This is a genomic window from Curtobacterium aurantiacum, assembly GCF_018598555.1.
In the GTDB taxonomy this organism is placed as follows: Bacteria; Actinomycetota; Actinomycetes; order Actinomycetales; family Microbacteriaceae; genus Curtobacterium; species Curtobacterium aurantiacum.
Map to the genome: position 1 here is coordinate 1 of NZ_JAHEWN010000014.1, position 96,178 is coordinate 96,178.

A 96,178-nucleotide genomic window follows, 5' to 3' on the forward strand; every position below is an offset into this window, starting at 1 on the left:
TGCCTCCGCCGATCAGGACGACGTCGATGGGGTCCACCTGCTGCTCTGCCACCCGTCGATCCTACCGGCGGCGTCCGTCTGCTGGTCGCGTCCGCGAACCCCGCTACGCGTCGACGGAGCGGCGCGCGACGATCGTCTCGGCGATCTGCACCGCGTTGAGCGCGGCGCCCTTCCGCAGGTTGTCGTTGCTGACGAAGAGGACGAGGCCGCGGCCCTCGGGTGCGGACTGGTCGGCGCGGATGCGGCCGACGAAGGCCGGGTCCTGGCCGGCGGCCTGCAGCGGCGTCGGGACGTCGGAGAGTTCGACGCCGGGAGCGCTCGACAGGATCTCGGTCGCACGCTCGGGCGACAGCGGACGCTCGAACTCGGCGTGCACCGAGATGGAGTGCCCGGTGAACACGGGGACCCGCACGCAGGTGCCGGCGACGAGCAGGTCGGGCAGCTCGAGGATCTTCCGGCTCTCGTTGCGGAGCTTCTTCTCCTCGTCGGTCTCGCCCAGGCCGTCCTCGACGATGCTGCCGGCGAGCGGCACGACGTCGAAGGCGATCGGGCGGACGTACTTGACCGGCTCGGGGAACGTCACGGCGGATCCGTCGTGCGTCAGTGCAGCGGTGTCCTGCTCGAGCGCGGCCTTCGCCTGGCCGAGCAGTTCGTCGACCCCGGCGAGCCCGGAGCCCGAGACCGCCTGGTAGGTCGTCGCGACGAGGCGGCGGAGCCCGGACTCGGTGTCCAGGACCTTGAGCACCGGCATGATCGCCATCGTCGTGCAGTTCGGGTTCGCGATGATGCCCTTCGGCGCCTGGTCGATGGCGTGCGGGTTCACCTCGCTCACGACGAGCGGAACCTCGGGGTCCATGCGCCAGGCGCTGGAGTTGTCGACGACGATCGCCCCGGCGGCGGCGAACTTCGGCGCGAGGGCCCGCGAGGCGGTGGCCCCGGCGGAGAACAGCGCGATGTCGATGCCGGACGGGTCGGCGAGCTCGGAGTCCTCGACCACGATCTGCTCGCCGCGGAACGGCAGCGTCGTGCCGGCGGAACGGGCGCTCGCGAAGAAGCGGACCCGGTCGGCCGGGAACGCGCGCTCTTCGAGCAGGCGACGCATCACGGCGCCGACCTGGCCGGTGGCGCCGACGACGGCGACGGTGAGGGTGCTCATGCGGTGCTCCTGGTGTTCAGCGGATCAGGCGGGCGTCAGCGGCCGGTGCCGGCGTAGACGACGGCCTCGGCATCGGCGTCGAGGCCGAACGCGCTGTGCACGACGCGCATCGCCTCGTTCAGGGTGTCGGCGCGGGTCACGACCGAGATGCGGATCTCCGACGTGGAGATCATCTCGATGTTGATCGACGCGTCGTGCAGGGCGCGGAAGAGCTGCGCCGAGACACCGGCGTTCGTGCGCATCCCGGCGCCGACCAGGGCGAGCTTGCCGATCTGGTCGTCGTACTGGATGCTCTCGTACCCGATGTCGGCCTTCGCGACTTCGAGCGCCGTCAGCACGGTCTGGCCCTGGTCCTTCGGCAGGGTGAACGAGATGTCCGTCCGCCCGGTCGACGCGGCCGACACGTTCTGGACGATCATGTCGATGTTCGCCCCGGCACGTGCGACGTTCGTGAAGATCTCGGCGGCCTTGCCCGGCTGGTCCGGGACGCCCACGACGGTGATCTTCCCCTCGGAGAGGTCTCCGGCGATCCCGGTGATGATCGGTTCTTCCACGGTTTCCCCCTCTGCAGGGTTGTAGACGATGGTGCCCTCGTTGTTGTTGAACGAGGACCGGACGTGCAGGGTGACGCCGTGCCGACGGGCGTACTCGACGGCACGGATGTACAGGACCTTGGCACCCGAGGCTGCGAGCTCGAGCATCTCTTCGCTGGTGACGCGGTCGACCTTGCGGGCCTTCGGCACGACGCGGGGGTCGGCGGTGAAGATGCCGTCGACGTCGGTGTAGATCTCGCAAACGTCGGCGTCGAGTGCGGCGGCGAGGGCGACGGCGGTGGTGTCCGAGCCGCCGCGACCGAGGGTGGTGATCTCACCCGTGGTGCGGTTGAACCCCTGGAAGCCGGCGACGATCGCGACGTGCCCGGAGTCGAGCGCTTCGCGGACGCGCTTCGGGGTGACGTCGACGATGCGGGCCTTGCCGTGCTGGGCGTCGGTGAGCATGCCGGCCTGGCTGCCGGTGTAGGACGACGCTTCGACCCCGAGGCTCTTGATCGCCATCGCGAGCAGCGCCATCGAGATGCGCTCCCCCGCGGTCAGGAGCATGTCGAGCTCACGGCCGGCAGGGATCGGCGTGACGGAGTGCGCCAGGTCGACGAGTTCGTCGGTGGTGTCGCCCATCGCCGAGACCGCCACGACCACGTCGTTGCCGGCCTTCTTCGTCTCGACGATCCGCTTCGCCACGCGCTTGATGCTCTCGGCGTCCGCGACGGATGATCCACCGAACTTCTGCACGATCAAGGCCACTGGCTGGTACTCCCGGAGACGGCGACACCGCGAGGTCACGCGGTCTCACAATGGTAGTCGGTGTTTCGGGGATGTTGCGTGCGAGCGGGCCCGGACGCAAGGATCCTGCGCGGCAGTCAGCCGCCGACGACCCGCCGTCCCTCGAAAGCACGGCCGAGGGTGACCTCGTCGGCGTACTCCAGGTCGCCGCCGACGGGCAGACCCGACGCCAGGCGCGTGGTCCGGATGCCCATCGGGACCAGCAGTCGACTGAGGTAGGTCGCGGTCGCCTCACCCTCGAGGTTGGGGTCGGTCGCGATGATGACCTCGTCGACGGTGCCGTCGGCCAGGCGCACCATGAGCTGCTGGATGCGGAGGTCGTCCGGGCCGATGCCGTCGATCGGGCTGATCGCCCCGCCGAGCACGTGGTACAGCCCGCGGAACTCACGGGTGCGCTCGATCGCCGCGACGTCCTTCGCCTCTTCCACCACGCAGATCGTGGCCGGCGAACGACGGGGGTCACGGCAGATGCTGCACTGGACGTTCTCGGTGACGTTGCCGCAGATCTCGCAGAAGCGGACACGTTCCTTGACGTCGGCGAGCAGCTCGGAGAGCCGGCTCGGGTCGAACGACTCGGTCTGCAGGATGTGGAACGCGATGCGCTGTGCCGACTTCGGGCCGATCCCGGGCAGGCGGCCGAACTCGTCGATGAGGTCCTGGACGATCCCGTCGTACATCAGGCACCGTCCTGGTGGAGAGCGGTCTCCTCGATGAACTGGGCGTTGAGGATCTCACGCACGACGGCCTCGCCGTACCGGCCTGCGACCGGTGCACGGCGTGCGGGCGGGGCGGTGCGCGCAGGAGCGGCGGCCGGCTGGGCGGCGCGCTGCGGTGCGGCCTGCTGCGCCGGGGCTGCCGGCGTCGCAGCAGCGGGCGCTGCGGTTGCGGGCGCGGCGGTTGCGGGTGCGGCGGTTGCGGGTGCCGAGCCACGACCGATCCCCGGGTCGGGGAACGGGGCGCCGTCGTCGTACGGTTCGTCATCGAGCGGGTAGTCGTCGACCGGCACGCCCGGCACGACGGGACCGCCGGGAGGCACGGCTCCCGCTCCGGACGCCGCCTGCGGACCCGGGGTGGTCGGCTGGTCGGGCCGCCCTTCCGCGGCAGCGCCTGATTGCCCGGGTGCGGCCGATGGTGCCGGCGGCTCGGTCGGCTGGGGCGTGCTCGTCTCGGCAGGGGCGACCGGCGCGGACGCCGGCACGGTGCCGAAGGGTGCTGCCCAGCTGGGCTCGACGGACTCCGGGACGGCGTCAGCGGTGGGGTCGCTGGCGGGGATCGTCGCGACCGCCCAGTCCGTCACCGGCGCGCCCGAGGGGGCTGGGGTCGGCTCGGTCGGTGCGGGGCCGCGCTGCGGCGCGGACGCGGTCGGCGCTGCCTTCGGCTCCGCGGCAGGGGCAGCCGTCGGCGTGGGGGCACCAGCGGACGCCGGCGCCGGGGACTTCGGTGCCGCGGGCTCCGGAGCCGCGGGTTCCGGAGCCGGGGTCGGGGTCGGGGTCGGGGCGGCCGCGGGCGCCTGCGCAGCGGGGGCGGAACGCTGGGCCGGAGCCGACTGCTGCTGCTGCTGCTGACGCTGCTGCTGTCCGGGCCCGCGGGCGACGAACTTCACCCGGAGACCGAGGACGTCCACGATGGCGGCACGCAGCAGTTCGCTGACGCTGGCCGAGGGATCGGACATCTCCTTGAACGAGGCAACGTCCTGCTGGCTCGGGAACGTCAGCGTCAGCACGTCGTCGCGGAGCGCGGTGACCTGCGCCGTGACGACCACCGACCACGCCGAACGCTTGGCGTGCTGCACGTGCTCGACGATCTGCGGCCAGGAGTCGCGCATCTGCTGGAAGCCGACGGCGCCGACGGTCCGGACGGCCGGCTCGTCACCGATCGTCGTGCCCTGACCGGTGGACGACGGGCTGACCGGCTCGGCCGCAGACTTCGAGGGCTCGGGCTGCGAGGAATCGGGCTTCGAGGACTCGGACTTCGCAGGCTCGGGCGGGGTCTGCGCGGGCGCTCCAGGAGTGCTCGGAGCGACCGCCGCCCACGACGCTGCGGCGTCGCGCGCCACAGCTCCGGAATCGGCCTGCGGCGCGACGGGCTGCTCGGCGGCACGCTCGGGAGCGGTCGTGCGGTCGGGGGTCGCGGCCGGAGCGGGCGTCGGGGCAGGAGCCGGAGCTGCGGGAGCCGCGACTGCCGGCTGCTCACGACGGGGCGCCGCAGCGACGGCGGGAGCGGACGACTCACCGGCGCCGGCCTGGTGTCCGCCGGCGTCGCCGACCCCGACGCGACGCTCCAGCCGCTCCACCCGCGCGAGGGCACCGCGCTGGGTGTCGTCGGCCTCGGGCACGAGCATCCGGGCGGTCATGAGTTCGAGGTGCAGTCGGGGCGAGGTCGCGCCGGTCATGTCGGTCAGTGCACGGTTCGCGATGTCGGCGGCACGGGACAGCCCGGTCGCGCCGAAGACCCCGGCCTGGCGGCTCATGGTGTCGAGCTCTTCCGGCGAGACGCCACGCAGGACGGCGGCGGCGCTCTCGTTCGTCGCCGCGACGACGATCAGGTCGCGCAGGCGCTCGAGCAGGTCCTCGACGAAGCGGCGGGGGTCCTGCCCGGTCTGCACCACGCGGTCGATCGCGGCGAAGGCGGACGCGGGGTCGGCGACGGCAAGGGCGTCGACGACGTCGTCGAGCAGGGCGGCGTCGGTGTAGCCGAGCAGGGCCACGGCACGTTCGTACGCGATCGCGCCGTCTTCGCTGCCGGCCATCAGCTGGTCGAGCAACGAGAGGGTGTCGCGGACGGAACCGCCACCGGCGCGCACCACCAGGGGCAGGACACCGGGGGCCACGGACACGGACTCCTGCGTGCAGAGCTGCTCGATGTACTCGAGCATCACCGCGGGCGGCACGAGCCGGAACGGGTAGTGGTGGGTGCGCGACCGGATGGTGCCGATGACCTTCTCGGGTTCGGTCGTCGCGAAGATGAACTTGACGTGCTCCGGCGGTTCCTCGACCAGCTTGAGCAGCGCGTTGAAGCCCTGCGGCGTCACCATGTGCGCTTCGTCGAGGATGAAGATCTTGTAGCGGTCGCGAGCCGGGGCGAACACGGCGCGGTCGCGCAGGTCACGCGCGTCGTCGACGCCGTTGTGGCTCGCGGCGTCGATCTCGATGACGTCGAGCGAGCCGCTGCCGTCGCGGGCGAGTTCGACGCAGCTCGGGCAGACGCCGCACGGGGTGTCCGTCGGGCCCTCGGCGCAGTTCAGGCAGCGCGCGAGGATGCGGGCCGACGTCGTCTTGCCGCAGCCGCGCGGGCCGCTGAACAGGTAGGCGTGGTTGACGCGGTTCGTACGGAGCGCCGTGCGGAGCGGGTCGGTGACCTGCGACTGCCCGATCAGCTCGGCGAAGTTCTCAGGCCGGTAACGGCGATACAGGGCGGTGACCACGCGACAAGGGTAGCCGTCACGACCGACAACCCGCGTGCCCGTCCACAGGTCGTCCCGCCGGGCAGGACCACCCGTCGGCGGTGGGCCGAGCGCCCGGACGGCACCGCGCCTCCCGTCCGTCTGGTCGACGGGCGGGAGGCGCGGTGTGTGACGCGGGTGCGGACTCAGCCGCGGGTGCGGCGACGCAGGCCGCCGGCGAGGCGGGAGAGCCCCAGCAGCAGGAACCCGAGGACCACGAGGCCCGCCGCGGTGCCGGCGATCGGCACGACGTCCGCGCCGGTCCAGGCGAGGTCACCGTTGCCGGAGCCGGAGCCGGAGCCAGACCCGGACCCGGTGCCGGTGCCGCTGGTCCCGTTGCCCGCGCCTCCGCCGGTGCCGTTCCCGCCACCGATCCCGGTGCCGCCGCCGGTGCCGCCGGTGCCCGGCGTGCCCGGCAGACCGGGCGCACCCGGGGTCCCGGGGGTCCCGGGTGTGCCCGGGTTCCCGGGGGTACCGGGGGTACCCGGCTCCTCCGGGTCCACCGTGTCGTCCATGACCATGACGCGGACCATCTGCGCCTGCGAGGTGAACCCGCCGACCGACTGGGTGACCCGCAGCATGTGCGCGCCGACCGGCAGACCGACCATGACCCACCACTCGCCGTCCTCGTCGGCGGTCGTGACGACCACGTCGCGGCCCATCGGCTGCACGGTGACCGTCGCGCCGGGCTCAGCGGTGCCCGTGACCATCAGGTCGTGGTCGCCGTCCTCGTCCGCCATGTGCTGCTCGCCCTGGCTGGGCGAGGTGACGGCGAGCGGCTCCAGGGCGTCGACCACGATCGGCACCCGGGCCGCCGCCGAGGTCGTGCCGTCCACGGACTGCGTGGCGCTGATCGTCCACTCGCCCTCCGGCACCCGCTCGAACATGACGTCCCACGCGCCCTCGTCGTCGGCGGTGGTGGTGCGCACCTGTCCGGTGGACAGGGACACCGTCACCGTGGCACCCGGGGCGGCCTGACCGGTCACCCTGAACGAGCCGGTGTCGCCGAAGCCGTCCGCGGTGATGAGCTGCCCGGGCTCGGGGCTCGTGATCAGGATGTCCGTGGCCCGTGCGGCCTCGACCGTGACGTCGGCGGTCACGGGGTCGGAGGTCCGACCGCCGACCGTCTGCGTCACCGAGACCGTGTGGTCGCCCACCGGGACGCCGCCGATCGTGACCGTCCACGAGCCGTCGTCGCCGGCGGTCGTCGTGGCGGTGCGGCCGTCGATGTCGACCGTGACGGTCGCACCGGGCTCGGCCGTGCCGCTCACCGGGATCGCCTTCGTCGATCCGGTCGTCGGGAACACCTGGCCGTCGGTCGGGCTGGTGATCGCGACCGGCGTCGCGGCCGTCACCGTGAAGCCGACCTCCGGAGCGGTCGTGGTGTCACCGTCGACCGTCTGGCTGGCGGCGATGGTGTGCGCTCCCTCGTCGACGTCCCGCACCGTCACGGCCCACTCGCCGTCGTCGTCCGCGGTCGTGGTGACCGCGCGACCGTCGTCGATGCGGACCGAGACCGTGGCGTTCGGTGCCGAGGTGCCGGTCACGCGGACGTCAGTCGAACCTCCGAGCACCCGGTAGTCGGCGCCGTCGGCCGGTGCGGTCACGACGATCGCGTCCGCGGCGGCGACCGCGACGGTCACGTCGCGTTCGATCGGGTCGGACGTCGTGCCGTTCACGACCTGGGTGACGACGAGCGTGTGCTCGCCCGCCGGCACGTCGACCAGCGAGGTCTCCCACCGTCCGTCGGTGCCGACACGGACCACGACCGGGTCGGCGTCGTCGAGGACGACGCGGACCGTCGCGCCGGGCTGGCCCTCGCCGCCGACCGGGACGGTCGCGGTGGGGTCGGTGCTCGGCACGGTGAACGTGGTGTCGTCCGCCGGGGCGGTGACCGTCAGCGCGGCACCGGGTGCCACCGTGAAGGTGCTGCGCACCGCTGCGGACGTCGAGCCGTCGACCGTCTGGGTCGCACGGATCGTGTGCTCGCCGACGGCGGTGTCCGGCAGTTCGACGCTCCAGGTGCCGGCGTCGGTCGCGGTCACGGTCCGGGCGTCGCCGCCGTCGATCGTGACACGGACCTCGGCACCGGGCTCGGCGGCCCCCGCGGCGGTGAGGGTCGCGACCGAGTCGCGCTGGGCGACCCGGATCGTGGTCCCGTCCACCGGGGTGGCGATCGTGATCGGGTCGGCGACGAGGACGCGGACGTCCACCGTCACCGGCGCGGACTCGGTGCCGTCGATGCGCTGCGTGACGCTGACGGTCGTGGTGCCGGCCGGCACACCGGGGACCGAGACGCTCCACGCGCCGTCGTCGTCCGCGGTGGTCGACTCGGTGCGACCGTCGCCCAGGTCGACCACGATGGTCGCGCCCGGCTCGGCGGTGCCGGCGACGTCGACCGTCGTCGTGCCGTCCCCGTCGGCGACCGTGTACTCCTGGTCGGCCGTCGGCTCGGTGACGACGACGGGTGCGCCAGCCTCGATCTCGAACGTCGTCTCGACCGGGGTGGTCGAGGTCGAGCCGTCCACGGTCTGCGTCACCTCGACGGTGTGCCCACCGACACCGAGGTCCGGCACGTCGACGCTCCACGAGCCGTCGTCGCCGGCGGTGACCTCGACGGGGTCGCGGTCGTCGACGGTGACCGTCACCGTGGCACCGGGCTGGGCGTCGCCGGCGACCGTCACGGTCGTCGTCGCGTCACCGTCGGCCACCGTGATCGGGTCGTCGCCGGGCTCACGGATGGTGAGGTCGGCAGCGGCCACCACGGACACCGGTCGTTCGACCGCCGCACTCGTGGTGCCGTTGATCGCCTGCGTGACCGCGGCCGTGTACGAGCCGGTCGGCACGTCCTCGACCGTCGTCTCCCAGTCGCCGTCGCGGTCCACGGTCGCCGTGGCGGTCCTGCCGTCGCCGAGGTCGACCGTGACGGTCGCGCCCGGCTCGCCGGTGCCGGCGAAGGCGACGTCGGTGGTGGCGTCGTCGTCCGCCACCGTGACGGTGGTGGCACCCCGCGGGGTGGACACGACGAGCGGGGCGCCCGCACGGACCGACACCGCCGCCGTGACCGGCGTCGACGTCTGGCCGCCGACGACCTGCGTCGCGGTGACGCGGTGGTCGCCCACCGAGACGTCCTGGAAGGTGGTGGTCCACCGGCCGTCCTCGTCGGCGGTCACCGTCGCGGTCTCGCCGGTCGAGAGCCGCACCGTCACCTCGGCGTCGGCCTGCGCCCGACCGCTCGCCTCGACGTCGGCCGTGCCGGACGTGTCGGCGACCGTCAGGACGTCGCCGTCCTCCGGGGTCGCGATGGTGAGGGCGGTTCCGGCCCGCACCGTGACGGTCTGGTCCGGACTGGAGGCGGTGGTACCGCCGACCGTCTGGCTGGCGGCCAGCGTCGGGGTCCCGACACCGACCCCACCGAACGTGACCGTCCAGTCACCGTCGGCGTCCGCGGTGGTCGTCAGCTCGTCGTCGCCGAGGCGCACCGTCACCGGCGCGCCCGGCGCCGCCGCGCCCGAGACGACGACGTCGCGCGTCGCGTCCGGGTCCGGCACGAGGAGGACCACGTCGGTCTCCGGGGTGGTGATCGTCACCGCGTCGGCGGCCTCGATCGTGATCGTGCGCTCGACCGGGTCGGAGGTGCGCGGGTCGGAGACGCTGCCGGCCAGGGTCTGGGTGATCGAGACCCGGTGCACGTCGACCCCGAGGTCGGGGAACGTGACCGACCACGTGCCGTCGGCGCGGACCGTCGTCTCCTGGTCGTCGGACCCGGCGAGGGTCGCGGTGACCGCGGCGCCGGGCTGGCCGGTGCCGGTGACCGTCACGTCGCGCTCGACGTCGGGGCCGGCGACCGCGATCGCGTCCGCGCCGGGGCCGGTGATCGTCAGGGGGTTGGCCGTGACGACCTCGAAGGTGATCGGGACGGCACTGACGTCCTCGATCTCCTGGCTCGCGGACACGGTGTACAGGCCGGTCGGGGCGAGACCGGTCGCGTCGACCGCCCACTCCCCCTCGCCGTCGGCCGTGGTGGTGAACCGGGTGCCGGGGCCGACCGACACGGTCACGGCGGCGCCGGGCTCGGCCGTGCCGGTGATGCGGACGGTCGCGGTGGCGTCACCGTCGACCACGACGAAGCGTGCGCCGCTCGCCGGGGTGTCGATCACGATCGCGTTGCCGGGGACCACGGTGAAGTCACGCGTGACGACGGGGCCGTCGGTGCCGTTCACGGTCTGCACGGCCTCGACGGTGTGCTCGCCGATGCCGAGCTGCGTGGTCGGGAGTTCCCAGTTGCCCGCGGTGTCCGTGACGACCTCGACGGGGTCGCCGTCGTCGATCGTCACGGCGACGCTCGCGCCGGGCTCCGCGGTGCCGCGGACGACCACGTTGGCCTGCCCGCCGGTGCCGGCGGGGACCTCCTGCGCGTCGCCGGGGGCAACGATGACGAGTTCGTCGCCGGCCTCGACCGCGAAGTCACGGTCGACCGGTGCCGAGGTCGCACCGTCGACGGTCTGCGTGACCGTCGCGGTGTGGCTGCCGGTGTCGACGTCCGCGAGGACCACCGACCAGGTGCCCTGCTCGTCCACGGTGGTGGACACCGCGTCGCCGTCGTCCAGGACGATCTCGACGCGGGCACCCGGCTGGGCGGTCCCCCGCACGGTCACGTCGACGACCGAGTCGTCGGTCGCGACCGTGACGGTGTCGTCCTGCGCCGGGGCGGTGACGGCGAGCGCTGCGCCCGCCTGGACCGTGACGGCCTGGCGGACGGCCGGCGAGGTGGTCCCGCCGACGGTCTGCGTCACCGTGATCGTGTGTCGACCGACCGGGACGTCGGCGACGGCGACCGTCCAGGTGCCGTCGTCGTCCGCCGTGGTGGTGGCGGTCAGCCCGTCGCCGAGCGAGACCCGCACCTCGGCGCCGGCCTCGGCCGTGCCGGCGACGTCGAGGTCGGTGGTGGTGTCGGCGTCGAGCACGGTGACCACGTCGCCGTCCTCGGGCGAGGTGATCGCGAGCGGGTCACCCGCCTCGACGGTGAAGGTGGACTCCACCGGGCCGGACGTGGTGCCGTCGACGGTCTGACGAGCCGTGACGGTGCGCTCCCCGACGGGGACGTCGGCGAAGGTCGTCGTCCAGGCACCGTCCTCGTCGGCGGTGACCGCTGCGGAGAAGGAACCGCCGATGCCGACGGTGACCCGCGCGTTCTGGGCGGCCGAGCCCGACACCGTCACCGGCGTGGTCGAGGTCTCGTCCGCGACGGTGATGGTGCTGTCGTCGGCGGGCTCGTCGATGATCAGCGCGGGGGCCGCCGTCACGGTGAAGTCCCGCGTGACCGGTGCGCTCGTCGTGCCGCCGACGGTCTGGGTGACCTCGGCCGAGTACTCGCCGGCGGGGACGTCCGTGACGCTCGTCGACCAGGTGCCGTCGGCGTTCGCGCGGGTGGTCGCGGTCAGGCCGTCACCGAGGTCGACGTCGACGCGGGCCCCGGCCTGTGCGCTGCCGGAGAAGGGGACGGACCGGGTGTCACCGGCGAGCGGGAAGTCCTGGTCCGCCGCGGGGGTGTCCACGGTCAGGCCGGCCGCCGCCACGACACGGAAGGACCGGGTGACGGGGGCGGAGGTCGTGTCACCGACGGTCTGCGTCACGCTCGCCGTCTGCTCACCGACCGGGACCTCGGGGACGCTGACGCTCCAGGCGCCGGCGTCGTCGGCCGTGCCCGTCGCGGTCAGGCCACCGCCGAGGTCGACGCTGATGCGCGCGTTCGCGGTCGCCGTGCCCGTCAGGGTGACCGGGGCGGTCTCCCCCGTCGTGGTGAAGGTCTGACCGGCCGTGGGTGTGGTGATCGTCAGCGGGCGCTGTGCGACGACGGAGAAGTCCTGCGTCACGGCACCGGCCGCGGTTCCGCCGACCGTCTGGGTCGCGGTCGCGGTGTACTCGCCGGTCGGGACGTCCGCGATGGTCGTCGTCCAGGTCCCGTCGGCAGCGACGGTCGCCGTGCCGGTGCGGTCGCCGCCGAGGCTCACGGCGACGGTGGCGCCGGGCTCACCGGCACCGCTCACGACGACGCTGCGGGTCGAGGTCGCCGACGGCACGGTGAACTGCTGTCCGTCCGTCGGCGCCGTGATGGTCGGTGCCGCGAAGGCCGTCGCACGGACGGTCGAGGTGGCGAGGTCCACGGTGGCGACGTTCGCCCCGGGGAGCACGGAGAGCCGGAGGGCGTGCACGCTCTGCGATCCGGTGTCGTACCCGCGGGGGTCGCGGAAGCCGGTGCTGTCCTGCGCGTTCACGGTGAGGTCGACGACCTGGCGGAGCAGCAGCACGACCGGGCTGAGCAGTGTGGAGACGGCCGAGGTCGTCGCCGTGAGGGTGGTGCCGAGGTTCGTCAGGGCGGAGCCCGTGACGAGGGGCCGCACGATGGTCTGCAGCGCGGGCAGGACGATCGAGTTGACCGCCGGTGCGAGCAGCGCGCCGAGCGCGTTCAGCCCGAGGGGGCCACCGGTCGCGGTCACCGTCGCGGTGGCGGGTGCCGAGCCGGCGAGGGCGCCGAGCGTGGTGTCAGCCCGGAGCGCCAGCGCGGCGAGCGGGAGGCCGACCGCGTTGACGTTCGCGGTGACGTCGATACGCACCGCGGTCGAGTTGATCGTGTTCACGACCGCGGTCTGCAGGGCCGTCGGCAGCTGGGTGCCGAGGATCGTCGTGATGCTCCGGTTGATCGAGCTCACGGCCGCCTCGGTCAGGACCGACGTGTTGGCGGGTTGGCCGTTGAGCGTGGTGAGCCGGTCGAGGTCGACGGTGACCGCGCCGGTCGAGGGGGTGATCGTCACCGCTCCGTCCGTCAGCGGCTGCTGCAGCACGCGGGTCAGCGTGTCGTCGAGGTTCAGGTCGACCGTCGCCGTGACGTTCGTGCCGTTCACGTTCACGAGTCCGAGGCTCGTCGAACGGAGCAGCTGCTGCAGTTCGCCGGTCAGCGCCGTCGTGGTGCCCGACAGCGCCCCGTCCGCGCCGACCGCGGAGTTCACCGTGCCGGAGAAGGTGCGCAGGTCGTTCCGCAGCGCGGTGCTGAGTCCGGCGACGGCGGGGCTCGTCAGGTCCAGCTCCGCACCGGCGATGCGGTAGTCGGTCGTCGTCTCGACCGTGGTACCGCGCGTCGCCTGGATGCGGGACGCCAGGGCGCCGATCTCCAGCTGTGCGTTCGACAGCACCGTGGTGTCGGCGCCCACTCGCGAGAACAGCGGGTTGAGGTCCAGCGTCGCCGCGCCGGTACCGGAGCCGGTGCCGACCCCGATGCCGCCGTCGTTCGTCAGCAGGCCGGACGATGCGGTCGCGCCGGTGGCCGAGGTCGTGGCGTACTGGCCGTCGACGCCGAGGGTCAGGATGCCGTTCGGTCCGAGCAGGTCGATGTCGTTGCCGAGACCGACCCCGAGCGTGTTGAGCGCCGTGAGGTTCAGCGGCTGGTTCGTGGTGCCGCCGCCGGAGGTCGCACCGCGAGCCGAGTACGCGCCGCCGAGCTGGGCGACGCCGTCCACGTCGACGATGCCGGAGCCGCTGAGCAGCAGGCCCTCGGCCTCGGTGACGTCGGTCTGGGCGGCCGCCGCGGGTTGGATCGCCACGGTGGCGGCGACGAGCGCCGTCACCGTGGCGACGACGCCGCCGCGCAGGAGGAGCCGCCGGTCGTCCGAGGCTCGTCGTCGAGCCCGGCCGTCCGCGCGGGTGATCCGTCGTGTCCATTCGTACGCTGCGGTCGGTACGCGGGTACCGAGCAGCGACGCGTGCCTGCGCATGCGTGTCTCTTTTCCTGGCGGGCGCGGCCCGCCACCTGATCCTCGGAATCCTCCGCTGGTGAGGCGGTGGAGGCTCCTCCGCTGGTGAGGCGGTGGAGGGTCGGAATCCTGGTTGGGGGTTCCTGACGCAGATCTTTACACATGATCAGGTTCGTGTCCGCACGCGTCGTCGGAAAAACGCACCGGCCCTCCCGAACGGGGGGCGACGGCGCAGCGCAACCGGTCACGAACGAAGAAGACCGGAGACGATGACAACCCGGGAACGAAGAAGACCGGAAACGAAGAAGACTCCTCACCCACCCGCACACGAGATGAGCGCAGCCCCGGTTGCCCGCCCGGAACGAAGAAGACTCCTCACGCACCCGCACACGAGATGAGCGCAGCCCCGGTTGCCCGCCCGGAACGAAGAAGACTCCTCACGCACCCGCCAGAGCCCGGTTACCCTTGCTGCGTTTCCGCCCTGGGGGAGTTGGCCTGGATGGCGTCACGTGAGGAGCCGCCGAGAAGTCTACCGGACGCAACGGGCAGACTCGAACACATGAAGATCGCCATCGCCGGAGGACACGGCCAGATCGCCCTGCTCCTCGCCCGCCAGATCACCGACGCCGGCCATGACGCCGTCGCCATCGTCCGCAATCCCTCGCACGTGGCCGACGTCGAGCAGCAGGGAGCCCGCGCGGTCGTCGCCGACCTGGAGCAGCTCAGCGACGACGACCTGGCGCTCCGCCTGCGCGGCGTGGACGCCGTGGTGTTCGCCGCGGGCGCCGGGCCGAACAGCGGCGCCGAGCGGAAGCTCACCGTCGACCGTGACGGGGCGATCCTGCTCGCCGACGCCGCCGAGCGTGCCGGCATCGAGCGCTACGTGATGATCTCGGCGATGGCGGCGGACACCTACGACCCGGAGCTCGCGGTCGTGCCGGCCCAGGACGACGCTGCGGTGTTCCAGGTCTACCTGCGGGCGAAGGCCGAGGCGGACGCGAACCTGCGGGCACGACGACTGCGCTGGACGATCGTCCGTCCCGGAGGCCTGCTCGACACCCCGCCGCAGGGCACCGTCGACGTCGGCCGGACCGTGCCGCGCGGATCGATCCCCCGCGCGGACGTGGCGACCGTCGTCCTGCACGCCCTCCTCGACGACGCCGCCGTCGGCGTGCAGTTCGAGGTCACGAGCGGCGACACCCCGATCCCGGCAGCGCTGAGCGCCCTCACCTGACCGGTCCGCGCGGCCCGCACCGTGCGCACCTACTCACCCCGTGCGAGCTCCTCGCCGAAGGTGCCACGCCGCGCACCGTGCGCACCTACTCACCCCGTGCGGACTTCCACGCCCCGTGCCGCGCTGCATGCGCGCACCCAGCCGTCAGCCCCGCACCAGCCCACGAACACCGCACCGTGCGCCGGACGCGACCCACGAACGGACGGGAGGCACGGCGCCAGCCCGCCCCGCGCCTCCCGGCCGCACCGTGCGCACCTACCCACACCGTGGGGACTTCCACGCCCCGTGCCGCGCTGGAAGCGCGCACCCAGCAGCCGATCCCGCACCCACCGGCGAACGCCGCACCGTGCCAGCACGACGCCCCGAAGCGACGCGCGCGCCGCGCCTCAGAGCGCGACCGCAGCCGACTGCCGGGCGATCTCGAGTTCCTCGTTCGTCGGGATGACGAGCACCGCGACACGTGAGCCGTCCGTGGAGATGCGCCGCGCCTCCCGGGAGGCCAACTCGTTGCGGTCCGGGTCGATCTCGATGCCGAGGTGCTCCAGCCCGGCGAGCACGCGCCGGCGCAGCAGCGCGTTGTTCTCGCCGACCCCCGCGGTGAACACGACCGCGTCGAGTCCGCCGAGCTGCGCCGTGTAGGCGCCCACGTACCGGCGGATGCGGTGGCGGTACACGGCGAGCGCCGCCTCCGCCTGCTCGTCGCCCTTCGTGGCGGCGTCCTGCACGTCCCGCATGTCGCCGTTGCCGGTCAGACCGAGCAGTCCGGACCGCTTGTTGAGCATGGTGTCGAGCTCGTCGAAGGTCATCCCGGCCTCGCGGTGCAGGTGGATGAGAACCGCGGGGTCGAGGTCGCCGGACCGGGTGCCCATGACGAGCCCCTCGAGTGGCGTGAGCCCCATCGAGGTCTCGATCGACTTCCCGCCGTCGATGGCAGCGACGGAGGCCCCGTTGCCGAGGTGCAGCACGATCGTCTTGAGCTCGGCGAGCGGCCGGTCGAGGAACTCCGCGGCCTGTTCCGAGACGTACTTGTGGCTGGTGCCGTGCATGCCGTAGCGGCGGATCCCGTACTCGGCGGCGAGGTCGGCGGGGATCGCGTAGGTGTACGCGTGCGGCGGCATCGTCTGGTGGAACGCGGTGTCGAAGACGGCGACGTGCGGGACGTCCGAGAACACCTGCTTCGCCGCCCGGATCCCCTCGAGGTTCGCCGGGTTGTGGAGCGGCGCGAGGCTGTTGAGGTCCTCGATCTGCTGCTCGACCTGGTCCGTGACGACCGTCGCGCGGTCGAAGGTGGTGCCGCCGTGCACGACGCGGTGGCCGACGACGGCGGGCGGGTGCTCGTCGAACGACGGGCCGACCTTCGTGAAGGCGTCGATCATCGCCTGGAACCCGGCCGCGTGGTCGGGCACCGATGCGGCGTCGTTGGACGACGACTCCCCCGTCAGCGCGTTGGTGTGCTTCCACGCCCCGGCGGACTCGCCGATGCGCTCGACGAGCCCGGAGGCGAGCGTGCGCTCGTCCTCGAGTTCGATGAGCTGGTACTTGAACGAACTCGAGCCGGAGTTGACGACGAGGGCTGCGGTCACGGGGTGGTCACTTTCTGTCGGGCCTGGAGGCGCGGTGCGGGTCGGGCGGTCAGGCCGCGTCGGTCGCGGTGCCGGCCTGGATCGCGGTGATCGCGACGGTGTTCACGATGTCGCCCACGAGGGCGCCCCGCGACAGGTCGTTGATCGGCTTGCGCAGGCCCTGCAGGACCGGCCCGATCGCGACGGCACCGGCCGAGCGCTGCACGGCCTTGTACGTGTTGTTGCCGGTGTTGAGGTCCGGGAAGATGAACACCGTCGCGCGGCCGGCAACCGGGGAGTCCGGCATCTTGGTCGACGCGACCGTGGGGTCGGCCGCGGCGTCGTACTGGATCGGGCCCTCGACGAGCAGGTCGGGCCGGCGTTCCCGCACGAACGCGGTGCCGGCGCGGACCTTGTCGACGTCGGCGCCGGAGCCGCTGTCGCCGGTGGAGTAGCTCAGCATCGCCACGCGGGGGTCGATGCCGAACTGGGTCGCGGTCTCGGCCGACGAGATCGCGATGTCGGCGAGCTGCTCGCTCGTCGGGTCCGGGATCACCGCGCAGTCGCCGTAGACCAGTACACGGTCGGCGAGCGCCATCAGGAAGACGCTCGACACGATGGAGGTGTCCGGACGGGTCTTGATGATCTCGAACGACGGCCGGATGGTGTGTGCCGTGGTGTGCTTCGCGCCCGAGACCATGCCGTCGGCGAGGCCGAGCTGCACCATCATCGTGCCGAAGTACGAGACGTCGGTGACGGTGTCGCGGGCGAGCTCGATCGACATCCCCTTGTGGGCGCGGAGCCGGGTGTACTCCTCGGCGAAGCGTTCGCGGAGCTCGGGGTCGAACGGCGAGACGAGCTGTGCCGCCTCGAGGTCGAGCCCGAGTTCAGTCGCCCGGGTCCGGATGGCAGCGGGGTCACCGAGGATCGTCAGCTCGCAGACCTGGCGCTGCAGCAGCGTGGAGGCCGCGCGGAGGATGCGGTCGTCCTCACCCTCGGGCAGGACGATGCGCTTGCCGTAGCTGCGGGCCCGGTCGAGCAGGCCGTGCTCGAACATGAGCGGCGTGACGACCCCGGACGGGGTGAGCTGCAGACGGTCGCGCAGGGCCTCGGCGTCGACGTGCTGCTCGAACAGGGCGAGCGCCATGTCGGCCTTCCGGGGCGAGTCGGCGGCCAGACGGCCGCGCGTCTGGGTGATCCGGAGGGCGGTGTCGTACGTGCCCAGGTCGTTCTGTGCGATCGGGAGCGAGCTCGACAGGCCCTCGAGCAGCCGCGACACCTGCGGGGCGATCTCGAACCCGCCGTTCAGGATGACTCCGGCCAGGCTCGGGAAGGTCTCCGACTGGTTGGCGAGGAGGGTGGCGATGAGGACGTCGCTGCGGTCACCGGGCACCACGACGATGCCGCCCTCGATCAGGCGGGGCAGGACGTTCTCCATGCTCATGCCCGCGACGACGGTGCCGAGGGCTTCGCGGTCGAGCAGGGCGTCGTCACCGCGGACCAGGGTGGCGCCGGTGGCCTGCAGCAGGGCGCGGACGGTCGGGGCGACGAGCACGCGGTCCTCGGGGATCGCCCACACCGGCACGTCCGGGTGGTCGTCGTGCACGGCCTGCTCGACGCTCGTCACGATCGCGGCGAGGGCGTCCGGGTCGGCGCGGTTCACCACGACGCCGAACAGCTGCGCGTGTGCCGCCCGCAGCTCGCTCGTCGTGACGTCCGCGACCTGCGCCATGCCCTCGGGTGTGCGGGCGCCGCGTTCGGCGGCGTCGCGGCCCCCGAGCACGAGGAGCACCGGGGCGCCGAGGTTCGCGGCGACCTTGGCGTTGAAGGACAGCTCGGTGGGGCTGCCGACGTCGGTGTAGTCGGACCCGAGCACCACGACGGCGTCGCACTGCCGCTCGACCTGCGCGAAGCGGGTGACGATCGTGCCGAGCGCCGCCTCGGGGTCGGCGTGCACGTCGTCGTAGGTGACCCCGACGGCGTCGTCGTAGGAGATGCCGACCGCGGTGTGCTGCAGCAGCAGTTCGAGCACGTAGTCGGGCTCGACGACCGAGCGGGCGACGGGCCGGAACACGCCGACACGACCGACGGAGCGGGCGAGGGTCTCGAGGACACCGAGGGCGACGGTGCTCTTGCCCGTGTGCCCTTCTGCTGACGTGATGTAGATACGGGTCGACACGACGCCCAGGGTAGTCGTCGGACATGTCACGACATCTGGGAGCACCGAGGGCGGCGACACGCGGTCGTGAGCACCACGAAGAACCTGTACCATTGGGTGTCGCCGTCGCGAGGCGGTGTCAGGAGAATTCGCCTAGTGGCCTATGGCGCACGCTTGGAAAGCGTGTTGGGTGCAAGCCCTCGGGGGTTCGAATCCCCCATTCTCCGCCAGAAGGATCGAAGGACCCGCACCGACTCGGTGCGGGTCCTTCGTCGTTCCGGTCCCGTCCGGTCCCCCACCCGGTGGACCAGCACGTGCCCTGCTCCCCCTCCGTTGGCCGCGAAACGCCGACCGGGGGTGGAACGGGCTGTCCCCGGTCCCCGTCGGTCGCCTATGCTGGCCGAGCGCACGGCTCCGGGACGAGCCGACGCGGTGCATCGAGCGGCAGGGGCGTCGCTCGGAGGGCGTGCTGATCAGTGCGCCCGAACACCCGAGGGGACGAGGAGACGCACCATGGGGGACACGACTGTGCCCGCGGTGGCGCCGGTTCCCGCCGTCGTCTTCGACACCGTTCTGCGCCCCCGACGCTCGCTCGTCCGTTCCACGGCGCTCAGCATCGCGTTCTCCGCCGTGCCGCTCGCCGTCGCGCTGGTCTGGGTCTCCTTCCCGTTCCGCACGTGGGCCGTGTTCGCCGCGGTGGTCGTGGCGATGGCCGCGGTCGTCGGTGTCGTGTTCGTGCGACTGCACACGGCCTTCATCGGGATCGACGGCGACGGCCTCACGATCCGCGGCGTGCTCACCGGACGCCGGCGGATCGCCCGCGACCGTGTGCACAGCCTGGTCCTCGCCACCACGTTCGGCTCGTCGGTGGACCGCACGGTGCGCGAACTCGTGGCGTTCGACCGGACCGGGACCCATCTGTTCCGGCTCCGGGCCGACGTGTGGGGCGACGACGGGCTCGACCGGGTGGTCGACGCGCTCGGCGTGCAGGTCGTCGAGGAGTCCCGGCCGGTCTCCGCCCGCACCTTCGCGAAGCGCTACCCGACGAGCCGTGCCTGGTACGAGCAGCGTTCGGCGTACCTGCTCATCGGCGGGCTCACCGCGCTGGTCGTCGGCGGGCTGCTCGCCGTCGAGTTCGCCGGACTCAGCGCCCGCTGAACCTCCTCGACGGGGCCGCGGCAGGGGCCCGTGAGCCGACGAGCCCGCGGTCGCGGGCTCCGCGTCGGACGCGGGCCGCACCTCCCGGCCCGTCAGCCCCGCGCCGGACGCGAGCCGTGCTGTACGAACCGTGGGCGGCGGAGACCCGTGTCGTCAGTGCGTCAGCGCGGGGACCGTCCGGGGGCGGACCACCAGCCACAGCATCAGGATCGCGACGGCGGCGGTGGACGCCATCACGATGGCCATCGGCGTCGCCGTCGTGATGCCCAGCCAGCCGACCACCGGCGAGATGAGCCCGGCCACGCCGAAGTTCAGGGCACCGAGCACCGAGGCGGCGGTCCCCGCTTCCTTGCCGTGGGCGGCGAGGCCGATCACCTGGACGAGCGGGAACGAGAACCCGCACGCCGCGATGAAGAACCACAGCGGCACGAGCACGCCGACCAGACCGGCGCCGAGCTGGTCGAGGACGATGATGGCGAGCGACGACAGCAGCAGCGTCGCCGTGGAGCACGCCAGGATCCACTGCGGACCGACGCGCTGGGCGAGCCGCGACGAGATCTGCACGCCGAGGACGACCCCGACGGAGTTCACGGCGAACAGCAGCCCGTACTGCTGCGCGTCGAGCCCGTAGACCTGCTGGAACAGGAACGGTGACGCGCTGAGGTACGAGAACAGGCCGCTGAACACCATCGCGCCGATGAGCGCGACGCCGACGAAGATCCGGTCGGAGAACAGCGCCTTGTAGCGCTGACCGATCGTGGAGTGCCCCGCCTCGTGGCGGCGGGCCGGCGGCAGGGTCTCGACGATCAGCAGGATCGAGGCGATCACCACGGCCAGGCCGTAGCAGGCGAGGAAGACGAAGATGCCGCGCCAGCTGGTGAACTGCAGCATCTGGGAGCCGATGAGCGGTGCGAGGATCGGCGCGAGACCGTTCACCATCGCCAGCCGCGACAGCATCCGGACCAGCGGCTTGCCACCGAACAGGTCACGGACGGTCGCCATCGCGACGACACCGCCGGCCGCCGCCCCCATGCCCTGCAGCACGCGGAACACCGCGAGGAGTTCGATGTCCGGCGCCGTCGCGGCACCGATCGAGGCGGCGATGTGCACCGTCGTCGCGATGATGAGCGGCAGTCGGCGGCCCACCTTGTCGCTCCAGGGGCCGACCAGGAGCTGCCCGATGGCGAAGCCGAGGGTCGTCGCGGTGAGCGTCAGCTGGACCGCACCGTCGGTGACGCCGAACTGGTCCTTGATCGCCGGGAACGCGGGCAGGTAGAGGTCGATCGTGAACGGCCCGAGCGCCGTGAGGGCGCCCAGGACGAAGACGTAGACGAGTCGCTGCCCGCGGGAGAGGGAGTCTCCGGGGTGCAGGACGACCCGGAGCGAACCGGTGGTGGCGGGCGCGGTCACGAGACTGGAGTCCTTCGACGATGAGGGGGTGGAGGGTGATCGCGGGTCGATCGAATCGATTCGTCCGCGGAACCATCCTACGGTCGGACACACATGCTCGGCGCCGCCGATCCTCGCTGCCCGCGCGAAGCGGCTCGTGCTGCCCCTCTGCCGTGCGCGGACCATGCGGTAGCGTCGGACTGCTCGGGGGCCTTCCGGGTGAAGCGGATCAGAAGGGGGTGGGCGTCATGGTGGATGCCCGGATCCTGCACACCACAGCAGCGCTGCGTGAGGCGATCCTGCGACTCGCCGCGGACCGGCCGGTCTCGGAGATCACCGTCGCCGACGTCACGCGCGCGGCCGGCATCAACCGGGCCACGTTCTACTCGCACGCCGTCTCCCCCGGGTCGCTGCTCGCCGACGTCCTGACGCCGGAGCTCGACCGCATCCGGCAGGACGACGCCGACGAACGCCGTGCCGCGGCCGCCCGGGGCGCCGGGGCCGACGAGCTCGCCACCATCACCCGGCGCGGCATCAACGCCGTCGTCGAGCACGTGACGACGCACCGTGACATCTACGGCAAGGCACTGCCGGACCCGAACGACGCGTCGCTGCACCGGCTGCTCGTCGAGCACTTCACCGTGTCGAGCGCCCTGCACATCCGGGAGCTCGACGCCGCACGCCGCCCCGAGCTGCTCGACGACGTCGCCGCGGGGTTCGTGGCGCAGGGCTTCGTCGGGGCGATCGAGGCCTGGCTCGCCGGGCCCCGTCGGTCACGGAAGGCGCTGGTCGAGACGATCACGCTGTCGTTCCCGACGTGGTGGAGCTGAGCCGGACCACCTGATCCGCTCGGGTGTGCTGCATCGCCGACGTCCGCGTCGGCCGCCCGGCAGCGCCGGCGTCCGCGCGGCTGCTCCGGGTCGGTGGCGCGGCTACTCCGCGTCGGTCGTGTCGCCGTCCGTGGGGTCCGTCTCCGGCTTCTCGCCGCGCTGCAGCGACTGCACGACCTCGACCGCCGTCGCAGCGACGTCGGCGTCGTCCCCCTCCGAGGGCACCCGGTAGTCGGCGGACACCCCGTCGCCACCGGTCCCGGTCGCGGGCAGCGGGTCGCCGAGGGACACCACCACGACCCCCGCATCGTGTGCGGTCTGGATCACGCCGGTGAGCGCGGACGGCCGAGCTGCGTGCACGAGGAGTGCCTTCGCACCCTTCCGCACGAGCTGGGACACCGCGGCACGCTGGGCCGCCGCGGCACCCGATGCCGGTGCGACCCGGACGTCCGGGCGGAAGCCAGCGTCGGTCAGCCCGGTGCGGAGTCCGTCGGCGAGAGCTGCGTCGTCGTGGGCCAACACGACCCCGATCACGGCCTGCTGGTCGAACCCGCCGTCGGAACTCGTCAGGTCGGTGCTCTGCACGGGCGTCGGCGCGGCGGACGTCGTGCCCTGGCAACCGGCCAGGGTGAGTGCCGCCGCCAGGGCGACGGTCACGGCGACGATGCGCAGCACGGGGTCTCCTCTTCGGTCCGGTATGCCACGCTACCCGGCGGCGGGGCCGTGCGACGACGGGGACGAGGACGATGCCGACGCGGTGGACCCCGGTGCCCCTGCCCCTGCCGACGCCACCGGTCCCGGGACAGGGCCGAGCCGGCGGACGGCCGCGATCGCCAGCACCGCGAAACCGATCATCGCCGCGAACACCAGGGGGAACGACACCGTGCCGTCGGCTCCGCCGGTCGCGGTGAAGAGCAGGCCGGTCACGGCGAGGCCGATCACGCTGCCCGCGGCGTCGGCGATCGTCAGGGCGGAGCTCGCGAACCCGTCGTCGCCCTCGCCGGAGAACCGCAGGGTCAGCATCGACGCCCGCGGGTAGATCGCGCCCATGCCCGCCCCGCCGACGAACCACCCGGCGACGAGCACCCACCACGACAGGTCGAGCGTGGCGACGGCCAGCGCGGTCACCAGGCTCACGAGCACCAGCGCGAGTCCGACCCCGAAGGTGCGGCGCGCGGTGAGCCGCTGCTCCCCCAGACGGCCGTGCGCCCAGCTCGAGACGGCCCAGCTGACCGCGGCCACCGTCAGGGCGAGGCCGGCCGCCGACGGCGACAACCCGTGCTCGGCCTGCAGCAGGAACGGCACGTACGCCTCGCTGCCGAAGAACGACGCCGCCACCAGTCCGCGCAGCAGCACCACCGACGGCAGGCCCGCCGCCGCGCGGAACGTCCCGCTCGGCAGCAGCGGTCGCAGGGCGAACCAGGTGCCGACGAGACCGACCACCACCGCCACGACCATGCCCCACGGGGTCAGGTCGGGCGCGACGTTGAGGAGCAGGATCGACACGGCTGCGGCCACCGACCAGCCGATCCGGGCACGCTGCCACGGCGGGCGGAGGGACGCGGCGGGAGCGTGCAACCGGCCGAGCGTCGGCACGAGCAGGGCGAAGGCGACGAGGGCGATCGCGAGGGCCCCGGCGAAGACCCAGTGCCAGTTCCACGTGTCGGTGACGATGCCCGCGAGGGCCGGGCCGACCAGCGCCGGCACGACCCAGGCGGCGGCGAACCCGGCGAACACCGGGCCGTGCAGCGCAGCGGAGAAGATCCGGGCGACCAGCACGTACAGCACCACGTCGATGGCCCCGGCGCCGAAGCCCTCGATGAGCCGCCCGGCCAGGAAGACCTCCATGGTCGGCGCGAGCATGACCACTGCCGTCCCGACGGCGAAGAACGCCGCCGAGACCCAGGCCACGATGCGACCGCCGGCCCGGTCGGTCCAGTTGCCGGCGAGCACCATCCCGGGCACGCCGGCGGCGAGCGGGGCGGCGAAGGCGAGCGCGTACAGGGTCTCGCCGTCGAGGTCGCGGCTGATCACCGGCATGATCGTGGTCATCGCCAGGTTCTGGAACGCGGCGACGCCGACGATCGCGACCATGCCGATCGTCGCGAGGGCGTACGGCCCGCTCAGCAGGCTGGTCCGCGACGCCGTGGTGCTCACCCGATCATCGTAGGGGCGAGCGACGACGCGGCGGCAGCAGCAGCAGCAGCGGCAGCGGCAGCAGCAGCAGCAGCGGCAGCGGCAGCGGGCGGCAGCAGCAGCGTCACCGGCGACCGAGCGCGCACGCGCGTGCCCGGCAGCGCGCCCCGCCGCGTCAGCGCGCCAGCGCCTGCTCCAGGTCCGCCACCAGGTCGCCGGCGTCCTCGATGCCCACCGACAGCCGCACGACGTTCTCCGGCACGGCCAGCTCGGTGCCCTTCACCGACGCGTGGGTCATCTCGCTCGGGTACCCGATGAGCGACTCCACACCGCCGAGCGACTCGGCCAGGGCGAACAGCTCCGTCGACTCTGCGAAGCGCTTCGCGGCCTCGGGGCCACCGGACAGCGCGACCGAGAGCATCCCGCCGAAGCCGCGCATCTGCCGCGCCGCGACGTCGTGCCCCGGGTGGTCGGGCAGGCCCGGGTAGTAGACGCGTTCGACGCCCGGCGCAACGACGAGCGCCTCGGCCACGGCCTGCGCGTTCCGGGAGTGCCGTTCCATCCGCACCGCGAGCGTCTTGATGCCGCGCGTGGTCAGGTAGGCGTCGAACGGCGACGAGATCGCGCCGGCGCCGAACTGCAGGAACTGCACCTTCGCGGCGAGCTCCTCGTCCGCGAGCACGACGGCACCGCCGACGACGTCGGAGTGTCCGCCGAGGTACTTCGTGGTCGAGTAGACGACGACGTCGGCGCCGAGCGACAGCGGCTGCTGCAGGTACGGCGACGCGAAGGTGTTGTCGACGACGACCAGGGCGCCGGACTCGTGCCCGAGGGTCGCGAGCGCGGCGATGTCGGCGATCTTCATCAGCGGGTTCGTCGGCGTCTCGACCCACAGCACGGTGGTGGCCGGGGCACCCTGCAGGGCGGCACGGACCTGGTCGAGGTCGCTCATGTCGACGACGACGAGCTCCACGCCCCACGGCACGTGCAGCCGACTGACCAGACGGTGGGTGCCGCCGTACACGTCGTTGCCCATCACGACACGGCCACCGGGGACCAGCGCGGCGCGGAGCAGGGCGTCCTCGGCGGCGAGCCCGGACGCGAACGACGACGCCGCGACGCCGCCGTCGAGGTCGGCGAGGAGCACCTGCAGCGAGTCGCGCGTCGGGTTGCCGGCGCGGGAGTACTCGTAGCCGTTGCGCATGCCGCCGACCCCGTCCTGCACGTACGTCGACGTCAGGTGGATCGGCGGGATGACGGCGCCGGTGGTCTCGTCGGGCTCCTGGCCGGCGTGGACGGCCCGGGTGCTGAACTCGGTCATGCTCGATGGTTCCTTACTCGGAGAGGTAGGTGAGGAGGTCGTGCCGGGTCAGCACGGTGACGGGTTTGCCGTCCCCGACGACGAGGAGCGCGTCCGCCGATTCGAGCGCACGTCGCGCCGCGGACACGGATTCGCCGACGCCGATGAGCGGCAGCGGGTCGCCCACGAAGCCGGACAGGGCGTCCGACATCTTCGCGGCACCGGTGAAGACCTGCTCGAGCAGCGCCTTCTCCTCGACGGCGCCGACGACCTCGCCGATGACGACGGGCGGCTCGGCGCTGAGCACGGGCATCTGCGAGACGCCGTACTTCGTCATGATGTCGACGACGTCGCGCACGGTGTCTGCCGGGTGCGCGTGCACCAGGTCGGGCAGGCGGCCGTCCTTGCCGGCGATGAGCGACCCGACGGTGCGCTCGTCGTCGGTCTCGGCGAAGCCGTAGGAGCGCATCCAGCGGTCGTTGAAGATCTTGCCGAGGTAGCCGCGGCCGCCGTCCGGCAGCAGCACCACGACGACGTCGTCCTCGGTCAGGTCGCGGGCCGCGCGGAGGGCCGCGACGACGGCCATGCCGCTCGACCCGCCGACGAGCAGGCCCTCTTCGCGTGCCAGACGGCGGGTCATCGCGAAGGAGTCGGCGTCCGACACGGCGATGATCTCGTCCGGAACGCCGGCGTCGTAGGCGCTCGGCCAGAAGTCCTCGCCGACGCCCTCGACGAGGTACGGGCGACCGGTGCCGCCGGAGTACACCGAGCCCTCGGGGTCCGCGCCGACGATCCGGACGCCGCCCTCGGACGCCTCCTTCAGGAACCGTCCGGTGCCCGAGATCGTGCCACCGGTGCCGACGCCCGCGACGAAGTGGGTGATCTGCCCCTCGGTGTCGCGCCAGATCTCCGGGCCGGTGGTCTCGTAGTGGCTGCGCGGGCCGTTCGGGTTGGCGTACTGGTTCGGCTTGTAGGCGCCCGGGATCTCCTGGACGAGCCGGTCCGACACCGAGTAGTAGGACTCGGGGTGCTCCGGTGCGACCGCGGTCGGGGTGACGACGATCTCGGCGCCGTACGCGGTCAGCACGTTGCGCTTGTCCTCGCCGACCTTGTCGGGCAGGACGAACACGCACCGGTAGCCGCGCTGCTGCGCGACCAGGGCGAGGCCGACACCGGTGTTGCCGGAGGTCGGTTCGACGATCGTGCCGCCGGGTCGGAGGTCACCGGAGGCCTCGGCCGCGTCGATGATCCGGGTGGCGATGCGGTCCTTCGACGACCCACCGGGGTTCAGGTACTCGACCTTCACCAGGATGGTCGCCCGCACCCCCTCGGTCACCCGGTTGAGCTTGACGAGCGGGGTGTCGCCGACGAGGTCGACGACGGAGTTCGCGTAACGCACGGCATGGAGTCTAGGACGCGCTCCCCGCGTCGCGCTGGGATGTGTCGTCCGCGGACAGCGCGCGCCCGCCGGGTCACCGACCACGTGCCCTGGTCGCGCTGCGCGCCGGACTGGAGGCCCGTGGCGGCGCCGCCGCGGGCCTCCCGTCCGGCGCCCGGTCGCCTTCGCCCGATCAGGGGCGGAGGACGTCCGCCGACGTGTTCTGCTGCCGGTGCAGCTGGGCGTACGTGCCGTCGAGGGCGAGGAGTTCGTCGTGCGTGCCCTGCTCGACGATCCGGCCGTGGTCGAGGACGAAGATCACGTCGGCGTCGCGGATCGTCGACAGCCGGTGCGCGATCGAGATCGTGGTGCGGCCCGCCGCCGCGGTGTCGAGCGCCGTCTGCACGACGTGCTCGGAGATGGAGTCGAGCGCGCTGGTGGCCTCGTCGAGGACGAGCACCGGCGGGTCCTTGAGGAGCACCCGCGCGATGGCGATGCGCTGCTTCTCGCCCCCGGACAGGCGGTAGCCGCGCTCCCCCACGACGGTGTCGTAGCCGTCCGGGAACGACGCGATGGTGTCGTGGATGTTCGCCGCACGGGCCGCCCGCTCGAGCTCGTCGTCCGTGGCGTCGGGCTTGGCGTACCGCAGGTTCTCGCCGATCGTGGCGTGGAACAGGTACGTCTCCTGGCTGACGATGCCGACGTGCCGCATCAGGTCCTCGTGCACCAGGTCGCGGACGTCCTGCCCGGCGAAGCGCACCGACCCCTCGGTCGCCTCGTACAGCCGCGGCACCAGGTAGGACACCGTCGTCTTGCCCGCGCCGGAGGGACCGACGAACGCCGCGAACTGCCCGGGGCGGAGCTCGAACGACACCCCGCGCAGGGTCGGCTTGTCTGCCTCGCCGTCCGGGTAGGTGAAGACGACGTCCTCGAAGGCGACGTGACCGACCTTCGACTCGTCCACGGGCCGGGCGGTCGGCGAGTCCGTGATCGCCGGCTCGAGGTCGAAGTACTCGAAGATGCGGGCGAAGAGCGCACCGGAGGTCTGCAGGTCGAGGACCACGCGCAGCAGCCCCACGGTCGGGAACAGCAGCCGCGACTGCACCGTCGTGAAGGCGACGATGGTGCCGGCCGTGACCGGGACGTCACCGATGATCAGGTACGCGGCGACGACGTAGATGATCGCCGGGATGATCGACAGGAAGATCTGCACGATCGCGAAGAACCACTGCCCGGACATCTGCTGCCGCACCTGCAGGGTGATCTGGTTGCGGTTCTCGTCCCCGTAGCGACGGGTCTCGCTGGCCTGCTGGTTGAAGCTCTTCGCGAGCAGGATGCCGGAGACGCTCAGCGCCTCCTGCGTGATCGCCGTCATGTCGGACAGCGACTCCTGCGTCTGCGCGGCGATCCGCGCGCGCACCTGACCGACCCGGCGCTGCGCGATCACGAGCAGGGGCAGCAGGACCACCGCGACCAGGGTCATCTGCCAGCTCAGCAGCAGCATCGCGACCACGGCGGCGATCACGGTCACCGTGTTGCCGAGCACCGACGAGATCGTGTTGTTCAGCACGCTCGCCACACCGCCGACGTCGTTCTGCAGGCGGGACTGGATCACCCCGGTCTTGGTGCGGGTGAAGAACGCGAGCTCCATCCGCTGCAGGTGTGCGAACAGGCGCATCCGCATCGCGCCCATGACCTTGTTGCCGACCGTCGCGGTCAAGTAGGTCTGCCACACGCCGACCCCGGCGCTCGCGATCCAGAGCAGGACCATCGCCGACACGAGCTCGACCAGCACCGGGACGTCGGGGCGACCGGACGGCGGGAACAGTCCCCGGTCGAACGCCTGCTGGGTGAGCAGCGGCGGCACCACCGAGATGGCCGCGCCGACCAGCACGAGCACGACCGTCAGCACGATCGCCCGGCGGTGCGGCTGGAAGAGCGTGGCGATGCGCCGGACCAGGTGCGGGATCTTCGGCGCCTCGGCGTTGGCGGCCTTCTGCGCGCGGAAGTCGCCGCTCGAGATGCGCCCGCCCCCGCGCGGACCGCCGCCCCGCCCGCCGTGTCCCATGCTCATGGAGCCACCGTAGCCCCGCGCTCGGACATCGACCGCCCTGTCCACAGCACCGCAGTATTTGACCCCGTTCAGGGGGCGTGCGAGCATGTGCCGTCCCCGTCCCCGCACCACCGAGGTCCCATGTCGTCCGCGCCGTCACGTCCCACGTCCCTGGGGGCCCAGCTCGCCCGCCGCAAGCCGATCGAGCAGCTGCAGGCCGAAGCCTCCCGCGGTGTGAACGGGGAACCGCTCCGTCGGTCGCTCGGGGTCTGGCAGCTGACGATGATCAGCGTCGGGGCCACGCTCGGCACCGGCATCCTGGTCGTCCTCGGCACCGCGGTCCCGCTCGCCGGTCCGGCCGTCTGGATCTCGTTCGTCGTCGCGGGGATCGCCGCGCTGCTGTCCGCGCTGTCCTACGCCGAGATGGCCGGCGCCGTCCCGACCTCGGGGTCCAGCTACTCCTACACCTACGCCACGATGGGCGAGGGCATCGCCTGGATCTGCGGCTGGTGCCTCGTGCTCGAGTACGCCGTCTCGGTGGCCGCGGTCGCCGTCGGCGCGAGCGAGTACGTCGACGAGACCCTCCGCGTGTTCGGGTTGCACCTGCCCACCGCACTCTCCGCTCCCCCGGTCGACGGCGGCGTGGTCAACCTGCCCGCGGCGGTCCTGGTCCTGCTCGCCACCGTCGTGCTGCTGCCAGGCGCCCGCGAGAGCGCCTGGGTGAACACGGTCATGGTGATCGTGAAGATCGCCCTGCTCGTCTTCTTCGTCGTCGTGGCCTTCACGGCGTTCCAGGCGCGGAACTTCGAGCCGCTCGCCCCGATGGGTGCCGCCGGCGTCACCGCCGCAGCCTCCCGCCTGTTCTTCTCGTACATCGGGTTCGACGCCGCCTCCACCGCCGGAGAAGAGGCGAAGAACCCCCGCCGCGACCTCCCCCGCGCGATCATCGGCTCCATCGCCCTCATCACCGCGCTGTACATCCTGGTGGCGATCGCCGCCATCGGTGCCCGCTCGTGGACGGCGTTCTCGTCGTCCGAGGCTTCGCTCGTCCGCATCGTCGTCGACGTCACGGGGCAGCCGCTCGTCGCCCTCGTGTTCTCCATCGGGGCCGTCGTGGCCATCGCCAGTGTCGTCCTCACCGTCCTGTACGGCCAGACCCGCATCCTCCTCACGATGTCCCGCGACGGCCTGGTGCCGAAGGTCTTCGGCCGGGTCTCCCGACGCACCGGCACCCCGATCGCGAACACCCTCATCGTCGGGATCCTCGTGACGATCGTCGCTGCACTCGTGCCCCTCGGGGAGCTCGCCGACGCCACGAGCATCGGCACCCTCGTCGCCTTCGCCCTGGTGAACGTGTCCGTCATCGTGCTCCGGCGCTCGCAGCCCGACCTCGAGCGCTCCTACCGCGTGCCGCTGTTCCCCGTCGTGCCGATCCTCGGCGCCCTGAGCTGCGTCCTCCTCGCGGTGTTCCTCGGCGCCACCACCTGGATCGCCTTCGGCATCTGGATGGTCGCCGGCGCCCTGCTCTACCTGGCCTACGGCCGCCGCCACAGCACCCTGCGCTGACGCCCGCCGGGCCCGCCCGCGCCGGACTTCACGGACTCACCGACACTTCACGCGCGCCGCGGCCCGTGAGCTGTCGGTGAGCCCGTGAACTCGTTCCGTGGTCCCTCCCTCCACAGCTGCCACGTCGAGACCAGTCGTCCACACATGTCGTCCGGGACCACCGGTGACAAGCGATGACGACGAGCATCACGGCATGAACGAGAGCACCCACCGCTCGCACCTGCTCCGCGCGACCACGCAGGACCCCGCCCACGCGAGACTCCTGCAGCGCCAGCACTCCTCGGGTGCGTTGGTCCGCCTGCTCGCGGGCGTGTACATCGCGGCGGAGGAGTGGGAAGCGCTGAGCTCCGCCGGCCGGCATCTGACCCGCGCACGGGCGATCGCGCCGCGGCTCCGTGCCGGTTCGGTGTTCTCCCACGTCACTGCCGCGCTGATCCACGGCTGGCCGCTGGTCGAGAACGCACCGGATCGCGTCCATGTGGTCGACCCCGCTGTCCCGGTCATCCAGCACCGAGCCGGTCTCGTCCGGCATCCGAACAGCGTGCCACCGCGCACCGCCGCCGTCGCCTTCGACGGCGTTCCGGTCACGGCTCCGCTCGACACCGCGACGGCGCTCATCACGACAGGGTCACCCCACGCTGCCGCCGTGCCCGTCGACGCGGCGATCCGTCAGGGGACGGTCGCGCTGGACGACCTCCGCGGCGCGGTCCCCGTCCGCCCTGCACGGGGTTCGGTGCGCGCCGAGACGGTCATCTCGGCGCTCGATGCACGGCACGAGTCCGTCGGCGAATCGTTCGCCGCGATCCGGTTCGTACAGCTCGGACTCCCCCGGTGCGAGCCGCAGGTCGAGTTCCGACACCGAGACGGCACGGTTGACCGCGTCGACTTCTGGTTCCCGTCGCTCGGCGTCGTCGTGGAGTTCGACGGCAGGCAGAAGTACGTCGACCCGTCGATGCTGCAGGGTCGTGACCCCGCTGACGTCCTCTGGGCGGAGAAGCGTCGCGAGGACCGGCTCCGCACACTCGCCGTCGTCAGGGCCGTCATCCGCGTGACCTGGTGGCACCTCGTCGAGCCCGACCGCCTCCTCGCGCTCTTCCGCTCCCACGGCATCCTCGTCTGACCAGTGCGAGTTCACGCGGTGACCGACACCTCACGGGCGGGAGCGCGCGTGAAGTGTCGCTCAGCGCGAAACACCCCCGCCGCGCGCCAAACCCGTGCCTCCGCCCAGCACACGACGAAGGCCGCCACCCCGAGGGGCAGCGGCCTTCGTGACCGAAACGGTCGAGACTACGCGAGCTCGATCGTGGCGCCGGCACCCTCAAGGGTGGCCTTGGCCTTGTCGGCGGTCTCCTTGTTGACACCCTCGAGGATCTTGGCGTCGGCGGTCTCGACGAGCGCCTTGGCCTCACCGAGGCCGAGCGACGTCAGGCCACGGACCTCCTTGATGACCTGGATCTTCTTGTCACCAGCGGACTTGAGGATGACGTCGAACTCGGTCTTCTCCTCAGCGGCCTCGGCCGGGGCAGCGGCGGCCGGAGCGGCAGCAGCGGCCGGGGCAGCAGCGGTGACCTCGAAGACCTCTTCGAACTTCTTCACGAAGTCCGAGAGCTCGATGAGCGTGAGCTCCTTGAAGGCCTCGATGAGCTCGTCCTGCGAAAGCTTCGCCATGATTTTCTCCTACTACTAGCTAGTACGTGTGGTTGATGAACGCGTGCCTGGTCAGGCCGCGGACTCCTGCTTCTCGCGAAGGGCGTCCACGGTGCGGACGGCCTGCGAGAGGGGTGCCTGGAACAGGTACGCAGCACCGAACAGCGAGGCCTTGAGTGCGCCGGCGAGCTTGCCGAGCAGCACTTCACGGGACTCGAGGTCGGCGAGCTTGTCCACCTCGGTCGCGGAGAGCGGGTTACCGTCGAAGTAACCACCCTTCACCACGAGCTCGGGGTTCGCCTTGGCGAATGCACGCAGCGACTTCGCGACGGCGACGGTGTCACCGTGGACGAAGGCGAGAGCGGACGGACCGGCGAGCTCGTCGTCGAACGACGAGATACCGGCGTTGTTCGCCGCGATCTTGGTCAGCGTGTTCTTCACCACGGCGTACGTGGCGTGCTCACGGATCGAGTTGCGGAGCTCCTTGAGCTGCGCGACCGTGAGACCGCGGTACTCGGTGAGCAGAACGGCGTTCGAGCTACGGAAGGACTCCGTGAGCTCGGCGACCGCAGCTTCCTTGTTCGCCATGGTTCTCCTTGGGGGTCTTGCCGGCAGCCCCAGGTCCACGAACGAAAAAAGCTCCGGCGCAGAGGCTCGGAGCTGCTCCCCCGAGAACGGGCGGAGTGGTTCGGAACACCTGCGCGGGATGCCTCACGAGTGAGGACCTTCGGTCACGATGTTCACAAACACGTTGCGAGCAGCACGACATCCGGCGGTCTTTGGCTTCGAGAACTGTACCAGACGCCGTGGGCGTGACCAAACACCGGACTGGAGGCGCGGGGCGGCCCCGCCCCGCGCCTCCAGACCGCTAGTGGGCCGGGTCCACCGCAGCGGGCGTCGCGGACCAGTCCGCGGACCCAGCGGAACCATCGGACCCCGCGGAGCCCGCGGCCCCAGCGGACCCAGCCGCGGCTGCGGCTGCGGCGGCCGCAGCCGGGTCGCGCGGCAGGTGCACCGTGAACACGGTGTCCCCCGGCTCGCTCGTGACCTCGACCCTGCCGCCGTGGGCCTGCACGACCGCGTCCACGATCGCGAGCCCGAGCCCGGTCGACCCGACCGAACGCGAGCGCGAGCTGTCGGCCCGGGCGAACCGCTCGAACAGCTTCGGCAGGAACTCCGGGTCGATCCCCTGCCCGGTGTCGCGCACGGTCAGGTCCACACCGTCGGCGACAGGGGTGAGGCCGACCGTGATGCGGGTGCCCTCGGGCGTGTGGGTCCGGGCGTTCGTGACGAGGTTCACGATGACCTGGTGCAGCCGCGCGGCGTCACCCGTGACCGTCACCGGCTCCGGCGGGACGTCGACCTCGATGACGTGGTCGGGCGAAGCGGCGTGCGCGTCGTTGACCGCGTCGAGCACCAGGCCGGTGAGGTCGACGTCGGCGAACTGGATCTCGCGGCCCTCGTCGAGCCGGGCGAGGAGCAGCAGGTCCTCGACCATCGAGGTCATCCGGATGGACTCTGACTCGATGCGGCTCATCGCGTAGACGACGTCCTGCGGCAGATCGGCGCCCATGCGCCGGGTGAGTTCGGCGTACCCGCGCACCGAGGCGAGCGGGGTGCGGAGCTCGTGCGAGGCGTCGGCGACGAACTGCCGCACCTTCTGCTCGGAGCGTTCGCGGGCCTGCATCGCGCCGCTGATGTGCCCGAGCATCCGGTTGAAGGCGCTGCCCACCCGTCCGACCTCGGTGCGGGGGTCGGTGTCGGGGACGCGGACGCCGTCGAGTGCGTCGCTGCGGTCGAGGGGCATCCGCGCGACGGTGGACGCGGTCTCGGCGACGCGGTCGAGCGGTCGCAGGGAGCGGCGGACCACCAGGGCGGCGACGAGCGATGCTGCCAGGAGCGCGAGCGCGGTGACGACGAGCACCACCCCGAGGAGCTTCCAGACGCTCTCGTACACCGGTGCCATCGGGAGCCCCACAACGAGCACCGCGGGTCCGACGGTCGCTGCGGTCACCCGGTAGCGACCGAGGTCGCCGCCGAGGTCGACCGTGTGCGGCTGCTTGTCGACCTGCACGCCGCCGAGCGGTGCGACCACCGATCCGGAGAGGCGCTCGATCCCCCCGGCGTTGTCGAGCACGCTGCCGACGACGACGTCCCCGTTGAGGAAGTAGACGGTCAGGGTGCCGGACGCCTGTCCGGACGGACGACCGATGTCGAGGCCGGGCCCGTTCCCGCCCTGCTGCTCGACGGATCGCTGGGCGCGGTCCGTGGCGAACTGCAGCTGTTCGTCGATCGCGGAGCGCTGGATCGAGAACAGCGCGATGATGCTGCCCGCCCCGATCACCGCACTCACGGCGACGACGAGGGCGACGATGCTCAGGACGAGCCGGCGCCGCAGGGTCACGAGGTCGGCTTGATGACGTACCCGACGCCGCGCACGGTGTGGATCATCGGGGTCTCGCCCGCGTCGATCTTCTTGCGCAGGTAGGAGATGTAGATCTCGACGACCGACGACTTGCCGCCGAAGTCGTACGACCAGACGCGGTCCAGGATCTGCGCCTTCGAGAGCACGCGGCGGGGGTTGCGCATCAGGAAGCGCAGCAGTTCGAACTCGGTGGCGGTGAGCTCGATCGGGCGTCCGGCCCGGGAGACCTCGTACGACTCCTCGTCGAGCACCAGGTCGCCCACGACGATGCGGGAGTCGCCGGCCTCGGAGATCGAGATCTGCGAGCGGCGGATGAGTCCGCGCAGACGCGCCACCACCTCTTCGAGGGAGAACGGCTTCGTGACGTAGTCGTCGCCGCCGGCGGTGAGCCCGGTGACGCGGTCCTCGACGCTGTCCTTCGCGGTGAGGAAGAGCACCGGGGTGTCGTCGTTGTTCTGCCGCAACCGGCTCAGCACCTGCAGGCCGTCGAGGTCCGGCATCATCACGTCGAGCACCATCGCGTCCGGCTTGAACTCCCGCGCCGTCGACAGGGCGTCCTGTCCGCCGTTCGCACTCTTGACGTCCCAGCCCTCGTACCGGAGCGCCATGGACAACAGGTCGGTGAGGCTGGCTTCGTCGTCGACGACGAGGATGCGCAACGGGGTTCCGTCGGCACGCGTGAGGCGCGGGGCTGCTGCAGGCTGGGAGATGGTCACGTCTTCGAGTATCGAGAGATTCCTATGAGGCGTCTGTGGAGCGGCCCAGTGCGTTCTGTGGATCGAGGACACGTCCTCGTCCGCCGCTCCGTAGGTTGGCAGCATGTTGCGATCTGCAGCCTGGCCCTCGTCGGCCCGGCACCTCGACACCGCGCGGATCGAACGGACGACCGGGAGGCCCGGCTCGACCCCGACGGACCGGCTCGCCGTCGCGCGGACGGTCGCGGCCACCACCCAGCCCCTGTCCGCCGGCACGGCCGGCTCGTACTTCGCAACGCTCGCCGCCGTCGCGGCGGCGGACGTCGCCACCGCTCGCACCCTGGAGCCGCACCTCGACGCCCTCGGGATCCTCGCCCAGGCCGGCGCGGAGGTCCCGGCCGACTCGACCTGGGGGGTCTTCGCGGCCGAGGGGCCCGGGTTGCGCCTCGACGCCGGCGCACAGGACGACGGCACGGTCCTGCTGCGCGGCACGAAGCCGTGGTGCTCCCTGGCGTCGACGCTGTCGCACGCGCTCGTCACCGCACACGCCGGCGACGACCGGCAGCTGTTCGCGGTGGACCTGCGGCAGGACGGCGTCATCGTGCACGACGAGGCGTGGGTCGCGCGCGGGATGCCGGACGTGCCGAGCGGCCCGGTGGACTTCGCCGGGGCGCGCGCCTGGCCGGTCGGGGCACCCGGGTGGTACCTCCGGCGTCCGGGCTTCGCCTGGGGCGGCATCGGTGTCGCGGCTTGCTGGTGGGGCGGCGCGGTCGGGCTCGGACGGGTCCTGCGCGACCTCGCCGCCGACCGCCCGGAGTCCGAACTGCTGCAGGCGGCCCTCGGCGCCACCGTGGCCGACCTCGCCGACGCCGAGGACGCCCTCGCGGACGCCGCCGCCCGCATCGACGTCTCGGTTCCTGCTGCCGACGACACCGACTGGAAGCTGCTCGCCCAGATGGTCCGGTCGCGGGTCCGTCGCTCGGTCGACGCCGTGCGTGAGCGGGTGGTCGCGTCGGTCGGCCCGGCGCCGCTGACCTCCGACCAGGCCGTCGCCGCGCGGGTCGCCGACCTCGAGCTCTACGTCCTGCAGGACCACGGACAGCGGGACCTCGCCCGCATCGGCCGGATGGTGCTCGAGCGCGGCGGTGTCGCGTGGTGAACTTCGACCACCGCGAACCGGGCACCAACCCGGCGGCGTGGACGACGTTCCTCGACCGGGTGGACGCCCCGACGATCGACCTGGCCGGTACCGGGTCCGTGGTGGTCGTCGCACCGCACCCCGACGACGAGACCCTCGGAGCCGGTGGCCTGATCGCGGCCGCTGCCCAGGCCGGGATCGCCGTGCACGTGCTGCTCCTCACGCGCGGCGAGCGCTCCCACCCGGACTCGCCCACGACGACACCGGAGCGGCTCGCCGCCACCCGCGACGACGAGTTCGTGGCGGCTCTGGGAGCCCTGCACCCCGACGCGACCTCGACCTCGTCGCGGATCCCCGACGGAGCGACCCGGGAGCACCGCGCCGAGGTGACCGCCGCCCTCGACGACGTGCTCGCCGCGGCCGCACGGCCCGCGCTGCTGGTCGCACCCTGGCGCGGGGACGGCCACCGCGACCACCGCATCGCCGGCGAGGTGGCCGAGGCCGCCGCGGCGAGCGCGACCGACGTCACCCTGCTCGCGTACCCGATCTGGGCCTGGCACTGGGACGACCCGGACGCGTCCGTCGCACCGTGGGACCGGGCCCGGACGCTGCCGCTGCCCGACGCGCTCGTCGCCCGGAAGCGTGCAGCGCTCGACGCCTACCCGTCGCAGACCCAGCCGCTCTCCCCGGCGGTCGGGAACGAGGCGATCGTCGACGACCGGCACGCCGCCCACCACCTGCGGACGACGGAGTGGTTCTTCGTGCCGGAGACCACGGCGTCGCGGTCGCGCGCGTCCTTCGACGCCCACTACGACCGGAAGCCCGAGGGGTGGGACTTCGACGGGTCCTGGTACGAGCAGCGCAAGCGTGCGGTGACCCTGGCCGCGCTCCCCCGCCCGCGCTTCCGGTCCGCGCTCGAGCTCGGGTGCGCGACCGGCGTCCTCACGGCCGCCCTCGCCGACCGCGCGGACGCCGTGCTCGGCACCGACATCGCGGCGGCACCGCTGGAACGCGCTGCCCGTCGTGCGCCGACCGCGCGGTTCGTGCAGGCTGCCCTGCCGTCGGAGTGGCCGGACGGGCGCTGGGACCTGGTGGTGATGTCCGAGGTCGGGTACTACCTGTCGCCCGCCGACCTCGACGCGACGATCGACCGGGTGCTCGGGTCGCTCGACGACGACGGCGTGCTCGTGGCCTGTCACTGGCGGCACCCCGACGACGAGGCGGTCTCGGGCGGCGACGCGGTGGACGCACGGTTGACCGAGCGGTGGCCGCGTCCCGCGCTGCTCCGGCACGTGGAGGAGGACTTCGTCCTGAGCGTCCTGCCCGGCCCCGCGGTCACCTCGGTGGCCCGGGCCGAGGGGATCATCCGGTGACCGGACCCCGACGACGGGCGCGCATCGACGTGGTGGTCCCCGCGCACGACGAGGCGGACCGGATCGCCGCGTGCCTCGACGCGCTCCTGGTGGCCGTCGATCGGCTCGGCACGGAGCGGCCCGGGGTCGACGCCGCCGTCACGGTGGTGCTCGACGGCTGCACGGACGGCACCGCCGCCGTGGTCGAGCGGTACCCGGTCGACGTCCTCAGCACGGACCGGGTCGGTGTCGGTCGGGCGCGGACCATCGGGGCGTCGCACGCGCTCCGCGAGCACCCCGGTGACCCGGCGGAGCGGTGGCTCGCCCACACCGACGCCGATTCGCGGGTGCCCGTCCGGTGGCTCGTGCAGCAGGCGGACGCCCTGTCCTCCGGAGCCCAGGTCCTGGTCGGCGCCGTCGTCCCCGACCCGGAAGACCTGGCGCCCGCCGTGCTCGACCGGTGGACGCGGGCGCACCCTCCCGGCGCCGCCCTCGGGCACGTGCACGGGGCGAACCTCGGTGTCCTCGCCGCGGCGTACGTCACGCTCGGTGGGTTCGATCCGGTGCCCGAGCACGAGGACGCCCGACTCGTCGCCCGGGCGCGGGCACTCGGGTTCCGGGTGGACGCGACCGTCGACCTGCCCGTGGTGACGAGCGGGCGCTTCGCCGGACGGACCCCCGGCGGGTACGCGGAACACCTGCGCCAGGGGTACGGCACCGCCGGCTGATCCACCCTTGGCGGGTTCATAGGCCCGCGATGGGCAGGTCATCGACAGCCTGCCTAGGTTCTCCTGCGTCGGCCCCGCCGCGTGCTCTGCGCGGCCGGTGACCCCAGCCGGCCACCACCGAGGAGAACCATGTTCCTGACCTACCTCAGGCGCGAACTCACGAACCGCAAGAAGCAGACGGTCATCATCGCGATCGGGATGGCGTTGGCCATCGCCCTCGTGGTGATCGTGTCGTCGATCTCGGGTGGCGTGCAGGCCGCCCAGAAGAGCGTCCTGCAGTCCGTGTACGGCGTCGGCACCGACATCACCGTCACCAAGACCGCGACGGCGTCGACGAACGGCGGGCGTCCGAGCTTCGACTTCGGCAGCCAGGGCGACAGCGACGACGACAGCGGCTCGACCGATCTGTCGCAGTCGCGGCTCGCGGTCGCCCGCGGCACGAGCACCCTGAACGCCGCGAACCTGTCCACGATCACGAGCACCGACGGCGTCGAGGCCGCGACGGGTGTGCTGACCCTCGAGAACAGCACGTTCTCCGGTCAGGTCCAGCAGCAGTCGACCGACGACAGCAGCACGGACAGCAGCAGCGACTCCAGCAGCGACAGCACGACCCAGCAGGGCCCGCCGAGCGGGGACACCGGCGGTGGCGGCGGTTTCGGCGGCGGGTCGTTCAGCGTCGACTCGTTCACGGTGACCGGCATCCCGGTGTCCGGCGCGACGGTCGGTCCGCTCACGAGCACCGAGCTCACGAAGGGGCGCACCTTCGCCGCGGAGGACGCGGGCAAGGACGTCGTCGTGCTCGATGCGTCGTACGCGAAGAGCGAGTCCGAGGCGGTCGGTGACACCGTCGACATCGGCGGCACCGACTTCACCGTCATCGGCATCGTGAGCTCCACCGGCTCGGCCTCGACCACGGGCTCGAACACCTACATCCCGCTCGACACCGCGCAGGCGCTGGCCGACCTCGACGGCAAGGTCACCTCGATCTCCGTCTCAGCCGAGTCCTCGTCCGACGTCAGCGCGATCAAGTCCGCACTGCAGTCGAAGCTGACGAGCGCCACCGTCTCCACCGAGGCCGACCTGGCCTCGAGCGTGTCCGGGTCGCTCAGCACGGCGTCGAGCCTGGTCTCGAACCTCGGCAAGTGGCTGTCGATCGTCGTGCTCGCCGCGGCGTTCCTCATCGCGATCCTCTTCACGATCTCCGGCGTGACCCGCCGCACCCGTGAGTTCGGGACCCTGAAGGCGATCGGCTGGTCGAACGGCCGCATCACCCGACAGGTGGCCGGTGAGTCCCTGGTGCAGGGCCTGATCGGCGGCGTGCTCGGTGCCGCGGCCGGCCTGATCGGCATCCTCGTCGTGAACGTCATCAGTCCGACGATCTCGGCGAGCGCCTCGAGCACGACGGGCGGGGGCGCCGGTGGCGGCGGTGGCATGCCCGGCGGCGCAGCGACCGCGGCCGCGGGCAGCGGCACGACGGGCGGCGCACCGGCCGGAGGCTTCGGCGGTGGCGCGAGCACCGCGTCGACGACGGACGTGGTCCTGCACGCCCCGGTGACCGTCGAGATCATCCTGCTGGCGATCGGCCTCGCGATCCTCGGCGGCCTCATCGCCGGCGCACTCGGCGGCTGGCGCGCGAGCCGGCTCCGTCCGGCCGAGGCGCTCCGGAGCGTGGCCTGATGCCCGGCCGCACCGACACGACCGAACCGACGACAGGAGCAACCGTGACCAGCACCGACACCGTGACCGGCGAGGCGGAGGCGAGCCGCGCCTCCAGTCCGATGTACCGGCTGACGAACGTCAGCAAGACCTACAAGCAGAAGAACCGGACCGTCACCGCCCTGACGAACGTGCACCTGACGATCCCGCAGGGGCAGCTCGTGGCCGTGCAGGGGCCGACCGGCGGCGGGAAGTCGACGCTGCTGCAGATGCTCGGGGCACTCGACCGGCCGAGCGCCGGCTCGATCCACCTCGGTGGCGACCGCGACGTGGCGAAGCTCGGCGACGCCGCCCTGACCGACCTGCGGGCGACCGAGATCGGCTTCGTGTTCCAGAGCTTCAACCTGATCCCGACGCTGACGGCGCTCGAGAACGTCGAGACGGCGTTCGCGGGGTCGCTCGCGAACCGGTCCCGGGGCGAGGTCCGCGAGCGTGCCGTCGCGGCTCTGCGCGAGGTCGGGCTGGGCGAGCGGATGGACCACCTACCGGCCGAGCTCTCCGGCGGGCAGCAGCAGCGCGTGGCGATCGCCCGCGCCCTGGTGAAGAACCCGAGCGTGCTGCTCGCCGACGAGCCGACGGGGGCGCTCGACGAGGCGACCCGCGACGAGATCATGGGGCTCATCGAGAAGCAGTGGAAGGAACGCGGTCTGACCGTCGTCATCGTCACGCACGACTCGTGGGTCGCGAAGCGCGCCGAGCGGCGCCTGCACATCAAGCAGGGGCAGGTGCGCGAGGTCTGACGGGGGCGGGCGGGGCGGGGCGTCCGCCCGCGTTTCGCGCTGAGCGACAGTCCACGCGTCCGGCGGCGCGTGGACTGTCGCTCAGCGCGTGAGGACGCCGCCGGCCCGGCGCCGCAGCCGCCGGCGGCCCGGCGCCGCAGACGCCGCCGCTACCCCGCCACCGGGTAGTCGCAGTACGCGAACCAGGTCGAGTCCGGCGCCCACGGCGGCACGTTGACCGTCCCCTGCCCGCCGTCGAGTACCACGAGGGTCTCCGGCTGGACCGCGATCCGGGCGCCCCGGACGAGCGAGCCGGGCAGCAGCCGGAGCTCGACGCGGTGGTCGGCCGGGTGGCCCTGCACCCCGGGCTCGTACGACAGGTAGAGCAGGTGCGCGCCGTCCGGGGACAGGTGCGGGAACCAGTTCACCCGGTCGTCGTTCGTCAGGCGGACCGGGCTGTCGTGCCCCGGCCAGCGGACGGCCAGCTGGGCGGTGCCGGGGGTGAACCGCTCGGTGTTCCAGAGCAGGATCCCGCCGGCCGGGCTGATCGTGCAACCGTCGTCGGGGTGCCCGTCGCGCGTCACGAACGTCGGTTGCCCGGTCTCCGGGTCGACCATCGCGACGTCGGTGGTCCAGACGCCGTCCTCGGACAGCTCACCGACGATCGCCGCGAGGGCACTGCCGTCGGGGGCGATGCCGTGCAGGTAGAACTTCCGCTTGGTCGGCAGGGCCGCTTCGACGTCGGTGATCCGGACCGCCGATCCCCCGTCGGGCAGCGGGACCCGGTACAGCTCACCGTCGCGGGCGCTCACCACGATCGAGGTGCCCGAGGGGTCGAGCACGTGGTCGTTGTTGATCTCGTCGACGCCGGCCATCGGCACCCGCACGAGCGCTGTCTCGTCGAGGACGGTGTCGCTGTCGGCCGACGGCAGCCGCAGCAGCCAGAGGTCGCCGTCGCCGTTGAGCACCAGGGTGTCGGCGTCGAGGACGTTCGGTGCCTCGACGAGCACCGTGGCTGACTCGAACACGAGCCGCGGCGTGCGGGTCTCGACGTCGTAGACGTGCACGCGGCTGGTCTGTCCGGGCAGCAGCTGCCGCCCACGGGTCTCGTCGCTCATGGTCTCATCCTGTCGGTCGGGTGGTCGGGTGGGTGGGGAGACGGCAAAACACCGGTGTTCGCGCTGCGCACCGCGTGATGCGGGGGTGTCGAGCACGAACACCGGTGTCTTGCGGACAGGCTTTGCGGAAGGGACGAACGCCTACTTCACGGCGCCCGCGGTCAGACCGGCGACGAACTGGCGCTGGACCACGAGGAACGCGGCCACGACCGGGATCGACACGACGAGCGACGCCGCCATCACCTGGTTCCAGTACACGTTCGTCTGCGTCGAGTACTGCTGCAGACCGACCGCCAGGGTCGAACCGAGGCCGTTCGTCATGACCGAGGCGAAGAGGACCTCACCCCAGGCCGTCATGAACGAGTAGATCCCGACCGCCACCAGACCCGGACGGGCCGACGGCAGGATGACCCGGAACAGGGCACCCATCGGACCGGAACCGTCGACCATCGCAGCCTCGTCGAGCTCACGCGGGATGGTCTCGAAGTAGCCGGCGAGCATCCAGATCGAGAACGGCAGCGTGAACGTCAGGTACGTGATGATCAGGCCGAGCCACGACCCGACGAGCTGGATGCCCAGGGTGTTGCCGAGGTTCGTGAAGATCAGGAACAGCGGGAGCAGGAACAGCACGCCGGGGAACATCTGCGTGGAGAGCACCGCGGTGGTGAAGGTGCTCTTGCCCTTGAAGTTCCAGCGCGAGACACCGTAGGCGGCGAACGTCGCGATGATCAGCGAGAACACCGTCGCCACGGTGCAGACCACGAGCGAGTTGATGAAGTACCGGCCGAGCGGCACGGTCGACCACATGTCGATGAACGGCTGGAAGGTGATGGTCGACGGGATCCACGTGAAGTTGTCCTGCACGTCGCCGAGCGGCTTCATGGCCGTGGTGATCATCACGTACAGCGGCACGACCGTGAACAGGGTCAGGACGACCAGGGTGATGATCTTGAAGGACTTGGCGCCAGTTGTCTCACGCACGGACGGACCTCCGGTTGGTCACGGCGAGGTAGATGCCGGTGACGACGAGCAGGAAGAGCAGGAGCAGGACGCTCATCGCGGCGCCGGAACCGAAGTTCCAGGTGATGAACGACGCGTTGTAGATGTGGAAGCTCAGCAGGTCCGCGGCGGGCGGCTGGGCGGTCGAGCCGAACAGGACGAACGGCGTGTTGAAGTCGTTGAACGTCCAGAGGAACATCACGAGCACGAGCGTCACGTTGACCGGGCGGACCATCGGCAGCGTGATCGAGCGCCACTGGCGGAACGGCTTGGCGCCGTCGACCGAGGCGGCCTCGTAGACGTCGTTCGGCACGGACTGCAGACCGGCCATGAGCATCAGGAACGCGAACGGCCAGGTCTTCCAGATCGCCACGACGACGACGGCGACGAAGGCGTTGTTGCCGATGAGCCAGAACGGGGCCTCCCCACCGAACAGGCCGAGTTGGTCGACCAGGAGGTGGTTCAGCGCTCCGGAGTCACGCTGGAACATGAACTTCCAGGTGATCACGCCGGCGTACATCGGCAGCGCGTACGGCACGAGGAACAGGGTGCGGAAGAGCCCGCGACCCGCGAACGGCTTCTGCAGCGCGACGGCTGCCGCCATGCCGAAGGTCCACGAGAGCCCGACCACGAGGACCGTGAAGGCGCAGGTGATGAGGAACGAGTTGAGGACCCCGCGGCCGATCGCCTGGTCGAAGTCGACGGCGACCTGGTAGTTGCGGAAGCCGGCGAAGGGCGCGGCACCCCAGTTTGCGATGAAGTACTTGGTGAGCTGGATGAACGAGATCCAGATGCCGACGAGCATCGGGACGATGTGGATGAGCAGCTCGAACAGGATGGCCGGCGCGACGAGCGCGTAGGGCAGCCAGTGGATCTTGCGCTTGCGACCCGGCGGACGGCCCGACATCGTCGGGGCCTTCGTGTGCGTCGGGTCGATGCGCTCCGAGTCGGGCAGGACCGTCGTGGACATCTGGTGGGGCCTTTCGGCAGGAGGGGCGTGCAGGTGCGGTCCGCGCAGGCCGTGGCGGCCTGGGCCCACGCGGCCCGGTTCCGACGCGGTGCGGAGCTTGCGGAGCAGCGTGGCGGCCGAGGCCGTGGGGGGAGGCGCGGGGTGCGTGGGGCAGGAGCCTCACGGCCGACGGGTGGTCGGCCCTGGGGCGTGCGCCTCACGGCCGACGGGTGGTCGGCTCTGGAGCGACAGGGGCTGGAGGCCCGGGCGCGTCGCTGCGGACGCGACCCGGGCCTCCAGGGTGGATCAACCGGCGGCCTGGGACACCTGGTCCTGGGCCGTCTGCAGGGCCGACTTGATGTCGGCCTCGGAGACGGTGGAGCCGGTCGCGATCTTGGCGAACATGTCGTTCATCGCCTTGCCGACCGTGGACTCGAACTGGTCCTCGGCAGGCACAAGCGGGAGCGGCTTCGCCTTGTTGTTGTAGATGTCGAGGAACGTCTTCGTCTGCTCGTCCTCGACGGAGTCAGCAGCCTCGGCGAGGACCGGCAGAGCCGAGTACGGCTTGTCCAGCGTCGTCTGCGTGTCCATGCTCGTCATGTACTTGACGAACTCGAGCGCGCCGTCCTTGTTCTTCGTGTTCTTGAAGACGGACAGGTTGATGCCGGCCGGGAACGAGGCGATCTCCTCGCCACCGGTCGGGGCGGGCAGGGCGACGACGCCGTACTCGGACGACTTCATGCCGAGGGACTCGATGGTCGCGTTCGCGTTGTTCTGGTTGAGGATGAACGCGGCCTTCTTCTTCGCGAAGTCCGTGGTGGACTGCGTCGCGTTGTCGTACTGCGCGTTCGACGGGTTCGCGACCTTGGAGTCCTGCATCAGGTCGAGGTAGCGCTTGATGCCGTCGACGTTGGCCTTCGACGTGAAGGTCGGCTTGCCGTCCTCGTCGAACCACTCGCCACCGTTCTGCGCCGAGTTGATGAACGCGAAGTGCGAGTTCTCGGTGTACGAACCGCCGGCGAGGCTGAAGCCGTAGGTGTCGCCCTTGGTGAGCTTCTCGGCCGCGTCGACCATCTCCTCCCACGTGGTGGGCGGGGTGATCCCGGCGTCGGCGAGCATCTTCTTGTTGTAGTACAGGCCGTACGCGAGGCCGTAGAGCGGGACGCTCGTGACCGTCTCGCCGGGTGCGCCACCGGTGGAGAGGGCGACCTTGCCGAACTTGTCCTCGCCGCCGATCGCCTTCATCTCGGCGTCACCGAACTCCTGGAAGGCGCCGGTGGCCTGGAGCGAGGTCGCCCAGGTGTTGCCGATGTTGACGACGTCCGGGCCCTGGCCCGAGGTGACGGCGGTCTGGATCTTGTTCTGCAGGTCGTTCCAACCGATGACCTGGAGGTCGACCTTGATCCCGGTCTCCTTGGTGAACTTCTTGAGGACGGGGGTCAGCACCTCCTTGTCGTTCTGCAGGGAGGTGCCCTGGTTGGACGCCCAGTAGGTGAGCGTCTTGGAGTCGCCGGCGTCGCCGGACGACCCGGAGGAGCAGGCTGCGAGGCCGGACACGGTGAGTGCGGCGGCCGCGGTGATGGCCAGTGCGCGGATGGCAGTGCGCATGACTCTCTACTTTCTCGTCGTTGAGATGGTGCAGGGATGGTGCAGGAGGTGGAGCTGGTGCTGCGGTGGAACGGTCGTGCTGGTCGGGTGCTGCTGTGGGTGCGGGGGCGCCCGGGCCGGTCAGGCCAGGGTGCGCTCCGCGGGGTCCCAGCCCTCGGGGAGGGTCGGGGAGGGCGACACGGTGCTCTCGACGAGCACCGCCTCGCCACGTTCTGCCGCCTCGGCGATGGAGACCATCACGTCGAGGACGTGGAAGGCGAGCGCACCGGGGACGCGGTTCTCGTCGCCGGCCCGCAGGGAGCGGGCCAGGTCGACCACGCCGGTGCCGCGCGAGTACGTGGAGCCGACCGCGGGGATCGTCTCGGGCTCCTCGGAACCGAGGGCGTACAGCTCGGTGTTGCCGTCGAAGTTGTTCGGGTCGGGGAACACGACGGTGCCGGTCTCCCCCGCGATCTCGACGAAGCCGGTGCGACCGCGGTCGGACTCGAACGAGAAGACGCTCTGCGCGCTCCCGCCGTTCTCGAACTCGATCAGCGCGGAGTGGTTCGTCGGCACCTCGACCGGGAAGTCCGTGCCGGCCTTCGGCCCGGAGCCGATGGTGCGGGTGGCGCGGGACTTCGACGCCGTCGCCGTGACCTTCTTCACCGGTCCGAACGTCTGGACGAGGGTGGTGATGTAGTACGGGCCGATGTCGAACAGCGGACCGGCACCGTACGCGAAGAGGAACTCGGGGCTCGGGTGCCACGACTCGGGGCCGGGGCTCTGGAAGAGCGTCAGGCCGTTCAGGGGTGTCCCGATCCGGCCGTCGCGGATGGTGCGGAGCGCGGTCTGCAGGCCGGCACCGAGGAACGTGTCCGGGGCGACGCTGACGGTCTTGCCCGCGGCGGCCGCGGCGTCGCGGAGTTCCGCGGCGCTGGCCCGGTCGAGGGCGTAGGGCTTCTCGCCCCAGACGTGCTTGCCGGCGGCCAGGGCCTGCAGGGCGACCTCGACGTGGGCGGCCGGGATCGTCAGGTTCACGACGATCTCGATTTCGTCATCGGCCAGGAGCTCCTCGACGGTGCCCGATCCGGGGACGCCCCACTTCTCGGCCTGGGCGGCGGCGCGCGGCAGGTCGATGTCGGCGATGAAGCGGACGGTCACGTCGGGGAAGACGGTGAGGTTCGACAGGTACTGGTCGGAGATGACCCCGGCGCCGATGACGCCGACGCCGACCGGGCCGGTGCGGGTGCCGCTGTCGGTCGCCGTCGCAGCGGCGGTCGTGGTGTCGGTCATGCGCGGGCCCCCTCGAGGAACGTGTAGGAGTCGGCGACGGCCTGGAACACGTCACCCTCGTGGTCGTCGAGCTCGACGACGTGCAGTGCGTCGGGCGCGGCGGCGATGATGTCGCGGATCGGCATGATGCCGTTGCCGACGGCGACCTGCTGCTTGTCGTCGTGCGAGCCGTCACCGTCCTTGACGTGCAGGAACTGGACCTTGTCGCCGTACTTGCCGATGACCGCGACCGGGTCGTCCCCGCCGACCTGTACCCAGTAGGTGTCGAGCTCGAGGACGACGTCGTCGGACAGGGCGTCGGCGAAGACCTCGTAGGCGCTGACGCCGTCGATGCGGTTCGAGAACTCGAACGCGTGGTTGTGGTACCCGAGCACCAGGCCGTGGTCGGCGGCGCGCGGGGCGAGGGCGCTGAGTTCGCGGGCGATCGCCTCGACGTCCTCGCGAGTGGTCCAGCGGGCCTCGTCGATGTGCGGGTCGATGAGGGTCCCGAAGCCGAGGGTGGTGGAGGCGTGGAAGATGCGCTCGAGGTCCTGTGCACCGGCGTCCAGCAGACGGGCGTGGCCGCTCGGGGCGGCGAGGCCGGCGCCCTGCAGGGCTGCGGCGAGTTCGTCGGCGTTCTCGACGAAGCCGAAGGCCTCGACGTTCGTGTAGCCGATGTCGGCGATGCGCTGCAGGGTGCCGGGCAGATCAGCACTGAGGGCATCGCGGACCGTGTAGAGCTGGACCGAGAGCGGTTGGGTCACCAGGGGTTCTCCTCGTCGAGATGGTGCGGTCGTCACTGACCGATCGTCACACTACGAGCACTTCTGTCGGCGGTCAAGCAGAAGTCCGAGGAATGTCGACGGACTTCATTGCGTGGCGCGAAGGATGTGTGCTTCACTCCCCACATGGTCGACTTGAACCGGACGGCAGCGTCGCCTCCGGTCGGGACGAGCGAGCTCTTCCAGATCCTCCGCGACGGCGTGCCGCGCACCAGGGCCGAGCTCGCCGCCCTGACAGGACTCGCACGCTCCACCATCGGCGTGCGCCTCGACTCCCTGATCGACATCGGTCTCGTCGGCGCCGTGGACACCGCGGTCTCCACCGGCGGCCGTCCACCCGCACAGGTGGCGCTGAAGCCCCGCGCCCGACTCGTCGTCGCCGCCGACCTCGGTGCCTCCCACGGCCGGGTCGCCGTCACCGACCTGGTCGCGGCACCGCTCGCCACCCGGGAAGCCCGGATCGACATCGCCGCCGGCCCGGTCCCGACGCTGTCCTGGCTCGTCGAGACGATCGACGGTCTCCTCGCCGAGGTCGGGCGCAGCCGCCAGGACGTCATCGCCATCGGCATCGGCGTGCCCGGACCCGTCGAGTTCTCCACCGGACGACCGGCCAACCCGCCGATCATGCCCGGCTGGGACGGTTTCGACGTGCCCTCGTGGCTCCGTCAGCACATCGCCGCGCACGTGCTGCTCGACAACGACGTCAACATCGCGGCCCTCGGTGAGCGGGAGCACGGCTGGCCCGACATCGACCACCTGCTCTTCGTCAAGGTCGCCACCGGCATCGGGTCGGGCATCGTCTCCGAGGGCCGGCTGCAGCGCGGTGCCCAGGGCACCGCTGGTGACATCGGCCACGTGCGGGTCTCCCGCGCCGGCGACGTCCCCTGCCACTGCGGCAACACGGGCTGCCTCGAGGCCGTGGCCTCCGGTCCGGCCATCGCCCGCGCACTCCGCGCGAAGGGGCACGACGCGCACACCGGCGCGGACGTGATCGACCTGGTGAACCGGTCCGACCTCGACGCGATCTACGCCGTCCGACAGGCCGGCCGCGACATCGGCGAGGTCCTGGCCACCTGCATCTCGCTCATCAACCCGTCCGTCATCGCACTCGGCGGCTCGATCACGCAGGCCGGGGAGCACCTGCTCGCCGGTGTCCGCGAGGTCGTCTACTCGCGCTCGATGCCGCTGGCCAGCGAGCACCTCGTGATCGTGCAGTCCCGCGCGGGGTCGCTCGCCGCGCTGCAGGGAGCCGCCGCCCTCGCCATCGGCTACGCCCTCTCCCCCGCCGGGGTCGACGAACTGGTCGCCTTCGCCGAGGGGCGCGAGCTGGTCTCCTGACGCACACCCCCGATCGCGTGAGCGCGTCGGTTTCGGTCTTGCCGGTGGTCGGGGGGACAATCGTCGGGTGACGATCGTGCAGCCCACCCTGTGGGGCGACCTGGACCCCGGTCTGGAGGCCCTTCCCGGGTCGACCGCGCCGGTCCCGGCTGCGCGTGATGCGTTCACCGCCCTGCGCGGCCACACCGAGCGCATCGTCGCGCACTCCTCGGACCGCGTCGCATGGCTCCGCGCCCGTGCCATGGGCATCACCGCGACCGACGTCGCCCGGCTCGCCTCACTGCGCGCGGTCGAGGCCGTCGTCACCGAGAAGCGCTACGGCTCCCGGTTCTCCGGCAACGCGTTCACCGAGCACGGCAAGGACCGCGAACCGGTCATCGCCGCGTGGGTGGCGGCGACGCACGGCATCCAGCCCTCGGCGCACCTGTTCCACGCCGCCGCGAACCGCGCCCACCTCGCCACCCCGGACGGCGTCGGGGTCGACGAGTCGTCGCGCGTGGTCCTCGCCGAGATCAAGACCACCGGCAAGGCCTGGCGGAGCATCCCCCGGCACTACCTGCGGCAGATCTGGTGGCAGCAGTACGTGCTCGGCGCCGACCGCACCCTGTTCGTCTGGGAGCGCCACGACGGGTTCGTGCCGGTCGCCGACGAACCCGAGTGCCGCTGGGTCGACCGCGACGACGACCAGATCCGCGGGCTGGTGCAGCTCGCCGACCTGGTGCTCGACAAGCTCCGCGGCTTCCGCTCCTAGCCCGTCTCCTAGACCTTCACCAGCCGCAGCCGGCTCATCCCCACGACGAGGATGCCGAGCAGGGTGATCGAGACCGCGATCCCGACCACGTAGATCGCGACGACACCGTAGCCCTGCCCCGGGTCGAGGAACGGGTACGGCACCCACCCGTCGGTCGCACCGCGGACGAGCACCACGGTGGTCCAGACCGCGGGGTAGAGCAGGAACCACCACACGTGCCGGAGCAGCAGTCGCGCCCGGTCCGAGAACAGCAGCCAGTCGAGCACCGCGTACACCGGGATGATCTTGTGCACGATGTCGTTCGACCACGGCACCGACGCCGAGACGTTGGCACCGGTGAGCAGCGTGTTGTAGACGATGCCGGTCGTCGCGATGTACACCGTCGCGGCGCCGCGGAGCACCGAGACGGTGAGGTCCGCCCGCTTGCGACGGGCCGCGGCCACGAGCGTCACCGCGAGGGCCACGGCGACGATCAGGTTCGACTGGATCGTGAAGTAGCCGAAGAAGTTCCAGAACGAGTAGGTCGGGGTCCGCGAGCTCTCGAGCCACTGCGCGACGACCGCGACGACGACGGCGATGAGGGCGATCAACCGGAGCGAGTTCACGAGGGTGCGCACCGCTCCACGCTACCGGGACGGCTCCGGGACACGCGGAAAGGGCCCACACCGTTGCCGGTGCGGGCCCTTCCACGAGTCAGACGACTCAGATGCTGTTGACGTCCAGCGGGATGCCGGGACCGAAGGTCGTCGAGACGGCGCCCTTCATGACGTAACGGCCCTTCGAGGACGACGGCTTGAGGCGGTTGATCTCCTCGAGCGCGGTCGAGATGTTCTCGTCGAGCTGCTCCGGCGTGAACGAGGCCTTGCCGACGACGAAGTGCACGTTGGCGTGCTTGTCGACGCGGAACTCGATCTTGCCGCCCTTGATGTCGTTGACGGCCTGCGCCACGTTCGGGGTCACGGTGCCGGTCTTCGGGTTCGGCATGAGGCCACGCGGGCCGAGGACCTTGCCGAGACGACCGACCTTGCCCATGAGCTCGGGGGTCGAGACGGCGGAGTCGAACGAGGTGTAGCCCTCGGCGACCTTCGCGATGAGCTCGTCGCCACCGACCTCGTCGGCGCCCGCGGCGATCGCGGCCTCAGCGGCCGCACCCGTCGCGAAGACGATGACGCGGGCGGTCTTGCCCGTGCCGTGCGGCAGGATGACCGTGCCGCGGACCATCTGGTCGGCCTTGCGGGGGTCGACGCCGAGCTTCAGCGCGACCTCGACCGTGGAGTCGGTCTTCGAGGAACCGGTCTCCTTGGCCAGGGCGACGGCCTCGGTCGGGGTGTAGAACTTGTCGGCCTCGATCTTCGCGGCCGCGGCCTGGTAGGCCTTGGACTTCTTCGCCATGGTGGTCTCCTTGCGAGATACGTGGTTGGCGAGCCGGCGAGGCTCTCCCACGGAAAGGTGTCTGGTGGTGGGCCGGAGCCCGATCGGTGCTTAGGCCTCGACCGTGATGCCCATCGAGCGTGCGGTGCCGGCGATGATCTTCGCGGCCTGCTCGATGTCGTTGGCGTTCAGGTCGGCCTGCTTGGTCTCGGCGATCTGACGGACCTGGTCCATCGAGATCTTCGCGACCTTGACCGTGTGCGGGGTCGAGGACCCCTTCTGCACACCAGCAGCCTTCTTGATGAGCTCGGCGGCCGGCGGGGTCTTCAGGACGAACGTGAACGAACGGTCCTCGTAGACGGTGATCTCGACCGGCACGACGTTGCCACGCTGCGACTCGGTCGCCGCGTTGTACGCCTTGCAGAACTCCATGATGTTGACGCCGTGCTGACCGAGCGCCGGACCGATCGGGGGGGCCGGGTTGGCGGCTCCCGCGTTGATCTGCAGCTTGATCAGGCCCGTGACCTTCTTCTTCGGTGCCATGACTTGTCTTCCTCCTGGAATCGAACACACGGGGACCCGTGCACTCTCCCGCTGGTCCGGCCGTTCCGGACAGCGGTGAAGGCCCGCTCGCACGAGGCGCGCGGGCCCAAACCCGTTCAGTGTAGTCGATCTCGGTGATCGCTACAGCGTGGTGATCGCTAGAGCTTGGTGACCTGGTCGAAGCTGAGCTCGACCGGGGTCTCACGCTCGAACAGCGAGACGAGGACCGTGAGCTTGCCGCTCTCCGGCTTGATCTCGGAGATCGAACCAGGCAGACCCGCGAACGAGCCTTCCTTGATCGTGATCGTCTCGCCGACCTCGAAGTCGACCTCGGCCGCGGGCTGGGCCTGCAGCGAGCCGCTGCCCTTCGCGCCGCCCTTGGTGGGGGCCGCCTCGGCGACCTGCACGAGGGACTTGAGCATGCCGAACGCCTCGTCGAAACGGAGCGGTGTCGGGTTGTGCGCGTTGCCGACGAAGCCGGTGACGCCCGGGGTGTGCCGGACGACGGACCACGAGTCCTCGTTGAGGTCCATGCGGACGAGCACGTACGAGGGGATCCGGACGCGGGTGACCAGCTTGCGCTGCCCGTTCTTGATCTCGACGACGTCCTCCATCGGGACCTCGACCTGGTAGATGTAGTCCTCCATCGACATCGAGACCATGCGGTTCTCGATGTTCGACTTCACGCGGCGCTCGAAGCCCGCGTAGGAGTGGATGACGTACCACTTGCCCGGCTTCATCCGCAGCTCGGCCTTGAAGGCTTCGTACGGGTCGACCTCGGCGGGCTCGTCGTCCTCGTCCTCGTCCTCGGCGTCGAGTGCCTCGTCGGCGGCGAGCGTCTCGTTCGCCTCGGCGGCGGTCTCGGACTCGAGTTCGACTTCTTCCTCGTCCTCGACGGCCTCGACGGCGGCCTCGGCCTCGTCGGCGGAGTCGATCTCGAGTGCGTCGTCCACGACGGCGTCGGCCTCGGGGTCGCGGGCTTCCTGCAGGGCGGTCAGCGCCTCGTCGAGGCCCGCGTCGACGGTGCCGTCGTCGGGCTCGGAGCTGAGGCCGAGCGACTCGTCGTCGTCGCCCTCGATCGAGATCGCACGCTCTTCAGCGGACTCGACGGAGCGTCCTTCGCCGGTCTCGACGTCGCCTTCCTGGTTCTCCTCGACCTCGGAGGACTGCTCGGCAGCCGTCGCGAGGTCGATGTCATCGCGGGAGTTGTCAGACACAGTCGATTCTTTCCGTTCGGTGGTTCGGGTCGGGGTGGCGTTCGGTCATGGTCACGGGCAACGCCGTCACGATCGACGCCGTCTCGGGCGACCGTACTCCTCGGAACAGCCGCACACGGCAGCCGACGTCGGGGTCAGGCCGTGGGCCCGTTGCCGAAGACGTACCCGACGCCGAGTCCGAACACGAAGTCGAGGATCGACACCAGGATCATCATGACGACGACGAACACGAGCACGACGCCCGTGTAGCTGAAGAGTTCCTTGCGGGTCGGCGTGACGACCTTGCGCAGTTCGCCGATCACCTGGCGGATGAAGAGCACGATGGCAGCGATGGGCCCGCGGCGCTCGGCCCGGTCCTGCTTCGCCTTGGCGACGACGTCGTCCGCCGTCGTCTCCATGTCTTTGCTCGCCAACTTCTACCCTTCCAGAGTTGCAGGGCGGACAGGACTCGAACCTGCAACCTGCGGTTTTGGAGACCGCTGCTCTACCAATTGAGCCACCGCCCTTCGGACGCGGTTCGACACCGATCCGCGTTCCGGTGGACGAGTCTACGGGAGTCCGTCACACGGTGTCCACTTGACCCCTTCCACGGCGTGCCGCGCCGGTAGGCTGGACCCCGTGAGCACCGCAGCCCCAGGCCCCGAGTCCACCGCCCACGTGTCCGTCGACACCCTCGCCACCGCGCCGGCCGATCGTCCGCGCATCGCGTCCCGCATCGCGGCCATCGCCGAGTCCGCGACGCTCAAGGTCGACGCGAAGGCCAAGGCGCTCAAGGCAGCCGGGCGGCCGGTGATCTCGTTCGCCGCGGGCGAGCCCGACTTCGCGACCCCGCAGCACGTCGTCGACGCGGCCGTCGCTGCCGCGCAGGACCCGAAGAACCACCGGTACACGCCCGCGACCGGTCTGCCCGAACTCAAGCAGGCCATCGCCGACAAGACCGCCCGGGTGTCCGGCATCGCGGTCGACCCGTCGCAGGTCATCGTCACGAACGGCGGCAAGCAGGCGGTCTACCAGGCCTTCCAGACCATCGTCGACGCCGGAGACGAGGTCCTGCTGCCGGCGCCCTACTGGACCACCTACCCCGAGGCGATCCGCCTGGCCGGTGGCGAGCCGGTCGAGGTCTTCGCCGGCAGCGACCAGGACTACCTGGTGACGGTGGAGCAGCTCGAGGCGGCCCGCACCCCGGCGACCAAGGCCCTGCTGTTCTGCTCGCCGTCGAACCCCACCGGCGCCGTGTACTCGGCGGAGCAGACCCGGGCCATCGGCGAATGGGCGCTCGAGCACGGCATCTGGGTGATCAGCGACGAGATCTACCAGGACCTGGTGTACGACGGGGTCCGGTTCACCGGCATCCTGGCCGAGGTCCCCGCCCTGGCCGACACGACGATCCTGGTGAACGGCGTTGCGAAGACCTACGCGATGACCGGCTGGCGCGTCGGGTGGTTCATCGGTCCGACCGACGCCGTCAAGGCCGCGTCGAACCTGCAGTCACACCTGTCGTCCAACGTCTCGAACGTGTCGCAGCGCGCCGCGATCGCCGCCCTGACCGGCCCGCAGGAGCCCGTCGCCGCCATGCGAGAGGCCTTCGACCGCCGCCGGAAGACCATCGTGGACGGCCTCAACGCCATCCCGGGCTTCCGGACGCCGACCCCGCAGGGCGCCTTCTACGTCTACCCGGACGTCACCGCGCTGCTCGGTCGCGAGTGGGCCGGTTCGACCCCGACGACCACGCTCGAGCTGGCCGACCTGATCCTCGAGCACGCCGAGGTCGCGGTCGTCCCGGGCGAGGCGTTCGGCCCCTCCGGCTACCTGCGCCTGTCGTACGCGCTGGGCGACGACGACATCGCCGAGGGCGTCGCCCGACTGGCGACGTTCTTCGCGTAGTCCCTCCGCATCCGCAGGACGGGCCACCTCATCGAGGTGGCCCGTTCGGCGTTCCGGGAGGCCCGTGGCACGTCGTGCTCGTCCGTCCCGTCGTGTGGACGATCAGCCGAGCAGGTCGCCCACCACGACGGGTTCCGGGACGAGCGAGACGCCGAAGCGGTTCAGGACGGTCACCTGCACGAACCGTGCGAGCTCGGCCACCTGGGCGGCCGTCGCCCCACCCCGGTTCGTCAGGGCGAGGGTGTGCTTCGACGAGATCGCCGCGCGGGATCCCGGCACCGCGTACCCGCGGTGCACGCCGGCGTGCTCGATGAGCCACGCGGCACTGAGCTTGACGTCGTCGCCCGCGGGCCAGCGGGGCGCATCCGTCGGCAGGGTCTCGGCGAACGCCGGCGAGACGATCGGGTTCGTGAAGAACGACCCCGCGCTCCAGGTGTCGTGGTCGTCCCCGTCGAGCACCATCCCCTTCGAGCCGCGCAGCCGCAGGACCTCGTCGCGGACGGTCGAGGGCGGCACGAGCGCACCGAGGTCGACACCGAGCGAACCGGCGAGCTGCGCGTACCGCACCGGCACGCCCTGCTCCCCCGCGAACCCGAGCCGGAACTCGACCGTCAGCACCACCCCGCGGCGACCGTGCTTGAGCGTCGACGTGCGGTAGCCGAGCGCCAGCTCGGCTGCCGGGACCCACGCGCGCTCCCCCGTGGCCGCATCGAGGAACTCGACGCGCGTGAGCACGTCGGCGAGTTCGACCCCGTAGGCGCCGATGTTCTGCACCGGGGACGCACCGACCGTGCCCGGGATGCCGCTGAGTGCCTCCAGGCCGGTCCAACCGTTCGCGACGGTCGTGGCGACGAACGGGTCCCACGGTTCCCCCGCGGCGACGCGGACGGTGACGCCGTCGGCGTCGCGCTCGGCGTCGACGCCCGTCGTCCGGACCAGCACGACCGTGCCGTCGAAGCCCTGGTCGGCGACCAGCAGGTTGCTGCCGCCGCCGAGGACGAGCCACTCGTGGTCGTCGAAGGCGTCGAGCGCGTGGGCGACGAGGTCGTCCGTCGTCGTGGCCGTGAGCAGCCGGGAGGCGGCCCCGCCGACGCGCAGCGTCGTCAGGTCGGCCAGCACCGGCTCGGACACGGTCAGCGGAACACCACCGTGACCTGCGCCTTGCCGAGCACGGTCTGCCCGGCGGCGGTCACGGTGAGGTCGATGCGCTTCGGACGGCCGTCCTCGTCGACGGTGCCGACCTTCGCGACGATCCCGACGGTGGCACCCTGCTCCGGGTCGACGACGACCGGACGCGTGAAGCGGACGCCGTAGCCCGCGACCCAGCCGCTGTCACCGAGCCACTCGGCGACCGGCTGCACGGCGATCCCCATCGTGAGCATGCCGTGGGCGAGGACACCGGGCAGGCCGACCGACGCGGCCACGTCGTCGCGGTAGTGGATCGGGTTGAAGTCGCCGGATGCGCCGGCGTACCGGACGAGCGAGTCGCGGGTGACGTGCACGTCACGCTCGGCGACGACCGTGCCGACCTCGAGCGCGGTGGCTGGTGCGGCGGTCATGCGTCGTCTCCTCGGACCACGAGGGTGGAGGTCGCCGTGACGACGTGCTCCCCCGAGGCGTCGTTCATCGTGCTCTGGGCCGTGACCATCGCGTTGCCACCGAGGGTCTTCACGCTGGTCACCGTCAGCGTCGCGGTGAGCTCGTCACCGGCGACGATCGGACGGTCGTAGGTGAACGACTGCTCACCGTGGACGACGCGGGAGAAGTCGATGCCGGCGTCGGGCTCGTTCAGGAGCTGCGCGAGCGTGGCCTCCTGCACGACGACGGCGAAGGTGGGGGGTGCGACCACGTCGGCGTACCCGGCCGCCCGTGCGGCGTCGGGGTCGTGGTGGACGGGGTTGGTCGCGAACACCGCACGCGAGAACTCGCGCACCTTCTCGCGGCCGACCAGGTAGGGCTGGGCCGGCGGGAACGTCCTGCCGACGAGCTCGGGGTTCACTGACACCACGGCAGTCTACCGACGCCCGTCCTGGGGCCTGTCGTCCATGAGAACGCATCAGTTAGACTGTCTGATACCGATTCGGGGGAATCGGCGCGTGCCCCGGGGCACGAGTTCGTTCGGGACGGGGAGAGCCGATGGACACCACGACCGAGTTCGCCGTGCACACGGGCGACCGGTGCACCGCCATGGAGGTCGCTGCCGCAGCGCTGCGCCGCACGGGACACCACGTCGAGTCGACCGGCGGCACGATGACCGCGACGGCCGGCAGCCGGGTGCTCACCATCCTGCTCGGCGCACTCGTGCAGCCCGCGCGGGAGTACCGGCGGTACGAACTGTCGACCATCGTGGACGGCGCCACCACCACCATCACGCTGCGGCGGACGGGACACATGACGGCCGTGTCCGGCGGGAGCATCGGCGCGAACCGGCGTCGCGCCGCCTGGCGGGACGTCACCGTCTCGATCGAGGACGCCTTCCGCTCGGCCGGCGTGCTGGCGACGCGCACCGACACCGGGTCGCACCGGACGCACTAGCCCCGCCGCGGCGCCGAGGGAGCGACCGGCCATCTATGTTGGGCGTGGTCCCCATGAAAGGAACCACCATGAGCATGGAGAGCGCGGCCTGGAGCTCGCTGTACAAGATCTCGACGGCCAAGGACGGCAAGCACGGTTTCTCGCGCGCGTCCCTGCGGCGGATCATGTCCTTCGCGGTGCCCTACCGGGGCAAGCTGCTGGTGTTCATCACCCTCTCCGTCGTGGGAGCGTTCCTCGCGGTCGCGACACCGGTCCTCGCCGGCCAGGTGGTCGACGTCATCGTCGCCCGCGGCGAGATCAGCACCATCGTCCGGCTCGCCGTCGTCATCGCCCTCGTGGCCGTGGCCGACGCCGCCGTGTCGCTGACCACCCGCTGGTACTCGGCGCGGATCGGCGAAGGGGTGATCCTGGACCTCCGCACCGCCGTCTTCGACCACGTGCAGAAGATGCCCGTCGCGTTCTTCACCCGCACCCGGACCGGTGCGCTCGTGAGCCGCCTCAACAACGACGTGATCGGCGCGCAGCAGGCCTTCAGCGGCACGCTGTCCGGTGTGGTCACGAACCTCGTGGCGCTGATCCTCACCCTGGTCGTCATGCTCAGCACCTCGTGGCTCGTGACGGTCCTCGCCGTGGTCATGCTCCCCGTCTTCCTGGTGCCCGCGCGCCGCATGGGCAGCCGACTCGCCGCGCTGCGACGCGAGGCCGCCGACCACAACTCCGCGATGAGCACGCAGATGACCGAGCGCTTCTCGGCGCCCGGCGCCACGCTCGTCAAGCTGTTCGGTCGGCCCGACGAGGAGGCCGAGGAGTTCCGCGTCCGCGCCGCGCGGGTCCGTGACATCGGGGTCCGGACCGCGATGCTGCAGTTCGTCTTCTTCACCGCCCTCATGCTCGTGTCCGCGCTCGCCCTCGCCCTCGTGTACGGGCTCGGCGGCTTCCTCGCCCTCGCAGGGCAGCTGGACACCGGCGAGGTGGTCACCCTGGCGCTCCTCCTGACCCGTCTCTACGCGCCGCTGACGAGCCTCGCGAACGCTCGGGTGGAGATCATGAGCGCGGTGGTCAGCTTCGAGCGCGTCTTCGAGGTGCTGGACCTCGAACCGCTCATCCGGGAGCAGCCCGACGCCGTCACCGTCCCGGACGGCCCGGTGTCCGTCGAGTTCGACGACGTCCGGTTCGCCTACCCCTCCGCTGACAAGGTGTCCCTCGCCTCGCTCGAGGAGGTCTCCACGCTGGACACCCGCGGCGGCGAGGAGGTCCTGCACGGCCTGTCCTTCCGGATCGAGCCGGGCCAGACCGTCGCCCTGGTCGGGACGTCCGGTGCCGGCAAGTCCACGGTGGCGCAGCTCCTCTCCCGCCTCTACGACGTCGACAGCGGTGCCGTCCGCCTCGCCGGCACGGACGTCCGCGACGTCACCTTCGCCTCGATGCGGCACACCCTCGGGATGGTGACGCAGGACGGCCACCTGTTCCACGAGACCATCCGCTCCAACCTCCGGTTCGCCCGACCGGAGGCCTCCGAGGACGAAGTGTGGGACGCCGTCCGTCGCGCACGGCTCGAGCCGCTCATCCGGTCCCTCCCCGACCAGCTCGACACCATGGTCGGTGAGCGCGGCTACCGGCTGTCCGGGGGCGAACGTCAGCGGATGACCATCGCGAGGCTCCTGCTCGCCCAGCCGCGCGTCGTCATCCTCGACGAGGCGACGGCGGCACTGGACTCGACGTCCGAGGCCGCCGTGCAGGCCGCGCTCGGCGAGGCGCTCGAGGGACGGACCGCGATGGTGATCGCACACCGCCTCTCCACCATCCGCAGCGCGGACATGATCCTCGTGGTCGAGGACGGCTCGATCGTGGAGCGCGGGACGCACGAGGAACTGCTGGCCGCGGGTGGGCGGTACGAGGAGCTGCACCGGACCCAGTTCGCCGCGCAGAAGAACGTCGCGGCCGACGAGGAGGCACTGAGCGGGCCCGGGTCGCTGCGGACCGCGATCGACTGAACGGAACGGGTGCGGAGGACCGGCCGCGGCACCGCAGGGGCACCGCAGGGGCACCGCAGGGGCACCGTGCCACGCACAGAGAAGGCCCCCTGACCCAGGAGATCCTGAACGAGAGGGCCTTGCGTGTAGCGAGGGCGGGACTTGAACCCGCGACCCCACGATTATGAGTCGTGTGCTCTAACCAACTGAGCTACCCCGCCAGAGATCCGGAAGCGACACGCGCACCGGGTCGGAGCCCCGAGTCAGGATTGAACTGACGACCCCCTCCTTACCATGGAGGTGCTCTACCACTGAGCTATCGGGGCGATGTGCCGCGAACGGCACCACACGAGGATAGCAGACCACCGACGCTGCTCCGGAACCGGACGAGACGCCCGGGCGTGCCGCGTCGCGGACCGCTAGTTCGCGTTGGCCTTGAGCCACGCCAGCGGGTCCACCGGGGCCCCGTCGACGTGCACCTCGAGGTGCAGGTGCGGGCCGGTGGAGTTGCCCGTGCTGCCGACGAGACCGAGGATGTCGCCTGCTTCGACGTGCTGGCCGGTGACGACCTTGAAGGAGTTGTCCTCCATGTGGCCGTAGACGCTGACGAACTGCTTGCCGTCGACGTCGTGCTCGACCCAGACGTCGTTGCCGAAGCCGCCGTCGTTCGCCTGCACCTTGATCACGGTGCCGGCGGCGATCACGCCGATCGGCGTGCCCTCCCCCGGAGCGAAGTCGATGCCCATGTGGTTCGTCGAGCAGAACGAGCACCCGGCGACCTGGCGTCCGCCGAAGCCCGAGGTGATCGGGACGCCGGTGAGGAACGGCCACTGGATCGTGCCCGTCGGGTCGTTCGTGAAGGTCGAGGAGTCGACGTTGGCGTACTGCGTCGCGTCGGACACCGTGTACTGGTCACGGTCGGTGGAGCTGTCCGCCGCGGACCCGACCTGCATCGACTGGGTGGCACCGTCGGCGGCGGCACGGGCCGCGGTCGAACCGGACTGCGGCACCCAGAGCGCCTGCGCCGGCAGCGACGTCGAGACGACGAGACCGGCGGCGAAGAGGAGTGCACCCACCGCGGTCACCCGCGACGCGGCGCGACGGAACGACGCACCCTGCTTCGGGGTCCGAGCCGTCGCGGTCACGGGGGTCGGGGTGGAGCGGATGTGGCGGGTCGCACGATCGACCGGGGCCGTCGTGGCCGGGCGGCTGCTGCGGCGACGGGACGCGGGGACCTGACCGGCGACCCGGCGCGGCTGCGACACCGAGGCGGCGGGAGCGATCGCCTGCACGACGGGCGAGGTGGGTGCCGGCGGCGTCGCGATGCGGGCGGCCGGGCGCGCGGGCGAGGCCGGTGCCAGGTCGATCGGCGAGACGGGAGCCGCGGGGGTCCCCGGCGTGGCCGCGCCGATCACGTCGTCGAAGGAGGGCCCCGTCGCGACCGTGCTCCTCGCCGCCGCTCGCTCCGCCTCGATCCGAGCTCGTCGGCTCAGGTGGACGACCGGCGCGGCGGCGTCGACGGAACCGTCGGTGGGAGCGGGCGAGAGCGGGGTGTGGGGCATGCGTGCGGTGGCGATCCTGATCGGGGAAGGGCTCGCTCGATGGTAACGAGCAGATAACGGGACCTGAGCACGCTAGCAAAGCTCGTCGCACGTCGCCAGTCGTGGTCATGTCCACACCGCACCCCCAGACCTGGGGCCCGGCGAGTCGTCAGGCCTCGATCGCGCCGAGTGCGTCGGCCTCCAACCTGCGGACCAGGGCCTCGAGATCGTCTGCGACCGCCGGGCTCGCGAACAGGTACGACCGGGTCCCGCCGGCCTCCCAGATGCGGATCGTGGCACCCGCCTCCTGCGCGACGAGGGCGCCGCCGGCCATGTCCCACGGGTTGATCCCGCGCTCGTAGTAGGCGTCGACGACCCCGGCCCCGACGGCACAGCAGTCCAGCGACGCCGCTCCCCCGCGGCGGATGTCGCGCACCTCGCCGATCAGTCCGGCGAGCACGCCGACCTGCTCACGCCGACGGTCGGCGGTGTAGCCGAAGCCGGTCGCGACGAGCGTCTCGGCGAGCGATGCGGGCGTGGCGACGGACAGCGGCTGTCCGTCACGGGTCGCACCTTGCCCGACGGCCGCGCGGAAGACGGTGCCCGTCGCCGGAGCCACGACGACGCCCGCGATCGGCTCCCAGGTCATCGGGTCCGGTGCACCCCGGACGACGCCGATGCTGACGCCGTACTCGGCACTGCCGTAGAGGTAGTTGACCGTGCCGTCGATCGGGTCGACCACCCAGGTGATGCCCGAGGCACCGGAGGCGGAGCCGGACTCCTCGCCGTGGAAGGCGTCGTCGGGGCGGGCCTCGGCGATCCGGGCGCGGATGAGCGCCTCGACCTCGCGGTCGGCGGCCGTGACCACGTCGACGATGCTGGACTTCCGGTCCGCGACCTCGACCCCCTCGGCGCGGCGCCGTGCGGCCAGTGCCGCCGCGTCACGGGCGATCGACTCGGCGAGGTCGGCGAACTGGGACGGGGTGAGATCGGGAGCCATGCACCCATCCTCCCGGAAACACCATCGGCCCCGTCCGCAGTGGACGGGGCCGATCAGGTGGTGGCAAGTGAGGGATTCGAACCCCCGAAGGCTACGCCGGCTGATTTACAGTCAGATCCCTTTGGCCGCTTGGGTAACTTGCCATGCGCACCCAGCCGGTGTGATCACCAACCGAAGGCGCGCACAAGAGCATAGCGGATCCGCAACGGTGCTCGTGACCACCGTGCGCCGATCCACGCGACCGGAACCGCGCCTCCAGTCCGCCGTTAGGCTGTCCCGCATGGCAGACAGTTCCTTCGACGTGGTCAGCAAGGTCGACAAGATGGAGGCGGAGAACGCCCTCAACCAGGCCGCCAAGGAGATCGAGCAGCGGTACGACTTCAAGGGTGCCGACGCTTCGATCGCGTTCAGCGGCGAGGACGTCCTGATCAAGGCGAACTCGGAAGAGCGCGCCAAGGCGGTCCTCGACGTGCTGCAGAGCAAGGCGATCAAGCGCAACATCAGCCTGAAGAGCCTCGACGCCGGCGACCCGTACCCCTCGGGCAAGGAGTACCGCATCGAGGTGAAGTTCAAGAACGGCATCGAGCAGGACGTCGCGAAGAAGATCGGCGCCTTCCTGCGCGCGAACGCCCCGAAGTCCGTGAAGAGCCAGATCCAGGGTGATGAACTCCGCGTCTCCTCGAAGAGCCGCGACGACCTGCAGAACACGATCCAGCTCCTCAAGGGTGAAGAGTTCGACGTGCCGCTCCAGTACATCAACTTCCGCTGACCCGCGGCACCCTCCGAACGACACCCGACACCGGCACCCCGTGGAGCACTGGCTCAGCGTCGTCATCACCGTCCTGCTCGTCCTGCTGGACCTGGCGATCCGCGTCTTCTCGATCATCTACGTCCCGATCAACCGGAAGCCGCAGACCGCGACGGCCTGGCTGCTCGCGATCTTCCTCATCCCGTACATCGGGTTCATCGTCTTCCTGGTCATCGGGTCGACGAAGCTCCCGCGTGCCCGCCGGGAGAAGCAGACCGAGATCAACGCGTACATCCTCGAGCAGACCGAGGGCATCGAGCGAGTGCGCCGTGACCACCCGTGGCCCGCGTGGCTCGAGAGCATCACGCGACTGAACCGTGAACTCGGCGCGATGCCCCTGGTCGGCGGCAACTCCGCGGAGCTCTACCCGGACTCCGAGGAGTCCATCGCGGAGATGACCCGGGCGATCGACCAGTCCCGCCGGTTCGTGCACGTCGAGTTCTACATCGCGACGCTCGACGACACCACGCGGCCGTTCTTCGACGCCCTCGCCCGCGCGCAGGCCCGTGGCGTCACGGTGCGCTTCCTGCTCGACCACTGGGCCAGCCGCGGGTACCCCGGCTACAAGGAGACCCTGTCGTTCATGGACCGGGCCGGCATCGAGTGGCACCTGATGCTGCCGCTCCTGCCGCTGCAGGGGAAGTTCCAGCGCCCGGACCTCCGCAACCACCGGAAGATCATGGTGATCGACGGGTCCGTCGCGTTCACCGGTTCGCAGAACCTGATCGACGCGTCGTACGACCTGCGGTCCCACGTCGAGAAGGGCATGGTCTACAAGGACCTGTTCGCCCGGTTCGAGGGACCGGTCGTCGCCGGGCTCAACGCCCTGTTCGTCACCGACTGGTACAGCGAGACCGACGAGCTGCTGCTCCGTGAGAGCGACCCCGTGCAGCGCGCCGACCGCGGGGACGCGCTCGACTGCCAGGTGGTGCCGTCCGGACCGGGCTTCGACGGTGAGAACAACCTGCGCCTGTTCAACGCGCTGCTCTACTCGGCGCAGCAGCGGGTCTCGATCACGTCGCCGTACTTCGTGCCCGACGACTCGATGCTCTACGCCATCACGACGACGGCCCAGCGCGGGGTCGAGGTCGAGCTCTTCGTCGGTGAACTGGGCGACCACGCGATGACCTGGCACGCGCAGCGCTCCTACTACGAGGAACTGCTGCGTGCCGGTGTGAGGATCTGGCTGTACCGGGCCCCGACGATCCTGCACGCCAAGCACTTCACGATCGACGACGAGGTGTCGGTGATCGGGTCGAGCAACATGGACATGCGCTCGTTCAGCCTGAACCTCGAGGTCTCGGTCATGGTCCGCGGGCACCGGTTCGTCGACGCCCTGCGCGAGGTGCAGGACTCCTACAAGCAGCACAGCTTCGAACTCACGCTCGACGCGTGGGTCGACCGTCCGCGACGTTCCAAGGTACTCGACAACGTCGCGCGGCTCACGGCGGCGCTGCAGTAGCTGTCTGGAGGCCCGGTGCGGGTCCGCCGCGTGCGCTCAGCGCATCGGGACGAGGGATGCCAGGGCCCCGACCACCCGCTCGAGCGGGCCGCGGCCGAGGAACCGGCGCCAGAGCATCGCGAAGATGACGGACCCGAGCGCGAACCACTCCCAGGCCTCCGCGGAGTCCGGGTACACCGGCAGCAGCGCGATCACCACGAGGTGCCCGGAGTACACCGTCAGCGGCATCGACCCCACCGCCGCCAGCGGGAAGGCGATCCGTTCCAGCAGGCGGCCCCGGCCGTCGAACACGAGCAGGCAGAGGGCGATGACCGCGACCGCCACCCCGGCGGTCCCCACGACGTCGACGACGGACGACGAGTGGTCGCGCGGCGACAGGAACAGCTGTGCGAGCGCTCCGGAGGGCGTCGAGCCCGCTCCGGCGAACGGCACGCCGGGGAACGCCAGGTCGACGTCGTCCGGCAGCGGGGCGACGACGGCACCGACGACGTACGCCGTGGCGGCGACCAGTGCGCCGGACACGAGGAGCGCGACCTGCCCGCCACGATCCTCCAGGCCGGTCCGGGCGACCGCGAGCCCGACCAGGACGTACGCCAGGAACGTGACCAGGGGGTAGACCAGGCCGAGCTGGACGCCGACCATGCCGGCGTCCGCGTACGCCGGAGCGATCGCGAGCACGGCGAGCGGCGACAGCACCGCGCAGACAGCGGCGATGCCGAGCAGTGCCGCCGGTGGGAGACGCAGCACCGGGACCACCAGCAGGAACAGCACCCCGTACGTCGGCAGGATCACGTACACGGGGGTGTCGAGCGCGATGAGCGCGAAGCCGATGACGACGACGACCACCGCGCGGATCGCGAGCCGGGCACGGATGCGTCCGATGGTCGGCGAGCCCGGCGGGTCCGTGCGACCGCTCGTCAGTCCGATCGAGACCCCGGCGAGCACCGCGAACAGCGTCGACGGACGCCCGTGGGCGATGGCCGACCAGGTCGCCGGGTCGGTCCAGTCGAGCTGGTCCGCGATGCCGCCGATGTGTGCGGCCATCATGCCGAGCAGCGCGACCGCCCGTGCGACGTCGACGCCGAGCAGCCGGGCCCCGGAAGCGGACGCGCCCCGCACCGCGGTGGGCGGGACGGGGCGCGTGTCGGTCATGGTCGTCAGTTCGTCGGGGCGTCGACGCGACCGAGCGAGACGTCGATCATCTCGTCGCGCGGCACGACCTTGACGCGCTCGCGCCCGTCCACCGCGCCGAGCGCCTGCTCGTGGGTGTCGAGGTGGTGCCAGCCCTCGAGGTCGGTGTACTCGACACCGCGCTCGCGGAGCAGGGCCGGGATCGCCTCGTCGGAGGGGTCATCCGGCGTCCACCAGCTCGCCTGGTCGTTGACGATGTGCTGCACGGTCTCCATCGCGTCGGACTTGGTGTGTCCGATGAGGCCGACCGGTCCACGCTTGATCCAGCCGGTGGCGTACACACCGGGGATCTGCTGGTTGTCGTCGTCGAGGACCTGGCCCTCGTGGTTCGGGATCACGCCGTGCCGCTCGTCGAACGGCAGACCGGGCAGCGGCGAACCGAAGTACCCGACCGCGCGGTAGGCGGCCTGGATCGGGATCTCGCGGATCTCGCCGGTGCCCTCGACGCCGCCCTCGCCGTTCGGGCGCGTGCGCTCGTACCGGATGGCGGTCAGCTTGCCCTGCTCGTCGCCGACGAACTCGATCGGCTTCGCGTAGAAGTGCAGGTGCAGGCGGCGGCTGGCCTGGCCGACCTCACGCGTGCGCCACTGCTCGAGGACACGGTTGATCACCATGACCTGCTTGTTCGTCGCGATCGCGGTCTTCGACGCCTCGTCGTGGTCGAAGTCCTCGTCGTAGACCACCATGTCGACGTCACGGACCTCGCCGAGCTCGCGGAGCTCGAGCGGCGTGAACTTCACCTGCGCGGGGCCGCGGCGGCCGAAGACGTGCACGTCGGTGACGGGCGACGCCTTGAGGCCCTCGTAGACGTTCGCCGGGATCTCGGTCGGCAGCAGGTCGTCGGCGTGCTTCGCGAGGATGCGCGAGACGTCGAGGGCGACGTTGCCGACGCCGATCACCGCGACGCTCTCGGCGTTCAGCGGCCAGGTGCGCGGGACGTCGGGGTGGCCGTCGAACCAGCTCACGAACTCGGCTGCGCCGTACGAGCCGTCGAGGTCGACGCCGGGGATGTCCAGGTCGGCGTCCTTGATCGCACCGGTCGAGAAGACGACCGCGTTGTAGTGCTTCTTCAGGTCGTCGAGGGTGATGTCCTCGCCGTAGCGGACGTTGCCGAACAGCCGGACGACGCCGCGGTCGAGGACGTCGCGCAGGGCGTTGATGATGCCCTTGATGCGGGGGTGGTCGGGGGCGACGCCGTACCGGACCAGGCCGTACGGCGCGGGGAGCTGTTCGAACAGGTCGATCGACACGTCGTAGCCGTGGGCCTCGCGCAGCAGGATGTCCGCGGCGTAGATGCCGGCGGGGCCGGCGCCGACGATGGCGAGTCGGAGGGTGGGCACTGATCGTCTCCAGTTCGTTCGGGTGGGGGTTCCCGGGGCCTCCTGACCGGGTCGCCGTGGCGGCCCGTGCCGGGAGGGGGTGTTCAGCGGCTTCGGTCGACGACGGAGTCGGCGAAGCGGGTGAGTGCCCGTTTCACCGTGCCGTCGGGCAGCGGGGCGAGTGCGTCCACGGCTTCGCGGGCCCAGGCGACGGCGACCGCACGGGTCGCGGCGGTGGCCTCGTGCTCGCGGAGTGCGGCGACGGCCGACTGGTACGGCGCGGAGTCGACCACGTCGTCGGGCGCACCGTTGACGTCACGCTCGATGCGTTCGACGAGGTGCTGCGCGGACGGGTCGGTCGCGGCCATCCGTCGGAGTTGCAGGACGGGCAGGGTGTCGACGCCGGCACGCAGGTCGTTGCCGGCGATCTTGCCGGTCTTGTCCGTCGCCGGGGCGAGGTCGATGACGTCGTCGACGAGTTGGAAGGCCACGCCGACCTTCTCGCCGAACGTGCCCACCGCGTCGAGGTACGCGCGGTCGGCTCCGGAGAACATCACGCCGGCGCGGGCGGCGGTGGCGATGAGGGAGCCCGTCTTGTCGCTGAGCACCTGGATGTAGTGCTCGAGCGGGTCGTCGTCGGGCTGCGGGCCGGTGGTCTCGTGCAGCTGCCCCATGCAGAGGCGCTGGAAGGTCTCGGCCTGCATCCGGATGCCCTCGGTGCCGAGGTCGGCGGTGATCAGGCTGGCGCGGGCGAACAGCAGGTCGCCGGTCAGGATCGCGACGTTGTTGCCGTAGGTGATCTGCGCGGCCGGGACCCCGCGACGGACGGGCGCTTCGTCCATGACGTCATCGTGGTACAGCGATGCCAGGTGCGTGGTCTCGATGCTCACCGCGGCCTTGACCACGGCGTCGGTCACACCGTCGCCGAGCTGCGCGATGAGGAGCGTGAGGGTCGGGCGGATGCGCTTGCCGCCGGCCGACAGCAGGTACCGGCTGGTGGTGTCGGCGAGGGTGTCGGTGGACCGCATGGCGTCCTCGAGCCCCTGCTCGACGAGCTCGAGCCCGTCGTCGACCGCGGAGATGAAGCGTCGGTCGGCGGGCGTGGCGAACAACCGCTCGCCGATGCCCAGCGACGCGCGCAGGCTCGGCGCGCGACGTGCGACCGGGACGCTCGGATTCAAGTGCTGCTCCGTCTTCGGGGGTGGTGACCGGTCAGTCGGCGGCCGGGTCGACGCGCGGCTGCTCGCCGGTGTTCTGGTGGTCACGGCGAGCCTTCGCACGCCGTGCCGCGGACTCGCGCACCGTGTCGGCGACGGGCTTGCGGCCACGGTGCAGTGCGACGATACCGGCCGTCAGGTTGCGGTAGGCGACCACCGAGAACCCGACACCGCGCAGCCACTGGGTCAGCACCTGCTGGTCCGGCCAGGCGTCGATCGACTCGGCGAGGTAGCGGTAGGCGGCCGGGTTGCTGCTCGAGAGCCGCGCGATGCCCGGGAGCACGCGCTTCAGGTAGGTGCCGTAGCCGAAGCGCAGCAGGGCGCGGGGCGGCGTCGAGAACTCACAGATGACGACACGACCGCCGGGCTTCAGGACACGCAGCATCTCGGCGAGCGCCTGCTTCGGGTCGTTCACGTTGCGCAGCCCGAAGGAGATCGTGACCGCGTCGAACGTGTCGTCGTCGAACGGGAGCTGCTCGGCGTCCCCCTCGACGAAGGTGATCTCCGGGTGGCGTTCGCGACCGACGGCGATCATGCCCGCGGACAGGTCGAGCGCGGTGACCTCGGCGCCCTTCTTGGCGAAGGCCGCCGCGCTGGTCCCGGTGCCCGCGGCGATGTCGAGGACCTTCTCGCCGGGCTGCGGGTCGACCGCACGCACGGTCGCGACGCGCCACAGCGGGGCGTTGCCCGCCGAGAGGATGTCGTTCGTGAGGTCGTACTTGGCCGCGACGTCGTCGAACATCGCCGCCACCTCGTCCGGGCGCTTGTTCAGGTCCGCTCTGCTCACGCGCTCAATCCTAGAGGTCCCGACCGAGCGTTCACCGGACTCGCAGCCAGCCGGGCGGTGCGCGACGGGTGCGGGCAGCCGCACCGGGCGGACACCGGGGGCGCGCGGCCCGTCCACCGACCGCGCGTAGCATCGGAGCCGTGACCCGAACCACCACGGCGGCGCCCCCGCTGACGGTCTCGACCCGGATCCTCGACGACCCGGGCGCCGTCCTCCGCCACACCCTCCGCGACCGTCCCCTCGCCTTCGTCCGGAACGGCGACGGCATCGTCGGCATCGGTGAGGCGCTCCGGTTCACGTTCACCGGCCCGGACCGGATGCGCGACGCGGCAGCGGTCTGGCGCAGCGTCGTCGAGACCGCCACCGTCGACGACCCGGTGCAGCTGCGCGGCTCGGGGCTCGTCGCGTTCGGCTCGTTCGCGTTCGCCGACGACTCCGCCGACGAGAGCGTGCTCATCGTGCCGCGCGTGGTCCTCGGTCGTCGCCGGGGCAAGGCGTGGCTGACCGCGATCGACACCACGGCCGGCGCGGAACCCCTGGCGTTCACGCGGACCTCGGTCCCGGTCCCCCACGTCGGCCCGCACGTGTCCGTCGCCCTGCGGCCCGGTCGCATCGACGAGGACACCTACGCCGCCAACGTGTCCGAGGCCGTCCGCCGCATCGTGGCCGGGGGCGCCCAGAAGGTGGTGCTCGCCCGCGACCTCGTCGGCACGCTCCCGTCGGGAGCCGATCGACGAGCGGTCCTGCTCGACCTGGCCGCCGCCTACCCGCAGTGCGTGACCTTCGCGGTCGACGGGCTGGTCGGTGCCACCCCGGAGACCCTCGCCCGCACCGACGGCACCCGGTTGACCGCCCGGGTGCTCGCCGGCAGTGCAGCCCGGGGCGCCGACGAGGTGTCCGACCGTGCTGCCGCCGAGGCCCTGGCCACCAGCGCCAAGGACGTCGAGGAGCACGCGTTCGCGATCGACAGCCTGCTCGCTGCGCTCGGACCGCTCGCGACGGACCTGCGCGCCGACGCCGAACCGTTCCGGCTGCAGCTGCCGAACCTGTGGCACCTGGCCACGGACGTGCAGGCCACCCTGCCGCCCGACACCACCTCGCTCGACGTCGCCGACGCCCTGCACCCGACGGCCGCGGTCGCCGGCACCCCCACGGACGTCGCGGTGCGGCTGGTCGCCGAACTCGAGGGCGTCGACCGTGGTCGGTACGCCGGGCCGGTCGGCTGGATGAGCGCGACGGGCGACGGCGAGTGGATGCTCGCACTCCGCAGCGCACGCATCGACGACGACGGCACCGTGCGGGCCTGGGCGGGCGCCGGGATCGTCGCCGGGTCGGAGCCGGAGCGCGAGGTCGCCGAGACGGCCCTGAAGTTCCGCCCGATCACGGACGCGCTGGCCTGACACGACGCCGCGCCCGCCTCACGCGAGGCCGCGCCGTCCGACGCGTGTCAGTCGGCCAGCGGCACCTCGATGACGACCCGCTCGGCCGGGTCCGTGAGCACCCGTTCGAGGTCACCCCACGTCGCCGCCCGTCGGTACTCCCACCCGAGCCCGGTGACGACCCGTTCGAGGTCCACGTGCTGCGGGGTCGACATCATCCGTCGCATGTCCGCGTCCGGGGTGGTCTTCGCGACCTCGAGCCCACGGAAGATCGCCCCGCCGTGGTCGTTGCCGACGACGACCTGCACCCGGTGGGTGCGCTCCTCGGTGCCGGTGACGAACGCGCCGAGGTCGTGCAGCAGCGTCAGGTCGCCGAGGAGCACGCGCGTGGTGCCGACCGAGGCCGACGACTGCTCGAGCGCCGCGGCGATGCCGAGCGCGGTCGAGACGGTGCCGTCGATGCCGGCGAGCCCGCGGTTCGCGTGCACCCGGATCTTCTTGCCGAGCACCCGGGCGTCGGCTTCACGGATGAGCTGCGAGGCCCCGAGCACCAGGCGGTCGTGCGGCCACGTCACGCCCCACACGGCGTCGGCGAGCATGGCCCGGTCGACGGGGCGGCGACGGAGCGCGACCTCGTCACGGAGGAACCTGTTGCGCTCGGCGCGGTCGGCGGAGCGCTTCGCGTCGAGGTCCGGGCCGGCGTCGCCGTCCCCCAGGACCTGCCGGCTCGCACCGACCCAGCGGCCCACCCACGCGCGGTGTTCCGGGCGGGTGCGGCCCGTCACGCGGACGTCGGACACGAAGGTGGTCAACGATTCGCTGGGCCCACGCCGCCGGTTCCCGGGCGACGCGCCAGCGGCGTCCGGGCCGTGCCGGTGGGGAGAGGCGCGGGCCGGGTCGAAGGGGTCGGCCGCCGATCCGCGGACGACGATCGTCTCGACCCCGTCGCGCTGCAGGAGCGCGGGGACCTCTCTGCTGAGGGTCGGGTGGCCGAGCACGACGGCCCGGCGGACGGCGCCGCCGTGGTCCGGGTCGCGCAGGAGTTCCCGGTAGGCCACGACGAGGTTGCGCCCGAAGCGTGCACCGCTCGAGACCTCGGCGAGGAGCGGTGCCCCGAGTTCCCAGGCGATCCGTTCGGCGTCCTCGCCCGCGTCGTGCCCGGCGATGACGACCGTGCCCGGCTCGTCGTCCGGGGTGAGTTCGGCGACCGGCAGCCCGGTGTGCGCCCGGCGGGTGGCGAACGCGAGGTCGATCTCGTCGTCGGGGACGGGTGTGACGTGCTCATCGGCGAGCCCGGCGGACAGCGGCTCGCGGAACGCGACGTTGAGCTGTGCCGGACCCGGCTGCCCCGTGTGGCCGGCAGCGGCGGCGACCGTCTGTCGGGCGAGGGTGCGCAGGGTGTCACGGACCGAGGCGTCGACACCGTGGGCCGACGGCGCCTCGACGTCGCGGACGAAGGCGACGGCCTGGCCGAAGATCCCGGGCTGCACCGTGGTCTGGTTGCTGCCGATGCCGCGGAGTTCGTCCGGCCGGTCGGCGCTGAGCACGATCATCGGCACGCCGGAGTGGTGTGCCTCGAGCACGGCGGGGTGCAGGTTCGCGACCGCGGTGCCCGACGTCGTCACCACCGCGGCCGGTCGGTGCGTCTCGACCGCGAGCCCGAGGGCGAAGAACCCGGCCGTCCGCTCGTCGAGCCGGACGTGCACGGTGAGCCCGCCGGCACGCTCGAGGGCGACCGCGGCGAGGGCGAGGGCCTGTGACCGGGAACCGGGGCTCACCACGACGTCCGTGACGCCGGCGCGGACGAGTTCCTGCAGGAGCGCGAGCGCGGTGTCGGTCGCCGGGCTGCCGGAACCGACGGAGCCGTCAGCGATCGGTGCGGCCGTCGTCGTCTCGGTCGTGGAACTGGTCTTCGAGGTCTCGGAGGGTCGCGTCGTCCTGGTCCTTGTCCGTGAGGGTGTCGCCCGGCTCCGGCGTGGTGCCGAGGAAGTCCGGGTCGTCTTCGGGTCCACGGTACCGGGCGGACGGACCGGGGCCGGCAGCCGGGGTACGACCGAGCAGGAACCAGAGGACCCCGCCGAGGACGGGCAGGACGATCACGAGCAGGAGCCACACGCCGCGGCGCAGGGATCGGACACGCTGACGCGGCATCGTCCCGCAGTCGATGGCCGCGTACACCGTGAAGGCGACGGCGGCCACGGCGACGATCAACCACAAGCGGACCATGCGGTGAAGTCTAGGTCGCGACCCTGTGATGCCCCTGCCGGTCGACCCTCCGTAGACTCACCGTGTGAAAGCGTGGCTCCTGTACACCCTGGCTCGGCTCGGCATCTTCGCGGTGGCGCTCGTGCTCCTCCTGCTCCTGACGCCGCTGAAGTGGTACTGGGCGACGATCGTCGCCGCCCTGGTGGGGCTGCTCATCTCGTACATCGCACTGTCCGGACTGCGCACGCAGGTCGCCCTGAGCCTGGCGAACCGCCGTGGCGCCCCGGAGCGCGACGCCGACTCGGACTTCGAGGACGACTTCGTCGACGCCGCGGACTCCGATGCCTCCGCCGCCCCGGTCGTCCGCCCCGTGTCCGATGCCGACCGGCACGAGGCCCGTCGGGACACCGAGGCCGACTGACCTGACCGAGCGCTCCTACGGCTGGACGGCCAGGGTGATCCCGAGCACCACGCCGAACGCCAACGAGGCGAACGACGAGAGCTGCAGCGCCGTGATGAGCTCGCGGGGCTTGCGCGACGACACCCCGATCGCGAGCGCCGGCAGTGCCAGCAGCAGCGAGAAGTACGTGAAGCCGGTCCGGAAGTAGAGCAGCACGAACCAGAGCAGCACGACGTACGGCAGCATCAGGAACAGGCCGTAGAGCACGCGGGCCACGGGGCGTCCGACGACCACCGCGAGCGTGCGCTTGCCCGCCAGCTGGTCCTCGTCGATGTCGCGGATGTTGTTCACCATCAGCACCGCGCAGGCGAAGAACCCGGCGGCGACCGCGGCGGCCCAGCCACTGACCGTGACCTCGCGGATCTGCACGAACTGCGTGCCGAGCACGGCGACCAGGCCGAAGAACACGAAGACGAAGACCTCGCCGAGGGCGTTGTACCCGTAGGGCTTCTTGCCGCCGGTGTAGAACCAGGCGGCGACGATGGCCGCAGCCCCGACGAGCAGCAGCCACCACAGCTGGGTGAGCAGCACGATGACCAGGCCCGCGACCGCCGCCAGGCCGAAGAACGTCAGGGCGACGGTGAGCACGGTCCGGGGCTTGGCCAGGCCGGCTCCGGTGAGTCGTGCCGGGCCGACGCGATACTGGTCGGTGCCGCGGACGCCGTCGGAGTAGTCGTTGCTGTAGTTCACGCCGATCTGCAGGAACAGCGCGACGGCCAGGGCGAGCAGCGCGACGGCGAGGTGGCCGTCCTTCGCCAGGTAGTCACCGAAGTCGCCGGGCTCACCGCTGTCGACGAACGCGACGGCGGTGCCCAGCACCACCGGGACGACGCCCAGGGTCAGGGTGCGCAGACGTGCGCCACCGATCCAGTCGCGCGCGGTCGCCTTCCGCTTGGTGCGGGCGGGGGCAGCGGCCTTCGCCGGGTTGCCGGACCGGCCCTGCTTCTGCGTCGAGTTCTTCGTTCGTGCCACGAGCACCGATCTTATTGCCGACGCGGGGTGCGACGGCTCGCAGCTCCTACCGGCCGCCGTCGGCGAGCGCCTGCACGGCCCCACGGTCGGGTTTGCCCGACGCCAGCATCGGGATCCGGTCCACCACGACCACGTCCGCCGGGCGGGCAGCACGGCCGAGGGCTGCTCCGACGCTGGCGCGCACGACGTCGAGGTCGAGCGGCCGCTCGGTGACGACGATCGGGACCTCACCCCACTCCCCCGCGGCACGACGTGTGACGACGGCGCCCTCGTGCCCGGGCAGACCACGGACGAGCCGTTCGACGGCGCCGAGCTGGACCTTCTCGCCGCCGGAGATCACGACGTCGTCGAGGCGTCCGAGCACGCGGACCACGCCGTCGGACAGGGACGCCGTGTCCCCGGTCCGGTACCAGCGCAGCCCGTCCCGTTCGACGAAGGCCGACGCCGTGCGGGTGTCGTCGTCCAGGTACCCCTCGGCGAGCATCGGTCCGGCCAGGTGCAGTTCGCCGTCGACCAGCGCCGTGCGCACCGTGCCGAACGGGACGCCGTCGTACACGCACCCGCCGCTCGTCTCGCTCGCGCCGTACGTCGTCACGATCCGGACGCCGGCGTCGAGCGCGCGCTGCCGGAGCGGGGTCGGCGTCGCCTGTCCGCCGACGAGGACCGCGTCGAACCGGGCGAGCGCCCGGGTGGCGTCCGGGTCGTCGAGGACCCGCGCGAGCTGGACCGGCACCAGCGAGGTGTAGCGACGCGGGGCCGCCGGACCGGTGACGAGCCGGTCGGCCGCCTCGGTGAACGCGGCGGCCGCGAAGTGCCCGGACGGCACCACGACGGGTTCGGTGCCGGCGGTGATCGACCGGGTCAGGACGTTGAGGCCGGCGATGTAGTGCGTCGGCAGCGCGAGCACCCAGCGCCCCGGCCCGCCGAGCGCCGCGTCCGCCGCTGCCGCGCCGGCGAGCAGCGCCTCCGACGAGAGCGCCACGCGCTTGCCGGTCCCGGTGGACCCGCTCGTCTCGACCACCAGGGCGACCGCCTGACGGACCTCGGCCGGGGGCGGAGCCGGCAGCGCCGGGGCCCCCTCGGCGACGGGGAGCAGGGCGGGGCCGCCGGCGAGCGCCGCCTCCAGGGAGCGCAGCACGGCCATCGGGTCCGACGTGCCGGTCGCGACCAGCGGACGGGGCATCAGTAGTGCCAGGGGAACGCGGTCCACTCCGGGGCGCGCTTCTCGAGGAACGAGTCGCGACCCTCGACCGCCTCGTCGGTGCCGTACGCCAGCCGCGTCGCCTCGCCGGCGAACACCTGCTGGCCGACCATGCCGTCGTCCACGGCGTTGAACGCGTACTTGAGCATCCGGATCGCCGTCGGGGACTTGCCGAGCACGATCTCACCCCAGCTGATCGCCTCGCGCTCGAGGTCCTCGTGGGGCACGACGGCGTTCACGGCACCCATCTCATACGCGCGCTGGGCGGAGTACTCCTGCGCGAGGAAGAAGACCTCGCGCGCGAACTTCTGACCGATCTGCTTGGCGTAGTAGGCGCTGCCGTAGCCGCCGTCGAACGAACCGACGTCGGCGTCGGTCTGCTTGAACTTACCGTGCTCAGCGCTCGCGATGGTGAGGTCGCAGATGGCGTGCAGCGAGTGTCCGCCGCCGGCCGCCCACCCGGGGACGACCGCGATGACGACCTTCGGCATCATCCGGATGAGGCGCTGGACCTCGAGGATGTGCAGCCGCCCCATCGACGCCTGCGCGGCCGCGGGGTCGACACCCTCCGGCGGTGCGCCCTCGTCACCGACGTACTGGTAGCCGCTGCGTCCGCGGATGCGCTGGTCCCCGCCGGAACAGAACGCCCAGCCGCCGTCCTTCGGGCTCGGGCCGTTGCCGGTGAGCAGGACGACGCCGACACGGGGGTCCTGACGGGCGTCGTCGAGGGCGCGGTAGAGCTCGTCGACCGTGCGCGGACGGAAGGCGTTCCGGACCTCGGGACGGTCGAAGGCGACCCGGACGATGCCCTTCGAGACGTGCTTGTGGTACGTGATGTCCGTGAACTGCTCCGCGATCGGAGCCGTGGTCCAGACGTCGGGGTCGAACAGGTCGGAGACGGGAGCAGCCATGCTCCCAAGGTACCGCCGGACCTGGGCCCGGTCAGGCGCCCATGTCGGTCAGGATCTCCGGCGCGACGAACACCATGATCACGATGAGGATGACCGGGTTCGCGAAGAACGCCAGGACGACCCCGACGGCGCCGTACCAGCGGCCGAACGAGCCGACGGCCGCGACGAATCCGAGCACGGCGGCGATGAGCGTCAGGAACACGACGACGAAGCAGATGCCGAACGCGAAGTTCGTGTCACCGCCCATGAACACGGCGAAGGCACTGGCGTCGACCGCGGCGGACACCACTGCGAGGCCGAGGGCGATCTTGCCGACGACGGGGTTGCGGCGCTTCTTGGCGCCGGTCTGCCGCACGTCGACGGTGTTGCGCTGCATGAGCCGGGCGAAGTCGTCGCCGTCGCGGGCCGGAGCGGCGGCCGAGCGCGCGACCGAGGGTCGTCCGGCACCGGGTGCCGCAGGCTGTCCGGCACGCGCCGGGTCGGACGGGCGCTGCGATGCACGCTGCTGTGCTGCGCGCTGCCGCGGATCCACCGCCACCGAGCCTCCCTCGTTCCGGGTCGTTCCCCTCGCCGACCGGAGCCGACCGATGCATGCTAGTGCCCTGCCCTGGCGGTCCCCTCCGAGGAGCCGGCGGGCGCCCTGGGCGCGGTGGCAGGATGGCGGACGTGCTCCCCGACCTCGCCGATCTCCTCGCCGACGCGCACGTCGTGGCCCTGCCGATGCGGGTGCGGTTCCGCGGCATCACCACGCGCGAGGCCGTCGTGCTCCGCGGCCCGTCCGGCTGGACCGAGTTCTCGCCCTTCGTCGAGTACGACGACACCGAGGCCGCCGCCTGGCTGCGGGCGACCGTCGACTTCGGATGGACGGACCACGAGCCCGCCGCCGAGTCCGTGCCGGTCAACGCCACCGTCCCGGCGATCGCCGCCGAGGACGTCGCCGACCTGCTCGCCCGGTACCCCGGCTGCACCACGGCCAAGGTCAAGGTCGCCGAACCCGGCACGACCGTCGACGACGACGTCGCCCGGGTCGCCGCCGTCCGCCGGGTCATGGGACCAGAGGCCGCCGTGCGGGTCGACGCCAACGGCCTGTGGAGCGTCGAGCAGGCCGCCGTGGCGCTCGAGCGGCTCGCGGCGTTCGACCTGCAGTACGCGGAACAGCCGTGCGCGACGGTGCCCGAGCTCGCCGAGCTGCGATCGCGGATCACCGGGCTCGGCGTCCGGGTCGCCGCGGACGAGAGCGTCCGGAAGGCGAGCGACCCCCTCGCCGTCGCCCGTGCCGGCGCCGCGGACGTGCTGGTCGTGAAGGCGCAGCCGCTCGGGGGGATCACGGCGGCGCGCGCCGTCATCGCCGACGCCGGGCTGCCGTGCGTCGTCTCCAGTGCGCTCGACACCTCGGTCGGGCTCGGGATGGGGGCGTTCCTCGCCGCCGCGGCGATGACACCGGGCTACGCGGCGGGGCTCGGGACGGCCGCGATGTTCGCCGGGGACGTCACCGTGGAACCGCTGCTGCCGGTCGGCGGTCGGGTGCCGGTGCGCCGGGTCGACGTCGCGCCGGAGTTGGTGGAGCGGTACGCCGCGTCGCCGGAGCGCACGGCGTGGTGGCGTGAGCGGGTGGCCCGTGTGCACGCCGTGCTCGCCGGGCTCGCCGCCTAGGCCCGGTCGCACGACGCCGTCGTTCCCCTTCGACGCCGCCGAGTCATCGAGACGCCACCGAAATCGGCGGTGTCTCGCCAACACGACGGCGTCTTCCTGGTCTTGCACGCGACCGAACGACGGACGGGAGGCACGGTGCCAGCTGGCACCGTGCCTCCCGTCCGGTCGTGGTCGCGACCAGGGCCGCCTCAGCGACCCACGTGCATCACAGACCCGAGTAGCTGTGCAGGCCCTTGAAGAAGACGTTCACGACCGAGAAGTTGAACATCACCGCGGCGAAGCCGATGAGGGCCAGCCAGGACGAGCGCGCGCCGCGCCAGCCACGGGTCGCCCGGGCGTGGATGTAGCCCGCGTAGACGACCCAGATGATGAAGGTCCAGACCTCCTTCGTGTCCCACCCCCAGTAGCGACCCCAGGCACGTTCGGCCCAGATCGCACCGGCGATGAGGGTGAAGGTCCAGAGGACGAAGCCGACGAGCAGGACGCGGTAGGTCAGGACCTCGAGCCGGTCGGCGTCGGGCAGCGTCGCCATGAAGCGGAGCTTGCTCGAGCCCGTGCGGCCCTGGCGGTACGTCTGCACGAGCTGCGCCACCGCGAGGCCCGCGCCGAGGGCGAAGAACCCGGTGCCGGCGATCGCCACGAAGACGTGGATGACGAGCCAGTACGACTGCAGGGCGGGCTGCAGCGGGACGACGGGGACCCAGTAGTTCACCGTCGCGATGCCGAGCAGGATGATCGTCAGGCCCGTGATGAAGACGCCGAGGAACTTCAGGTTCTGCCAGAACTGCACGAGCAGGAAGATCAGGGTGATCAGCGCCGTACCGGTCAGCGAGAACTCGAACATGTTGCCCCACGGCACACGGTCGGCCGCGATGCCGCGGAGCACCACCGAGGCGACGTGCAGGACGAGCGCGAGGATGGTCATCGCCATGCCGACGCGCTCGAACTTCGTGCCGCGGCCGGCGGAGCCGCCCGACGGCGGTGCGGCGACCTGCTCGAGCACGACGGTGCCACCACGCACGGTCGCGACCGTCTTCGCTCCGCGTGCGGATGCAGCGCTGGACGCGTCGGCCGAGCCGTCGTCGGCGCCGGCGTTCTTCGCCGCGGCGGTTACCTCGCCGGAGCGTTTGGCCATGTCGAGCGCGAACGAGATGAACGCGATCACGTACACCGCCATCGCGGAGTACGTCAGCACGACCGAGTAGGTCGCGAGGTTCGTGGTCATGTCGTTCACTGGGGCATCCTAACTCCGAGGTCCGACGTGTGGCGCTGTGCGAGGTCCGCGACGGCCCGCTCGAGGTTCGGGTCCTCGCCACGGGCGAGGCCCGCGTACTCGAGGTCGTACTCGCCGCCCGCCGTGTCCTTGCGCGGGACGACCTTCACCCAGACGCGACGGCGCGGGACGAACAGCGAGGTGAGCAGGCCGAGGGTGGAGAGCAGGGCGAACCCGCCCACCCAGAGCTGCGACGGGTCGTGGTGGACGTCGAGGGAGACGTACCGCTTCACGCCGTCGAACGTGATCGACCCCGCGCCGTCGGGGAGCTTCTTGGTCTGACCGGGCTCGAGCGCGATGCTCGCGGTGTCCGACTGGCGACCGGCGATCTGGTCCAGCCCCTTGGTGTCGAGCGTGTACACGCTCTGCGGCACACCGCTGTCGAGCCCGAGGTCACCCGTGTAGACCTGCAGCGTCAGCAGCGGGTTCTGGGTGTCCGGGTACGCGCTCGTGTACGCACCGCTGGCCAGCTTCGAGGCCGTCGGGTAGAAGAACCCGACCATGCCGAGCTGGTCCGGCTTCGAGTCCGGCACCTTGATGACGCCGGTGGAGGTGTAGTTCGCGTCCTCGGGCAGGAACGGCACGACGTCCTTGAACGCCACGTTGCCGTCACCGTCACGCACCGTGACCTGCATCGCGTAGCCGTTGCCGAGCAGGTAGACGTTCGTGCCGCCGACGTGCAGCGGCTCGTTCACGCCGAGGCGGCTGGTCTTCGGTTCGCCGCCCTTCTCGGTGCTCGTGACGGTGGCCGAGTAGTCGAGTGCCTGGCCGAGGGCGTCGAGGTTGCGCTCCTCGTACTTGGTCACGAACTTGTCGAGGGTCAGGTTGTAGCCCTTGAGGTCGGTCTGCTGGAACCAGCGCCCCGGGTTGAACGAGTCGTACGAGCCGAGCACGTTCGAGAACGTCTGGCCCTCGACCAGCAGGCGCTGGCCGGTGAACCCGAACCCGCCACCGACGCCGACCGCCAGCAGCACGCCGACGAGCGCCGAGTGGAACACCAGGTTGCCGGTCTCGCGCAGGTAGCCGCGCTCCGCGCTCACCGAGTCGCCGAACCGCTCGACGCGGTACCCGGAGCGCTTCAGGATCGCCATCGCGCGCGTCACCGCGTGCTCGGTGGACGGGAGGCCCGTGGCCGGGTCGATCCCGGTGGTCCCGTCGATCATCGCGTCCGGCTGCACAGCCACGGTACGGAAGCCCGCCAGTCGCGTCAGGCGCGCGGGCGTCCGGGGCGGTCGGGTGCGGAGCGCCTGCCAGTGGTGCCTGGTCCGCGGGACGATGCAGCCGATCAGCGAGACGAAGAGCAGCAGGTAGATCGCCGAGAACCACACGGAGGTGTAGGTGTCGAAGACCTGCAGCTTGTCGAGGACCGGGTAGAGCTGGGGGTGGTCCGCCTTGTACTGCACGACGCCGTTCGGGTCGGCGGTGCGCTGCGGCACGAGCGAGCCCGGGATCGCCGCGAGGGCGAGCAGCATGAGCAGGAACAGCGCGGTGCGCATGCTCGTCAGCTGCCGCCAGAAGAACCGGAGGTACCCGACGACGCCGAGCTTCGGCTGGTTGACGCCGCCGTCGGTGGGGCCGGAGCCGTCGACGTGGTCGGACGGCCGCTGCGGGTCCGAGGCGGTGTCGGCCCCGTCGCCTGCGCCCGTGGGGATGTTCTCGTTCGGGTCAGACCGCGGGGACAAAGCTCTGGATCACCGCCCCGACGCTCGACATGACGGCCGACCAGATACCGGTGACCATGAGCAGACCGATGACGATCAGGATCGCTCCTCCGATGATGTTGACGGTGCGCATGTGCCGCTTCACCGCCGAGATGGCGCCCGTGGCCCAGCCGGCGCCGAGGGCGACGAGGACGAACGGGATGCCGAGCCCGAGGCAGTACGCGACCCCGAGCCACATGCCCTGCCAGGCGCTGCCTGACTGGACGCTGAGCAGGTTGATGGCCGCGAGGGTCGGGCCGAGGCAGGGGGTCCAGCCGAGGCCGAACACGATGCCGAGCAGGGGTGCGCCAAGCAACCCCGTGGCGGGGGTCCAGCCGGGCTTGATGGTGCGCTGCAGGAACGTGAACCGGCCGACGAACACCAGACCCATGGCGATCACGACGACCCCGAGGACCTGCGTGATGAGGTCACGCCAGCGGACGAGCCAGAAGCCGAGCGCCCCGAACACCGTCGTGTACGCCACGAACACCGCGGTGAACCCGAGGATGAACAGCAGCACGCCGAGCACCACACGGCCCCGACGCTGCCCGCCCTCGGCGACACCGCCGACGTACCCGAGGTAGCCCGGCACCAGCGGCAGCACGCACGGGGACAGGAACGACACGAGCCCGGCGAGCGCGGCCACGGGCAGCGCCACGGCCATCTGGCCGCTCAGGATCGCGTCGGCGAAGGGGTTGGAGGCCACAGGTCAGGATGCCTTGCCGGCGTCGAGCTCGTCGCTGACCAGGGTCTTCAGGATGCTCGTGCCGTCGATCGCGCCGAGGACCCGGGCAGCCACGCGCCCCTTGGTGTCGAGGACGATCGTGGCCGGGACCGCGTTCGGGGCGATCTGCCCGGACATCGCGAGCTGCATCGTGCCCGACCGCTGGTCGAGGACCGTCGGGTACTGCACGTCGAAGGTGCGCTCGAAGGCGGCGGCGGTCTGTGCCTCGTCGCGGACGTTGACGCCGATGAAGGCGACGTCGTCGTCGTCCGCGTAGTCCTCGTGCACCTGGTTGAGGTACTTCGCCTCGGCGCGGCAGGGCGGGCAGCTGGCGTACCAGAAGTTCAGGACGACGACCTTGCCCCGGAGGTCCTCGGACGAGACGGTGTCGCCGTTCGAGTCCTCGGCCCGGAACGTGACCGGGTCGGTGCGGTCCTTCGCGGAGACCTCGGTCACGGCGCCGTCACCCGAGATGTAGTTCTGGGTCGTGCCGTTGCCGTACTGCTTCGCGAGTCCGCCGCTGTCCGACGAGCAGCCGGACAGCACGAGTGCGGCGGCGATCGCCGTCGCCGCGAGGATCGCGAACCGCTTGCTGGTGACGCTCACGCTGCTCGTGCTGTTCACACTGCTCCTTCGTCGACGGCGGTCGCGCGCAGTTCCTGCGCGGGGTCCGCGTACCCGACCTCGGTGAACCGACCGGTCGACGTGGCGGGCACACGTTCGACGGTGGTGATGCTCGACAGGTCGCACCGACGCTTGCGCGGGTCGTGCCACAGGGGCTCCCCCGCGAGCTTGCGGTGGACCATCCAGATCGGCAGCTGGTGGCTGACCAGGACGACGTCGCCCTCGTCCACGCTCTCCCACGCCGTGGTCATCGCCGCGAGCATGCGGTTGGCGATCGACTCGTACGCCTCCCCCCAGCTCGGACGCAGCGGGTTCGCGATCCACGGCCACTCTGCCGGACGGCCGAGCGATCGCTTCGTGAACCCGGGAGGCTGCCCCTCGTACCGGTTCGTCGGCTCGATCAGGCGCTCGTCGAGCGTCACGTCGAGCCCGTACGCCGCCGACCACGGTGCGGCGGACTCCTGGGTGCGCTGCAGCGGGGACGCGACGATCCGACGCACGTCGACACCGGCGTCCTTCCAGGCGGTGGCGGAGGTCTGGGCCATCCGCGTGCCGAGGTCGCTCAGTCCGAAGCCCGGGAGCCGGCCGTACAGGACGCGGCCCGGGTTGTGCACCTCACCGTGCCGGACGAGGTGGAGTCGGGTCGCGGGCATGGGTTCCAGTGTAGGTCGCCCCGCGGTTCCCACCGGCCCCCCAGGGGATTCACCGGATGCGGAAGCGCTCAGCCCCCGAGCTCGCCGGACAGCCGCCCGTGCAGCGCGATCGACCCCGTGTCGAGGTTCACCACCTCGACCGTCGACCCGTGCTTCGCGAACCGCTGTTCGACCCCGTCGAGCGCCGCGACCGTCGACGCGTCGAACACGTGGGCGTCCGACATGTCGATGACCACGTGCTCCGGGTCCTCGGCGTAGGAGAAGCGCGTGACCAGGTCGTTCGACGAGGCGAAGAACAGGGCTCCCCGGACCCGGTACCGCACGGTGCGGTCGTCGATCGGTTCGCGGACGACCGACACGACGTGCGCTACCCGCCGGGCGAACACCAGGGCCGCGACGATGACGCCCACGAACACCCCGGTGGCCAGGTTCTCGGTCGCGACGACGACCACGACCGTGATGAGCATGACCGCGGTCTCGCCGAGCGGCATCCGTCGGAGGGTGCGCGGTCGGATGCTGTGCCAGTCGAAGGTCGCGACGCAGACCATGAGCATGACCGCCGTCAGCGCGGCCATCGGGATCTGCGCGACGAGGTCGTGGAGCACGATCGTCAGGACGAGCACCGAGACGCCGGCCGCGAAGGTCGAGATCCGGGTCCGGGCACCCGCGGTCTTCACGTTGATCACCGTCTGGCCGATCATCGCGCACCCGCCGGTCCCGCCGAAGAACGCGGACGCGATGTTCGCGACGCCCTGGCCCCACGACTCGCGCCACTTGCTCGAGCCGGTCTCCGTGATGGAGTCGACGAGCTGCGCGGTGAGCAGGGTCTCGATCAGGCCGACGACGGCGACCCCGAACGCGTAGGGCGCGATGATCTGCAGCGTCTCGAAGGTGAAGGGGGTGACGATCCCGTTGAAGCCGGGCAGCGCCGTCGGCAGCTCGCCCTCGTCGCCCACCGTCGGCACCGCGATGCTGAAGAGCATCGTGAGGCCGGTGATGACGACCACCGCGATCAGTGGCGCGGGGATCGCCTTGGTCAGGAACGGGAAGCCGACGATGATCACGATGCCGAGGGCTGTCAGCGGCCAGACGATGAAGGGCACGTCGTCCCCGAGCAGGTTCGGCAGCTGCGCCGTGAAGATCAGGATGGCGAGGGCGTTGACGAAGGCGACGTTGACGCTGCGCGGGATGAAGCGCATGAGCCGCGCCACCCCGAGGAAGCCGAGCACGAGCTGGAACACGCCACCGAGGACGATCGCGGGCACGAGGTACTCGATGCCGTGCTCGCGCACCAACGGCGCGATGACGAGTGCCACGGAGCCAGCAGCGGCCGAGACCATCGCCGGGCGCCCGCCGACGATCGAGATGACGATCGCGATGATGACGCTCGAGAACAGGCCGACCGCGGGGTCGACCCCGGCGACGACGGAGAACGAGATCGCCTCGGGGATGAGGGCGAGCGCGGTGACGATCCCCGCCAGGACCTCTCGGGTGAGCATGCGGGGTGAGCGGAGGGCGGCGAGGACGCTCGGGGCCGCCGGCGCGTGTGTGATCACGGACATCGATCAGAACTCTACCCTCACGTGAGGGTAGAGTTGTGCATCGTGAGCCCCAACGACGTCCCCGACACGATGCACATCGGTGAACTCGCCGATCGCGCCGGCATGTCCCTGCGCACGATCCGGCACTACGACGAGGTCGGGCTGCTCGTGCCGAGCGGGCGCACCACGGGCGGGTTCCGGGTCTACACCGCACAGGACCTGGAGCGGTTGCTCGTGATCCGCCGGATGAAGCCCCTCGGCTTCACGCTCGACGAGATGGCCGAGCTGCTCCGGGTCGTCGACGCGCTCGCGGTCAAGGACCCCGACGACGAACCAGCACTGGCGGCGCGCCTCGACGCGTACCTCGACGACGCACGGGCCCGCCACGCCAAGCTCGTCGAGCGGGCCGGCATGGCCGAAGAATTCATCGGCACGCTCGGGTCACTCCGCGCGTCGCTCCCCTGAGCCCTCGAGCACGCCGGCCGCGATGAGGCGACTCCGTTCCCGCTTGGCCTCGGCCATCTCCTCCATCATCTCCCGCAGCCGATCGTGCTCGGCGATCACCCGACGTGCTCGCCATGGCCGGAACCAGTGCCGTCTGCGCACGTTCGCCTTCCATTCCTCGTCCCGCCGCACGAACAAGGCCTTCACCGGGTCCCGTTGCGTCATGTCTGCTCCTCTTCCGTCACCAGTTCCAGCACGAGCTTGCCGATGACCTCGTCGGCCTCGCGAAGAACCTGCATGTTGTACATCGCTCCCGCGACGAGTCTCCCGATCTCGGCACGACCCACGTCCGCGTCCGCGTCCGTGACGTGGTCGACCACCCAGACGAATCGTGACCAAGCCCGGTCGCGCTGTTCACGCGCGACGTCCCGCCGCCACCGGATGACCGCCCACAGCCCACCGACGACCGCCACGAGCAGCGTGAACGCCGCCGTGGAGAGCGCCGCCACCACCGTCGCGACCGCCGCAGGCGGCCAGGTCGCGAGCTCCCCCGTCCCCGTCCCCACCCGGTCCCCCTCTCGTCCCGCGACCCGGCCACGTCGAGAACGCTACGGAGTCCACGCACGCCGCCACGGGCCTCCCGGCCATCGGTGGAGAACGTCGGACGCGGGCGGCCCTGTGGAGGGAGGAGCCCTGCCGCCCACGCCCCCGGACGCAGGCGGTTAGACTCGACCACCGTGATCGAACGCACCCGCATCGCCGACCTGGCAGCCCTCCCCGACGGTCCCGTCTCCGTGGCCGGATGGGTCGAGACCGTCCGAGACCAGAAGAAGGTGCAGTTCGTCGTGCTGCGCGACGAGACCGGCGCCGTCCAGCTCGTGAACCCGGCGACGCGCGAAGCCGAGGACGGCGACGACGCCGCACAGTCCGCCCTTGCGACCACCAACGAGATCTCCGGCCTGGCGCACGGGACCTTCGTGCACGTCACCGGCACGCTGAAGCACGACGAGCGCGTGAAGCTCGGCGGGCTCGAGGTCAAGATCGGTGCACTGCAGGTGGTGAGCGCCGCGATCCCGGAGACCCCGATCGCCGACGACTCGTCGCTCGACAAGCGCCTCGACTGGCGCTTCCTCGACCTGCGCAACCGCAAGCAGAACCTGATCTTCCGCATCCAGACGACGCTGGAGCACGCGTTCCGCACGTACTGGGTCGACCGCGACTACATCGAGATCCACACGCCGAAGCTGATGGCGTCGGCGTCCGAGTCGCGCGCCGAGCTCTTCCAGCTCGAGTACTTCGAGACGACCGCCTACCTGGCGCAGTCCCCGCAGAACTTCAAGCAGATGGCACAGCCGGCCGGCTTCGGTGCCGTGTTCGAGATCGCCGACGCCTTCCGCGCCGACCCGTCGTTCACGAGCCGCCACGCCACCGAGTTCACGAGCGTCGACGCCGAGTTCTCGTGGATCGAGTCCCACGAGGACGTCATGGCGATGCACGAAGAGGTCCTCGTCGCCGGCATCACCGCCGTCAAGGAGAAGTACGGCAAGGACATCGAGGAGGTCTTCGGCTTCGAGCTGCAGGTCCCCGCGACGCCGTTCCCCCGCGTGACGCTGGCCGACGCCCGCCAGATCGTGGCCGACAGCGGCCACGACGTCGTCCGCGCCGACGGCGACCTGGACCCCGAGGGCGAGCGCCGCGTCGCCGCCTGGGCGAAGGAGCACCACGGTTCCGAGTTCGTGTTCGTCACGGAGTACGACGCCTCGATCCGGCCGTACTACCACATGCGGAAGCCGGGCGACCCGTCGGTCACCAACAGCTACGACCTCATCTTCAACGGTGCCGAGATCTCCACCGGTGCCCAGCGTGAGCACCGCGTCGACGTGCTCGAGGCGCAGGCCGTCGAGAAGGGCCTCGACCCGGAAGAGCTCGGCTGGTACCTCGACTTCTTCCGCTACGGCGTCCCGCCGCACGGTGGTTTCGGCATGGGCCTCGCACGCGTGCTGATGCTCATGCTGGGTGAGCCGTCGATCCGCGAGGTCACGTACCTGTTCCGTGGCCCGACGCGCCTGACCCCGTAGGTCCCACGCTGCGCGGCGAGGCCGCGCGCACATGGTGAGCAGCAATGGTCGCCTCCCGATGCGGGAGGCGGCCATTGCTGCTCAGGAAGCGCGACGCGAAGCGACGAGCGCGCGGCCGGGAGGCCCGGGTCAGCTCTGCCAGTCGATGGCGGCCCGCGACGTGACCAGTTCGCGGATCTCCGCTGCCGCGGCCTGGTGCTCCGGGTGCACCTGGTAGGCGTCGAGGCCGGCCAGGTCGTCGAAGGTCGCGACCACGGCGACGTCCTGGTTCTTGTCCGGGTACGCGACGTTCTCGACGACCTCGAGCGAGCGGATGGACTCGATCGTGCCGATCAGGCCGGTCAGGAGCTCGCGGATGCGGGCGATGGACGCGGTGCGGTCGAGGTCCGCACGCAGGGACCAGGAGACGACGTGGGAGATCATGCGCGGGCCTCGGCCTTCTCGAGTGCACGCGCGAGCCGGTCCGCGTCGACGTGCCAGTTACTGTGGACGCGCCCGTCGATCAGCACGACGGGGATGTCCTCCGCGTACTCCTGGCGGAGGGCGTCGTCGTCGAGGATCGAGCGTTCCTGCAGCGTGACACCGGGGTGTTCGGCGACGACACGTTCGACCACGGGTCGGGCGTCGTCACAGAGGTGGCATCCGGGCTTCGTCAGGAACGTCACTGCGGGCATGGTCCCAGCGTAGTCCGGGAACGCGAAAGCCCCGGCGAACCGGGGCTTCTCGTGCAGGTCCTCCGACCTGCGCAGACCTGTTGAGGATCTACTTCTTGTTGCGGCGCTGGTGACGCGTCTTGCGAAGGAGCTTGCGGTGCTTCTTCTTCGCCATGCGCTTACGACGCTTCTTGATGACAGAACCCATGTGGACCTCGCTCGGACTGATGCTGATGTACGGACACCGGGCCGAAGAGACCGCGGAAAATCAACCTGCCCGAGTCTACCGGCTGCCCGCTGTGATGTCGAACGCGCGGTCAGCCGACGTCCGCCACGCCACCGCGCAGCACGTCGGCGACGGCCGACTCGGGGACGCGGAAGGAGCGGCCGAAGCGGATGGCGGGGAGCTCCCCGGCGTGCACCATCCGGTACACGGTCATCTTCGAGACGCGCATCATCTCGGCAACCTCAGCGACGGTGAGGAAGCGCACGTCGTCGAAACTGCCGGTCATGGTCCGCCTTCGGGGCTCGCACGCGCGCTGCGCACGGGAGTGGTGTGACCTGTGTGGTCAGTGGCAACTGTAGAGGCGCGTGCGACTCGGTGTCCAGGATCAGTCCTCGGCGCGCGCTCACCGGCCGCGCCGCGGGCTCAGTCCTCGTCGGGCTTGCGGGTGAAGCGCTTGCGGCTGCGGTCCACCACGCGCTCCCAGCCCTGCTGCGCCCCGGAGATCGCGGCGGTGGCCCGGTAGGACGCCTCGGCCATGACCCGGCCGAGCTCGGTGCCGACCTCGACCGTGGCCTTGCCTGCCGTGCCGTTCCGGCGGACGGACACCGGCTGCCCGTCGGGCGTCCACGCCGTGGTGGCGGGTGTGCCGTCGGCGTCGACCGCACCCGTGAACGGCAGCACCCACTCCTCCAGGTGGACGAGCGGCTCCGGGTCGAGCCGGTAGTACCGGTGCTGCCCCTCTTCGCGACTGGTGACGAGACCGATGTCGCGGAGGACACGCAGGTGCTTCGACACCGTGGGCTGGCTGACACCGAGTCGTTGGACGAGCTGACCGACGCTGAGCTCCCCGCCCGTGACGTCCGATCCGTAGGCGGACAGCAGGGTGCCGAGCAGCTCGCGCCGGGTCGGGTCCGCCACGACGGAGAAGATGTCGGCCATGGGGGCAAGGCTAGCCGGGGCACCGCGGATGTACCATGACGAACCGTCCCGGCCCATGTCCTCGGAGGCATACGCATGCTCGACCGAACCGAGCCGATCCCGCGCCACGTGAGCGTCAGCCGACGGCGCTCGAGCCGGATCGCGACGGTGCTCCGGTCGTCGCCGTCCCGACTGGCGATCGTCGTGTTCATCGCGCTCATCTTCCTGTTCACGGTGCTGTTCATGACCCCGTGGGCCTCGACCGACGGGCGGGGCACACACTTCTCGGACGCGCTGTTCACCGCCGCGTCGGTGGTCTGCGTCACCGGGCTGGCCACGGTCGACATGGCGACGCACTGGTCGGTGTTCGGCAAGGTCCTCGTGGTCATCGGCACCCAGATCGGCGCCGTCGGTGTGCTGACCTTCGCGTCGATCCTCGGCCTCTTCGTCACCCGCAAGCTCGGCCTGCGCGCCAAGCTGATGGCCGCCGGCGATTCGAACCCGCTCCGCACCCACCACGGGGCCGTCCCGGAGGGGCAGGCGGTGCGGCTCGGCGAGGTCGGCACCCTGCTCGCGACGGTGGCGGTGAGCACGCTCTCGATCGAGATCGTCCTCGGTCTGCTCCTCCTGCCGTCGGTGCTCATCGCCGGCATCCCGTTCTGGACCGCGGTCGGCGACTCCTTCTACTACGCGGCGATGGCCTTCACGAACACCGGGTTCTCGCCCAACGCCGACGGCCTCGATCCGTTCGCGCACGACTACTGGTTCCTGACGCTCCTGATGATCGGTGTCGTGGCCGGGTCCATCGGGTTCCCGGTGATCCGCGCGCTGACCAAGCAGCTGCGCAGCCCGCGGCGCTGGCCGATCCACGTCAAGCTGACCCTCGCCACGAGCGCGATCCTGCTCGTCGGCGGCGCGGTCGTCTACATCGCGCTCGAGGCATCCAACCCCACGACCTTCGGCAAGGAGGGCGCCGGGCGCACCGCGTTCCAGGCCCTGTTCCTGTCGACCATGACCCGGTCGGGCGGCTTCTCGCTCGTCGACTTCGACCAGCTCAACGGCTCGAGCCTGCTCGTCACCGACATGCTCATGTTCATCGGCGGCGGGTCCGCGTCGACCGCGGGCGGCATCAAGGTGACGACCCTCGCTGTGCTGTTCCTCGCCGCGGTCGCCGAGGCCCGCGGCCGGCAGAGCATGGAGGCGTTCGGCCGCCGCATCCCCAGCGACGTCCTGCGGGTCGCGGTCGCCATCGTGCTCTGGGGAGCGACGATCGTGGCGGTCGCGACCGTCGTGCTCCTGCAGATCACCGACGACTCCCTCGACCGCGTCCTGTTCGAGGTGATCTCGGCGTTCTCGACCAGTGGGCTGTCCTCCGGGGTGTCCGCGAACCTCCCCGAGTCCGGCAAGTACGTCCTCGCCGCCACCATGTTCCTCGGCCGGGTCGGTACAGTGACCATCGCCGCTGCCCTGGCCGCCAGCCAGAGCCGGCAACTGTTCCGCCGTCCCGAGGAGAGGCCGATCGTTGGCTGACCGAAACCGTTCGCCGCACCAGCACGGTGCCATCAGTCACGACGCTCCCGTCCTCGTCATCGGGCTCGGTCGCTTCGGGGCCGCCACCGCCGGCCAGCTCGAACGCCAGGACCGCGAGGTGCTCGTCGTCGACACCGACGCCGGCCTGGTGCAGAAGTGGTCCGACCGGGTCACCCACGCGGTGCAGGCCGACGCCACGGACATTGACGCGCTCCGGCAGATCGGCGCGCAGGACTTCGCCATCGCCGTCGTCGGGACCGGCAGCGACCTGGAGTCGAGCGTCCTCATCACCGCGAACCTGGTCGACCTCGGCGTCCCGCAGATCTGGGCGAAGGCCATCAGCCGGTCGCACGGCACGATCCTGTCCCGCATCGGCGCGAACCACGTCGTCTACCCCGAGCGGGAGGCCGGCGAGCGAACCGCCCACCTGGTCTCCGGCCGCATGCTCGACTTCATCGAGTTCGACGACGACTTCGCCGTGGTCAAGATGTTCCCGCCGCGCGCGGTCCGCGGCAAGGACCTCGCCACCACGGTCATCCGCACCCGGTTCGGCCTGACCGTGCTCGGCATCAAGCCGCCCGGCAACCCGTTCGTGCCGGCGACGCCGGACAGCGTGATCGGTGAGGACGACGTCATCATCGTCTCGGGTTCCGAGACTGACCTGGAGCGCTTCGCCGCGTACGAGTAACGACCACCGGACGGACGGGAGGCCCGTGGCGGCGTCGCCACGGGCCTCCCGTCCGCACAGCGGTTGCGTCTACGACGCGGCGATCTCCTCGGCACGCGCGATCGCGGCACGCGACGCGCGCAGCAGCGTGTCCGCCAGGTCGGCGTCCTGCAGCATCGCGACGGCCCGCTCCGTCGTGCCCTTCGGGCTCGTCACCGCGCGGCGCAGGTCGGCGGGCTCACGGCCCGACCGCTCGAGCAGCTCGACCGCGCCGCGGACGGTGCCCTGCACCATCGTCGCCGCCTGCTCGTGGGTGAACCCGAGCTCCTCGGCGGCACGCTGCCACTGCTCGATCAGCAGGAAGACGTAGGCGGGACCGGAACCGGACACGGCGGACAGCGCGTCGAGCTGCGACTCCGGCACCTCGATGACCTCACCCGAGGCGGTGAACACCGACGACGCCAGTGCGACGGCCTCGGCGTCGGCCGAGGTGCCCGCGCTGATGCCGGTGACGCCGTGGCCGACGCCGATCGGGGTGTTCGGCAGGGCACGGACGACGCGGACGCCGGCGGGCACCCGTGCCTCCATGCTCGCGATGGTGGTGCCGACGGCGACACTGACCAGGACGGCGCCGGGCTCCAGGTCGTCGGCGACCTCGTCGAGCAGGTCCGCGATCATGTACGGCTTCACGCCGACCACCACGAGGGCAGCGCCGCGGACGGCCGAGCGGTTCGCCGCGGGGTCGGTGTCGCTCGCGGTGGCGTCGAGGCCGCGCTCCCGGTGGGCAGCAGCGGACGCCTCCGACTTCGTGGTGAGGGTCACGGTGGCCGGGTCGAGTCCCGCGGCGAGCAGGCCGTCGAGGACCGCGCCGGACATGGAGCCGACGCCGAGCAGGGCGGTGCGGGGCAGGTCGATCGTCATGCTCCCGACCCTACCGACGCGACCCGCCTAGGATCGTGTCGCAGACCACGAGAAGGGGACAGCTGTGAGCGCTTCCGGAGGCACGAAGGCGATCTTCGCCGCACTCGGTGCCAACATCGGCATCGCGATCGTGAAGTTCATCGCGGCGGCGATCAGCGGATCGGCGTCGATGCTGGCCGAGGGCGTGCACTCCCTGGCCGACTCCGCGAACCAGCTCCTCCTGCTGCTCGGTGGCCGGAAGGCCCGGCGAGCGGCGGACCAGGAGCACCCCTTCGGCTACGGGCGTGAACGGTACGTCTACGCGTTCGTCGTCTCCATCATCCTGTTCTCGGTCGGCGGTGTGTTCTCGCTCTACGAGGGCATCGAGAAGCTCGCCCACCCGCACCCGCTCGAGAACTGGTGGCTACCCCTCGTCGTGCTCGTGATCGCCATCGGGCTCGAGGGCTTCTCGCTCCGCACCGCCCTGAAGGAGGCCCGGCCGCAGAAGGGCTCGCAGAGCTGGGTGCAGTTCGTCCGTCGCGCCAAGGCGCCCGAGCTGCCCGTCGTGATGCTCGAGGACACCGCGGCCCTGCTCGGTCTGGTGTTCGCGCTCTTCGGGGTCGGGCTGACGGCGATCACCGGCAACGGGGTGTTCGACGCGATCGGCACGATGCTCATCGCGGCGCTGCTCATCGCCGTCGCGGTGGTGCTCGGCATCGAGACGAAGAGCCTGCTCGTGGGCGAGGGCGCGACCGCCGCCGACGTCGAGCGCATCAAGGAGGCGGTGCTCGACGGCCCCGAGGTCGACGCGATCATCCACCTCAAGACCCTGTACCTCGGCCCGGACGAACTCATGGTCGGGGTGAAGGTCGCCGTCGACGGGGACCGCCGGCTCGGGGACGTCGCGGCGGGCATCGATGCCGTCGAGCAGCGAGTCCGGAGCGCCGTGCCCATCGCCCGGGTGATCTACGTCGAACCCGACGTCCTGCGCACCGGGCCGCAGCCGCCGACCGAGGCGATCGTCATCCTCGCCGCAGACTGAAGAAGTCGTCGAGGAGCCCGGCGCAGGCCGCCTCGAGCACGCCGCCGATCACCTCGGAGCGGTGCGGCAACCGGCGGTCCCTGGCGATGTCGTAGACGCTGCCGCTGGCACCGGCCTTCGGGTCCCACGCGCCGAAGACGACCCGGGGCACCCGTGCTGCCATGACGGCGCCGGCGCACATCGGGCAGGGCTCGAGCGTGACCACCAGCGTGTGCTCCTCGAGGTGCCAGTCCCCCGTGACGGCCGCAGCGGCCCGGAGCGCGAGCACCTCGGCGTGCGCCGTCGGGTCCTGCCGCGCCTCGCGCTCGTTCCGGCCGGTGGCGACCACGACGCCGTCGCGGTCGAGCACCACGGCGCCGACCGGGACGTCGCCGGTGTCCAGGCACCGCCTGGCCTCGTCGAGGGCACGCTCCATCGCCGGGACGAACGGGCGGGCTGCTGGCTGCTCCACGGGACCTCCTGACGGTCGGCGGCACGCTAGGCTCGACCCTATGCGAGTCCACGTCGCCGACCACCCGCTCATCACCCACAAGCTCTCGGTGCTCCGCGACCGTACGACGCCCTCCCCCACGTTCCGCGCGCTGACCGAAGAGCTCGTCACGCTCCTCGCGTACGAGGCAACGCGGGGCGTCCGGGTCACGGCGACGCCGATCGACACCCCGGTGGCGCACACCATGGGCGTCGCGATCGCCAAGCCCAGGCCGCTCGTCGTCCCGATCCTCCGCGCCGGGCTCGGCATGCTCGAGGGCATGGTCAAGCTCGTCCCGACGGCCGAGGTCGGCTTCCTCGGCATGGCCCGCAACGAAGAGACGCTCGAGCCGCAGACCTACGCCGAGCGCCTGCCCGACGACCTGTCCGGGCGACAGTGCTTCGTGCTCGACCCGATGCTCGCCACCGGTGGCACCCTCGCCGCCGCGATCGACTTCCTGTTCGCCCGCGGCGCGGAAGAGGTCACGTGCGTGTGCATCCTCGGTGCCCCCGAAGGGCTCGCCATGGTCGAGCAGGCCGTCGGTGACCGCAACGTCTCGATCGTCCTCGGTGCGCTCGACGAGAAGCTCGACGAGAACGGCTACATCGTGCCGGGGCTCGGCGACGCCGGCGACCGGCTCTACGGCCTGGCCGAGTAGCGCAGACCCGCCACGTCTCGGACTGGAGGCGCGGTGCCGGCTGGCACCGCGCCTCCAGTCCGTCCTGGCGCGCGACGCGACGGCCGTACCGCCCGTACCGGGCGTACCCGCCCGTACCGGGCGTACCCGCCCGTTCCGGGCGTACCCGCCCGTTCCGGGCGTACCCGCCCGTTCCGGGCGTACCCGGTCGTTCCGGACGTACCGGGTCGTTCGGGGCGTACCCGGTCGTTCCTTTCCACCCGGTATGCCCGATTCGACTTCCCATCGCGGGCGCAATGGGAAAGAACGGGCGTGGCGCTCGACGGCCGCGCGGTCGCGCTCACCGCACCGTCCACGCGGACGGTTGACACCGCGTTGGTATACCGCCGATACTCGTCCCATGACTGCAACCGTGTCCACCCGCGTCCTCTCCGAGGCGTGCTCCTCCGCAGGGGCAGTGGGGACCGTCGGCACGATGATGCCGGCCATGGCAGTCATGCGTTGTCGAATGTGTGCCTGATCGGCACCCGTTCCAGCCGGATCCCCCGCGACACCATCCCCGTCGCGAGCGCGTGATCCCCGGGTGACGGACACCGTCGGCGACGCGCACCACGTCACGAGGTCTGTCTCCCGTTCCCCCGGGTCTGCCCCGGTCCGCAGCAGGACCGCAGGGCGCATCGGCGTACCGCCGCACCCGGGATGACGCATTCGACACCGGCCGCCGCGCCACCCGCGCACCGGCCACACCGCCCGGAGAACCACCATGTCGCTCACCATCGCCCAGCCCCGCACCGCACTCCGCACCGCCTCGGCTCCGACCGAACTCGGCACCGTCACGCCGATCCGCCCGCGTCCGGCCTCCCCGGCGGCGTCCGGGCCGGCCACCGTGCCGACGAGCCCCGTGGTGGCCCCGCAGCGGAACCGAGCGCTCCCGGAAGGCACCGAGGCCCGCGGCTTCGCCCTGTACGTCGGCATCGACGAGGCCAAGGCCGCCGCCGCAGGCACGACCCTCGCCGCCGTGGTCGAGCAGTTGAAGGCCCTCACGGAGCAGCTCGTCCCGACGTCCGAGACGTACGCAGCGGTCGCCGTCGCCGCCGAGCACTCCGGTGGGCGCGACGTCGACGTCGTCCGCCTCGCCCTGCAGGACCGTTCCGCGGTCGCCGCCCGCAAGCAGGCCGAGAAGCCCGAGCCCGAGGAGACCGGGGTCGTCATCGACATCTCCCGGAAGCGCGTGACGCTCGACGGTGAGGCCGCACCGCTGACCTACAAGGAGTTCGAGCTCCTGCAGTTCCTGGTCCTCCGTGAGGGCCAGACCGTCGACCGTTCGGCCATCATCGAGGGCCTCTGGTCGGACGGCGAGGACGAGACCCCGAACGAGCGCACCATCGACGTGCACGTCCGCCGACTGCGCTCGAAGCTCGGCGCGTTCGAGGAGATCGTCCGGACCGTGCGCGGCGTCGGCTACCGCTTCGACCGCCACGCCGACGTCGCGGTCCGGTACGCGTCCACCCCGTCGCCCGACCTCTTCTGAACCGGATCGACTGCTCTTGGTGAACTCGCAGCGAACCACCTCCGGAGAGGCTGGCGCCCCGTTACCGCTTCGTTATACAGTCGTTCGTGCAGACGGTGTTTGCTGTGGCACCGCCTGCGGAATGTGATTGCAGGACACTCTTGGTGCAAGGGAGAGGGCCGGTCGCCGACAGGCGGCCGGCCCTCGTGCATGTCGCCCGGCTCCTGTCGGACCCCGTCGGTAGTGTGGACGGACCGTACGACCGGAGGGAACGCGAACGTGAGCGAGACACGCCGCAGTGAGAAGGCGACCGCTGTCGCCGCCTGGGAAGCGCTCTTCCGCGCCCAGGTCGCCGTGATGCGGAGTCTCAACGCGGACTTCCCCGGCGACGAGATCTCGTTCAACGAGTACGACGTCTGCTTCAACCTGTCGACCCAGCCCGGCCGTCGCTGCCGCATGCGTGACCTCACCGGGCACCTCCTGTTGACCCAGCCGAGCGTCAGCCGTCTGGTCGACCGGCTGCTCGCCCGCGGCATCGTCGAGAAGCAGCCGGACCCCACCGATGCCCGCGGGGTGATCGTGGCGCTGACCCCGCACGGCTTCGACGTCTACCGGCAGGTCGCCGTGCAGCACGCCGCGAGCATCGCCCGCCAGGTCGGCGCGGGGCTGTCCGACCCCGAGCTCCGCACCCTGACCGAACTCTGCACCAAGCTCCGGCTCGCGGTCGGCACGGCACCGGACCGCCGCTCGGTGACCCGCCCGGTCGCCGCTCCGGACGCGGCGACGGTGTGACCGGCGCGATCGTCTGGCTCCGTGACGACCTCCGGCTGTCGGACAACCCCGCGCTCCGAGCGGCGATCGACCACGGCGGCGACGTCACCGTGGTCGTCGTGCTCGACGAGCGGTCCCCGGGCCTCCGTCCGATCGGTGCCGCGAGCCGCTGGTGGCTGCACCACTCGCTGACCGCGCTCGACACCGATCTCCGCGAGCGCGGGTCCCGACTCGTCCTCCGTCGGGGCGCAGCGGCCGAGGTCATCGATCAGCTCGTCGCCGATGCCGGAGCGGACGCCGTGTACTGGAACCGTCGGTACGGCGCCGTCGAGCGGGACATCGACGCCGGCATCAAGGCCGCCCTGCACGAACGCGGCATCGAGGCGCACAGCTTCGCCGCGAACCTGCTCTGGGAGCCGTGGACGGTGCTCACCGGACAGGGCGAACCGTACAAGGTCTTCACCCCGTTCTGGAACGCCGTGCAGGCACTGCCCGAACCCCGACACCCCCTGCCCGACCC

The 96,178-nt window shown here is 71.4% G+C and carries 88 protein-coding genes, 5 tRNA genes and 1 other RNA gene; 30 read left to right on the plus strand and 64 right to left on the minus strand.

Going from position 1 to position 96,178, the window contains the following annotated elements:
* Positions 1–103 precede the first annotated feature (103 nt).
* The 6 genes from KK087_RS12640 to ffs all read right to left on the minus strand — a co-directional run bounded on the left by KK087_RS12640 (position 104) and on the right by ffs (position 14,211).
* Positions 104–1,156 (minus strand): aspartate-semialdehyde dehydrogenase, encoded by a 1,053-nt coding sequence (locus KK087_RS12640; RefSeq protein ID WP_214543488.1) that lies wholly within the window; start codon positions 1,154–1,156, stop codon positions 104–106.
* A 35-nt stretch (positions 1,157–1,191) separates the two neighbouring features.
* Positions 1,192–2,457, minus strand: coding sequence for an aspartate kinase (locus KK087_RS12645; RefSeq protein WP_017888681.1), 1,266 nt, complete (start codon positions 2,455–2,457; stop codon positions 1,192–1,194).
* 116 nt (positions 2,458–2,573) lie between these two features.
* A complete protein-coding gene (gene recR, locus KK087_RS12650; RefSeq protein WP_110902665.1) occupies positions 2,574–3,173 on the minus strand; it encodes a recombination mediator RecR in 600 nt (199 codons plus the stop codon).
* The gene (locus KK087_RS12655) at positions 3,173–5,920 is read right to left on the minus strand and encodes a DNA polymerase III subunit gamma and tau (RefSeq protein ID WP_214565775.1); all 2,748 of its coding nucleotides are present in this window, start codon (positions 5,918–5,920) and stop codon (positions 3,173–3,175) included. Before KK087_RS12655 ends, recR begins: the two co-directional genes overlap by 1 nt.
* A gap of 164 nt (positions 5,921–6,084) precedes the next feature.
* Positions 6,085–13,710: a choice-of-anchor G family protein gene (locus tag KK087_RS12660; RefSeq protein WP_214565777.1), complete on the minus strand. Its 7,626-nt coding sequence runs from the start codon at positions 13,708–13,710 to the stop codon at positions 6,085–6,087.
* 404 nt (positions 13,711–14,114) lie between these two features.
* Positions 14,115–14,211: signal recognition particle sRNA small type (gene ffs / locus KK087_RS12665), an RNA gene on the minus strand.
* Positions 14,212–14,248: 37 nt separating this feature from the next.
* On the opposite strand from ffs, the gene KK087_RS12670 reads away from it, so the two are divergent.
* Positions 14,249–14,923, plus strand: coding sequence for an SDR family oxidoreductase (locus tag KK087_RS12670; protein WP_214528513.1), 675 nt, complete (start codon positions 14,249–14,251; stop codon positions 14,921–14,923).
* A 386-nt stretch (positions 14,924–15,309) separates the two neighbouring features.
* On the opposite strand, the gene KK087_RS12675 is transcribed toward KK087_RS12670, so the two are convergent.
* Together KK087_RS12675 and pta are read right to left on the minus strand one after the other, a co-directional pair.
* Positions 15,310–16,506 carry an acetate/propionate family kinase gene (locus KK087_RS12675; RefSeq protein WP_214529507.1) on the minus strand — a complete coding sequence of 399 codons (1,197 nt, stop codon included), beginning with the start codon at positions 16,504–16,506 and terminating at the stop codon, positions 15,310–15,312.
* Positions 16,507–16,555: 49 nt separating this feature from the next.
* Positions 16,556–18,664 carry a phosphate acetyltransferase gene (gene pta, locus KK087_RS12680; RefSeq protein ID WP_214545479.1) on the minus strand — a complete coding sequence of 703 codons (2,109 nt, stop codon included), beginning with the start codon at positions 18,662–18,664 and terminating at the stop codon, positions 16,556–16,558.
* A gap of 121 nt (positions 18,665–18,785) precedes the next feature.
* On the opposite strand from pta, the gene KK087_RS12685 reads away from it, so the two are divergent.
* Both KK087_RS12685 and KK087_RS12690 read left to right on the plus strand, forming a co-directional pair.
* Positions 18,786–18,873: transfer RNA gene (locus KK087_RS12685), tRNA-Ser, on the plus strand.
* 283 nt (positions 18,874–19,156) lie between these two features.
* Positions 19,157–19,801, plus strand: a complete 645-nt coding sequence (locus KK087_RS12690) for a hypothetical protein (protein WP_214545478.1) — start codon at positions 19,157–19,159, stop codon at positions 19,799–19,801.
* A gap of 153 nt (positions 19,802–19,954) precedes the next feature.
* Here KK087_RS12690 and KK087_RS12695 read toward each other — a convergent pair whose 3' ends face one another.
* The gene (locus tag KK087_RS12695) at positions 19,955–21,211 is read right to left on the minus strand and encodes a multidrug effflux MFS transporter (RefSeq protein WP_214529513.1); all 1,257 of its coding nucleotides are present in this window, start codon (positions 21,209–21,211) and stop codon (positions 19,955–19,957) included.
* 227 nt (positions 21,212–21,438) lie between these two features.
* On the opposite strand from KK087_RS12695, the gene KK087_RS12700 reads away from it, so the two are divergent.
* Positions 21,439–22,020 carry a TetR/AcrR family transcriptional regulator gene (locus KK087_RS12700; RefSeq protein WP_214529515.1) on the plus strand — a complete coding sequence of 194 codons (582 nt, stop codon included), beginning with the start codon at positions 21,439–21,441 and terminating at the stop codon, positions 22,018–22,020.
* 102 nt (positions 22,021–22,122) lie between these two features.
* Here the strand turns inward: KK087_RS12700 and KK087_RS12705 are convergent, their stop codons facing one another.
* The 6 genes from KK087_RS12705 to KK087_RS12725 all read right to left on the minus strand — a co-directional run bounded on the left by KK087_RS12705 (position 22,123) and on the right by KK087_RS12725 (position 28,902).
* Positions 22,123–22,695, minus strand: a complete 573-nt coding sequence (locus KK087_RS12705; RefSeq protein ID WP_214529517.1) for a substrate-binding domain-containing protein — start codon at positions 22,693–22,695, stop codon at positions 22,123–22,125.
* A 30-nt stretch (positions 22,696–22,725) separates the two neighbouring features.
* Positions 22,726–24,177, minus strand: a complete 1,452-nt coding sequence (locus KK087_RS12710; protein ID WP_214565779.1) for an MFS transporter — start codon at positions 24,175–24,177, stop codon at positions 22,726–22,728.
* Positions 24,174–24,302, minus strand: a complete 129-nt coding sequence (locus tag KK087_RS17685; protein WP_284732982.1) for a hypothetical protein — start codon at positions 24,300–24,302, stop codon at positions 24,174–24,176. The genes KK087_RS12710 and KK087_RS17685 overlap by 4 nt, the downstream gene beginning before the upstream one ends.
* A gap of 29 nt (positions 24,303–24,331) precedes the next feature.
* The gene (locus KK087_RS12715; RefSeq protein ID WP_214529520.1) at positions 24,332–25,477 is read right to left on the minus strand and encodes a cystathionine gamma-synthase; all 1,146 of its coding nucleotides are present in this window, start codon (positions 25,475–25,477) and stop codon (positions 24,332–24,334) included.
* A 13-nt stretch (positions 25,478–25,490) separates the two neighbouring features.
* Positions 25,491–26,855 (minus strand): cystathionine beta-synthase, encoded by a 1,365-nt coding sequence (locus tag KK087_RS12720; protein WP_214545475.1) that lies wholly within the window; start codon positions 26,853–26,855, stop codon positions 25,491–25,493.
* A gap of 172 nt (positions 26,856–27,027) precedes the next feature.
* Positions 27,028–28,902, minus strand: coding sequence for an ABC transporter ATP-binding protein (locus KK087_RS12725; RefSeq protein ID WP_214565849.1), 1,875 nt, complete (start codon positions 28,900–28,902; stop codon positions 27,028–27,030).
* Positions 28,903–29,028: 126 nt separating this feature from the next.
* On the opposite strand from KK087_RS12725, the gene KK087_RS12730 reads away from it, so the two are divergent.
* Both KK087_RS12730 and KK087_RS12735 read left to right on the plus strand, forming a co-directional pair.
* Positions 29,029–30,453 (plus strand): amino acid permease, encoded by a 1,425-nt coding sequence (locus KK087_RS12730; protein WP_214565781.1) that lies wholly within the window; start codon positions 29,029–29,031, stop codon positions 30,451–30,453.
* Between the two features lie 193 nt (positions 30,454–30,646).
* Positions 30,647–31,573, plus strand: coding sequence for a hypothetical protein (locus KK087_RS12735; protein ID WP_214565783.1), 927 nt, complete (start codon positions 30,647–30,649; stop codon positions 31,571–31,573).
* Between the two features lie 167 nt (positions 31,574–31,740).
* Here the strand turns inward: KK087_RS12735 and rplL are convergent, their stop codons facing one another.
* The 4 genes from rplL to KK087_RS12755 form a co-directional block, all read right to left on the minus strand.
* The gene (rplL, locus tag KK087_RS12740) at positions 31,741–32,121 is read right to left on the minus strand and encodes a 50S ribosomal protein L7/L12 (protein ID WP_214529527.1); all 381 of its coding nucleotides are present in this window, start codon (positions 32,119–32,121) and stop codon (positions 31,741–31,743) included.
* A 51-nt stretch (positions 32,122–32,172) separates the two neighbouring features.
* Positions 32,173–32,688 (minus strand): 50S ribosomal protein L10, encoded by a 516-nt coding sequence (gene rplJ, locus KK087_RS12745; protein ID WP_182065696.1) that lies wholly within the window; start codon positions 32,686–32,688, stop codon positions 32,173–32,175.
* Positions 32,689–32,968: 280 nt separating this feature from the next.
* Positions 32,969–34,504 (minus strand): sensor histidine kinase, encoded by a 1,536-nt coding sequence (locus tag KK087_RS12750; RefSeq protein ID WP_214545472.1) that lies wholly within the window; start codon positions 34,502–34,504, stop codon positions 32,969–32,971.
* A complete protein-coding gene (locus tag KK087_RS12755) occupies positions 34,501–35,241 on the minus strand; it encodes a response regulator transcription factor (protein WP_214529531.1) in 741 nt (246 codons plus the stop codon). Before KK087_RS12755 ends, KK087_RS12750 begins: the two co-directional genes overlap by 4 nt.
* 103 nt (positions 35,242–35,344) lie before the next feature.
* On the opposite strand from KK087_RS12755, the gene KK087_RS12760 reads away from it, so the two are divergent.
* The 5 genes from KK087_RS12760 to KK087_RS12780 all read left to right on the plus strand — a co-directional run bounded on the left by KK087_RS12760 (position 35,345) and on the right by KK087_RS12780 (position 40,894).
* Positions 35,345–36,379 (plus strand): acyl-CoA dehydrogenase family protein, encoded by a 1,035-nt coding sequence (locus tag KK087_RS12760; RefSeq protein WP_214565786.1) that lies wholly within the window; start codon positions 35,345–35,347, stop codon positions 36,377–36,379.
* A complete protein-coding gene (locus KK087_RS12765) occupies positions 36,373–37,731 on the plus strand; it encodes a bifunctional PIG-L family deacetylase/class I SAM-dependent methyltransferase (protein ID WP_214565788.1) in 1,359 nt (452 codons plus the stop codon). The genes KK087_RS12760 and KK087_RS12765 overlap by 7 nt, the downstream gene beginning before the upstream one ends.
* Positions 37,728–38,438 (plus strand): glycosyltransferase family 2 protein, encoded by a 711-nt coding sequence (locus KK087_RS12770; protein WP_214565790.1) that lies wholly within the window; start codon positions 37,728–37,730, stop codon positions 38,436–38,438. The genes KK087_RS12765 and KK087_RS12770 overlap by 4 nt, the downstream gene beginning before the upstream one ends.
* Positions 38,439–38,567: 129 nt before the next feature.
* A complete protein-coding gene (locus tag KK087_RS12775) occupies positions 38,568–40,115 on the plus strand; it encodes an ABC transporter permease (RefSeq protein ID WP_214565792.1) in 1,548 nt (515 codons plus the stop codon).
* 101 nt (positions 40,116–40,216) lie between these two features.
* Complete coding sequence (locus tag KK087_RS12780) at positions 40,217–40,894, plus strand: ABC transporter ATP-binding protein (RefSeq protein WP_214565851.1); 678 nt, start codon at positions 40,217–40,219, stop codon at positions 40,892–40,894.
* Positions 40,895–41,043: 149 nt separating this feature from the next.
* On the opposite strand, the gene KK087_RS12785 is transcribed toward KK087_RS12780, so the two are convergent.
* From KK087_RS12785 to KK087_RS12810, 6 genes are all read right to left on the minus strand, one after another.
* Positions 41,044–41,991, minus strand: coding sequence for a TolB family protein (locus KK087_RS12785; RefSeq protein ID WP_214565794.1), 948 nt, complete (start codon positions 41,989–41,991; stop codon positions 41,044–41,046).
* Between the two features lie 141 nt (positions 41,992–42,132).
* Positions 42,133–42,972, minus strand: coding sequence for a carbohydrate ABC transporter permease (locus tag KK087_RS12790; RefSeq protein WP_214529542.1), 840 nt, complete (start codon positions 42,970–42,972; stop codon positions 42,133–42,135).
* Complete coding sequence (locus tag KK087_RS12795) at positions 42,965–43,960, minus strand: carbohydrate ABC transporter permease (protein WP_214529543.1); 996 nt, start codon at positions 43,958–43,960, stop codon at positions 42,965–42,967. The genes KK087_RS12790 and KK087_RS12795 overlap by 8 nt, the downstream gene beginning before the upstream one ends.
* Before the next feature lie 285 nt (positions 43,961–44,245).
* Positions 44,246–45,547: an ABC transporter substrate-binding protein gene (locus KK087_RS12800; protein WP_214529545.1), complete on the minus strand. Its 1,302-nt coding sequence runs from the start codon at positions 45,545–45,547 to the stop codon at positions 44,246–44,248.
* Positions 45,548–45,667: 120 nt separating this feature from the next.
* A complete protein-coding gene (locus tag KK087_RS12805; protein ID WP_214565796.1) occupies positions 45,668–46,819 on the minus strand; it encodes a Gfo/Idh/MocA family protein in 1,152 nt (383 codons plus the stop codon).
* The gene (locus KK087_RS12810) at positions 46,816–47,562 is read right to left on the minus strand and encodes a sugar phosphate isomerase/epimerase family protein (protein ID WP_214529548.1); all 747 of its coding nucleotides are present in this window, start codon (positions 47,560–47,562) and stop codon (positions 46,816–46,818) included. The genes KK087_RS12805 and KK087_RS12810 overlap by 4 nt, the downstream gene beginning before the upstream one ends.
* A 144-nt stretch (positions 47,563–47,706) precedes the next feature.
* Here KK087_RS12810 and KK087_RS12815 point away from each other — a divergent pair, with 144 nt between their 5' ends.
* Both KK087_RS12815 and KK087_RS12820 read left to right on the plus strand, forming a co-directional pair.
* Positions 47,707–48,918, plus strand: a complete 1,212-nt coding sequence (locus tag KK087_RS12815; RefSeq protein WP_214529549.1) for an ROK family transcriptional regulator — start codon at positions 47,707–47,709, stop codon at positions 48,916–48,918.
* 67 nt (positions 48,919–48,985) lie between these two features.
* Complete coding sequence (locus KK087_RS12820) at positions 48,986–49,669, plus strand: YqaJ viral recombinase family protein (protein ID WP_214565798.1); 684 nt, start codon at positions 48,986–48,988, stop codon at positions 49,667–49,669.
* A gap of 8 nt (positions 49,670–49,677) precedes the next feature.
* On the opposite strand, the gene KK087_RS12825 is transcribed toward KK087_RS12820, so the two are convergent.
* The 6 genes from KK087_RS12825 to KK087_RS12850 all read right to left on the minus strand — a co-directional run bounded on the left by KK087_RS12825 (position 49,678) and on the right by KK087_RS12850 (position 53,306).
* Positions 49,678–50,286: a Pr6Pr family membrane protein gene (locus KK087_RS12825; protein WP_214565800.1), complete on the minus strand. Its 609-nt coding sequence runs from the start codon at positions 50,284–50,286 to the stop codon at positions 49,678–49,680.
* Positions 50,287–50,371: 85 nt separating this feature from the next.
* Complete coding sequence (gene rplA / locus KK087_RS12830) at positions 50,372–51,061, minus strand: 50S ribosomal protein L1 (RefSeq protein WP_017888639.1); 690 nt, start codon at positions 51,059–51,061, stop codon at positions 50,372–50,374.
* 90 nt (positions 51,062–51,151) lie between these two features.
* Positions 51,152–51,583 carry a 50S ribosomal protein L11 gene (rplK, locus tag KK087_RS12835; protein WP_017888638.1) on the minus strand — a complete coding sequence of 144 codons (432 nt, stop codon included), beginning with the start codon at positions 51,581–51,583 and terminating at the stop codon, positions 51,152–51,154.
* 158 nt (positions 51,584–51,741) lie between these two features.
* Positions 51,742–52,800, minus strand: coding sequence for a transcription termination/antitermination protein NusG (gene nusG / locus KK087_RS12840; protein ID WP_214565802.1), 1,059 nt, complete (start codon positions 52,798–52,800; stop codon positions 51,742–51,744).
* A gap of 134 nt (positions 52,801–52,934) precedes the next feature.
* Complete coding sequence (gene secE, locus KK087_RS12845) at positions 52,935–53,198, minus strand: preprotein translocase subunit SecE (protein WP_371830607.1); 264 nt, start codon at positions 53,196–53,198, stop codon at positions 52,935–52,937.
* Positions 53,199–53,233: 35 nt separating this feature from the next.
* A tRNA-Trp gene (locus KK087_RS12850) sits at positions 53,234–53,306 on the minus strand.
* A gap of 151 nt (positions 53,307–53,457) precedes the next feature.
* Between KK087_RS12850 and KK087_RS12855 the strand changes: the two genes are divergently transcribed.
* Complete coding sequence (locus KK087_RS12855; protein WP_214565853.1) at positions 53,458–54,684, plus strand: pyridoxal phosphate-dependent aminotransferase; 1,227 nt, start codon at positions 53,458–53,460, stop codon at positions 54,682–54,684.
* Between the two features lie 102 nt (positions 54,685–54,786).
* Here the strand turns inward: KK087_RS12855 and KK087_RS12860 are convergent, their stop codons facing one another.
* The 3 genes from KK087_RS12860 to KK087_RS12870 are packed head-to-tail and all read right to left on the minus strand — an operon-like array spanning position 54,787 to position 56,689.
* Complete coding sequence (locus KK087_RS12860) at positions 54,787–55,815, minus strand: UDP-N-acetylmuramate dehydrogenase (RefSeq protein WP_214545119.1); 1,029 nt, start codon at positions 55,813–55,815, stop codon at positions 54,787–54,789.
* A gap of 2 nt (positions 55,816–55,817) precedes the next feature.
* Positions 55,818–56,243: a MaoC/PaaZ C-terminal domain-containing protein gene (locus tag KK087_RS12865; RefSeq protein WP_214529556.1), complete on the minus strand. Its 426-nt coding sequence runs from the start codon at positions 56,241–56,243 to the stop codon at positions 55,818–55,820.
* A complete protein-coding gene (locus KK087_RS12870; RefSeq protein WP_214545121.1) occupies positions 56,240–56,689 on the minus strand; it encodes a MaoC family dehydratase N-terminal domain-containing protein in 450 nt (149 codons plus the stop codon). The genes KK087_RS12865 and KK087_RS12870 overlap by 4 nt, the downstream gene beginning before the upstream one ends.
* A 131-nt stretch (positions 56,690–56,820) precedes the next feature.
* Here KK087_RS12870 and KK087_RS12875 point away from each other — a divergent pair, with 131 nt between their 5' ends.
* Together KK087_RS12875 and KK087_RS12880 are read left to right on the plus strand one after the other, a co-directional pair.
* Positions 56,821–57,219, plus strand: coding sequence for a hypothetical protein (locus KK087_RS12875; RefSeq protein ID WP_214529561.1), 399 nt, complete (start codon positions 56,821–56,823; stop codon positions 57,217–57,219).
* A 68-nt stretch (positions 57,220–57,287) separates the two neighbouring features.
* Positions 57,288–59,213, plus strand: a complete 1,926-nt coding sequence (locus tag KK087_RS12880) for an ABC transporter ATP-binding protein (RefSeq protein ID WP_214565804.1) — start codon at positions 57,288–57,290, stop codon at positions 59,211–59,213.
* Between the two features lie 126 nt (positions 59,214–59,339).
* Here KK087_RS12880 and KK087_RS12885 read toward each other — a convergent pair.
* From KK087_RS12885 to KK087_RS12905, 5 genes are all read right to left on the minus strand, one after another.
* Positions 59,340–59,413, minus strand: a tRNA-Met gene (locus tag KK087_RS12885).
* A 33-nt stretch (positions 59,414–59,446) separates the two neighbouring features.
* Positions 59,447–59,518 (minus strand) — tRNA-Thr (locus tag KK087_RS12890).
* A 93-nt stretch (positions 59,519–59,611) separates the two neighbouring features.
* Complete coding sequence (locus tag KK087_RS12895) at positions 59,612–60,754, minus strand: M23 family metallopeptidase (RefSeq protein WP_214565806.1); 1,143 nt, start codon at positions 60,752–60,754, stop codon at positions 59,612–59,614.
* A gap of 148 nt (positions 60,755–60,902) precedes the next feature.
* A complete protein-coding gene (locus KK087_RS12900; RefSeq protein ID WP_214565808.1) occupies positions 60,903–61,733 on the minus strand; it encodes an inositol monophosphatase family protein in 831 nt (276 codons plus the stop codon).
* Positions 61,734–61,791: 58 nt separating this feature from the next.
* Positions 61,792–61,876, minus strand: a tRNA-Tyr gene (locus KK087_RS12905).
* 137 nt (positions 61,877–62,013) lie between these two features.
* On the opposite strand from KK087_RS12905, the gene KK087_RS12910 reads away from it, so the two are divergent.
* Positions 62,014–62,502, plus strand: coding sequence for a YajQ family cyclic di-GMP-binding protein (locus KK087_RS12910; protein WP_214529567.1), 489 nt, complete (start codon positions 62,014–62,016; stop codon positions 62,500–62,502).
* Between the two features lie 40 nt (positions 62,503–62,542).
* A complete protein-coding gene (cls, locus tag KK087_RS12915) occupies positions 62,543–64,003 on the plus strand; it encodes a cardiolipin synthase (RefSeq protein WP_214565810.1) in 1,461 nt (486 codons plus the stop codon).
* 36 nt (positions 64,004–64,039) lie between these two features.
* Here cls and KK087_RS12920 read toward each other — a convergent pair whose 3' ends face one another.
* The 4 genes from KK087_RS12920 to KK087_RS12935 form a co-directional block, all read right to left on the minus strand.
* On the minus strand, positions 64,040–65,155 hold the full coding sequence (locus tag KK087_RS12920; protein ID WP_214565818.1) for a heparan-alpha-glucosaminide N-acetyltransferase domain-containing protein: 1,116 nt from the start codon (positions 65,153–65,155) through the stop codon (positions 64,040–64,042).
* Between the two features lie 5 nt (positions 65,156–65,160).
* A complete protein-coding gene (locus KK087_RS12925; protein ID WP_214565820.1) occupies positions 65,161–66,534 on the minus strand; it encodes an FAD-dependent oxidoreductase in 1,374 nt (457 codons plus the stop codon).
* 83 nt (positions 66,535–66,617) lie between these two features.
* Positions 66,618–67,694: a polyprenyl synthetase family protein gene (locus KK087_RS12930; RefSeq protein ID WP_110893078.1), complete on the minus strand. Its 1,077-nt coding sequence runs from the start codon at positions 67,692–67,694 to the stop codon at positions 66,618–66,620.
* A gap of 31 nt (positions 67,695–67,725) precedes the next feature.
* Entirely contained in the window at positions 67,726–68,517 is a 792-nt protein-coding gene (locus KK087_RS12935) for a demethylmenaquinone methyltransferase (RefSeq protein ID WP_017888622.1), read from the minus strand.
* A 140-nt stretch (positions 68,518–68,657) separates the two neighbouring features.
* On the opposite strand from KK087_RS12935, the gene KK087_RS12940 reads away from it, so the two are divergent.
* Complete coding sequence (locus KK087_RS12940) at positions 68,658–69,917, plus strand: isochorismate synthase (RefSeq protein WP_214565822.1); 1,260 nt, start codon at positions 68,658–68,660, stop codon at positions 69,915–69,917.
* Positions 69,918–69,964: 47 nt separating this feature from the next.
* Here KK087_RS12940 and menD read toward each other — a convergent pair whose 3' ends face one another.
* Both menD and KK087_RS12950 read right to left on the minus strand, forming a co-directional pair.
* A complete protein-coding gene (gene menD / locus KK087_RS12945) occupies positions 69,965–71,674 on the minus strand; it encodes a 2-succinyl-5-enolpyruvyl-6-hydroxy-3-cyclohexene-1-carboxylic-acid synthase (RefSeq protein ID WP_439647694.1) in 1,710 nt (569 codons plus the stop codon).
* 88 nt (positions 71,675–71,762) lie between these two features.
* Positions 71,763–72,122: a PLDc N-terminal domain-containing protein gene (locus tag KK087_RS12950; protein WP_214529575.1), complete on the minus strand. Its 360-nt coding sequence runs from the start codon at positions 72,120–72,122 to the stop codon at positions 71,763–71,765.
* 64 nt (positions 72,123–72,186) lie between these two features.
* Between KK087_RS12950 and KK087_RS12955 the strand changes: the two genes are divergently transcribed.
* Entirely contained in the window at positions 72,187–72,522 is a 336-nt protein-coding gene (locus tag KK087_RS12955) for a DUF4229 domain-containing protein (protein ID WP_214565824.1), read from the plus strand.
* A 15-nt stretch (positions 72,523–72,537) separates the two neighbouring features.
* On the opposite strand, the gene KK087_RS12960 is transcribed toward KK087_RS12955, so the two are convergent.
* Genes KK087_RS12960 through KK087_RS12975 form a run of 4 tightly spaced genes read right to left on the minus strand, consistent with a single transcriptional unit; the run spans position 72,538 to position 76,183 of the window.
* A complete protein-coding gene (locus tag KK087_RS12960; RefSeq protein ID WP_214565826.1) occupies positions 72,538–73,539 on the minus strand; it encodes a 1,4-dihydroxy-2-naphthoate polyprenyltransferase in 1,002 nt (333 codons plus the stop codon).
* Between the two features lie 40 nt (positions 73,540–73,579).
* The gene (locus KK087_RS12965; RefSeq protein ID WP_214565828.1) at positions 73,580–74,716 is read right to left on the minus strand and encodes an AMP-binding protein; all 1,137 of its coding nucleotides are present in this window, start codon (positions 74,714–74,716) and stop codon (positions 73,580–73,582) included.
* Complete coding sequence (locus KK087_RS12970) at positions 74,716–75,645, minus strand: 1,4-dihydroxy-2-naphthoyl-CoA synthase (protein WP_214565830.1); 930 nt, start codon at positions 75,643–75,645, stop codon at positions 74,716–74,718. The genes KK087_RS12965 and KK087_RS12970 overlap by 1 nt, the downstream gene beginning before the upstream one ends.
* 31 nt (positions 75,646–75,676) lie before the next feature.
* Positions 75,677–76,183, minus strand: a complete 507-nt coding sequence (locus KK087_RS12975; protein ID WP_214565832.1) for a hypothetical protein — start codon at positions 76,181–76,183, stop codon at positions 75,677–75,679.
* Between the two features lie 119 nt (positions 76,184–76,302).
* Between KK087_RS12975 and KK087_RS12980 the strand changes: the two genes are divergently transcribed.
* Positions 76,303–77,298 carry an o-succinylbenzoate synthase gene (locus KK087_RS12980; protein ID WP_214545132.1) on the plus strand — a complete coding sequence of 332 codons (996 nt, stop codon included), beginning with the start codon at positions 76,303–76,305 and terminating at the stop codon, positions 77,296–77,298.
* A gap of 205 nt (positions 77,299–77,503) precedes the next feature.
* On the opposite strand, the gene ccsB is transcribed toward KK087_RS12980, so the two are convergent.
* The 6 genes from ccsB to KK087_RS13010 all read right to left on the minus strand — a co-directional run bounded on the left by ccsB (position 77,504) and on the right by KK087_RS13010 (position 83,834).
* A complete protein-coding gene (ccsB, locus tag KK087_RS12985) occupies positions 77,504–78,523 on the minus strand; it encodes a c-type cytochrome biogenesis protein CcsB (RefSeq protein ID WP_214565862.1) in 1,020 nt (339 codons plus the stop codon).
* Positions 78,524–78,528: 5 nt separating this feature from the next.
* Positions 78,529–80,253, minus strand: a complete 1,725-nt coding sequence (gene resB / locus KK087_RS12990; RefSeq protein WP_250901087.1) for a cytochrome c biogenesis protein ResB — start codon at positions 80,251–80,253, stop codon at positions 78,529–78,531.
* Positions 80,237–80,935: a cytochrome c biogenesis CcdA family protein gene (locus KK087_RS12995; protein WP_214529676.1), complete on the minus strand. Its 699-nt coding sequence runs from the start codon at positions 80,933–80,935 to the stop codon at positions 80,237–80,239. Before KK087_RS12995 ends, resB begins: the two co-directional genes overlap by 17 nt.
* Before the next feature lie 45 nt (positions 80,936–80,980).
* Positions 80,981–81,601 (minus strand): TlpA family protein disulfide reductase, encoded by a 621-nt coding sequence (locus KK087_RS13000; RefSeq protein WP_214565834.1) that lies wholly within the window; start codon positions 81,599–81,601, stop codon positions 80,981–80,983.
* A gap of 14 nt (positions 81,602–81,615) precedes the next feature.
* On the minus strand, positions 81,616–82,272 hold the full coding sequence (locus KK087_RS13005) for a histidine phosphatase family protein (protein ID WP_214529588.1): 657 nt from the start codon (positions 82,270–82,272) through the stop codon (positions 81,616–81,618).
* 68 nt (positions 82,273–82,340) lie between these two features.
* On the minus strand, positions 82,341–83,834 hold the full coding sequence (locus KK087_RS13010; RefSeq protein ID WP_214529590.1) for a SulP family inorganic anion transporter: 1,494 nt from the start codon (positions 83,832–83,834) through the stop codon (positions 82,341–82,343).
* Between the two features lie 69 nt (positions 83,835–83,903).
* On the opposite strand from KK087_RS13010, the gene KK087_RS13015 reads away from it, so the two are divergent.
* Positions 83,904–84,278 carry a MerR family transcriptional regulator gene (locus tag KK087_RS13015; protein WP_214565877.1) on the plus strand — a complete coding sequence of 125 codons (375 nt, stop codon included), beginning with the start codon at positions 83,904–83,906 and terminating at the stop codon, positions 84,276–84,278.
* Here KK087_RS13015 and KK087_RS13020 read toward each other — a convergent pair.
* The gene (locus KK087_RS13020) at positions 84,255–84,482 is read right to left on the minus strand and encodes a hypothetical protein (RefSeq protein ID WP_111022231.1); all 228 of its coding nucleotides are present in this window, start codon (positions 84,480–84,482) and stop codon (positions 84,255–84,257) included. The genes KK087_RS13015 and KK087_RS13020 overlap by 24 nt on opposite strands.
* The gene (locus KK087_RS13025) at positions 84,479–84,823 is read right to left on the minus strand and encodes a hypothetical protein (RefSeq protein ID WP_214565836.1); all 345 of its coding nucleotides are present in this window, start codon (positions 84,821–84,823) and stop codon (positions 84,479–84,481) included. The genes KK087_RS13020 and KK087_RS13025 overlap by 4 nt, the downstream gene beginning before the upstream one ends.
* Before the next feature lie 171 nt (positions 84,824–84,994).
* On the opposite strand from KK087_RS13025, the gene aspS reads away from it, so the two are divergent.
* Complete coding sequence (gene aspS, locus KK087_RS13030; protein ID WP_214565838.1) at positions 84,995–86,335, plus strand: aspartate--tRNA(Asn) ligase; 1,341 nt, start codon at positions 84,995–84,997, stop codon at positions 86,333–86,335.
* 129 nt (positions 86,336–86,464) lie between these two features.
* On the opposite strand, the gene KK087_RS13035 is transcribed toward aspS, so the two are convergent.
* From KK087_RS13035 to KK087_RS13055, 5 genes are all read right to left on the minus strand, one after another.
* Complete coding sequence (locus tag KK087_RS13035) at positions 86,465–86,758, minus strand: Dabb family protein (protein WP_214529594.1); 294 nt, start codon at positions 86,756–86,758, stop codon at positions 86,465–86,467.
* A complete protein-coding gene (locus KK087_RS13040) occupies positions 86,755–87,009 on the minus strand; it encodes a glutaredoxin family protein (protein WP_214545137.1) in 255 nt (84 codons plus the stop codon). The genes KK087_RS13035 and KK087_RS13040 overlap by 4 nt, the downstream gene beginning before the upstream one ends.
* A gap of 88 nt (positions 87,010–87,097) precedes the next feature.
* Positions 87,098–87,196, minus strand: a complete 99-nt coding sequence (locus KK087_RS13045; protein ID WP_003792170.1) for a 30S ribosomal protein bS22 — start codon at positions 87,194–87,196, stop codon at positions 87,098–87,100.
* 109 nt (positions 87,197–87,305) lie between these two features.
* Positions 87,306–87,500, minus strand: a complete 195-nt coding sequence (locus KK087_RS13050; protein WP_017888579.1) for a helix-turn-helix domain-containing protein — start codon at positions 87,498–87,500, stop codon at positions 87,306–87,308.
* A gap of 137 nt (positions 87,501–87,637) precedes the next feature.
* Positions 87,638–88,153, minus strand: a complete 516-nt coding sequence (locus KK087_RS13055; RefSeq protein ID WP_214529595.1) for an ArsR/SmtB family transcription factor — start codon at positions 88,151–88,153, stop codon at positions 87,638–87,640.
* Positions 88,154–88,228: 75 nt separating this feature from the next.
* Here KK087_RS13055 and KK087_RS13060 point away from each other — a divergent pair, with 75 nt between their 5' ends.
* Complete coding sequence (locus tag KK087_RS13060) at positions 88,229–89,662, plus strand: TrkH family potassium uptake protein (protein ID WP_214565840.1); 1,434 nt, start codon at positions 88,229–88,231, stop codon at positions 89,660–89,662.
* Complete coding sequence (locus KK087_RS13065; protein ID WP_250901088.1) at positions 89,655–90,350, plus strand: potassium channel family protein; 696 nt, start codon at positions 89,655–89,657, stop codon at positions 90,348–90,350. Before KK087_RS13060 ends, KK087_RS13065 begins: the two co-directional genes overlap by 8 nt.
* A 69-nt stretch (positions 90,351–90,419) precedes the next feature.
* On the opposite strand, the gene proC is transcribed toward KK087_RS13065, so the two are convergent.
* Positions 90,420–91,250 carry a pyrroline-5-carboxylate reductase gene (gene proC, locus KK087_RS13070; RefSeq protein WP_214565842.1) on the minus strand — a complete coding sequence of 277 codons (831 nt, stop codon included), beginning with the start codon at positions 91,248–91,250 and terminating at the stop codon, positions 90,420–90,422.
* A gap of 64 nt (positions 91,251–91,314) precedes the next feature.
* Here proC and KK087_RS13075 point away from each other — a divergent pair, with 64 nt between their 5' ends.
* Positions 91,315–92,271 carry a cation diffusion facilitator family transporter gene (locus tag KK087_RS13075; protein ID WP_214565845.1) on the plus strand — a complete coding sequence of 319 codons (957 nt, stop codon included), beginning with the start codon at positions 91,315–91,317 and terminating at the stop codon, positions 92,269–92,271.
* Here KK087_RS13075 and KK087_RS13080 read toward each other — a convergent pair.
* Positions 92,252–92,686: a nucleoside deaminase gene (locus tag KK087_RS13080; protein WP_214545155.1), complete on the minus strand. Its 435-nt coding sequence runs from the start codon at positions 92,684–92,686 to the stop codon at positions 92,252–92,254. The two genes, KK087_RS13075 and KK087_RS13080, sit on opposite strands and share 20 nt — an antisense overlap.
* Before the next feature lie 76 nt (positions 92,687–92,762).
* Between KK087_RS13080 and upp the strand changes: the two genes are divergently transcribed.
* The 4 genes from upp to KK087_RS13100 all read left to right on the plus strand — a co-directional run.
* A complete protein-coding gene (gene upp, locus KK087_RS13085; RefSeq protein ID WP_214545140.1) occupies positions 92,763–93,398 on the plus strand; it encodes a uracil phosphoribosyltransferase in 636 nt (211 codons plus the stop codon).
* Positions 93,399–94,140: 742 nt separating this feature from the next.
* On the plus strand, positions 94,141–94,908 hold the full coding sequence (locus KK087_RS13090; RefSeq protein WP_214529601.1) for a winged helix-turn-helix domain-containing protein: 768 nt from the start codon (positions 94,141–94,143) through the stop codon (positions 94,906–94,908).
* A 258-nt stretch (positions 94,909–95,166) separates the two neighbouring features.
* Positions 95,167–95,679 (plus strand): MarR family winged helix-turn-helix transcriptional regulator, encoded by a 513-nt coding sequence (locus KK087_RS13095; protein ID WP_307858434.1) that lies wholly within the window; start codon positions 95,167–95,169, stop codon positions 95,677–95,679.
* On the plus strand, positions 95,676–96,178 hold a 503-nt coding region (locus KK087_RS13100; RefSeq protein WP_214565847.1), incomplete at its 3' end, for a deoxyribodipyrimidine photo-lyase. The genes KK087_RS13095 and KK087_RS13100, both read left to right, overlap by 4 nt.

What these genes read in the sequence shown, in the direction of transcription:
- KK087_RS13035 (WP_214529594.1), bottom strand. Translation starts at nt 86,758, where the DNA reads ATGATCTCCCACGTCGTCTCCTGGTCCCTGCGTGCGGACCTCGACCGC.
- KK087_RS13080 (WP_214545155.1), bottom strand. Translation starts at nt 92,686, where the DNA reads ATGGAGCGTGCCCTCGACGAGGCCAGGCGGTGCCTGGACACCGGCGAC.
- KK087_RS12920 (WP_214565818.1), bottom strand. Translation starts at nt 65,155, where the DNA reads ATGACCGACACGCGCCCCGTCCCGCCCACCGCGGTGCGGGGCGCGTCC.
- KK087_RS13055 (WP_214529595.1), bottom strand. Translation starts at nt 88,153, where the DNA reads ATGGCCGACATCTTCTCCGTCGTGGCGGACCCGACCCGGCGCGAGCTG.
- KK087_RS13090 (WP_214529601.1), top strand. Translation starts at nt 94,141, where the DNA reads ATGTCGCTCACCATCGCCCAGCCCCGCACCGCACTCCGCACCGCCTCG.
- KK087_RS13020 (WP_111022231.1), bottom strand. Translation starts at nt 84,482, where the DNA reads ATGACGCAACGGGACCCGGTGAAGGCCTTGTTCGTGCGGCGGGACGAG.
- KK087_RS13005 (WP_214529588.1), bottom strand. Translation starts at nt 82,272, where the DNA reads ATGCCCGCGACCCGACTCCACCTCGTCCGGCACGGTGAGGTGCACAAC.
- KK087_RS12700 (WP_214529515.1), top strand. Translation starts at nt 21,439, where the DNA reads ATGGTGGATGCCCGGATCCTGCACACCACAGCAGCGCTGCGTGAGGCG.
- KK087_RS12995 (WP_214529676.1), bottom strand. Translation starts at nt 80,935, where the DNA reads ATGGCCGTGGCGCTGCCCGTGGCCGCGCTCGCCGGGCTCGTGTCGTTC.
- KK087_RS12950 (WP_214529575.1), bottom strand. Translation starts at nt 72,122, where the DNA reads ATGGTCCGCTTGTGGTTGATCGTCGCCGTGGCCGCCGTCGCCTTCACG.
- KK087_RS12785 (WP_214565794.1), bottom strand. Translation starts at nt 41,991, where the DNA reads ATGAGCGACGAGACCCGTGGGCGGCAGCTGCTGCCCGGACAGACCAGC.
- KK087_RS12865 (WP_214529556.1), bottom strand. Translation starts at nt 56,243, where the DNA reads ATGACCGCCGCACCAGCCACCGCGCTCGAGGTCGGCACGGTCGTCGCC.
- KK087_RS12980 (WP_214545132.1), top strand. Translation starts at nt 76,303, where the DNA reads ATGGCGGACGTGCTCCCCGACCTCGCCGATCTCCTCGCCGACGCGCAC.
- KK087_RS12795 (WP_214529543.1), bottom strand. Translation starts at nt 43,960, where the DNA reads ATGTCCACGACGGTCCTGCCCGACTCGGAGCGCATCGACCCGACGCAC.
- KK087_RS12775 (WP_214565792.1), top strand. Translation starts at nt 38,568, where the DNA reads ATGTTCCTGACCTACCTCAGGCGCGAACTCACGAACCGCAAGAAGCAG.
- KK087_RS12690 (WP_214545478.1), top strand. Translation starts at nt 19,157, where the DNA reads ATGGGGGACACGACTGTGCCCGCGGTGGCGCCGGTTCCCGCCGTCGTC.
- KK087_RS12910 (WP_214529567.1), top strand. Translation starts at nt 62,014, where the DNA reads ATGGCAGACAGTTCCTTCGACGTGGTCAGCAAGGTCGACAAGATGGAG.
- recR (WP_110902665.1), bottom strand. Translation starts at nt 3,173, where the DNA reads ATGTACGACGGGATCGTCCAGGACCTCATCGACGAGTTCGGCCGCCTG.
- KK087_RS12880 (WP_214565804.1), top strand. Translation starts at nt 57,288, where the DNA reads ATGAGCATGGAGAGCGCGGCCTGGAGCTCGCTGTACAAGATCTCGACG.
- KK087_RS13060 (WP_214565840.1), top strand. Translation starts at nt 88,229, where the DNA reads ATGCTCGACCGAACCGAGCCGATCCCGCGCCACGTGAGCGTCAGCCGA.
- KK087_RS12815 (WP_214529549.1), top strand. Translation starts at nt 47,707, where the DNA reads ATGGTCGACTTGAACCGGACGGCAGCGTCGCCTCCGGTCGGGACGAGC.
- KK087_RS12640 (WP_214543488.1), bottom strand. Translation starts at nt 1,156, where the DNA reads ATGAGCACCCTCACCGTCGCCGTCGTCGGCGCCACCGGCCAGGTCGGC.
- KK087_RS12965 (WP_214565828.1), bottom strand. Translation starts at nt 74,716, where the DNA reads ATGCCCCGTCCGCTGGTCGCGACCGGCACGTCGGACCCGATGGCCGTG.
- KK087_RS13045 (WP_003792170.1), bottom strand. Translation starts at nt 87,196, where the DNA reads ATGGGTTCTGTCATCAAGAAGCGTCGTAAGCGCATGGCGAAGAAGAAG.
- KK087_RS12895 (WP_214565806.1), bottom strand. Translation starts at nt 60,754, where the DNA reads ATGCCCCACACCCCGCTCTCGCCCGCTCCCACCGACGGTTCCGTCGAC.
- KK087_RS12875 (WP_214529561.1), top strand. Translation starts at nt 56,821, where the DNA reads ATGGACACCACGACCGAGTTCGCCGTGCACACGGGCGACCGGTGCACC.
- KK087_RS12670 (WP_214528513.1), top strand. Translation starts at nt 14,249, where the DNA reads ATGAAGATCGCCATCGCCGGAGGACACGGCCAGATCGCCCTGCTCCTC.
- ccsB (WP_214565862.1), bottom strand. Translation starts at nt 78,523, where the DNA reads ATGACCACGAACCTCGCGACCTACTCGGTCGTGCTGACGTACTCCGCG.
- KK087_RS12900 (WP_214565808.1), bottom strand. Translation starts at nt 61,733, where the DNA reads ATGGCTCCCGATCTCACCCCGTCCCAGTTCGCCGACCTCGCCGAGTCG.
- KK087_RS12805 (WP_214565796.1), bottom strand. Translation starts at nt 46,819, where the DNA reads ATGACCGACACCACGACCGCCGCTGCGACGGCGACCGACAGCGGCACC.
- rplJ (WP_182065696.1), bottom strand. Translation starts at nt 32,688, where the DNA reads ATGGCGAACAAGGAAGCTGCGGTCGCCGAGCTCACGGAGTCCTTCCGT.
- KK087_RS12660 (WP_214565777.1), bottom strand. Translation starts at nt 13,710, where the DNA reads ATGCGCAGGCACGCGTCGCTGCTCGGTACCCGCGTACCGACCGCAGCG.
- KK087_RS13015 (WP_214565877.1), top strand. Translation starts at nt 83,904, where the DNA reads ATGCACATCGGTGAACTCGCCGATCGCGCCGGCATGTCCCTGCGCACG.
- proC (WP_214565842.1), bottom strand. Translation starts at nt 91,250, where the DNA reads ATGACGATCGACCTGCCCCGCACCGCCCTGCTCGGCGTCGGCTCCATG.
- KK087_RS12970 (WP_214565830.1), bottom strand. Translation starts at nt 75,645, where the DNA reads ATGGCTGCTCCCGTCTCCGACCTGTTCGACCCCGACGTCTGGACCACG.
- upp (WP_214545140.1), top strand. Translation starts at nt 92,763, where the DNA reads ATGCGAGTCCACGTCGCCGACCACCCGCTCATCACCCACAAGCTCTCG.
- KK087_RS13040 (WP_214545137.1), bottom strand. Translation starts at nt 87,009, where the DNA reads ATGCCCGCAGTGACGTTCCTGACGAAGCCCGGATGCCACCTCTGTGAC.
- KK087_RS12760 (WP_214565786.1), top strand. Translation starts at nt 35,345, where the DNA reads ATGTTGCGATCTGCAGCCTGGCCCTCGTCGGCCCGGCACCTCGACACC.
- rplL (WP_214529527.1), bottom strand. Translation starts at nt 32,121, where the DNA reads ATGGCGAAGCTTTCGCAGGACGAGCTCATCGAGGCCTTCAAGGAGCTC.
- KK087_RS12780 (WP_214565851.1), top strand. Translation starts at nt 40,217, where the DNA reads ATGTACCGGCTGACGAACGTCAGCAAGACCTACAAGCAGAAGAACCGG.
- rplA (WP_017888639.1), bottom strand. Translation starts at nt 51,061, where the DNA reads ATGGCGAAGAAGTCCAAGGCCTACCAGGCCGCGGCCGCGAAGATCGAG.
- KK087_RS13050 (WP_017888579.1), bottom strand. Translation starts at nt 87,500, where the DNA reads ATGACCGGCAGTTTCGACGACGTGCGCTTCCTCACCGTCGCTGAGGTT.
- KK087_RS13010 (WP_214529590.1), bottom strand. Translation starts at nt 83,834, where the DNA reads ATGTCCGTGATCACACACGCGCCGGCGGCCCCGAGCGTCCTCGCCGCC.
- KK087_RS12730 (WP_214565781.1), top strand. Translation starts at nt 29,029, where the DNA reads ATGTCGTCCGCGCCGTCACGTCCCACGTCCCTGGGGGCCCAGCTCGCC.
- KK087_RS12715 (WP_214529520.1), bottom strand. Translation starts at nt 25,477, where the DNA reads ATGACCGAGTTCAGCACCCGGGCCGTCCACGCCGGCCAGGAGCCCGAC.
- rplK (WP_017888638.1), bottom strand. Translation starts at nt 51,583, where the DNA reads ATGGCACCGAAGAAGAAGGTCACGGGCCTGATCAAGCTGCAGATCAAC.
- secE (WP_371830607.1), bottom strand. Translation starts at nt 53,198, where the DNA reads ATGGAGACGACGGCGGACGACGTCGTCGCCAAGGCGAAGCAGGACCGG.
- KK087_RS12735 (WP_214565783.1), top strand. Translation starts at nt 30,647, where the DNA reads ATGAACGAGAGCACCCACCGCTCGCACCTGCTCCGCGCGACCACGCAG.
- KK087_RS12800 (WP_214529545.1), bottom strand. Translation starts at nt 45,547, where the DNA reads ATGCGCACTGCCATCCGCGCACTGGCCATCACCGCGGCCGCCGCACTC.
- KK087_RS12725 (WP_214565849.1), bottom strand. Translation starts at nt 28,902, where the DNA reads ATGGGACACGGCGGGCGGGGCGGCGGTCCGCGCGGGGGCGGGCGCATC.